Below are 115,343 nucleotides of genomic sequence, written 5' to 3' on the forward strand. Positions count from 1 at the left end.
GCTTGTCGGTTTTGGCGAAGGCATGACGCGCAGGGAGTCTATCTGATGTGCACAAATCCAATGTGGGAGGGGGCTTGCTCCCGATGGCAGGCTGTCAGTCGATGCAGTTGCAACTGACCCACCGCCATCGGGAGCAAGCCCCCTCCCACAGTTGGATCGAGTCAGGCTCAGGCTGTTTCTTTTTGTCGCGCTTGTCGGGTTTGGCGAAGGCATGACGCGCAGGGAGCCTATCTGATGTGCACAAATCCACTGTGGGAGGGGGCTTGCTCCCGATGGCAGGCTGTCAGTCGATGCAGCTGCAACTGACGCACCGCCATCGGGAGCAAGCCCCCTCCCACAGTTGGATCGAGTCAGGCTCAGGCTGTTTCTTTTTGTCGTGCTTGTCGGGTTTGGCGAAGGCATGGCACGCGCAGGGAGTCTATCTGATGTGCACAAATCCAATGTGGGAGGGGGCTTGCTCCCGATGGCAGGCTGTCAGTCGATGCAGCTGCAGCTGACCCACCGCCATCGGGGGCAAGCCCCTCCCACATTGGACCGGGTTCGATCCAGGCTTTTTCTATTTCTTTTTCTTCTTGTCGTGCTTGTCGGACTTCTCGAATGCGTCTTCCAATGCCCGGTTGATCGTGCGCAATACCTTGACCCGCGCCCAGCGCTTGTCGTTGGCTTCCACCAGCGTCCAGGGCGCCACCTCGGTGCTGGTGCGATCAACCATGTCGCCTACCGCCGCACGGTAGTCGTCCCACTTGTCGCGGTTGCGCCAGTCGTCTTCGGTAATCTTGAAGCGCTTGAACGGAATCTCTTCGCGGGCCTTGAAGCGTTCCAATTGAGTCTCCTTGTCGATCGCCAGCCAGAACTTGACCACGATCACACCGGCATCGCGCAGCTGCTCTTCGAAATCATTGATCTCGCCATAGGCGCGCATCCAGTCCGTCGGGGTGCAGAAGCCTTCGATGCGCTCCACCAGCACGCGGCCGTACCAGGAGCGATCGAACACGGTGAACATGCCCCGCGCCGGGATCTTCTGCCAGAACCGCCACAGGTACGGCTGGGCGCGCTCGTCTTCGCTGGGCGCGGCAATCGGCACGATGTGGTACTGGCGCGGGTCCAGCGCGGCCGCGACACGGCGGATCGCTCCGCCCTTGCCGGCCGCGTCGTTGCCTTCAAAGACGGTGACCAGCGCGTGCTTGCGCATGCGTTTGTCGCGCATCAGGCCGGAAAAGCGCGCCTGTTCGGTAATCAGCTGTTCTTCGTAATCGTCCTTGTCCAGCCGCAGGCTCATGTCGAGGCTGTTGAGCAGGCTCATCTGGTCCACCGACGACGGCAGCGGCGCCGGGTTCATGCCACTGGCCTTGACCCTGGCCTGCTTCAACGCGCTCTGCAGGCCTTCGAGCAGGATCTTGCCCACGGTCAGCCCACGGTAATGCGGGTCGACCCCCTCGATCACGTGCCACGGTGCGTAGTCGCGACTGGTGCGGCGCAGAACGCGCTCGCCGAAATGCACGAACTTGTCGTAAGTCTTGGACTGCTGCCAGTCCAGCGGGCTGATGCGCCAGCTGTGCAGCGGGTCATCGGCCAGGGCCTTGAGCCGCGCCTTCATCTGTTTCTTGGACAGGTGGAACCAGAACTTGAAGATCAGCGCGCCTTCATCGCACAGCATCTTTTCCAGGCGCTCGGCACCGGCGATGGCCTGATCGAGCCGCGCATCCTTGATCTGTCCATGCACCCGGCCCTGCAGCATCTGGCTGTACCAGTTGCCGAAGAAAATCCCCATGCGGCCTTTGGCGGGCAACTGCCGCCAGTAGCGCCAGGCCGGCGGGCGCGCCAGTTCTTCGTCGGTCTGCTGGTCGAAAGTGCGCACTTCGATCAGGCGCGGGTCCATCCACTCATTGAGCAGCTTGACGGTTTCGCCCTTGCCCGCGCCTTCGATGCCGTTGATCAGGATGATCACCGGAAAGCGCTTCTGCTGTTGCAGCTCGTACTGCACTTCCAGCAAGGCTTCACGCAGGGCCGGCACTTCGGCGTCATAGGTGTCTTTGTCGATGGCGTGACCGATTTCGGCGGATTCGAACATGGGCAGCTCCGTTTCAAGATGGCTCAAGACTAGCGGATTGGGCAACGACACGCGGGAGGAAATTCAACCGCCGCTTGCCGTGGATCAATTCAAGACCGGTTGATCGGCTAGAATGGCCGCCTTGTCTTTACCTGCCGTTATTCATATGAGCCACCCATGAACCCGATCACCCACGCCCAGGTCGACTGGGACGACCAAGGCCGCCCGCACTCGCGGGTGTTCGATGACGTGTATTTCTCCGACCAGTCGGGCCTGGAAGAAACCCGTTATGTGTTCCTTGAACAGAACCGCTTGCAGGCGCGTTTTGCGGCCTTGCCGGCCGGTGGGCGCCTGGTGATCGGTGAAACCGGATTCGGTACGGGCTTGAATTTCCTGTGTGCCTGGCAGTTATTCGACCAGCAGGCGGTGGCCGGGGCACGCCTGCATTTTGTCAGTGTGGAGAAATACCCGCTCAGCCATACCGACCTGCAACGCGCCCTCGCCCTCTGGCCCGAACTGCAACCTTACGCCGAGCAGTTGCTGGGCCAGTACATCGCCATCCATCAAGGCTTCCAGCGCCTGGTGCTGGACAACGGTCGCGTCACCCTGACCCTGCTGATCGGCGACGCCCTGGAGCAACTGCCGCAACTGGACGCGCAAATAGATGCGTGGTTTCTCGACGGCTTTGCCCCGGCGAAAAACCCTGACATGTGGACCGCCGAGCTATTCGCCGAACTGGCCCGCCTGGCCGCACCGGGTTCGACCATCAGCACCTTCACCAGCACCGGCTGGGTACGCCGGCTGATCAATGCCGCCGGGTTCAAGATGAAACGCACGCCTGGCATTGGCCATAAGTGGGAGATCCTGCGCGGGGAGTTTCTGGGGTGGCCCGAGGACCGTCCGGCGCCCGCCCGCGCCAGGCCCTGGTTTGCACGGCCGGCGCCAGTCACCGGTGACCGCCACGCCATGGTCATCGGCGGTGGCCTGGCCGGTTGCGCCACCGCCGCCAGCCTGGCGGCGCGGGGTTGGCGGGTCAGTCTGCTGGAACGGCATGCCGGCCTGGCTGCAGAGGCTTCCGGCAATCCCCAGGGCGTGCTGTACCTGAAACTGTCAGCGCACGGGACTGCACTGTCCCAACTGATACTCAGCGGCTTCGGGCATACCCGACGCCTGCTTGAACAGTTGCACCGTGGCGTCGACTGGGACGACTGCGGCGTGTTGCAACTGGCGTTCGACGCCAGGGAGGGCGAGCGCCAGGCCCAACTGGCCGCAGCCTTTCCCCCGGAACTGCTGCACCTGGTCGATCGCGATCAGGCCCGGCAATGCGCCGGGATCGACGTGGCCCAGGGCGGTCTGTTTTTCCCCGAAGGCGGCTGGGTGCATCCACCGTCGCTCTGCCAGTGGCAGGCAACGCACCCCTTGATTAACGTGCTCACCCACCGCGAGGTGCTTGAACTCGACCGAGTGGATGATCAGTGGTGCGCGCGCGACGGTGAGCGGGTACTGGCCAGCGCCAGCGTGGTGGTGCTCGCCGGCGCTGCCGAGATCAAGCGGTTCGCACCCAGCGCCGACTTGCCGCTCAAGCGCATACGGGGGCAAATCACCTGCCTGGCGCAGACGCCGGCGAGTCAGGCGCTGGCCACCGTGGTCTGCGCTGAAGGTTATGTCGCACCGGCCCGCCTGGGCGAGCACACCCTGGGTGCCAGTTTTGATTTCAATAACCAGGACCTCGCCCCCACGCGCGCCGAACATGCCGGCAATCTGCAGAGGCTGCGCGAGATTTCCGAGGACCTGCTGCAACGCCTGGACGCCGACACAGTGGCACCGGAACACGTGCAGGGCCGTGCGGCCTTTCGTTGCACCAGCCCCGACTACCTGCCGATCGTTGGCCCGTTGGCCGACCGTGAGGCCTTTGCACAGGTGTACGCCGCACTGGGCAAAGACGCCCGGCAAGTTCCACACACACCCTGCCCGTGGCTGCCGGGCTTGTACATCAACAGCGGCCACGGCTCACGCGGTCTGGTCACCGCGCCACTGTGCGGCGAACTGCTCGCAGCCTGGCTCTGTGACGAACCGCTGCCCTTGCCGAGCGCGGTGGCCGAGGCCTGTCATCCCAATCGATTTGCCCTGCGCGCCCTGGTTCGCGGCAAATCACAGGCCTCCAAAGTGCAGGCCTGATGACCTCATGGCAGTTTGCTTTATAACTTATTGATCTAAAACTCCGCGCATAGCACTGGGTCAGTTTCTGGGTACGCGCCCTTTAAGGCGTATTGAGTATTGACCCTCCCCAACGGAAAAACCGGTAAGGAACTTATGTGTGGATTAGCTGGCGAGTTACGCTTTGATCATCAACCTGCCGACCTGGCAGCCGTGGAACGCATCACGCATCACCTCGCCCCCCGTGGCCCCGACGCCTGGGGCTTTCATGCCCAAGGGCCGATTGCCCTGGGCCATCGCCGCCTGAAAATCATGGACCTGTCGGACGGCTCCGCCCAACCGATGGTCGACGCCCAACTGGGGCTGTCCCTGGCCTTCAATGGCGCAATCTACAATTTCCCGGAACTGCGCCAAGAGCTGGAAGCCCTCGGCTACGCCTTCTATTCCGGCGGTGACACCGAAGTGCTGCTCAAGGGCTATCACGCCTGGGGCGAAGCGCTCCTGCCCAAGCTCAACGGCATGTTCGCGTTCGCCATCTGGGAGCGCGATGCGCAGCGTCTGTTCATCGCCCGTGACCGTCTCGGCGTCAAACCACTGTACCTGTCGCGCACCGGCCAGCGCCTGCGCTTTGCCTCGGCCTTGCCGGCGCTGCTCAAGGGCGGCGATATCAACCCGATCCTCGACCCGGTGGCCCTCAATCACTACCTGAACTTCCATGCCGTGGTGCCTGCACCGCGCACGCTGCTGGCGGGCATTGAAAAACTGCCACCGGCGAGCTGGATGCGCATCGACGCCAGCGGCAAGACTGAACAGCAAACCTGGTGGACCCTGCCCTACGGCCCCCACGAAGATGAAAAACACCTGACCCTGGAAGACTGGACCGATCGCGTACTCGACAGCACCCGCGAAGCCGTCGCGATCCGCCAACGTGCAGCTGTGGATGTCGGCGTGCTGCTCTCCGGTGGCGTCGACTCGAGCATGCTCGTCGGCCTGCTGCGCGAAGTGGGCGTAGAGGATTTGTCGACCTTCTCCATCGGCTTTGAAGATGCCGGCGGCGAGCGCGGCGACGAGTTCCAGTATTCTGACCTGATCGCCAAGCATTACGGTACCCGTCACCATCAGTTGCGCATCGCCGAAAGCGAGATCATCGAGCAACTGCCGGCAGCATTCCGCGCCATGAGCGAGCCGATGGTCAGCCATGACTGCATCGCCTTCTACCTGCTGTCGCGGGAAGTGGCCAAGCATTGCAAGGTGGTGCAGAGCGGCCAGGGCGCCGACGAGCTGTTCGCCGGTTACCACTGGTACCCGCAGGTGGACGGCGCCAGCGATCCGTATGCGGCTTATCGCGACGCGTTTTTCGACCGCAGCTACGACGACTACGCCGCCACCGTCGCGCCGAAATGGCTGACCGCCAACGACGCCGCCGGGGACTTCGTGCGCGAACATTTCGCGATGCCGGGGGCTGATGCCGCCGTCGACAAGGCCCTGCGCCTGGACAGCACCGTGATGCTGGTGGACGACCCGGTCAAACGCGTCGACAACATGACCATGGCCTGGGGTCTGGAAGCACGCACGCCATTCCTCGACTACCGCCTGGTGGAACTGTCGGCCCGCGTGCCGGGCAAGTTCAAGCTGCCCGACGGTGGCAAGCAGGTGCTCAAGGAAGCTGCGCGCCGGGTAATCCCCAGCGAAGTGATCGACCGCAAGAAAGGCTACTTCCCGGTGCCGGGCCTCAAGCACTTGCAAGGCGACACCCTGAACTGGGTGCGCGAGCTGCTGCTGGACCCGAGCCAGGACCGTGGCCTGTTCAACCCCGCCATGCTCGACCGCCTGCTGACGGACCCACAAGGCCAATTGACCCCGTTGCGCGGCTCCAAGCTGTGGCAACTGGCGGCGCTGAACCTGTGGCTCAGCGAACAAGGAATCTGATCAATGAAACCTAACGCCGCGGCGTACAGCCAACGCTTGCTCAAGGGCCAGGCGCCGACCTACGAGCGTCTGCAGGCGCGGCTTGCCGAAGACGGCAGCGCGCAAGGCCCCGAACCGATTGCCGTGCATTGCGGTTGGGGGCGTTTGTTGATCGGGCACACCTTCCCCGACCCCGCCAGCCTTGCCCTGGAACTGCTCAACGAACAGGCCGGCGAGCGCGATATTGCGCTGTATGTGGCCGCGCCCCAGCAGATCCTCGGCATCGATCCACAGCAGTTGTTCCTCGACCCGTCCGACACCCTGCGCCTGTGGTTCAGTGACTACCGTCCCGCTACCCGTGTGTTCCGCGGTTTTCGGATCCGTCGCGTGCAGAGCGAAGCCGACTGGCAGGCGGTGAACCTGCTCTATCAGGGCCGCGGCATGCTGCCTATTGACGCCGAACGCCTGACGCCGCGCCATCAAGGCGGCCCGGTGTACTGGCTGGCGGAAGATGAGGACAGCGGCGCGGTCATCGGCAGCGTCATGGGCCTGAACCATCAGAAAGCGTTCCATGACCCGGAAAACGGTTGCAGCCTGTGGTGCCTGGCGGTAGACCCGCAATGCACACGGCCCGGCGTGGGTGAAGTGCTGGTGCGCCATCTGGTGGAGCACTTCATGAGCCGTGGCTTGAGCTATCTGGACCTGTCGGTGTTGCACGATAACCGCCAGGCCAAGAGCCTCTACGCCAAGCTGGGCTTTCGTGCGCTGACCACGTTCGCCATCAAGCACAAGAACGGCATCAACCAGCCGCTGTTTCTCGGCCCTGGGCCGCAGGCGGGGTTCAATCCTTATGCACGGATCATTGTCGAAGAAGCCCATCGACGCGGCATCGACGTGCAGGTGGATGATGCCGATGCCGGCCTGTTCACCCTCAGCCACGGCGGGCGCCGCGTGCGCTGCCGCGAGTCGCTGAGCGACTTGACCAGCGCCATCAGCATGACCCTGTGCCAGGACAAAAGCCTGACCCACAAGGTGCTCAAGGCCGCCGGTTTGAAGTTGCCGGCGCAGCAACTGGCGGGCAGCGCCGACGACAACCTGGAGTTCCTCGACGAACATCAACGCATCGTGGTCAAGCCGCTCGATGGCGAGCAGGGCCAGGGCGTGGCGGTGGATCTGCAGACTTTCGAGGAGGTGCAGCAAGCCATCGAAGCGGCGCGCCAGTTCGACAGCCGCGTGTTGCTCGAGAGCTTCCACGAGGGTCTGGACCTGCGCATTCTGGTGATTGGCTTCGAAGTGGTCGCCGCGGCGATTCGCCGCCCTGCCGAAGTGATGGGTGACGGTCAGCATTCGATTCGTGCATTGATCGAAGCGCAAAGCCGCCGTCGTCAGGCTGCCACCGATGGCGAAAGCAAGATCCCCCTGGACGCGGAAACCGAGCGCACCCTCAAGGCCGCCGGCTACGACTACGACAGCGTCCTGCCCCGTGGCGAGCAACTGGCCGTGCGCCGCACCGCCAACCTGCACACCGGCGGGTGCCTGGAAGATGTCACGGCCATTTTGCATCCGACCCTGGTGGATGCGGCTGTGCGTGCAGCCCGCGCCCTGGATATCCCCATGGTTGGCCTGGACCTGATGGTCCCTGCCGCCGACCAGCCGGAGTACGTGTTTATCGAAGCCAATGAGCGCGCCGGGCTGGCCAACCATGAACCGCAACCGACCGCTGAGAAGTTTGTGGATTTGTTGTTTCCACACAGTCAGCCGGCCGCTTGAGGAATGTGTTGAATGTGAAACCGCTATCGGGGGCAAGCCCCCCTCCCACATCTGACGGTGTTCACCTATCAAAGGTGGGAGGGGGTTTGCCCCCGATGAGGCCGGTGAAGGCAACGACATTCCCCCTTACCTCATCGAAACCATCGATGCCCTCAACTCATCAGGAGTTTCCATGACCCGAACCATTCCCGAACCCGACCTGGCCTACCTGCAGAAAGTGCTGCTGGAAATGCTCGCCATTCCCAGCCCCACCGGCTTCACCGACACCATCGTGCGCTACGTCGCCGAACGCCTGGAAGAGCTTGGCATCCCGTTTGAAATGACCCGGCGCGGCACGATTCGCGCGACCCTCAAGGGCCAGAAAAACAGCCCTGACCGCGCCGTCTCCGCGCACCTGGACACCATCGGCGCCGCCGTGCGCGCCATCAAGGACAACGGTCGCCTGACCCTGGCGCCGGTCGGCTGCTGGTCAAGCCGCTTTGCCGAAGGCAGCCGCGTCAGCCTGTTCACCGACAACGGCGTGATTCGCGGCAGCGTGCTGCCACTGATGGCCTCCGGGCACGCGTTCAACACCGCCGTGGATGAAATGCCGGTGAGCTGGGACCATGTGGAACTGCGCCTGGACGCCTACTGTGCGACCCGTGCCGATTGCGATTCCCTGGGGATCAGCGTCGGTGACTACGTGGCATTCGACCCACTGCCGGAGTTCACCGAAAGCGGCCACATCAGCGCACGTCACCTGGACGACAAGGCCGGCGTCGCCGCCCTGCTCGCTGCGCTCAAGGCCATCATCGACAGCGGCGAACCGCTGCTCATCGACTGCCACCCGCTGTTCACCATCACCGAGGAAACCGGCAGCGGTGCCGCCGCCGCCCTGCCCTGGGATGTGAGTGAGTTTGTCGGCATCGACATCGCCCCGGTCGCTCCGGGCCAGCATTCCAGCGAGCACGCGGTGAGCGTGGCGATGCAGGATTCCGGCGGGCCGTATGACTATCACCTGTCACGGCATTTGCTGCGCCTGGCGGCCGATAACGACCTGCCGGTGCGGCGCGATCTGTTCCGCTATTACTTCAGCGACGCGCATTCGGCGGTCACCGCCGGGCATGACATTCGCACCGCCCTGCTGGCGTTCGGTTGCGATGCCACCCACGGTTACGAGCGCACTCACATCGACAGCCTGGCGGCGCTGAGTCGGCTGCTCGGCGCGTATATCCTCAGCCCGCCGGTATTCGCCAGCGACGCGCAACCGGCACAAGGCTCCCTGGACCGCTTCAGCCATCAGATCGAACATGAGACGCAGATGGAGAGCGATACCCGGGTGCCGTCGGTGGACAGCCTGGTCGGGAACAAGGCCGACGCCGGCAACAGCTGATACTGGAAACGCCCGACACTGGAAACAAAAGTCCCGGCACAGTAGCATCGCCGGGACTTGACCCCTGAGGCTTATATGCTGATCCCCTACGACGCGCTTGAAGTCGACACCCTGACCCGCCTCATCGAAGACTTCGTCACCCGCGATGGCACCGACAATGGCGACGACACACCGCTGGAAACCCGGGTACTGCGCGTGCGTCAGGCATTGACCAAGGGCCAGGCGCTGATTGTGTTCGACCCGGAAAGCGAGCAATGCCAACTGATGCTCAAGCACGACGTGCCCAAGCACCTGTTTGATTGACGGGGACGCTACGGGTTGGGCACCGGCACCGCGCGAGCGGCCCTGGCCTGGCGTTCGAGGATTTTGCGGTACACCTCGGCGCGATGCACGCTGACGCCTGCCGGCGCTGCGATACCGAACTTCACGTGGTTGGCACTGACTTCAAGAATGTGCAAAGCGATATCATCGCCGATGGAAATGCTTTCGCCTAAAACGCGGCTCAAGACCAGCATGGCGGTTGTCCTTTTTCGAATATCAGGACCCTGACCTTGAGTGTTTGTAGCGCAACCAGCAATGGCTCGCGGCCAAATCAGGCATCACCTACAGGCATAGGTAATTTGCCTGACAGACCGCACCCCTATCAGCCCTTTAAGGCCTGCGCCTTGGCGCGCATCTTGTCCGCCATCAGCGTCATCTCGTCATACAGCAACTGAGGGTTTTTCTGCTTGAGTGTCCACGCCATTCGCCCCTGTTCGTGGGGCAGAATCATGAACTCGCCCTCACTCACGCGCTGATAAATATAGTCGGCGATATCCGTCGCCGAGATCGGCGAACTCTCGAGCAACTTGCCCACCTGCGCCTTCATCGCCGGGGTCGGCCCACGAAATGAATCCAGCAGATTGGTCTGGAAAAACGACGGGCAGACCACATGCACGCCGATTTCCTGCTGTTTGAGTTCTACCAGCAAGCTTTCCGACAGCGCCACCACGCCGGCCTTGGCCACGTTGTAGTTACTCATGGCCGGCCCCTGCATCAGCGCGGCCATCGAGGCGATGTTGATGATGCGGCCCTTGCTCTGTTCCAGCAGCGGCAGGAACGCTTTGCAGCCCTTGACCACACCCATCAGGTTGATTGCGATCTGCCAGTCCCAATCCTCGAGCGACAGCTCGGCAAAGAACCCACCGGACGCCACACCGGCGTTATTGACGATCACATCGATGCCGCCAAGCTTCACTTCGCACGCCTGCGCCAGCGCCGTGAGCTGGCTGTAGTCACGCACATCGCAGCGCTGGATGAAACCGTCGCCACCGGCCTGGCGCACCAACCTCAGGGTTTCCTGCAAGCCGGGCTCGCTGACATCCGACAAGGCCAGCTGCCACCCCTCACGGGCCCAGCGCAGTGCGATTTCACGACCCAGACCGGACCCGGCGCCCGTGATCATCATGCGGTTTTGCATAGGAAGTAGCCTTGTGGTTCACGATGGAAGTGACCGGCAGTGTAGCGAAGGTTCCCGCCTCGCCCATGTACCATCAGAGTGATGAATGCCCCAGGCAAACCGCGGGCCCGGTCGGATACTTGCATATAGCCTAAGTTCAATCTTTTTCAACTAACTTGGCGCATTTGCGCAGGTGTTAAAAGAAATAAGCGAGCGACCGAAATGCTTTAAAAAAATAAGGAATCTTTTATCAGGTGACAGAGTCGGAGTTGATAAGCCGTCCATTATCAGATGGACGAGACTCCCGCTGAATAACCGGTCTTTACAGAAGGCCTATAAGGAATAAAACCATGAGCCTGATTCTGATCATTATCCTGATCCTCCTGTTGGTCGGTGGCCTGCCGGTCTTCCCGCACTCGCGTAACTGGGGTTATGGCCCGTCGGGTATCCTGGGTGTGGTGCTCGTCGTTCTGGTGGTGCTGTTGTTGCTCGGCAAGATATAAGCCCCCTTCCAAGGGTAAAAAAAAAGAGGCCTCAATGAGGCCTCTTTTTTATTGCCGATCCGTTAGTCCGGCTTACCGTCCACGACACCTGCGGTGTTATCCAACAGGCTCTTGGTGGCGGTTTGCAGGAACGACTCGAGTTTCTGCTTGAGTGCCGCTTCGTCCGGCGATTCAGCGATGACCTTGCCGGTCGGGTTGGCGCCCAGTTCGTATTGCCACAACTTCGGTGGCATTTCCTTGGGCAGGACCAGTACGCGGTCAGCCGTCAGCAAGGCGACGGTCTGGTCGCTGCCCGACGGCTTGATCACGCCGAAGCCCTTGTCGCCTTCCGGCAGGTTCAGCAGGTCACGGCCCCAGCACTGGTGCAGCGTGTCACCGCCGAGGCGGCCCATGATGGTCGGCACGATATCGATCTGGGTGCCCACGGTGTGGTCACGCTCACCGAACTTTTCCTGCATGCCCGGTGCGATCATCAGCATCGGCACGTTGAAACGGCCCAGGTCCATTTCGGTGATCTGCTGCTCGTTGCCGAAGCCGTGGTCGCCCACCACCACGAACAGGGTTTCCTTGAAGTACGGCTCCTTGCGGGCCTTCTCGAAGAATTGGCCCAACGCCCAGTCGGAGTAACGCATGGCCGTCAAATGCTCGTTGAGGCTGCCACGGTCGGTGACCTGCTCAACCGGCAATGGCGTCGGCAACGCGTACGGTGTGTGGTTGGACAGGGTCTGCAGCAGTGCGTAGAACGGCTTGCCGCCTTCGCGGGCCTTCAGTTCCTCCAGGCCACGGTTGAACATGTCCTGGTCGGACACGCCCCAGGTCGGGTCGGAAAACACCGGATCGACGAAGTCGTTGCGGCCAATGAAGTTGGTCATGCCCTGGTTGCTGAAGAAGCCCGACTGGTTGTCCCAGGCGAAGTCGCCGTTGTAGACGTACACGTCGTCGAAATCACGCGCACTCAGCAACTGCGGCAGGCCCGACAGCTTGTGGCTGCCTTCGGGGGTCTGCATCAGGTATTCGAACCCCGGCAGGTTGGGGAAACACGCCATGGTGGCGAACATACCCTGGTGGGTGTGGGTGCCGTTGGAGAAGAAGCGATCAAACAGCAGGCCTTCCTTGGACAACTTGTCGAAGTACGGCGTGATATTGCCTGGACGGCCCAGCGCGCCAACCGAGTGGCCGGCGAAGCTCTCCATCAGGATCACGACCACGTTCTTGATCGGCAGGGTCTTCTCGGCCGGCGGCGTGAAATCACGGCGCACGGCAGCGGTGTCGGTATCCACCAGTTTCTCGCTCGGCAGTACCAGCATGTCACGCACGGTCTGGGTGGCCAGCGGTTGTTCCAGGGTCGCTTTCCAGACGTTGTCGCGATGCGCGGAGAAACGCGCCTTGGCCGCGCCGATCAACGACAGCGTCCCGTTAAGGCCCAACTGGTTGGCGAAGTTCGAGTCGGTGGTGTACACGTCACCCCAACGCAACGGCGGGCCCTGGCGCAGGGTGCCACGGATGGCGACCACGGCGACCAGCAGGCACACCACGAATACCGCAATGCGGCTGTACCACGGCGCCACCTGGCGCGTACCGATGCTGCCGCCACTGAACGGGCCGCGCGGGCGCGTTGCGCGGTCGGCGCCCTTGAAGGCCATGCTCAGGATCAGCGTGCCCACGGCCCAGGCCAGCAGGTAGCGCACCACCGGGAAGCCGTACCAGAGCATGCTCACCACGGTTTTCGGGTCTTCCTTCACATACTGGAAGACCAGGCCGTTGAGGCGCTGGTGGAACTCGCGATAGAAGTCCATCTCCATCAGGCCCAGGAACAGCGCGATGCTGGACGCAACGGTCAGCCACAACCGGAAAAACCCGCGAGCCGCCATGGCCCGGACGCTGAACAACGCCAACAGCAGCGGGACCAGCAGGTACATCACCAGGCGGATATCCAGGCGCAGGCCGTTGGCGAACGCTTCCAGGAAGGTGGAGGCCGGTGTGTCGAGGATCATCTCGCGGTTGTAAACCAGCAACGCCAGGCGCAGCAGGGAGAACATCACCATCATGACCAGTGCGCAGAGCAGCGTGTACGCCAGATGGGATTTGACGGTCGGTTGCAGCAGGCGATTTGAAGCTCGCTGCTGATTCAGGGCGTCCGGGTTTGCCATGTCGTTTTAGGACCCATTGGAAGTTGAAGTTGCGAAATAAATGCAGTGGCGTCCGCCCTCGCCCAGGCTGGCCGGGGTGGGTGGTTAACGCGGCGGGGCAAATGGTGCCCGATCAAGGCCGGCAAGGCTATTAATTACTGAACGTGCGAGCTTGCCACCGCTTTAAATGCCCCAGGGATTGGGGCCCTGGCAGAGGCACAAAGCGGGCGAATTGTCTTGGACGGGATGTGAAAATTTCGTGCAGCGAATACTTTCGACACACAAATTCGGCGGCGGTAATCAAAACCAATGTGGGAGGGGGCTTGCCCCCGATTAGCGGTGGGTCAGCACTGTATCCGTTGCTGACCGCGCTCGGGAGCAAGCCCCCTCCCACATTGACAGAGTGCGGCGTTAGATTCGCACGTTACCGCGTGGCCCGGCGATCGCCCAGATGATCAGGCCCAGTACCGGCAGCAGCAGGATCAACAGAATCCACAACACCTTGGCGCCCGTGCTCGCGCCGCTTTTGAAAACGTTGATGATCGCCCAGATATCCAGCGCGAGGATGATCAGGCCAATCAGGCCATTGAAAGTCGAACCCATGGTGTCGCTCCTAAGTGTGGGGGCATGCCCTTGTAGGATAGTCAGCCCTGGCGGGGGTTCCGTATTATTTAAACGTGAACGGCAATCTTCAGGGCTTCCAGCGACGGCTCAGCCTTGATGCCGACCTCGGCGCACAATTCCAGCACCCGCGGCAGGTCGTTGCCGAACACCAGGACGGCCTGGATTTCGTCATCGAGCAGTTGGCTGAAGTTGAGCAGCACGTAGCCACCGTCTTCCGGGCTCAGGGCGCTCATCTGGATCTGGATGCGATTGAGCGCCGTCAGGTCTTCGGTCTTGGCCAATTGCTTGGGCTTGAGGTTGAACGCCACGCCCGGGCCGAACGAGGCAACGATCTGGGCAAACAGATCGGCGTAGGTATCGGCCTGGAACAGCACAGTGTCCGGCAAGCTGCCGACCACCACCCACTCCCCCAGGGGAATCGGAAAGCTGTCGTCGTAGTTGATATCCGGATTGGCCGCCAGAAAAGCCGCAGGATCTGCGTAGGCCTGAGCCGCCTCATCGGCGATACGCGCCACCTCGTCCGCCCCCATGACGCCGCTGCTGATTTTGCTGATGAGTTCGACGAGAACGGTTTTCATGGGCGGGTCCTGTGGGGGGCGGGTTTTCGAGGGCGCGTAGCCTACACCAGTTTTTGCAACAGCGCCCCGGTATCCACGGCCCCCATGGTCTGCGCCGCCGCCAGCGCCGTCGCGCCCTGGGCATCGGTCGCCTTGGGATTGGCACCCTGGCCGAGCAGGTATTCGAGCATTTCGACACGGTTGAACATGGCTGCCATCATCAACGCCGTGCGCCCATCCGAAGACGCCGCCTCAACCGGGGTGCCGCCTTCGATCAGTGCCTTGACCACAGCCAGGTGGCCCTTGAATGCCGCACCGGCAATCGGCAGTTGGTTCTTGTCGTTGGCAATCAGGGGATCGGCCTTGAACTCCAGCAGCACTTTTACCGCCTCGGCATGACCGTGATAGGCGGCGAGCATCAACAGCGTGTCGCCATTGTGGTTACGAAAGTTGGCCGGCAAGCCTTTGGCCAACAGCGCTGCGAGCATGGCGGCGTCGCCTTTGCGGGCGACGTCGAAGACTTGCTCGGCAAATTCGGCGGCTTCGTCTTCGGTCATCTGTTTGGGCTGGGTCGACATGTAAGGCTCCTTCTTCTGATGCTTTATATGGCGCCCAGTGTCGCGATGGAGTTCCCCGCTGTCATGGCTTTTTTGTCGAAAGCGCCCATAGCCAGAATCAATAGTGGCAGTCCGCTCACCGGTATCTCGGACACCGCCAGCAGCCGGAATGGAATTTATCCGGGAATGATGCGGTCTGAATCGTCAGGAAAAGAGGACCTGCGCGTAAGAATTAACCGCCTGGATAACGCAAAATGCAGGATGCACGATGGCCTTTCATGCAAATTGCACGAAAATGAAAATCTGAAGAATTTATAACTCACTGATTTATAAAGACTTTTTATAAGACTCAATACTGGCACAATCGCTGCACCCATCACTCCATGCTTGCCAACTTGAGCCAATGGAGCTGATAGACATGAGCCTGATCCAAGATAAATTCGCTTCGGTATTTTCCAACTACGACGTCACTACCCAACCACGTCCGGACGGCGGCATTCTGTTGACCCTGCGTAACAGCGAAGGCAAACAAGTCAAGCGCTCGATCTCGTATCAGCAGCTGCACACCGCCGACCAACTGACCTGGGTGATCAGCGCCATCCGCCGCGACCTGGCAGAACAGGCCAGTGAGCTGCCGCAAATTTCGATGCTGCAAAGCCAGAACCGCTTTGCTCTGCCGACTTACCATTCGGCATAAGCTGCACCTTTAAAAAAAGGGCCGCGACGCCGTTGAGCGTCGCGGCCCTTTTTTTATGCCGTCAGCACAGCCCCTGACGCGTCGCCTCATTCATCGCCTGCACCCGGTTATTCACGTCGAGCTTGCCGTAGATATTGCGCAGATGGAATTTGACCGTGGCCTCCGAGGTGCAGCGAATCCTGCTCATCTCCCAAATGGTCTTGCCCTCGGAGGCCCATCGCAGAATCTCCAGCTCCGTCCGGGTGAGGGGCTTGCCGAGCAGACTCAAGCGTCTTCTGATGGCCGTCGGCACGATTTCCAACGGGTGAGATATCTCCTCTGGGCGACTCATTGCTCTCTCCTTTTTATATGCCGATGCGCTGCCACCCTTCGGATTCCTCCTATTGACAGGCGCTATGAACATTGAACAAAGCGAGAGTTACACAACCTGAGCAATGAGGGGCCAAGGCTGAGGATAAACAGCCAAGCCCTACGCGTTATGAGGCTTCTTCCCACAGCAAATTCCAACTTGCCCGGGTTGAACATTTAAAAGATTTGTTTTAGTCATCCAACCTCGCAGAGCGCCGGGCGATGTCACTGCCGGTCAACTTCGGCACCGAGCCCTCGACGGTGTTGAACATATGCAGCACGACACCATAAGGATGCTCACCCATGTCGAACCAATGGGGCATGTCGGCGGGCACGATCAGCAGATCGTTCTTCTCACACCGCACGCCGTAGACATACTCGCCAATGCGCATCGAGCACAGCCCCTGGCCGGCGATGAAGAATCGCGCCTGGTCTTCAGCGCAGGTGTGTTCATCCAGGCGCTCGGCCGGCAGCGCTTCTTTGGAGTCAGCACCGTTCACGCGGATCACCTCGGCACGCGCGTAACCAAGCGCGTCAATCTGCGTCTGATACGCCGCAATCAGTTGCGCCTCGTCGGCATCCTTTTCGAGTGTGCCGGGCTGCCAGCGCTCAAAGCGCACGCCGTGTTCGGCCAGGGTCGACTGAATGTCGTCGAAGTGGGTCAGCACCTTGTCAGGGGTGGCCGGTGTAGTGAGGTCATAGACAGCGACATAGCTCATTGCACGGTTCCTTGGTTTGGCTCTTGCAATCGAAAGCCAATGATAACGGCGGCAGCCAGGGCCGCGATGCTCGCAATACTGAACGTCAGCGTGGGCCCCAGCAGGTTCCAGCTGTAACCGGCATAGAGCGCACCCAGCGCACCGCCGGTGCCGGCCAATGCGGCGTAAAGCGCCTGGCCCTGGCCTTGCTGACGATCACCGAAACTGCGCTGCACGAAAGCGATGGCCGCCGCATGGAAACTGCCGAACGTGGCGGCATGCAGCACTTGCGCCAGCAGCAACACCCAGAAAAATTCGGCAAATGCGCCGAGCAGCAGCCAGCGCAGCGCCGCCAGCAGGAAACTGGCCAGCAGCACCCGTCGCACCGAAAAGCGCGCCAGGAGGCGACTCATGGCCAGGAACATCAAGACCTCCGCCACCACCCCGAGGGCCCACAGCAAGCCGATCACGCCACGGCTGTAGCCCAGGTGTTCAAGGTGCAGCGTGAGAAAGGTGTAATACGGGCCATGGCTCATCTGCATCAGCGCCACACAGGCATAGAACGCCAGCACGCCGGGGTTGCGTAACTGCCGCAGAAATCCGTCGCCGGCCAGGCGCTGGCCCTGGCTGGCGGGCTGCGCATTCGGCACCCATAGGCTGGCACCGATGATACCGGCCATGATCACCACGACCACCACCGGGTAGATGTCCACGCTCAGCCAGTCGAACAGGCGGCCCATGATCACGACGGTGAGGATAAAGCCGATGGAGCCCCACAGGCGGATCTGGCTGTAGCGCGATGTCTGTCGTTGCAGATGAGCCAGGGTGATCACTTCGAACTGCGGCAGTACAGCGTGCCAGAAGAACGCATGCAGGGCCATGACCAGGGCCAGCCAGGCGTAGGTCTTGCTGACGAAAATCAACGAGAAACTCAACAGCGTGCACACCGCGCCGAACCGCACGATGGCCAGGCGGCGACCGGTGTAGTCGCCCAGCCAGCCCCACAGGTTGGGCGCCACGCAACGCATCAGCATGGGAATGGCCACCAGCTCGCCGATACGCGCGCTGGAGAAGCCCAGGTGATCGAAGTACAACGCCAGGAACGGTGCCGTTGCCCCGAGCAGGGCGAAGTAGAACAGGTAGAAGCTGGAGAGGCGCCAATAAGGGAGGGCTGTCACTGTCAGCCCGTCACAGCTGGCCCAGCACCGGCGTACTCACCTGCACATCGGCATTTTGTCCACGGTTGCGCAGCAGATGGTCCATCAACACGATAGCCATCATCGCCTCGGCAATCGGTGTGGCGCGGATGCCGACGCACGGATCGTGACGGCCCTTGGTGATCACGTCGACCGGGTTGCCATGTACATCGATCGAGCGGCCCGGCGTGGTGATGCTCGATGTGGCCTTGAGCGCCAGGTGCGCAACAATCGGCTGGCCCGAGGAGATGCCCCCGAGGATGCCACCGGCATTGTTGCTGAGGAACCCCTGCGGGGTCATCTCGTCGCGATGCTCGGTGCCGCGCTGGGCCACACAGGCGAAACCGGCGCCGATTTCCACGCCCTTGACCGCGTTGATGCTCATCAGCGCGTGGGCCAGTTCGGCGTCGAGACGGTCGAAGATCGGCTCGCCCAGGCCCGGCTTCACGCCCTCGGCCACGACGGTGATCTTCGCACCGACCGAATCCTGGTCGCGGCGCAACTGGTCCATGTAGGCTTCCAGTTCCGGCACCTTGTCCGGGTCGGGGCAGAAGAAGGCATTGTCTTCGACGCTGTCCCAGGTTTTGAACGGGATTTCAATCGGGCCGAGCTGGCTCATGTAGCCACGAACGACGATGCCCTGGGTCGCCAGGTATTTTTTGGCAATGGCGCCGGCCGCCACGCGCATCGCGGTTTCACGGGCCGAACTGCGGCCGCCGCCGCGGTAGTCGCGTTCGCCGTATTTGTGATGGTAGGTGTAGTCGGCGTGGGCCGGGCGGAACAGCTCCTTGATCGCCGAGTAGTCCTTGGACTTCTGGTCGGTATTACGGATCAGCAGGCCGATGGCGCAACCGGTGGTGCGGCCTTCGAACACTCCGGAGAGAATCTCGACTTCATCGGGTTCCTGGCGCTGGGTGGTATGACGGCTGGTGCCGGGCTTGCGGCGATCCAGATCACGCTGCAGGTCTTGCACCGCCAGCTCGAGGCCGGGCGGGCAGCCGTCGACAATGGCGACCAACGCCGGGCCATGGCTTTCGCCCGCGGTGGTGACAGTGAACAGCTTGCCGAAGGTGTTGCCGGACATGCGGAGCGCTCCGTGAAATCAGTTGAATCAAGTCAACCGTAATAACTTAAGGCGGCCAGTATACGCAGGCTAACCGACTAGTTCATCCTCGAAACCTTACCGGTAGACGTTGGTCCAACCGGCACCTCTCCAATGATGGCGCGATGATGCTGCGAGTTCTGCTGTTCACCCTCACCTTGTTTACCGCCGCGGTCCAGGCCGCCTCCCCTGTCGTGCTGCAACGGCCCATCAGCCTGGACACCGGCAGCGGCGAGCTGTTTGGCTCGCTGCTGTTGCCGCAGTCCGACCAGCCCGTGCCGGTGGTGCTGATCATCGCCGGTTCAGGCCCCACCGACCGCAACGGCAACAGCGCCGACGGCGCGCGCAACGACAGCCTCAAGCGCCTGGCCTGGGTGCTGGCCCGACACAATATCGCCAGCGTGCGCTATGACAAACGCGGCGTGGCCGCCAGCCTTGCCGCGACCCCGGATGAGCGCAACCTGACCCTCGACGCCTACGTGGCCGACGCCGTGGCCTGGGGCAAGTTGCTCAAGGCCGACAAGCGCATGGGCCCGTTGATTGTGCTGGGCCACAGCGAAGGCGCGCTGGTCGCCGCCCTCGCCTCGCCGCAGTTGAACCCGGCCGGGGTGATTTCGTTGTCCGGCAGCGCCCGCCCGGTCGACCAGGTGATTCGCCAGCAACTGGCCGATCACCTGCCACCGGCCCTGTTGCTGCGCAGCAACGAAATTCTCGACCACCTCAAGGCCGGCCAGGTGGATGACGATGTGCCACCCCCGCTGGAAGGTATTTTCCGACCCAGCGTGCAGCCCTATCTGATCAGCCTGTTCCGCGCCGACCCCTCGGCAGCCTTTGCCCGCTTGAGCATGCCGGCATTGATCATCCAGGGCACCAACGACATACAGGTCGGCGTAGGCGATGCCCGGCAGCTGAAACAAGCCAAGCCCGACGCACAGTTGACCGTGATCGAAGGCATGAACCACGTGATGCGCATCGTGCCCAACAACGTCAAGCAACAACTGGCGTCCTACAACGACCCGAAATTGCCCCTCGCCGCCGAGCTGGGCGAGCGGGCAGTGCGCTTTATCAACGAACTTGCACCCCGTTAAGCGGCAATTGGCCTCCAGTCCTGGGGAAAACGGCCGATAAGCCCAGGGTCGACAGTAAAAAGACTGTCGGCTCGCAGGGCTTGGACAGGATCGCGCCGCATGACAACCACTGAAGCAACACCAGAATCCAACGCCGATATTCCGGCTGAAACCGAGGCCGCCGCCGCAGCAGCGCTGCCATGGGCGGACGTACACGCCGAACATTTCAAGATGCTGCGCCTCGCCCCGTTGGCCATCGACCGTGCGACCGGCGCGCGGCCCTTGCGGTTTGTGCAGTTCGGTTACGCCGAGCGCCATGATTCGCATCACAGTCTGTTGCGCCTGGTGATCCAGTTGCCCGGCCAGCGCGTACGGCGTGAGCAGAACCAGCTGGATATCTGGGTGGATCACGATAAACATCGCGTGCACTTCGGCCCGGGCAACAGCCTGGAAATCGAACCGGCCAACCGCGGTCTCGGCCGCTTCCTGGTGGCCCAGGCCGCCGCATGGGCCAAAAAGAAGTGGTCACACTACCGCGTCGATGGCGTGGACCTGGCCAACAAGGACGCGCTCAACGAAGCCACGCGCCTGCGCCGCGATCACTTCCTGCGCGTCCAGGGTTTTGACGTGGCCTATGCCGACGTGCAACACCTCAAGGGCAACGTACAGCCGGGCAAAGTCAGCGATGTGCTGGACAGCTGGAACACCGAGAAGGTGCAATTCGTGGAAATCCTCGAAGCTGCGCAGATGCTGCAACAGGCCGAGCACAACCTGGCCGAGCAGGAGGTGAAGCTGCGCAAGGAAGAGGAAAAGGTCCTCAAGTTCAAACGCGAGGACAGCGGGCTGCGCTTTACCATCACCTGTCTGGTGGCGTTTACCGTGTTTCAGGCGGGGCTGTTGATCTGGATTGCCACGCACCGGTAACAGACTGGAATGCAATCAAATGTGGGAGGGGGCTTGCCCCCGATAGCGGTGTGTCAGTCAACAATGCATTTACTGACACTGCCTCATCGGGGGCAAGCCCCCTCCCACATTGACCGAGTTAAACGCGCGCGGCAAAGACGGCCTGATGCTGGCGGCACTGCTCAGCAGTGAGCATGAACACCCCATGCCCACCCCGCTGGAAGTCCAGCCAGGCGAAATCCACTTCCGGGTACAGCGCTTCAACATGCACCTGGCTGTTGCCCACTTCGACAATCAGCAAACCCTTCTCGGTCAGGTGGTCCGCCGCTTCAGCCAGCATCCGCCGTACCAGATTCAAGCCGTCGTCACCGCACGCCAGACCCAGTTCCGGTTCGTGCTGGTATTCATCCGGCATATCGGCAAAGTCTTCGGCGTCCACATACGGCGGATTGGACACAATCAGATCGAAGCGCTGAGCCGGCAGCCCGTCAAAGCCGTCGCCCTGCACGGTATAGACGCGCTCATCGACGCCATGGCGCTCAATGTTCTGGTTGGCCACCTCGAGGGCTTCGAAGGACAAGTCGCCCAGCACCACTTCAGCCTCGGGGAATTCGTAGGCACAGGCGATGCCGATGCAACCGGAGCCGGTGCACAAGTCGAGAATGCGCGCCGGCGGCTGGGCCAGCCAGGGTTCGAAGCGGTTTTCAATCAGTTCGCCAATCGGTGAGCGCGGAATCAGCACGCGCTCGTCGACAATAAACGACATGCCGCAGAACCACGCCTCCTTGAGCAAGTAGGCCGTGGGCACGCGCTCATGGATGCGCCGATGCAGCAAACGCTGCACGTGGGAGATTTCCTCTTCTTCCAGATTGCAGTCCAGGTAGCTGTCGGCAATTTCCCACGGCAGATGCAGGGCGCCGAGCACCAGTTGCCGGGCTTCGTCCCAGGCATTGTCGGTGCCGTGGCCAAAAAACAGGTTTTCCCCATGGAAACGGCTGACAGCCCAACGGATATGGTCGCGCAAGGTGCGCAGGCGGGAAGTGATCACGGGGCAGACTCCTGGAAAAAACGACTGGCGATTCTAACAGCGTTCATCTGTACCGACGATGTACGAAACACCTCTGCCGTATGTCGGATTTCATCCAAATCACCCCTAATGACTTAAACAAGCCACCCTCTTGACATGGCTGCACGCCAGCAACGGCGTACCTTACGATGGTAGCGATTCACAGAACCGCTCAGCCAGTGGACAATGTCGCAAAAGCCCCCCTCACAGGAGCCCCAGAATGTCCGTTCCAAAGACGATGTTTCAACTCAGCGGTCGTGGTTACGCAGCTGCCAACCTTGCCCATGCGACCCTCGTGATCATCGACGCCCAGAAGGAATACCTCAGCGGCCCACTCGCCCTCTCGGGCATGGACGCGGCGGTCGGCAACATCAAGCAACTGGTGACCGCTGCGCGCAACGCCGGACGGCCGATTGTGCATGTGCGCCACCTGGGCACCGTCGGCGGCCTGTTCGATCCGCAAGGCGAGCGCGGCGAATTCATCCCCGGCCTCGAGCCTGAAGGCGACGAAACCATTATCGGCAAGCTGCTGCCCAGCGCCTTTCACGGCACCGGCCTGGAAAAACACTTGCAGGACCTGGGTTCGCTGGACCTGATCGTCTGCGGATTCATGAGTCATTCAAGCGTCAGCACCACGGTACGTGCCGCCAAGAACCTCGGCTTTCGCTGCACCCTGGTGGAAGATGCCTGCGCTACACGCGACTTGCCCTACACAGGTGGCGTGCTCAGTGCCGAACATGTGCAGCAAACTGAAATGGCCATCATGGCCGACAACTTTGCGACCCTGGCATTGACCAAAGATCTGATCTGATCGTCTCTCTGATGAGCGGTGTGCCCCTGTTCATTGCCCCGCTCATCCGCAAAGCCTGCTCATTTCGCGCATTTGCCTCGGGCACAGGAACAACCTGTGTATCTTCCGGTCGAAGGGCCGATACCCTGGAGGAAAGGTCGGAATGAAGATATCCGATGGTTTTGATGCTCGTCGCTTGCGCCCCAAGGGCCCGAGCAATTGGCGTCTGCGCCTGGTGGCGGGCATTGCCGCGCTGCTGGCGATCGTAGGTCTGCTGTTGGCTGGCGCTGGTGGCGCCGGTCTGTTTGGGCATTCGCCGGCACTTGGGGAACTGAATGCCAGCCCTGGCGGTTCAGCGATCCTGCTGGGGATCGGCCTGTTGGTGCTGTGGTTGGGTGTATGGCTATGGCGCAGCAGCCGTCGGAGAATGCGCCAGCCGTTGTCGTTGAATATCGCCTCGCACCTGATGAAAAAGCACGACTAATGGCGCTTGGATAGTATTTGCCACGCCGCAGCCGCCGCGATTTAGGTAAACTGCCCGCCCTGCGCGGAGGCTGCCATGCAAGACGACGATTTTTCCCTGTTCAAGAACGAGTTGCGCGGCGTCAAGCCGATCAAGCACGACCGCGCCGACACCGGCAAACCCAAGGCTGATCGGGCGCAAATCGCCAAGCTGCGCCAGGCCGCGACCGTGCGCACCGATGCCACCACCGTGGATGGTTTGTCGGATCAGTTCGTGATCGATGTCGGCCCCGAAGATGAGTTGATGTGGGCCCGCGACGGGGTGCAGGAAAGCCAGATGCGCAAGCTCAAGGCCGGCCAGATCCCGTTCGAGGGCAGCCTCGACCTGCACGGCATGACCGTGGAGAAGGCCCGGGAAACCCTGTGGGCCTTCCTCGCCGAAGCCACCAGGTTCGAAATCCGCTGCGTGCGCGTCACCCACGGCAAGGCCGTGCGGCTGGACGGCAAGCGGCCGATGATCAAGAGCCACGTCAACACCTGGCTGCGCCAGCACACCCAGGTGCTCGGCTTTACCTCCTGCCAGGCCCGCCACGGCGGGGCCGGCGCGGTGTATGTGATGCTCAAGCGCACCATGATGGAGGGGCGCGACGAGTAACAGACAAAAAGCCCAGCACTCTGGCTGGGCTTTCAATCAGAAAATCCGGGCTTTATTCGCCGGCGAACTCTTTAGCCTTCTTCTCTCTTGCCAGTGAAATCACGGCTTTTTGCATCGTGATTGCAGTATTGGCTGCGCTTCGATAGACCGCACGCTTTTCCTCCACCGAACAGCTTCGGAAAAAGTCGGACATGGTTGTAGAAGGGTATTTTTCCAGTGTTTCCGTAATTTCGCCTTTCATGGGGCTACTCCGGCCAACATTTGCTCAAGTTGTTCAGGATGGTAGGGCTGCCTGACCAGTTCGTCAATTTCGTCGGTTGACAGGTCAATACCAACCTCTGCATCGGTCCCGTCAGTATCCTTGAGAATCACATCGACCTGGATGTTCCCCAGAAGCTCGCGCTTCAATTGGCACACCGTCGCCTTGGATGCATAGAACTGGCGAACAAATTCCACGCAAGGGATATTTCTGCCTTCAATGGCCTCCCGTGCAAGCACGAATTCCCATGCCAGTTCCGGCTTTTGATACACATACATGATTTGAACTGACCGGTTTTTCTTGCCGAGCCCACGCTGGATGTTTTTTCGCGCAACGTCGAGATTCGCGAGAGTCCCATCCAGAAGAAATGACTGTCGCTGCTGATAAACGAGGTCGATGGCCCGCTCCACCATGACGGTTACGCCGCGCTGAAACAGGCTCGAATTCGCACCGTTATACTCAGGAAAATAATCCCTGAAGTCGTCAGGGTCGATACGAAGCGTTTTGGCCCCATGCGCCTCCATCAAATTGACAAAGGACTTCGAGACCTCAGTCTTACCGGCGCCAGGAGAACCCGCCATAAAAACCGAGACGGGATATTCTTCACCGGGATAGCGAGTCAAGCAGGCCAAATCCATGGCAATTCGTGTCCGATTCGCCTTGGCGAAGCCAACGGCACGCTCAGCAATACTTCGTTCCCGTGGCGTCATCACATACTCCTCACTGGAGGCCGACTTTAACATCGGCTTCGTCCGGGAATACACCTGTCGCCATACCTACGCTACTATGTGCGCCAATCACCAGCGCACACTGCGATATCGGCGCGGTAACAACGCTTCATATTGGTACAGGCATACACCGTACCGCTCTGAAACCCATACGGAAACAGTCCTGTGACATTGGAACAAAACTACACCGCGATTCTCGGCCAACTCGGCGAGGACGTCTCCCGCGAGGGTCTGCTCGACACGCCAAAGCGTGCCGCCAAGGCAATGCAGTACCTCTGCCGCGGTTATGAACAGACGCTCGAAGAAGTCACCAATGGCGCCTTGTTCAGCTCCGACAACAGCGAAATGGTGCTGGTCAAGGACATCGAGTTGTACTCGCTGTGCGAGCACCACCTGCTGCCGTTTATCGGCAAGGCTCACGTGGCGTACATCCCGAGCGGCAAAGTGCTGGGCCTGTCGAAGGTCGCGCGGATTGTCGACATGTATGCGCGTCGCCTGCAGATCCAGGAAAACCTCAGCCGCCAGATCGCTGATGCGGTGCTGGAAGTGACCGGCGCCCTCGGCGTGGCGGTGGTAATCGAGGCCAAACACATGTGCATGATGATGCGCGGTGTGGAAAAACAGAATTCGTCGATGATCACGTCGGTGATGCTCGGTGAGTTCCGCGACAACGCGGCCACCCGCAGCGAATTTCTCAGCCTGATCAAGTAAGTGGCTGTGTAGGAAAAACCGGCGTTCATCGCCGGTTTTTTTTCGCCCGCAAAATTCAGGTAAGCTGCGACCCCTTCTCCATGGGCAAGAGGCTTTCAGCCATGTTCGTCAAAGCACTTCGAGTCGGCCTCGGCCAGATCATCATCGCCGGCGACTTCCTGACCCGCCCGCGCAAAAAGCAGCGCCCCGCTGAACAACAGGCGCAGGTGAACGCAGCGGCCAAAGACCTGACCTTGTATCAGTTCCATGCCTGCCCGTTCTGTGTGAAGACCCGGCGCACCCTGCATCGCCTGAATGTGCCGGTCGCGCTCAAGGATGCGAAAAACAACGCGCAGGATCGCCAGACCCTGCTGGAGCAAGGCGGCAAGATCAAGGTGCCGTGCCTGCGCATCGAAGAAAACGGCCAGACCACCTGGATGTATGACTCCAAGGTGATCATTGATTACCTGGACAAGCGCTTCGCCGCGATCTGACAGACCCGCGAAGATCCATTGTGGGAGGGGGCTTGCCCCCTCCCACATTCAGTTCGGTGTTGGCAACTCCAGGTCCAGCAACGCCGACCCAAGACATTTGCCATGGGCATCCAGCGCCGTTGAGCGGGTCACGCCGCCGCGCAGGATGCCCGGCAACACAAAATTCAGCGCCTGTACATTGGGCAACTCGTAACGCCGGACCGGCGCAGCGCCTGGTTCCAGCAAATCGGCGAAGAACTCGGTAACACGCGCCACCGTAAGCTGCTGGCACAGCCACGGATAGTCTTCGGCGCGATAGGCAATGATCGAGATGTTCGACGTGTCGCCCTTGTCCCCGGTGCGGGAATGGGCCAGCGTGTGCAGTTTCATCCTTCAATCCTCGGTTTGACGTCGCCTCGGGGCAGCAGCAACGACGCCACCGCCACCACCTGGCGCACGCTCTTGCTCGCTCCACCACCGCCGGCCGGGCCGTTGGTGTAGAGGGTTTCCACTTCATTGCCGACGCGCACGGCGTCGCCGCGATCCGCACAACGAGCAGCGACGCGCAGGCGCACCTCCCAGGGCTCGACAGTGCTGCGCGGACCATGCAATGAGTCCATGCCGATCAACTCGGCGCGCACGTCCTGCATCTTCACGCCGGTCAGGTCCAGACGCTTGAGCACCACCTTCCGCGCCAATTGCGCCCGCGCGACAGCGCCTGGACCGCCGTAGGACATCTGTCCTTCGCCAATCCAGCCATCCAGATAACCGACGCTGACCTTCAGCTGCTCAGGCCGGGCACGACCGTCGGCCCCCTGGGCACGCACCCGGTCAATGCCCTCCTCGACAAAGCCCACCCGTGAAAAATCGGCCGTGACATCCGGGGTCAAATAGGCCGCCGGGTCGTGCACTTCGTAGATCAATTGTTCGCTGCAGGTGGCGCGGCTGACCTGCCCCCCGGAGCCCGCCACTTTGGTAATCAAGGCATTGCCGTCGGCGTCGACCTCGGCCAACGGAAAGCCCAGGCGTGCCAGGTCATCCACGTCCTTGCAGCCTGGGTCGGCGAAATAACCACCGCTGACCTGCCCCGCACACTCGAGCAAATGCCCGACCAGAGTGCCCCGGCCCAGGCGCAGCCAATCATCGGCGGCCCAGCCGAATTCAAACATCTGCGGCGCGAGAAACAGTGACGGGTCGGCCACACGCCCCGTAATCACTACATCGGCGTCAGCGCGCAAGGCCTCAAGGATGCCCTCCACGCCCAGGTAGGCATTCGCCGAAACCAGCCGTTCACCCAGTGCGCCCAGGGTCTGGCCGTTGTCCAGCAACTGCTCGGGCCGCAACGCCTGCAACACGTCGTCGCCCACCACGGCCACCACCTTGAGGTTCACGCCCAACTCATTGGCGATACGCCGCACTTCGGCGGCGGCCGACACCGGGTTGGCCGCGCCCATATTGGTGATCACGCGCAGACGCCGACGACCTGGGTGACGCCCGACAAAGGGCAGCACCCGGTGCATGCGCTCACTCAACAAGGGGTCGTAGCCGCCTGCCGGATCGCTGATACGCGCCTGTTGCGCCAGGGCAATCGTGCGTTCGGCCAGGCATTCGAACACCAGGTAATCCAGGTCGCCCTGTTCGGCCAGTTCCACGGCGGGTTCGATACGGTCACCGGAGTAGCCGGCGCCGGCGCCGATGCGCAAGGTTTTCATCTCAGATAACTCCTCTTAGATAACGCCCAAAAGCAGCGCGGTCAGGGTCATCAGCACCGACGCGGCAAACAGAAAAGGAATGCTGAAGCGCTGGTGATCGGCCAGTTCGATCTTGCACAGGCCCACCAGCAGGAAGGTCGCGGGGGTCAGCGGGCTGACCGGGAAGCCGGTGGTGTGCACGCCCAGCAACGAGGCCTGTGCCACTTGCAGCGGGTCGACGCCCAGCGCCTTGCCGACTTCGGCGATTACCGGCATCACGCCGAAATAGTAGGAATCGGGATCGAACAACATGCTCAATGGCATGGAAATAAAGCCCACCACAGCCGGAATCAGCTTGCCGTGGCCGGCCGGAATCTGCGCCACCGCCACTTCGGCAATCGCCTTGAGCATGCCGGTGCCTTGCATGATCCCGGTAAACACCCCAGCGGCGAGCAGGATACTGGCCATGGTCAGGGCCGTTTTCGCATGGGCGTCGATACGCGCGCGCTGGGCCTCGACATTGGGGTAGTTGATGCACAGCGCGACGACGGTGCCGAGCATGAACATCACCACCGGGTCGACCCAGCCGGCGATCATCACCACCATCACCAGCACGGTGAGCACCAGGTTGACCCAGAACAGCCGTGGACGGCGCAGCTTGATATCGTCGTCACTGAGCACCCGTTGCGGCAACGCGTCCACGCGGGAACCGACGCCCAGGCCCAGGCGTTTTTCTTCCCGATGGCCCAGCCACCAGGCGCAGGCGAACACGAAGATCAGCCCGACAATCTGCACCGGGATCAGTGGCTGGAACAGGTCGGCCACCGGCACATGCAAGGCCGCGGACGAGCGCAGCACCGGCCCGGTCCACGGCAGGAAGTTGACCCCGGCGGCCATCGCACAGACGCAGGCCAGGATGCGCTTGTCGATGCCCAGCCGGGTGTACAACGGCAACATCGCCGGCACCGTTACCAGAAAGGTTACCGCGCCGGAACCGTCCAGGTGCACCAGCAGCGCCAGGGTCGCGGTGCCGACGACAATCCGTGTAGGACGCGTGCCGACCGTGCGCAGGATGCGATCGATGATCGGGTCGAGCATGCCGGCGTCGGTCATGATCCCGAAGAACAGGATCGCAAACACAAACATGCCCACTACCGGGGCGACGTTTTTGATGCCAGTGATGATGAACCCACTGGTTTGCAGGCCGAACCCACCGATCAGCGCGGCGATGATCGGCAAGGCAATCAGGGCCACCAGGGGCGAGAGGCGCTTGCTCATGACGGCGGCAAGCAGGCAGAGGATGGTTATGACACCCAGGGTTGCGAGCATGGGGTACTCCAGAGCGGCCTTGGTGGCCGGTTATTGTTTTCCCTGGAGTATTGGAAGCGGGTCAGTCTTTGTAAATTGGAATATTCGGCATGGTATGTTCGGAAAAACAAAACGAAGCGGCCCTTATGAAAAACAGCATTCAGCATATCCAGGCCTTCCTCGCCGTTGCGCGCACCGGCAGTTTCACCAAGGCCGCCAACGAGCTGCACCTGTCTCCCTCAGCCCTCACCGTGCAAGTCCAGCAGCTGGAAGACTGGCTCGGCGTCGCGCTGCTCGACCGCAGCCCGCGCCATGTGAGCATCACCGCCGCCGGCCAGGCGGCGCGTGGTCCCATGGAAAAATTGCTGCTGGACCTGGACAACATCGTCACCGGCTCGCGCGACCTGGCCGCCCTGCGCCGGGGTGTGGTCACCATCGCCGCCCTGCCCTCGGTGTGCGCCGGCAGCCTGCCGCCGGTGTTGCGCCTGTTTCGCGAGCGCTTCGCCGGGATTGAAGTGCGCCTGCATGACCTCGTGGCCCATCGCATACATGCCCAGGTGCGTTCCGGCGACGTGGATTTCGGCATCGGCGTGCGCGCGCGCCTGAGTCATGGCCTGGACTTCGTGCCGGTGTTGAACGATCGGTTGTGCGCGTTTGTGCCGCTGAACCATGGGCTGACGCGCTATCGATCACTGACCCTGGAGCAACTGGCGGACCAACCGATCATCCTCACCGGACGCGACAGCAGCGTGCGCGAGCAAGTGGACGCGCTGTTTGACCAGACACGGCTCACACTGAACGCGGGCATGGAAGCCAACTATATGTCGACAGTATTGGCATTGGTGCGCCAAGGGTTGGGCATCAGTGTGCTGCCGGAATCGGCGGCGGACAGCCTGGAGGGGTTGAAGCGGATCAACATCGATCATCCCGGCGTGAACCGGGAGATCGGGTTGATCAGTCGCAGTGGGATGGCATTGAGCCCGGCAGCGCAGCGCTGCTTTGACCTGCTGAATAAAAAATTAGCTGACTCACCATTGAGCTAAAGGTCGGAGAGGGCTTGGCGAACACCACCCTCTGTAGGAGCGAGCTTGCTCGCGAAAAACGTCAACGATAACGCGTGCTTCCTGAATGAACGCGGTGCCTGTGAGTTTTTCGCGAGCAAGCTCGCTCCTACATCAGGGCTTGCCCGCGCCTTTTAATTGCATGATCAGTCCAGCATCGGGACATGCCGAGGATGGCTGGCCACCCGCTTCAACCACGCCTGCACCGCCGGATACTGCGCCAGGTCAAACCCGCCTTCATGGGCCACATGGGTATAGGCATACAACGCGATATCGGCAATCGAATAGTGCTCGCCCACCAGATACGGCGTGGCTTGCAGCTGGCGCTCCATCACTCGCAACGCCTTGTAGCCGCCCTTGTGGGTCGTCTTGTATTCCTCAAGACGATCCGGCGGCATGTTCAGGTAGAACTGAATGAACCGCGCCACGGCAATATACGGCTCGTGGCTGTATTGCTCGAAGAACTGCCACTGCAACACTTGTGTGCGCAAACGCGGTTCGCTCGGCAAGAAGTCGCTGCCATCGGCGAGGAAGTTGAGAATCGCGTTGGACTCCCACAGGCAGGTGCCGTCTTCCAGCTCCAGCACCGGGATCTTGCCGTTGGGGTTCTTGGCCAGAAACTCAGGGGTCTGGGTGTCGCCCTTGAGAATATCGATATCGATCCATTGATACGCAATACCCAACAGGTTGAGCATCAATTTGATCTTGTAGCAGTTGCCCGATTTGTAATCGCCATAAACCTTGTACATGGGCTCCCCTTATGCCGCTTGACGCGCCCTGAACGAACGCTTGCGCCCACAAAGTGCGGGTATCGACGGTTTGTTTCAAGACATCGCACAGAATAAATCCGCTCGCCCGCTGTGAAGATGGCCTTTCATCCCTTTCCGCGTCAATAATCGAAAACATTATTTGCTTTATTTGTATACAAAAGCATAATTCGCTTCGTGCGAGTTCCTGACCTATCAGTCAACAAAACCCGCCAGCACCTCAAAGCGCTGTCGCCCACTCATGTGATCGGCGCTGGAAATAACAATAAAACGATTGAGGAGTACTCGCTGTGGATAGCCGCAAAACCGAAGCCCCAACCCTGGATCTCAGCCCGCCGCAGCACGGCTGGCTCGAACGCCTGTTCAAACTGCGCTTGCATGGCACCACAGTGAAGACCGAGCTGATCGCCGGCCTTACCACCTTCATCACCATGGCCTACATCATCTTCGTCAACCCCAACATCATGGCCGATGCGGGCATCGACCACGGTGCGGCGTTCGTCGCCACCTGCATCGCCGCCGCGCTGGGCTGCCTGTTGATGGGCCTGTACGCCAACTGGCCGGTGGGCCTGGCGCCGGGCATGGGCCTGAACGCGTTTTTCACCTACACCGTGGTGGGCACCATGGGCTACAACTGGGAGACCGCCCTCGGCGCGGTATTTATCTCCGGCGTGCTGTTCATGATCCTGACCCTGTCGCGCATCCGCGAATGGCTGCTCAACAGTATTCCCGTGAGCCTGCGCCACGCCATGGGCGCCGGGGTAGGCCTGTTCCTCGGCGTGATTGGTCTGAAAACCGCCGGGATCATCGTCGACAGCCCGGCGACCCTGATCAAGCTTGGCTCCCTGCACGAACCCGCGCCGTTGCTGGCGGCGGTGTGTTTCCTGCTGATCGCCATTCTCAGCTATCACCGCGTGTTCGGCGCGATCCTCATCAGCATCATCGCCGTGACGCTGGCCGGCTGGGGCCTGGGCCTGGTGCAGTACAACGGCATTCTCTCCACCCCACCGAGCCTGGCGCCGACCTGGATGGCGATGGACGTGATGGGTGTGTTCAATGTGAGCATGATCAGCGTGGTATTCGCTTTTCTTTTTGTACACATGTTCGACACGGCGGGTACACTGATGGGCGTTGCGCAACGTGCAGGCCTGGTGAACGCCGACGGCAAGATCGACAACCTGTCCCGCGCGCTGAAGGCCGACAGTGCTTCCAGTGTATTCGGTGCCATGGTCGGCGTGCCGCCAGTGACCAGCTACGTGGAAAGTGCCGCCGGCGTTGCAGCCGGTGGCCGTACCGGGCTGACCGCTGTAACGGTAGGCGTGCTGTTTGTGGCGGCGATGTTCTTCGCGCCGCTGGCCGGCATGATTCCCGCCTACGCCACCGCCGGGGCGTTGATCTACGTGGCAATGTTGATGATGGCGAGCATGGCGCATATCAACTGGGATGAAGCCACCGACAGCATTCCGGCGATCGTCACCGCGATCATGATGCCGCTGACGTTTTCGGTCGCGGACGGTATTGCCCTGGGCTTCATCACCTACGTGGCGCTCAAGGCCGGCACCGGCAAGTACCGCGAGATTTCCGTGAGCCTGTGGGTGCTGTGCGCGATCTTTATTGCCAAGTTTGTGTTTTTGTAAAAGCAGCGGCAAGTTTTCAGCGGCAAGCTGCAAGCTACAAGCTACAAGCTACAAGCTACAAGCTATAACTTGCAGCTTGAAGCTTGAAGCTTGAAGCTTGCGGCTTGCGGCTTGCCACTTGCCGCCGACAACTGGAGCTCACAACATGACGATCGAAACCTGGCTGCTGTTCAGCGGCGCCGCGCTGGTGGTGATCCTGATCCCGGGCCCGCTGTCCCTGCTGATGATCAGCAACAGCCTCAACTACGGCCTGCGCCGCTCGTACCCGGCATTCCTGGGCGGGGTGTTCGCCTCGATCTGCCTGCTGAGCGCTTCGGCCCTGGGCCTGGGCGCACTGCTGCTGGCGTCCGAGCAAGTGTTCAGCGCATTGAAGATCGTAGGTGCGCTGTACCTGTTCTACCTCGCCTGGCAGAGCTGGCAGCAATCGCGCCTGCCGGCCCAGGGTGCACACGTGCCGCAGACGCCTGCCGTGCCGCGCCTTCGCGCCTTGTTTGGGCGTGCCTTTGTACTGGGTGCGAGCAACCCCAAGGACATCCTGTTTTTCGCCGCCTTCCTGCCGCAATTTCTCAGCAGCCAGCAACCGTTCCTGCCGCAATTGCTGACCATGATTGCCACGTGGACGGTGCTCGACCTGCTGTGCAAACTGGCCTATGGCGCGGGCGCCCATGGCGCCGCACGGTATTTGCGCAGCGGTTCGGGACAGAGCTGGTTCAACCGCATCAGCGCCGCGCTGTTCGGCGGTGCCGGGATTGCATCATTGATCAAAGCTCCGCTGGCCTGATGAAGTAGATCGTGGGCGTTTTAACGTTTTGCACGCCCGCGATCAGCTTGACCAACCTCCCCTCGTTCAAGGCCTCGCTGAACTGTCGATAGAGCGCCGGGTACACCCGGCTTTTATTCAGGAACCAGTCATCGGAAAGCAGTCGCCTGGCGCCCACTTTCATCGCCATGCTTTTTCCGTCCAGCCATTTGGGCACGATGTAATAGAGCTTGTTGGAGGCTGGATGTGTCGCTAAAAGATGGGGATAACGAGGCGCATAGACAAGTTTCAAACGTTCTACAACAAACCCTTGTTGCTGCAGTATCCGGGTCACCTCGTCGAGGCTGGCGGTCACCCGTCTGTGGGTTACCTCCTTCTGGCCTTTGGCTTTGACGAACAGGGAACGGTCAAACGTCGACGGCAGGGTGAAATCCATGCGCTCAAAACTGCCAACCTGCCCGTCTACCCCCACATACAGACTGAACTGCATGCGCGGCCGCATAGGCTGCAACATGCTCATCAAGTCATCGGTTCGAGCCATTTGCCCCGGTACTTGGGGCGTCCACTCGTCCAGGGCTGCGCGGATGCTTAACAACCGGGTGCTCGTCAGTGCGGGTTGACCAGGATCAGCCAATTCAACCAGCCTGCGCGCCGCATACCTGGCGCTGGCCGGCGTCAGGTCCGGAAACCGCGCGCTGATCGAGGCAGCCAACGGCCGGTTGAACAGCGACTGCCTGGCGGTCCAGCGCAGGTCCTCGCCATAGGTGAACAGCACGGGTTGCGGCGCGGTAGCGTCCCCAAGCCGCATACTGATGCTGTCAATACTGTCGATCAGCGATCCTGGCGGCTTGAGAAAAACCACGTCGGCATGGACCTGGGACCCACTGGGCAGGATTTCATAATACCGCTCGCCCACCTTGAGGCTCGGCTGGCTGACCTCCTCGATCGTAAACACTTTGCGGTACGGCGCAATTTCCACGGCCTTGCGCGAACCCTGCGGTTGCCCCCAGTCTCGCCAGGCGCTTGTCAGATTATGCGGGCGCCTACCCAATTGCTCCGTCGACGCAACGGGCGGCGGCGCCCAGCTGACCGGAACCTTCGAGGGGGGCAGTGTGTGCTGCCATAATGGCGTGGCTATCGAGCTGGGCCCCGGTTGCGGCTCGGGTGCGTCGGCCCCCAACAGCCACTGGCGCGGCTCCTCGATGTTCAGAATCAGTTCGTTGTCCCCGGGTGTTCGCGTGTTCTTGAAGCGCAGTTGCCGTTCGCCATCGCGCTGATACACGCCATAACGTTCCCCCTCGGCATCGATGACGAATTGTTCGCCGTTTTTAACGCGCGAGCCTCTGCTGACCGGTCCTTTCAATTCAATCGCATCACTGGCCAGCCCCGAGAGTTTGTAGGGTTCCAGGCCCTTGAAGGTCATGGGGGAGGAAGGTGGCCGCAACGACAGCGGGCTATAAATATGCTGGCGTCGATGCAACTGAGTGAGGGCCAATCTAATCGGCCTTACGGTGACCGGCTTCAGCGGTTTAGCGGCGGGGCCGATCTTGAACGGTGCGAATGTCAGGGCCACATCCAGCACAAGCTGATGAATCGCAATCGCCAGGTCAACGCCGTCGCCTGCGCCGTGATAAAGGCGTCGCGCGGCCAACAGGACTTCATGCAGCAGCACGCCTATGGACACGAAGGGGATCATGGACAGCAGCCCCTTGATCGTTCGAGCCTTTTGCTCACCCAGTCGCCAGAGACGATAAACCTCCAGCGAAGCCTGGGAATTGGATTCGGCGCGCCCCTGGCGCTGCACCTTCAGCACCTGGGCATGGGCCAGCGCTGCGAGCATGTCGCGTGCGTCGGTTTCGGTGATACCCAACCATCGCGCAGGCATCACCTCCTGCTGTTCACGGATCTCCAGCTCGATCTCACTGAGTGAGGTGGCCGGAAACACTCGCTTGCTTTTAAACCAGCGATACAGATGCCGGGCAATGAATAACTCCTTGGGCTCGGTAACCCCCAGGACAAACATTCGCAGTTGCTCCAACATACTGCGCCAGAGCGTTGCGGGGGTTGTCACGGGTGTGATTACGCCCGGATAACCGGCGAGCGCTTGCGTCTCCGAGCCGGGGGCAACGTATTTCGCAAGCTCGGCCATGTTTTCCTGCGCCTGCCAATGCTTCATCAGCACCTCACGCAGAGCATCGAGGCTGTCGTGCTCCGAGAGCGCCGGGAAACTCGTTGCAGCGGGCCAGTAAAAAAGACAGCGCTGCACCTGGGGATCCTGGATCACCACCATCCCGGCAATATGACGTGCCCAGGGCACCGTCAACGCCTCGATCCTGAGAAAATACAGGCGCAGTGGTGAGGGTGCGCCCGTCTGTATCGCTGTTGCGCGCTTGAACAGCTGTTGCCCTTGCTCGCTCAGCGTGCGCTGTTGGGCATCGATCAGGTCTATTTTCGTCTGGCGTCGTACCGGCCGGCGCAGCAATTCATGGCGAAGCGGCGCGTGCGTCGCGGCATCCGCGATATCGTCCTCGCCGTAGCAAACGCTGAGGATTTTTTGATCGTACTGACCACCAATATCCAGGCTGGCAATGGTCTTGATCAAATAGTCCACGCCCAAACGCTCCTTCCAGGCCGGGACCAGATACCGCATGCTTTTCAGGCGCCAGGCGGTCCAGGGCGCTTCGGGGTCGAGGTTAGTCAGCGCGAGCTGCAAAAAGCTGTAGGTCGTGCGCTCTTTGCTGACCACGGCTTTGGGCCCCGCCTCACCGGGACGACGCTCCGGATGGCCGACCCATACGCTGCTCACATCATCGGGAATGTCGAACAACGGCTGATCGATATCCAATGCAGGATAGAGCCCATCCAGGGTCAACTGCTGGATCAGCAATGGACGGGCGAATTGCTCCACGCTCCCCAGGGCACCCACCAGCTCGCGCTGCAGGTTCAGCGCACTGCGTTGCTGGCGATTGACCAACCGCGCGTGCCGCCTGCTGCTCGACACCGGCGCCTGGCTGTACCAGGCCGGCATTCTGGTTGCCAGCGCGGCCCCGGCCATGACCATTTGCAGGTTGTTCAGGGCTACCTCCCTGGCATCGTGAGCCGGTATCTGCAGGCTTTGGGCAACCTCGGCCGCCAAGAGCGTCTTTGCCAACGTGGCGTCGCCGACCTCGGTAAACACCCGCTCGCCCGCCACGATTTTCTGGCGTGCGTCAGCGAAGCCCTTGACTTGCTCCCTTAAACCGGCCAACAGCACATCGCCATCGATATCCGCGAAGCACAGGGTGACCGCCTCGCTCGCTGGCAGGTTGCGCACCCACCTGCGCGCAGCATTGCGCTCGGCACGCCCGATGCACAGCCACAGCGGGTTCGGTTCGCGCGCCATGAAACTGGCCTGCAAGCGCTGCGTCAGCACCGCCAGGGATTTGAAGCGTTGCAACCCACCCTCCAGCCCCGGCATGTACAACAACACCGCACGATTGGCATGGCCCGAAGCACCCGCCACCACGCACACGCCCAGCAATCGGAAGGCTGGCTGCGCTCCCCCGCCCAGGGTCACAGACATCACTCTACCCACACCGAGGCCGCGCGCTTGCAACGGTGTCTCGACCACCGCCCTGACCCGCACCAGCCAGTGTTCGTCAATGAACCCAAGCCGGTGCATCAACTGCGCCTCGTGGATCAAGGCCGCACCGCGCGCCGCCAGCAGACGCTCCTGCCGGCTCGGCACGCCGCTGGCAGGGCCCACCCAAAACGACTCGTCATCCAAGCGATGCTCATGGCCATCGAGCAAGCTCGAGCAATGCTGACGTTGCTCCAGCCATTGCTTGTGCAAGGCAGCGACCGCTTTATAGTCCGCTGTTTCCTCGCTCGGCTTATCGTCATCGAGCAAACGTGTCAGTGCCCGTTCATACTGCTGCTGTTTCTGCTCCCGAATCCGCAATGGCAGACTGTGGGACAGGCTGGCAAAGCTGATTTGCAAAGAACGCTCGTGCTGGTCGCGGCTCAGCAATTGCGCCAGCGCCGAGTTCAAACCCGCCGGCATGCTCAACAGCCTGCGCCCCTGTTCCACCTGCAGTAGACGCTCGAGCGGTTGCATGTAGGCGCCCTTGATCGCATCGCCAGGAAACAGATAAGCACTGTTGATATCCAGCAAGGTTGCCATCTCGTTGTCCCACTGCACGTGCAAGAGCGCCCTGGCGCTATGCTCCAGCGCATGGCTTTCGATCAGCGGGCCCAACTGCCCTTGCGCCATGGGCAACGCTGTGGATGCGGTGAAATCGGGTAACTCATGGCGCCTGCGCACTGCCAGCAACGGCCATAATGCATGTGTCTGCGCCGCCACCCGCTCAGGGAAACCGCTCTGCCAGGCCTGGTGCGTTTCGAACTCATGAAACAACGGCTCCAGGCCCGGCAGGAACAGCACCTGTCGGGGGTGATCAGGATCCGCTTCGTAGTACAGATGCAGCGCGCCACAGAAGGGAATGGTGGCGCCCGACTTGCCCGGGCACACCACCTGCGCCACCCGCAGGTCGGCGCGCAGGCCGCCCGCACGCGCGCGGTGCTCGGCGGCAGGCGCCTCGACCATCGTCATGACCATCGCTAATCCATCCTCGGATAACTGGTTGAGGCCATGAGCCAGCAGCGCTTGATCGCCGATCAACCCGTGGTACGACTCACACCAGTACGCCTCGCGCGTCGCCAATCGATCTTCCGCCAGCACTTGCCAGAACGCCGGCGCCGCAGACTCGATGCGTGCCAACAGGTCCACCTTCAGCACCCGACTCAAGGCCGCGTCGGCCAGTTGCCCGGACTGACACGCCTGCTCACTCAGCTTGCCCTCGCGGACACACGCGCGCTCGGCCAGCAAGCGCATTACCGTGTCGGTCAGGCTGCGACGCCAGTGCGTCTCGTCAGGGGTCAAGGGCACATTGAGCAACAAGGAGTCGGGGTCCATCTCAAAGGTGTCGCGCAAGGTCTGGCGGATCAGGCGACTGATACGTGGCGCGCGCACCTGCATTTGTTGCAGCAAATGCGTCTGGTGTGCACACCGTGCATGAGCCAGATAAAGCTCGTTGAGCTGGCGGCTGGATTTGACGCTAGCGTCGAGGTGTTCGAGCAGAAGGGTGCTGTGTGGCTGAGCGTCAGCCGCCACCAAGGGTTCGGATCCCATGTCTACGTCCATTTTTCTGAAAAAAAAAGACTAGGCAGTTGGAGCGAACCGCTGGGGTTACATAGTTGACGGTCGAAAAAAAGCCCGCAGTGTGCGCGGGCGAAACCAACGAAGAGCATTGGGGGGTGAAGCGAGGTGACGGCTCAGCTACCGCGATAAGTGGAGTAGCTGTAAGGCGAAATCAACAGGGGTACATGGTAATGCTCTTGCTCGGCGCTGATGCCGAAGCGTAATACCACCACATCCAGAAACGCCGGTTCGGGCAGCTGCACACCGCGGGCGCGGTAATAATCACCGGCATTGAATTGCAACTGGTAGATACCGCTGCGGTAGTCGTCGCCTTGCAACAGGGGCGCATCGCAGCGGCCGTCGCCGTTGGTCAACGCGGTGGCGACGAGTTCAAGCTGCGCGCCTTCGACGCGGTAAAGCTCGATCTTGATCGCGCTGCCGGGGCAGCCGTGCGCGGCGTCCAAAACGTGTGTGGTCAAACGTCCCATGGCGTCATGCGCCTCCCGAAGTCAGTAGAAAGACAACCCGCACTCTTTCAGGGCAGCGAAAAAGCCGGCGATGGCTGATTAAGACACTTTTCATTGAAATTGTACACAATAAATTCGACGAGATTCTCATCTACTGTAGGAGCGAGCTGGCTCGCGAAAAACTTCAACGATAACGCGGGCTTTCGAGATGAAAATGGCGCCCTCAGGTTTTTCGCGAGCAAGCTCGCTCCTGCAGTGGAGTTTTTCGCCTTTAGCTGACCACTCAGGCAAGTTTCTTGCAAGGACGGACATGGAGACCCGTCAGAAAAAATGCAGAAATGCAGGCTTACAAAGTTTGCGATAAGTTGTATACAATCACTCATCGCTGTGACGCCACCCAGTCTTTCCACTGCCCGGCCGCCACACACATCTGCTACCACGCACAAGAAGGAAGACTGCAGTGAGCGCTGACTACCCACGCGACCTGATCGGTTACGGCAGTAACCCTCCTCACCCCCATTGGCCGGGCAAGGCACGCATCGCGCTGTCGTTCGTACTCAATTACGAAGAAGGCGGCGAGCGCAATATCCTGCACGGCGACAAAGAGTCCGAAGCGTTTCTCTCGGAAATGGTCTCGGCCCAGCCGCTGCAAGGCGCGCGCAACATGAGCATGGAGTCGCTGTACGAATACGGCAGCCGTGCCGGGGTGTGGCGCATCCTCAAGCTGTTCAAGGAATTCGATATTCCGCTGACCATCTTCGCCGTGGCCATGGCCGCCCAGCGCCATCCGGATGTGATCCGCGCCATGGTTGCCGCCGGCCACGAGATCTGCAGCCACGGCTACCGCTGGATCGACTACCAGTACATGGACGAGGCCCAGGAGCGCGAGCACATGCTCGAAGCGATCCGCATCCTCACCGAACTGACCGGCGAGCGCCCGCTGGGCTGGTACACCGGGCGCACCGGCCCCAACACCCGGCGCCTGGTGATGGAGGAAGGCGGCTTCCTGTACGACTGCGACACCTACGACGACGACCTGCCCTACTGGGAACCCAACACCCCCACGGGCAAGCCGCACCTGGTCATCCCTTATACCCTGGACACCAACGATATGCGCTTCACCCAGGTGCAGGGTTTCAACAAGGGCGATGACTTTTTCGAATACCTCAAGGATGCCTTCGACGTGCTGTACGCCGAAGGCGCCGAGGCGCCGAAGATGTTGTCCATCGGCCTGCATTGCCGCCTGATCGGTCGCCCGGCGCGCCTGGCTTCGCTCAAGCGCTTTATCGAGTACGCCAAGAGCCATGAACAGGTGTGGTTCACTCGCCGCGTCGACATCGCCCGTCACTGGCACGAAACCCACCCCTGCACGGGAGCGGCGAAATGACTGCGTTCAACACCGTCAAACCCTCGACCTTGAGCCGCGATGCGTTTGTCGCCGCCTTCGCCGATATCTACGAACACTCGCCATGGGTAGCCGAACAGGCTTACGACCTGGGCCAGGACGCGTCGATCGACCAGATCGAAACCCTGCACCAGCGCATGAGCGATATCCTGTTGAGCGCTGATCACACCCGCCAGTTGGCGCTGATCAACGCTCACCCGGACCTGGCCGGCCGTGCGGCCGTCCAGGGCCAACTGACCCAAGCCAGCACCGATGAACAGGCTGGCGCGGGGATTCACCAATGCACGGCCGAAGAGTTCTCGCGCTTCACCGAGCTGAACGAGGCCTACAAGGCCAAGTTCAAGTTTCCCTTCATCATGGCGGTAAAAGGCAGCAACCGGCACCAGATCCTCGCCGCGTTCGAAACGCGCATTCACAACTCTGCAGACGCTGAGTTCAAGTGCGCACTGGACGAGATCAACAAGATCGCGTTGTTCCGTTTATTGACCCTCTAAACGACCATCCCCAGCCACTCTATCCAAGGCAGACAAGAAGAATGAAAGCGCAACCCGTACCTTTCGAGAAGTTCGTCAACCTCGCCGACGCCCGCCTGGGCACCAAAATCATCTCGGTGACCGATGACTGGTTCGCCGACGCCAACCGCCTGTTCCAGCCGACCCCGGCTGTGTGGAAGGAGGGCGTTTTCGATGACAACGGCAAGTGGATGGACGGCTGGGAGTCGCGCCGCAAGCGCTTCGAAGGCTACGACAGCGCGGTGATCCGCCTGGGCGTGCCGGGTTCGATCAAAGGCGTGGACATCGACACTTCATTCTTCACCGGCAACTATCCGCCGTCGGCTTCCCTGGAAGCCTGCTTCCTGGCCTCGGGCGAGCCTGACGCCAATACCCAGTGGGTGGACGTGCTGTCGGCCGTCGAGCTGCAAGGCAACAGCCATCACTACCACGAGATCAATAACGACCAGGCCTTCAGCCACCTGCGCTTCAACATCTACCCGGATGGCGGCGTGGCGCGTCTGCGTGTGTACGGCGTGCCGTTCCGTGACTGGTCCGCGGTGGGCGACAACGAACAGGTCGACCTGGCCGCCGCGCTCAATGGTGGTCGTGCCCTGGCCTGCTCCGATGAACACTTCGGCCGCATGAGCAACATCCTCAACCCGGGCCGCGGCATCAACATGGGCGACGGCTGGGAAACCGCGCGTCGGCGTACGCCAGGCAATGACTGGGTGATCGTCGCGCTGGGCCATCCGGGCGAGATCGAACAGATCATCGTCGACACCCTGCACTTCAAGGGCAACTACCCGGACACTTGCTCGATCCAGGGCGCTTTCGTCAAAGGCGGCACCGACAGCCAGATCGAGACCCAATCGCTGTTCTGGCGCGAACTGCTGCCGGCGCAGAAGCTGGAAATGCACGCTGAACACACGTTTGCCGAGCAGATCAAGGCGCTGGGGCCGATTACCCATATCCGCCTGAACGTGTTCCCGGATGGCGGTGTGAGCCGCCTGCGAGTATTGGGCAAAGTAGCCAGATAAGCGGTGACCCCATCGCAGGCAAGCCAGCTCCCACACTTGAATGTATTCACACATCAACTGTGGGAGGGGCTTGCCCCCGATAGCAATAAACCCGACAACACAGCATCCGGATAAGAAGACAGCCATGCGCACACTGATGATCGAACCCCTGACCAAAGAAGCCTTCGCCCCCTTCGGAGACGTTATCGAAACCGATGGCAGCGATCACTTCATGATCAACAATGGGTCGACCATGCGCTTTCACAAACTGGCCACGGTCGAAACGGCACAGCCCGAAGACCACGCCATCATCAGCATCTTCCGCGCCGACGCGCAGGACATGCCGCTGACCGTGTGCATGCTGGAACGACACCCGCTGGGCAGCCAGGCCTTCATTCCGCTGCTCGGCAACCCCTTTCTGATCGTGGTCGCGCCCCTTGGCGATGCACCTGTATCAGGCTTGGTCCGGGCCTTCGTCACCAACGGCAGGCAGGGCATCAATTACCATCGCGGCGTCTGGCACCATCCGGTGCTGACGATCGAAAAGCGGGATGACTTCCTGGTGGTTGATCGCAGTGGCACAGGCAATAACTGCGATGAGCATTTTTTCCCAGAGGATGAGCGTTTGATCCTCGCCCCCCACCAATAAGAGAAGGCCGGATCACCCGACAACAAGGGTGACAGGCGAGAGGTAAAGACTGTGGAAGCACATCTGTTGGAATGGCTGAACCTGAGCGTGCGCTGGGTTCACATGATCACTGGCGTCGCCTGGATCGGCGCTTCGTTCTACTTCGTCTGGCTGGAAAACAACCTCAATCGCGTCAACCCCAAAAGCGGCCTGGCCGGCGACTTGTGGGCAATCCACGGTGGCGGTATCTACCACCTGGAAAAGTACAAACTGGCCCCGCCGACCATGCCGGACAACCTGCACTGGTTCAAATGGGAAGCCTATTCCACCTGGATGTCGGGCGTCGCGCTGCTGTGCGTGGTGTTCTACTGGAACCCGACCTTGTACCTGCTGGCCCCCGGCAGCAGCCTCAGCGGCACCGAAGGCGTATTGCTGGGCATCGGCTCACTGTTCGCCGGCTGGTTCATCTATTCCTTTCTCTGCGACTCGGCCCTGGGCAAGCGCCCTGCCCTGCTCGGCCTGATCCTGTTCGTGCTGCTGATCGCGGCGGCCTATGGCTTCAGCAAGGTGTTCAGCGGCCGTGGCGCCTACCTGCATGTGGGTGCGGTGATCGGTACGATCATGGTCGGCAACGTGTTCCGCATCATCATGCCCGCCCAGCGCGCACTGGTGGCGGCCATTGCCGAGAACCGCACGCCCGACCCGGCACTGCCGGCCAAAGGCTTGCTGCGCTCACGGCACAACAACTACTTCACCTTGCCGGTGCTGTTCATCATGATCAGCAACCACTTCCCGAGCACCTACGGCAGCCAGTACAACTGGCTGATCCTGGCCGGGATCGCCGTGGCGGCGGTGTTGGTGCGGCACTACTTCAACACCCGGCATAACAGCCAGAAGTATGCCTGGACCTTGCCGGTGGGCGCGCTGGCGATGATCAGCCTGGCCTATGTGACCGGACCCAAGCCGGCGCCGGAAGTGGCCAAGGCACCTGCGGCGATCGAGTACCAGCCGTTGCCGGAAACCGCCCTGGGCGGTGGCTTGAAACCGGCTGCGCCCGCCGCACCGGCCGCTGAACCGGCACCGGCCCAGGCCGGCACCGACTTCGGCCAGGTGCACCACGTGATCGAACAACGCTGCACGGTGTGCCACTCGGCCAAACCCACCAGCCCGTTGTTCAGCACGGCACCGGCTGGGGTGATGTTCGACACACCGGCACAGATCCAGCAGCAGGCGGCGCGGATTCAAGCGCAGGCCGTGGCCAGCCAGATCATGCCGTTGGGCAACATTACTCAGATGACCCAGCAGGAGCGGGATCTGATCGGCACCTGGATCAATCAAGGAGCCCGCACCAACTGACTGATTCACAGAGATCCAATGTGGGAGGGGGCTTGCCCCGATAGCAGTGTGCCAGGCAGCACACCTGTAACTGATCAACCGCCATCGGGGGCAAGCCCCCTCCCACATTTGGTACTGCAGTGTTTTGAATATTGCGCTCCACACAACACAACAATAAAAAGATCCGAGGTGTTGCATGTCCCAGTTAGAAACGCAGACTCCTGCCGCGCCCGCCATGGTGCAGCTCCCCCTCTTGCAACTGATTCTGGTAGGCCTGCAACACGTCTTGCTGATGTACGGCGGCGCTGTCGCCGTCCCCTTGATCATCGGCCAGGCTGCGGGCCTGAGCCGTGAAGAAATCGCCTTCCTGATCAACGCCGACCTGTTGGTCGCCGGCATCGCCACCGTCGTGCAATCGGTCGGCATCGGCCCGGTGGGTATTCGCATGCCGGTGATGATGGGCGCCAGTTTCGCCGCCGTCGGCAGCATGGTCGCCATGGCCGGCATGCCCGGTATCGGGTTGCAGGGCATCTTCGGCGCGACCATCGCCGCCGGGTTCTTCGGCATGCTCATCGCCCCCTTCATGTCCAAGGTGGTGCGCTTTTTCCCGCCGCTGGTGACCGGTACGGTGATTACCGCCATCGGTTTGTCGCTGTTTCCGGTGGCCGTGAACTGGGCCGGTGGCGGCAGCGCGGCCGCTACGTTCGGCTCGCCGGTGTACCTGGCGGTGGCCGCGCTGGTGCTGGCCACTATCCTGCTGATCAACCGTTTCATGCGCGGCTTCTGGGTGAACATCTCGGTGCTGATCGGCATGGGCCTGGGTTATGCATTGTGCGGCGTTATCGGCATGGTCGACCTCAGCGGCCTAGCCCAGGCGCCGTGGGTGCAGGTGGTGACGCCGCTGCACTTCGGCATGCCCAGGTTCGAGCTGGCGCCCATTTTGTCGATGTGCCTGGTGGTGGTGATCATCTTTGTCGAATCCACCGGCATGTTCCTCGCCCTGGGCAAGATCACCGGCCAGGAGGTCACGCCAAGGATGCTGCGTCGCGGCCTGCTGTGTGATGCCGGCGCGTCATTCTTCGCCGGGTTCTTCAACACCTTCACCCACTCCTCGTTCGCGCAGAATATCGGCCTGGTGCAGATGACCGGCGTGCGCTGCCGCTCGGTGACAATCATGGCCGGAGTGTTTTTGATTGTGCTGAGCCTGTTGCCCAAGGCCGCCTACCTGGTTGCCTCGATTCCGCCGGCGGTACTGGGCGGCGCGGCCATTGCCATGTTCGGCATGGTGGCGGCGACCGGTATCAAGATCCTGCAGGAAGCCGACATCGCCGACCGGCGCAACCAGTTGCTGGTGGCGGTAAGCATCGGCATGGGCCTGATCCCGGTGGTGCGCCCGGAATTCTTCGCGCAATTGCCGGTGTGGATGAGCCCGATCACCCACAGTGGCATCGCCATGGCCACGCTCAGCGCGTTGTCGCTGAATATCCTGTTCAACATTCTCGGCGGTGCCGAGCGCCCTGCCGTTGAGCACGCTCACACCTGACGCATGCCCCATTGTCGCCCTGTGCGCGCTGTAACGGCGCACTTGAGCCCCGACGTGGGAGCCAGTATTCTCCGCGCCCGCTTGAATCGACGGTTTCTTACCGCCTTGGCGCGGCTTTTGCTGTAGCCATAAAGCTGACCAATCAGACGAGTTTTTCAGCAAATCCAAAGGCGCCGCCTCAGAGCGCCACATTAGAAAAAACATAAAACTTTAACTCGGGAGCACCGAATGAAACCTATGTTCAAAGGCCTGATGCTGGCGGGATCCCTGCTGGCCGGTGGTCAAGCCGTGGCCGGTGATGTGTTGCAGTGGCAAAACAACAGCCTGACGTATCTGTGGGGCAAGAGCTTTACCGTCAACCCGCAGATCCAGCAAACCGTCACCTTCGAGCATGCGGACGCGTGGACGTACGGCGACAACTTCTTCTTCCTCGACCGCATCTTCTACAACGGCAAGGAAGACGGCAACGTCGGCCCGAATACCTACTACGGCGAGTTCAGCCCGCGTTTGTCGTTCGGCAAAATCCTCGACAAGGACCTGTCATTCGGCCCGATCAAAGATGTCTTGCTGGCCTTCACTTACGAGTTCGGCGAAGGCGATAACGAGTCGTACCTGCTGGGCCCGGCGTTTGACTTGAATATTCCGGGTTTCGACTACTTCCAGTTGAACTTCTACCAGCGCCAGACCGAGGGCAACCGCCCGGGTGACGGCGTGTGGCAGATCACTCCGGTGTGGTCGTACACCATTCCCGTGGGCAGCTCCGATGTGTTGATCGACGGGTTCATGGACTGGGTGGTGGACAACGACAAGAACGCCCGTGGCACCTATCACGCCAACCTGCACTTCAACCCGCAGGTCAAATACGACCTGGGCAAGGCGCTGCATTGGGGCGACAAACAGCTGTATGTGGGTTTTGAATACGACTATTGGAAGAACAAGTACGGGATCGAGGACTCGGGGGCGTTCAAGACGACCCAGGACACGGCAAGCTTCCTGGTCAAGTACCACTTCTGATCAAGCACCGCAGTTCAAATGTGGGAGGGGGCTTGCCCCCGATGGCGGCGATTCAGTCACAGATACTGTGAATGACACACCGCTATCGGGGGCAAGCCCCCTCCCACATTCAGCTCTGCACATTCAGTTCTGCGTCAGCCCGAGGAATCGGATGATTTCCTCACGCTTGGCCAGTGCATCCTTACGCCCCAATTCGATCAGTTCGCTGCAATACCCCGCCTCGAACAGCAAGTAACTCAACACCCCCGCCCCACTGGTTTTGGTCGCCCCAGGCCCACGCAGGAACACGCGCAACGCCGCCGGCAATTCCTGGCGATGGCGTGCCGCGATTTCGTCGATCGGCTGGCTGGGCGCAATCACCAGCACTTCCACGGCCGCCAGACCGGGCGAGACATCGCTGAATTGATTCAAGCGCTCCAGCAATTCGATATCGCTTTCCAGGCTGTCAATGAACGTGCTGTTGAGCATGTGCCCGCCGATCTGCGCCAGGGTCGGCTCCTGGCCGGTATAGGTGCGCGGCATCGAGGGTTCATTGCCGCGCGGGTTACCGCTGACGCCTACCACCAGCACGCGGCTGGCGCCCAGGTGCAGCGCCGGGCTGATCGGGGCCGACTGACGCACGGCGCCATCACCGAAGTATTCCTGGTCAAGTTTGACCGGGGCGAACAGCAGGGGAATCGCCGAGCTGGCCAGCAAATGTTCCACCGTGAGTTGCGTCGGCACGCCGATGCGCCGATGGCGCAGCCAGGCGTCGATGGTCGCGCCGCTTTGATAGAAGGTCACCGCTTGCCCGGATTCATAGCCGAATGCGGTGACCGCCACGGCGTGCAGATGGTTGCGCCGGATGGCTTCGTCGATGCCCGCCAGATGCAGTTTGTCCTGCAGCAAATCGCGCAGCGGTGCACTGTCGAGCAACGCCACCGGAAACCGCCTGCCCAGGCCCAGCAGGCTATGAAAGAGAAAGCGACTGGCCTGGCGAATCACGCCCGGCCAGTCGCTGCGCAGTACCAGATGGCTGCGAAAAGCCTGCCAGAACGCGGTGAGGCGTTGGACAGCGGCGGTGAAGTCAGTCGCGCCACTGGCCAGGGTGACCGCATTGATCGCCCCGGCCGACGTGCCGACGATCACCGGAAAGGGATTGGGCGCCCCCGGCGGCAGCAACTCGGCAATCGCCGCCAACACCCCTACCTGATACGCCGCACGCGCCCCGCCGCCGGAAAGAATCAAGCCTGTGACCGGTTCAGCTGGGCGCATTGCGTCACTCCATGTGGGAAAGGTATGCCTTACCGACGGCGTTTTTCGTACAGCTTGGGTTCGCCCGGTGGCCGGCTCTTGAAGCGGCGATGGGTCCACAGGTATTGCTCGGGGCAGTCGCGCACCGAGGCTTCGACCCACTGGTTGATGCGCAGGCAATCGATTTCGTCGGTTTCCCCTGGGAAGTCGGTCAACGGCGCATGAATCACCAGACGGTAGCCGCTGCCATCGGCCAGGCGCTCCTGGGTGAACGGCACCACCAAGGCCTTGCCCAGACGCGCAAACTTGCTGGTGGCCGTGACAGTGGCGGCCTGGATGCCGAACAGCGGCACGAAGATACTTTGCTTGGCGCCGTAGTCCTGGTCCGGCGCGTACCAGATCGCACGGCCGGCGCGCAGCAGCTTGAGCATGCCGCGCACATCGTCGCGCTCCACTGCCAGGGAATCGAGGTTGTGGCGCTCGCGACCACGGCGCTGGATAAAGTCGAACAGCGGGTTGCCGTGCTCGCGGTACATGCCATCGATGGTGTGCTTCTGCCCGAGCAGGGCAGCGCCGATTTCAAGCGTGGTGAAATGCAGGGCCATCAGAATCACGCCCTTGCCCTCCAGATGCGCCTGCCTCAGATGCTCCAGACCCTCGACATGGGCCAGGCGTGCCAGACGCGGCTTGGGCCACCACCAGCTCATCGCCATCTCGAAAAAGGCGATACCGGTGGAGGCAAAATTTTCCTTGAGCAGGCGTTTGCGCGCTTGGGCGGACTTTTCCGGAAAGCACAGCTCAAGGTTGCGTGCCGCAATACGGCGACGCTCACCGGCCACGCGGTACATGCCCGCGCCCAGCAGGCGACCAATGGTCAGCAGCACGCGGTACGGCAGTTGGGTGACCAGCCACAACAGGCCCAGCCCCAGCCATAACGGCCAAAAACGCGGGTGAAGAAATACAGCTCGAAAACGCGGGCGATCCATTACAGATTCCGGTAAAGACAAGGGCCGCGCATTCTACAACGGTTCGACTCGGCTTGCGGCGGGTGAGTGTTCTCGTTATAAGTCTCGACACTTTTCGTGACAAGCCGCTTTCGCCGACCATGAGCCAAACCGAACCGCTAGACCAAGATCCCGTGTTCCAGCTGAAAGGCAGCATGCTCGCCATTACCGTGCTGGAACTGGCCCGCAATGACCTCGATGCCCTCGACCGCCAACTGGCCGCCAAGGTCGCCCTGGCGCCGAATTTTTTCAACAATGCCCCGCTGGTGCTGGCCCTGGACAAACTGCCAGCAGGCCAAGGCGCGATCGACCTGCCCGGGCTGATGCGCGTGTGCCGCTCCCACGGCCTGCGTACCCTGGCGATTCGCGCCAGCCGTATCGAAGACATCGCCGCCGCCATCGCCATTGAACTGCCAGTACTGCCGCCGTCCGGTGCACGCGAGCGTCCGCTCGAACCATCGGTCGGTGAAGAGAAGAAAAAACCGGAAAAACCACCTGAACCCTTGATCAGGCCAACAAAGATCATCACCTCGCCCGTACGCGGCGGGCAGCAGATTTACGCCCAGGGCGGCGACCTGGTGGTGGTCTCCTCGGTCAGCCCTGGCGCGGAACTTCTCGCCGATGGCAACATCCATGTATACGGCCCGATGCGCGGCCGTGCCCTGGCCGGCATCAAGGGTGATACCAAGGCGCGTATTTTCTGCCAGCAGTTGACCGCTGAGCTGGTTTCCATCGCGGGTCAGTACAAGGTTTCCGAAGATCTGCGTCGTGATCCGCTGTGGGGCGCTTCGGTACAGGTCAACCTGTCGGGCGATGTGTTGAACATCATCCGTCTTTAACGGATACTGCCGCATTTTCCAAGCATCTCTAGACTCTGATAGCAAAGCGAAACTGGCAATACTTGCGTAGGACTATTTGGAAGTTGGCGTTTCCCCTGGGCAAACCCTGGCTTTTTCCCTACAAAGGCTGTCCGCCTGCAGCGAGTTTCAAGAGATGTTTTTCAGGGACTGAACGTCCTTTTTCCTTAGGGGTGAAACACCTTGGCCAAGATTCTCGTGGTTACATCCGGCAAGGGTGGTGTGGGTAAGACCACCACCAGCGCCGCTATCGGTACCGGCCTCGCTTTGCGCGGCCACAAGACAGTCATCGTCGACTTCGACGTCGGTTTGCGTAACCTCGACCTGATCATGGGCTGCGAACGCCGCGTGGTGTACGACTTCGTCAACGTGGTGAACGGCGAAGCCAACCTGCAGCAGGCCCTGATCAAGGACAAGCGCCTTGAGAACCTGTACGTGCTGGCCGCCAGCCAGACCCGTGACAAAGACGCGCTGACCAAGGAAGGCGTAGGCAAAGTCCTCGCCGAGCTGAAAGAAACCTTCGAATACGTGGTGTGCGATTCCCCCGCCGGTATCGAAACCGGCGCTCACCTGGCGATGTACTTCGCCGATGAAGCCATCGTGGTGACCAACCCGGAAGTGTCCTCGGTACGTGACTCCGACCGCATGCTCGGCCTCCTGGCCAGCAAGTCCAAGCGCGCCGAAGAAGGCCAGGACCCGATCAAGGAACACCTGCTGCTGACCCGCTACAACCCTGAGCGTGTCAGCAATGGCGAAATGCTCGGCGTTGAAGACGTCAAGGACATCCTCGCCGTGACCCTGCTGGGTGTGATCCCGGAATCCCAGGCCGTCCTGAAGGCTTCCAACCAGGGCGTGCCAGTGATTCTCGACGACCAGAGCGACGCCGGCCAGGCGTACAGCGATGCCGTTGATCGTTTGCTGGGCAAGACCGTGGAACACCGCTTCCTCGATGTGAAGAAGAAGGGATTCTTCGAGCGTATCTTTGGAGGCAACTAAACAATGAAATTTCTCGACTTCTTTCGCGCCAACAAAAAACCCAGTACCGCATCGGTCGCGAAAGAGCGTCTACAGATCATCGTGGCGCACGAACGCGGCCAACGCAGTACCCCGGACTACCTGCCAGCCTTGCAGAAGGAACTGGTCGAGGTGATCCGCAAGTACGTCAATATCGGTAACGATGACGTGCATGTCGCCCTGGAAAATGACGGCAGCTGCTCGATTCTGGAACTCAATATCACCCTGCCTGATCGTTGATCGAACAGGCGGCCGCCACGGCGGCTCGGTCACCTTGATCCCTTGCCGGGAACCGGGTGGGCGAGCCGCCGTTGGCGTTTGTTACGAGGCTGTTTAATGCCGCTGTCCAACATCCATATCCTGCATCAGGACGACGCTGTCCTGGTGGTGAACAAGCCGACCCTGCTGCTCTCGGTGCCGGGCCGCGCCGACGACAACAAGGACTGCCTGATCACCCGCCTGCAGGAAAACGGCTACCCCGAAGCCCGCATCGTCCATCGGCTCGACTGGGAAACGTCCGGCATTATCCTGCTGGCCCGGGACGCGAATAGCCACCGCGAACTGTCCCGCCAGTTTCACGACCGCGAAACAGAAAAGGCCTACACCGCCTTGGCGTGGGGCCAGCCGGAACTGGACAGCGGCAGCATCGACTTGCCCTTGCGCTATGACCCACCGACCAAGCCGCGCCATGTGGTGGATCACGAATTCGGCAAACATGCGCTGACCTTCTGGAAAGTGCTGGAGCGTTGTGGCGACTGGTGCCGCGTCGAACTGACGCCGATCACCGGGCGCTCGCACCAGTTGCGCGTGCACATGCTGTCCATCGGGCATCCGTTGCTCGGTGATGGCCTGTATGCCCACGAACAGGCCCTGGCTGCCTGGCCGCGCCTGTGTCTGCACGCGAGCATGCTCGGCTTCACTCATCCGCAAAGCGGCGAACGCCTGCGCTTCGAGTGCCCAGCACCCTTTTAAGTTGTGAATGCAGTCAAATGTGGGAGGGGGCTTGCCCCCGATAGCAGTGGGTCAGTCACCAGATGCAGTGACTGGCACTCCGCCATCGGGGCAAGCCCCCTCCCACATTTTGTTCTGTGTCAGTTCTCGACACCGAGTCAAATCAATACGGTAAACTCCGCGCATTGCTGTCTGGAGCTATTTATGCGCGAAGCGTTGAATCAAGGCCTGATCGACTTCCTCAAGGCCTCCCCTACTCCTTTTCATGCCACAGCCGCCCTCGCCCAGCGCCTGGAAGCGGCCGGTTACCAGCGTCTCGACGAGCGCGACACCTGGACCACCGAGGCCAACGGTCGCTATTACGTGACCCGTAACGACTCCTCGATCATCGCCTTCAAACTGGGCCGCCACTCGCCGCTGCAAGACGGTATTCGCATGGTCGGCGCCCACACCGACAGCCCATGCCTGCGGGTCAAGCCGCAGCCCGAGCTGCAGCGCCAGGGTTTCTGGCAGTTGGGCGTGGAAGTCTATGGCGGCGCCTTGCTGGCCCCGTGGTTCGACCGCGACCTGTCCCTGGCCGGCCGTGTGACGTTCCGGCGCGATGGCAAGGTCGAAAGCCAACTGATCGACTTCAAGCTGCCGATCGCGATCATTCCCAACCTGGCCATTCACCTGAACCGTGAGGCCAACCAGGGGTGGGCGATCAATGCACAGACCGAACTGCCGCCGATCCTCGCGCAATTTGCCGGTGACGAGCGCGTGGACTTTCGTGCCGTGCTTACCGAGCAACTGGCGCGCGAGCATGGGCTCAATGCCGACGTGGTGCTCGACTACGAGCTGAGCTTCTACGACACCCAAAGCGCAGCCGTGATTGGCCTGAACGGCGACTTCATCGCCGGCGCACGCCTGGACAACCTGCTGTCGTGCTATGCCGGGCTGCAGGCGCTGCTCACCAGCGACACCGAAGAAACCTGCGTGCTGGTGTGCAACGATCACGAAGAAGTCGGCTCCTGCTCGGCGTGCGGCGCCGATGGCCCGATGCTGGAACAGACCCTGCGCCGCCTGCTGCCGGAAGGTGAGGAATTCGTACGCACCATTCAGAAATCCCTGTTGGTGTCTGCCGACAACGCCCACGGCGTGCACCCGAACTACGCCGAGAAACACGACGCCAACCACGGCCCCAAGCTCAACGCCGGCCCGGTGATCAAGGTCAACAGCAACCAGCGCTACGCCACCAACAGCGAAACCGCCGGGTTCTTCCGCCACCTGTGCATGGCCCAGGAAGTACCGGTGCAGAGCTTTGTAGTGCGCAGCGATATGGGCTGCGGCTCGACGATAGGCCCCATCACCGCCAGCCACCTGGGCGTACGTACGGTGGACATCGGCCTGCCGACGTTTGCCATGCACTCCATTCGGGAGCTGTGCGGCAGTCATGACCTGGCGCATCTGGTGAAGGTATTGGGTGCGTTTTATGCCAGTCGCGACCTGCCCTGATCTGCCAGGCTAACTCGGTCAAATGTGGGAGGGGGCTTGCCCCCGATGCGGTGGATCAGTCAATAGATGTACTGACTGACACACTGCTATCGGGGGCAAGCCCCCTCCCACATTAGGTTTGGCGTACACCTGATCTGCGTCACCGACACTTTTAATAATCCGACCTAGACTTGTCAGAACTTCCACTCCGACAAGGCCGTCGCCTGATGATCTCCATGTCCTCTTTCCACGCCATGCTTATCCCCATCCTGATCGGCATGATCATGCTCGCCGCCGGCTTCAACTTTCGTGACAACCCCCTTGGCGTGTTCGGCATGTGGATCGGTATGCTGCTGATTCTCGGCACCGTGGTGTACAAGATCCTCGCCAAATTGGCGCAATGACACTCGCATCTGGCATAGCGGCCTCGTACACTCGGTCAATTCATCGCTTTCAAGGTTGACCGCCTCGTGCTTTCCCGTCTGTTTGCCCTGCCCCGCTACCTGCTGATCACCCTGCTCATGCTCCTGCCGCTGACGTCCGCCCAGGCTGTCGGCTTGCCCGGGATGCTGGGCGGCTCCAACAAGGCCCAACCCCAGGCCGAGGTGCCCCTGGGGCAGTCGCTGGACGAGGTGATCAAGACCCTGGAGAACGACCAGCAGCGCACCCAACTGCTGAGCGACTTGAAAAAGCTGCGCGCCGCCACGCAAAAAGCCCAACCGGCGGCCGAACTCGGTGTGCTCGGACTGATTGGCAGCACGTTGTCGGGCTTTGAACAGCAGTTCTCCGGCGCCGACAGCCCGCTGGGCCGCTGGGCCAATGAAGTCGACCTGGCCAGGGATGAACTCGGCGCGCTGATGCTGCCCGCCAACGAATGGTTGCCGATCATCTTTGGTTTTGCGGTGATCCTGGCGGTGTGGAGCCTGCTGGCTGCCGCGCTGATCTGGCTCAGCCACCGCGTGCGCGAGCGCTTCGGCCTGCCCGAGGAACTGCCGCAACACCCGCGCACCTGGGACATGCTGCGCTTTGCCCTGCGCAAGTTGGGCCCGTGGCTCATCGCCTTGGTGATCACGGTCTACCTGAGCTACGCCCTGCCTTCGTCCCTGGGCAAGTCCCTGGCGATGGTGCTGGCTTACGCGCTGGTGGTCGGCACCTGTTTCTCGGCGATCTGCGTGATTGCCTTCTCCGTGCTCGACGGCCCGCACCGCCACCGCGCCCTGTATATCCTGCGCCACCAGGCCTTCCGCCCGCTGTGGTGGATCGGCAGTTTTGCCGCCTTTGGCGAAGCCTTGAGCGACCCGCGGCTGGTCGCGGCGCTCGGCCAGCACCTGGCCCACACCGCCGCGACCGTCGCCAATGTCATGGCCGCGCTGTCCACCGGCGTCTTCATCCTGCGGTTTCGCCGGCCGATTGCGCACCTGATCCGCAACCAGCCGCTGTCGCGCCGTTTGACGCGTCGCGCCCTCACCGACACCCTCTCGATCATCGGCACCTTCTGGTACTTGCCGGCGTTGTTGCTGGTGGGCATTTCGCTGTTCGCTACCTTCCTCTCCGCCGGCGACAGCAGCACCGCCCTGCGCCAGTCGCTGCTGTGCACGGTGCTGCTGGTGTTGTGCATGGTGATCAACGGGCTGGTGCGACGCCACGCCCTCAGACCGCAACGCGGACACAAGCGCCATGCGCTGTACTCCGACCGCCTGAAAAACTTCGTTTACACCCTGGTGCATCTAGTGGTGTGGCTGGTGTTTATCGAGTTGGGGCTGCGGGTCTGGGGCCTGTCGATGATTCGCTTTACCGAAGGCGATGGCCATGAAGTCAGCGTCAAGCTGTTCGGCCTGGGCGGGACCCTGCTGTTCGCCTGGCTGATCTGGATCCTCAGCGACACCGCGATTCACCATGCCCTGACCCGCTCACGCAAAGGCCTGGCCAATGCGCGGGCGCAGACCATGATGCCGCTGATCCGCAACGTGCTGTTCGTGACCATCTTTATCATTGCCGCCATCGTCGCCCTGGCGAACATGGGCATGAACGTCACACCGCTGCTGGCCGGTGCGGGTGTCATCGGTATCGCCATCGGTTTTGGTGCGCAGTCACTGGTGGCGGACTTGATCACGGGCCTGTTCATCATTATCGAAGACTCCCTGGCCATCGATGACTACGTGGACGTCGGCGGCCACTTGGGCACTGTCGAAGGCCTGACCATTCGTACCGTGCGCCTGCGCGATATCGACGGCATCGTGCACACCATTCCGTTCAGCGAAATCAAGAGCATCAAGAACTATTCCCGCGAGTTCGGCTACGCGATATTCCGCGTGGCGATCCCCTACAACATGGAGATCGACGACGCGATCAAGCTGATGCGCGATGTCGGCCAGGCCATGCGTAATGACCCGCTGCAACGCCGCAATATCTGGTCGCCGCTGGAGATCCAGGGTGTGGAGAGTTTTGAATCAGGCAGCGCCATCCTGCGCGCGCGGTTCAAGACTGCGCCGATCAAGCAATGGGAAGTGTCGCGGGCGTTCAACCTGTCGCTCAAGCGGCACCTGGATGAAGCCGGGCTTGACCTGGCGACACCGCGCTTGAGCGTGCAGGTGGTGACGGGGGGACAGGAGAAAGAAAGGCCTGAAGTCAACGCGAATTAATTGTGGGAGGGGGCTTGCCCCCTCCCACATTCTGATCGGCGGTGTTCAGGCGAGTGCAGCGCCATCCATCTTTTGACGCAAGCTCAGCGGACGCATATCCGTCCAGTTCTCTTCGATATAGGCCAGGCACTCTTTCTTCATGCCGCTCTTGCCCACGGTGCGCCAGCCCTCAGGCACGGCCTTGTAGTCGGGCCAGATCGAATATTGCTCTTCGTGGTTGACCACTACCTGAAACAGGATGTCGTCGCGGTCAAATACTGAGGTCATTGCTGTTCTCCGTCGCTCAAAGGCCGGCCGCGCACCATGCGCAGCACTGATATCTGTAGAAACGTATCAAGGGCCAGGAAAATTAGACGCTGGCGACCGCTGCCGCCAGGGCGCGCCCGAAGATCTCGGCGACGCGGTCGATCTCGGCGGCGGTGATCACCAGCGGCGGCAGGAAGCGCACCACACTGCCATGCCGCCCACCCAGCTCGAGGATCAGGCCGCGCTTGAGGCACTCACGTTGCAGCACAGGCGCGAGCTGGCGATGCACCGGCGGATGGCCCTGGATGTCGCGTGGGCCATTGGGGTCCACCAGTTCCACGCCGAGCATCAGCCCACGTCCGCGAATATCCCCCAGGTGCGCAAAGTCGCGCTGCAGGATATGCAGATGTTCGCCCAGGCGCTCGCCCATCGCCGCCGCGTGCGCGGCCACGTCGTGCTCCTTGAGGTAGCGCATCACCGCGGAACCGGCCGCCATCGCCATCTGGTTGCCACGGAAGGTCCCGGCATGCGCACCCGGCAGCCAAGTGTCGAGCCAGTCGCGGTACACCACCACCGCCAGCGGCAAGCTGCCACCAATGGCTTTGGACATCACCACCACGTCCGGGATGATCCCCGCGTGCTCGAAGGCAAACATTTTGCCGGTGCGGCCAAAGCCACTCTGGATCTCATCGACAATCAGCGCTACCCCTGCCTGTTCGGTAATGCGCCGCAAGCCGCGCAGCCAGTCGAGATCCGCCGGCACCACACCGCCCTCGCCCTGCACCACTTCGACAATCACCGCCGCTGGCGGCAACACGCCGGCTTCGGGATCGTTGAGCAGGTTTTCCAGATAATGCAGGTTGACCCGCACCCCCTCCGCGCCTCCCAGACCGAACGGGCAGCGGTAGTCGTAAGGGTATGGCAGAAATTGCACACCATTGGCGAGCAACGCACCCAGGGGTTTCTTCGGCCCGAGGCTGCCCATCAGGCTCAACGCGCCCTGGCTCATGCCGTGATACCCCCCCTGGAACGACAACACCGTACTGCGCCCGGTGGCGGTGCGTACCAGCTTCAAGGCCGCTTCCACCGCATCGGTGCCGGTGGGGCCGCAGAACTGGATCTTCGCTTCCCGCGCCAGCTCCGGCGGTAACAAGCCGAACAGGTCCTGCACGAACTGATCCTTGACTGGCGTGGTCAGGTCCAGGGTGTGCAACGGCAACTCGTCGCTCAATACCTGTTGAATCGCCTGGATCACCACCGGGTGGTTATGTCCAAGGGCCAACGTGCCGGCGCCGGCCAGGCAATCAATGAAACTGCGGCCCTCCACGTCTTCCACGTAGATACCCTTGGCACGCTTGAGCGCCAGAGGGATGCGCCGCGGGTAGCTGCGGGCGTTGGATTCCTGCTGGCGCTGACGGGCCAGCAGCGGGGTTTCGTCGAACTGATAGAGCGTCTCGCTGGCGTGCACAGGCGCGGCTTCAATGGGGCTGGTAGCGACTGACATCTCTCGATCCCTCAATACACGGGTGATGGTGGTCATCCGTGGGGGTGGAAATGCGCACGGACTTCATGTTCTGAAGACGCATCAGCGAGAAGAGGATTTAGGGGTCGGGGGTGGCTAACTGATGAATGAAGATCCAAATGTGGGAGGGGGCAAGCCCCCTCCCACAGTTAAATTGCGCTCGGCTTCAGAGTCCCCGGTACTTTTCATTCAGCGCATACAGGATCGCGCAGGTCTCGGCATCCAGAAACCCGGCATACTCGCGCGCCCGAAAGTGCATCTGAAACGCCCGGGTGCGCTGTTCAAAGGCCTGGCGATTCCAGGCCGGTTTGTAGCCATAGCGCTGAAACGCCCGCTCGACTTCCACTTCCGGCGGCAAGCCCATGCAAAACCGGCGTTGGTACATCGCCCGAGCGGTTTCGTCAAACCAGGCCCCTATTCCGGCCTCATGCAGGCAGCGCCAGGGCAGACGAGGGCCCGGGTCGCTCTTGCGCCAGTACGCCACATCCGAATGCCCGAGAATATCGACCGGGCCGATGTGCGGGTAACGCTCGAGAATGTCGCGCACCAACGCAATCAACACCCGCACCTGTTCCTCGCGATACGCGGGAAAAGTGAACACGCCTTTGTCGTCACGGGCCAGGTTGACGATTTCGATGCCGATCGCGCGGCTGTTGAGGTTATCCCGCCCGTCCCAATAGCTCGCCCCGGCATGCCAGGCACGCTTGTCCTCGCCCACCAGGCGAAACACGCGCAGTTCGTCATAGCCGGCAGCGCGATAGGCGGGTTCATCGGGATCGGGCAGCAGGTAGTGAGCGCTGACCCCATTCTGCGTCAGGGTGCGCAAGGACGATTTAAAGGGTGCCGCGGTGTAATGCAGGATCACCTGCCCCACGGGCTCGCCACTACGTTCGTTGAAATCCTTGGCAGGGAAACTGGTATCGATGACCAACATAAGATCCGTCCTTTTCAATACGGGCCGAATCATTCGGCCCGTTCAAGCACAAAAAAATTACCGCCATCCTGACGACTTGCAGGTCAGGCGGGCGGTAATTATTTGGCACTTGCACAAAAGCGATCAGCGTCGCAACGGCATGCCCAGGTCAACGCGCAGGCCATCGGCCTGGCTGTCGAATGTCAGCGAGCACGAGCAGCGCTGCACGATCGCCTGAACGATCGCCAGGCCCAGGCCACAGCCGTCGCTGCTGCCATTGCGCCAGAAGCGCTGGGTCAGGTATTGCAGGTCATCGCTGGAAATCTGCGTGCCATGGTCGCGCACGCGGAACACCACCTTGTCAGCGCTGGAGGACACTTTCAATTGCACCCGGGTATCGGCCGGGGTGTGGCGCAAGGCGTTGTCCAGCAGGTTGCGCAGGGCTGCCACGGCCAACCCCACGGGCATATCCACCGGAGTGTCGGCGAGGCTGTCCGCCAGGATCAGGTCGATGCGCGAATTGTCCCCGGCGTGGGCATCCTGGATCGCCAGGCGTGCGACTTCCTCGGCGCTGGACTGCAACCCATCGTCAAACGACAGGCTGCCCTCCACCCGTGCCAGCAGCAACAGTTGCTCCAGGGTGCGGTGCAGCCGGTCGGCGCCTTCCTCGGCATGAGCCAGGGACTGGTCACGCGCCGCGCCCTCGGTCATGCGCGCCACCTGCAGGTGCGTCTTGATCGCCGTCAATGGGCTGCGCAGCTCATGGGCGGCGTCACCGGTGAGGCGGCGCTCGCGCTCGATGGTCTTGGCGATGCGTTGCAACAGCTGGTTCTGGGTGTCGAGCAATGGCTTGAGTTCGCTGGGCAGCGGATGGATCTGCAACGGTTCAAGGGAGTCGGCGCTGCGGCGCATCAAGGCGTCGCGCATGCGATTGAGCGGCACCAGACTCTGGCCGATGCCCAGCCACAGCAGGCACAGGCACCCCAGCAAGGCCACGCCGACCGGCACCGAGGCCGCCAGCAGGATCGACAGGTTCAGCGCCTCACGCTCTACCTGACGGTCGGCGGTGGTGATCAGCAGGTCGCCACGGGACAGGGTGAAACTGCGCCAGCCCACGCCGTCGATCACCTGATCGCGAAAACCGCTCTTGCGCGACTCCAACCCTTCATCCGGCGTGGTATGGCTGCGCGCCAGGATTTCGCCGTGCAGGGAACTGACCTGGCAAGCCATGCCCCCCGGTACGTTGAGTTGTTCGGCGCGCAAATGCGTGCCGACGCCGACGCTGGCCAGGCCCGGCATCTGTTCGGTCAGCCCGGCCACCATGCGCGCCGAGGCGACCAGCCGCTGGTCGAGGGAAAACATCATCTGGTTGCGCAGATCGTTGAGCATCCAGGCCGCCGCCAGGGCCCAGATCACTACAAAAGCGGCGCCGAGCTTGAACGTCAGGCGCAGGCGCAGGCTCTTCACGAAGCATCCTCTCCCGCATCGGCCGGGCCCAGGCGATAGCCGAGGCCGCGTACGGTCTCGACGATGCCGTTGCCCAATTTGCGCCGCAGGTGGTGGATGTGCACGTTCAGCGCGTTGCTTTCCAGTTCATCGTTGAACCCGTAGACGCTGTCCTTGAGCTGCTCACTGGACAACACGCGCCCCTTGTTGTGCAGCAAGGCCTGCAACAGTGCTTGTTCACGGCGCGACAGGTCCACCGGCTGGCCACCCAGGAAGGTCTCGCGGCTGCTGGGGTCGTACGCCAGGCGGCCATGTTCGATCAGGTTGACACTGCGCCCCGCCACGCGGCGCAGCAGGGTTTGCAGGCGGGCGGCAAGTTCGCGCAGGTCGAAGGGCTTGAGCAGGTAGTCATCGGCCCCCGCCTGCAGGCCGTCGACGCGGTTGGTCACCGAGTCACGCGCGGTGAGGATCAACACCGGGATTTCCAGGCCCTGGCTGCGCTGTTGCTGCAGCAGTTTCAGGCCATCTTCGTCGGGCAGGCCGAGGTCGAGCACCATGATGTCGAAGGTCGCCGCCCTGAGCATCGCCCTGGCTGCCGCAACCGTGCCCACACGTTCGACCGTGAAGCCCTGCGCGGTGAGGCCGGCCACAATGCCGCTGGCGATCAGTTCGTCGTCTTCACAGACCAGTACGTGCATGCTGAACCCTTCATGAAAGATGCGGGCGATTAGAAAACGCACGGATTAAGCGCGCATTATGCCGCTAACTTCGCAACACCCGATAACTCCTACACTTTAGAATAGCGCCCGGTTAATCATCGGTTAATCAACGCCACACATTGTGTGCCTCACTTGCATCGAATTAAGGCTGGACCATGCGGTATCTATTTACTTTTCTGCTGGTGTTGCTGGCGGGGTTCGCCCAGGCCGCGCCGGGCAACCCATTCGAGACCAAACCCGATTTCCTGCCGGTGGGAAAGGCCTTCACCTTTACCTCCGAACGCCTTGAAAGTGGCGAGACCCAGCTGTATTGGCAGATTGCCGACGGTTATTACCTGTACCAGCAGCGCATGAAATTCGACGGCCTGGCCGAAAAGCCCGCGCTGCCCCAGGGTGAAGCCCATAGCGATGAGTTCTTCGGCGAACAGCAGGTGTATCGCCAGGGCCTGGAAGTGAAGCTCCCGGCCGGTACCAGCGGCCAGGTCAAGCTGGGCTGGCAGGGCTGTGCCGATGCCGGCCTGTGTTATCCGCCGCAATCGATCACCGTGGACCTGGGCGGCAACCCGGCGGTCGCCGCCACCACACAAGCCCAGGACCAAAGCCTGGCCAGTGGCCTGCAACAGCGCAGCCTGGGCTGGAGCCTGCTGATCTTTTTCGGCCTGGGCCTGTTGCTGGCGTTTGCCCCGTGTTCGTTGCCGATGCTGCCGATTCTCGCCGGGCTGGTGGTGGGCAGCGGCGCCAGCCCGCGTCGCGGCTTTGCCCTGGCCAGCAGCTACGTGGTGTGCATGGCGCTGGTGTATGCCGCGCTGGGCGTGATGGCCGCATTGCTCGGCGGCAATCTTGCCGCACTGCTGCAAACCCCGTGGATCCTCGGCAGTTTCGCCGCGTTGTTCGTGATCCTCGCCCTGCCGATGTTCGGCTTCTTTGAACTGCAACTGCCTGCGTTTCTGCGCGACCGCCTCGACACGGTCAGCCGCCGGCAGAGCGGTGGCAGCCTGGTCGGTGCCGGCATTCTCGGCGCATTGTCCGGCCTGCTGGTGGGCCCGTGCATGACCGCGCCCCTGGCCGGCGCCCTGCTGTATATCGCCCAGAGCGGCAATGCGCTGCACGGCGGGCTGATCCTGTTCGCCATGGGCATCGGCATCGGTATCCCGTTGTTGCTGCTGGTCACCGTGGGCAACCGCTTCCTGCCCAAGCCGGGCACCTGGATGAACGTGCTCAAGGGCATTTTCGGCTTCCTGTTCCTCGGCACCGCCGTACTGATGCTTCGCCCGGTGGTCGGCGAAAGCCTGTGGATCGGCCTGTGGGGCGCACTGGCGCTGGTCATGGCCTATTGCGGTTGGACGCTGGCGCGTGAATACGGCCTGGCCGCCAAGGTGTTCGGCGCGGGCTCCCTGGTGCTGGGCCTGTGGGGCGCTGTACTGGTGGTGGGCGCGGCGGGTGGCAGCGATGAGCTGTGGCAACCGCTGAAGGTCTACAGCGGCGCGCGGGTGGCTGCCACAGCCAGCGCCCACGATGCGTTCACGACCATCAACAATCCTGCCGCCCTGCAAAGCCAGCTCGACAGCGCCAAGGCCGAGGGCCAATGGGTGCTGGTGGATTACTACGCCGATTGGTGTGTGTCGTGCAAGATCATGGAAAAACAGGTGTTCGGCAAGCCAGAGGTGATGGCCGCCCTGAAGGATGTACGCCTGCTGCGCCTGGACGTCACCGCCGACAATGCCGCCAGCCGTGAACTGCTCGGCCGCTACAAAGTGCCGGGGCCCCCGAGTTTCGTGTGGATCGGCCCGGACGGTGAAGAACGCCGAGCCCAACGCATCACCGGCGAAGTGGATGCCGCCGCCTTCCTGCAACGCTGGACGCAAACCCGAGACGCGCGCTGATGCTGACCCTCACCATCGGCACCTTCGCCATCGCCCTGAATCACATTCTGCTGATCTGCGCGCTGATTCTCGCCACCCTGGTGGGCTGGCGCGTGGCCAAGCGTGGCGGGGAAAACCCCGAATCGGTGTTGTTCAGCCTGTTCCTGCTGGGCATGCTGGCCGCCCGTGTCAGCTTTGTGCTGATGTACTGGAGTGATTATCGCAACGACTGGCTGCAGATGGTCGATCTGCGCGACGGCGGGTTCCTCGCCTGGCCCGGCGTGATCGCGCTGGTGCTCGGTGCGCTGGCCTACGGCTGGCGACGCCCGGCCCTGCGCAGGCCACTGAGTGCGGGGGTGATCAGCGGCCTGGTGTTCTGGGGCATGACCAGCCTGTCCCTGAACCTTTACGACAAGGGCTCACAACTGCCGGATATCACCCTGCGCGATGCCAACGGCAATGTGGTGCAATTGGCCGACTACAAAGGCGGCCCGCTGGTAATCAACCTCTGGGCTACCTGGTGCCCACCGTGCCGCCGGGAAATGCCGGTGCTGGAACGCGCGCAACACCAGCGCCCGGATATCACCTTCCTGTTCGTCAACCAGGCCGAGAGCATGCAAAGCGTCAGCACGTACCTGGCCACCCAGGGCCTGAACCTCGACAACGTGCTGTTCGACGCCAGCGGCCGGCTCGGCCAGGCCGTCGGCTCCATGGCGTTGCCTACTACGTTGTTCTACACGGCCGACGGACGCCTGATCAACAGCCACCTGGGCGAGCTGTCCCAAGCCAGCCTGGCCCGTGCTATGGAACCCTTCGACACCGCCCCACAAAGGAAACCCACATGCCTCGCCTCCGCCACCTGCTGACCCTGCTGCCACTGACACTTGCCGCCACCCTGGTGCAGGCCGGAGACTGGCCGGCCCCGATCAAGCAAATCGAAGCCAAGGGCGCCAAAATCCTCGGTACATTCGACGCCCCCAGCGGCCTCACCGGCTACGCCGCGCAGTACCAGAACCGCGGCATGGCGCTGTACCTGACCGCCGACGGCAAGAACGTGATCGCCGGCAACCTGTACGATGCCCAAGGCAACGACCTGAGCAGCGCTCCCCTGGAAAAACTGGTGTACGCACCGATGTCCAAGGAAGTCTGGGCCAAGATGGAAAACAGCAGCTGGATCCAGGACGGCGACAAGAATGCGCCACGCATCGTCTACCTGTTCAGCGATCCCAACTGCCCCTATTGCAACATGTTCTGGGAACAGGCCCGGCCGTGGGTGAAGGCCGGCAAGGTGCAGTTGCGCCATATCATGGTGGGGATTATCCGCGAAGACAGCCCAGGCAAATCCGCCGCACTGTTGGCCGCCAAAGACCCGCAAAAAGCCCTGGAAGAACATGAAGCGGCTGGTAAGGGCAGCACGTTGCAGGCACTGGCGAAGATCCCGGCGGCTATCGAAGCCAAGCTTGATGGGAATATGAAATTGATGGAAGAACTGGAGTTGTCGGCCACGCCGGCGATTTTCTATCTGGATGACAAGGGCGCGTTGCAGCAACAGCAGGGGGCGCCGTCGCCGGATAAGTTGGTGAAGATTTTGGGACCGAAGTAACCAAGACACTCTACAAACAGCGGCCTTCCACGTGGAACGCACAACGCCACCAACAAAACGGCCTCCCTAAGGGAGGCCGTGATCCAGCTACCGCTCAAGCCTAGTCAAGTTCTCTGACTGTCAGCAATGTCACATCGAAGTCATTGCCCGGGCCGATGCCCATCTGAAGATTATCGACGCTCAACCGGTTGATGCCTGAAACCGCCGTAAACTGTTTTACAATTTTCGTCCAGGTAGCGGGCGGCAGCAATTCAGCCGAGGCTTGTCCATTGGCCACAATCACCATGCGGGGTTTGTTGCCGCCAGTGCTGTTTTCTCGCACATACGCACTGAACTCGTAGACACGCCCCGCGTCAAGCTCAGTAAAATCTTTGTACAACTTCACACGCTGCGTCGTCGGATCGCTTGTGTCGGTATAACCCCAGTCGAACAGGTAATGGCCATTCGGGTTCCCGGGTACCGAGCCCGGTTTGAGTATCAGGTCCCTGGGGTCTGCGGCGCCTGCGCCTTTCGTCCAGCCATTCCAGCCCTTATCGTCAGGGTCGAAGTCAGTGAGGTCATAAAATGCCTTGCGGAATTTAAGGTGCAGCTTGGGGAACTCGATCGCATTACTGACTTGGCCACCGATATCCGGCGTCACGTTGAACGTAATCAACAGATCGGTCTTGTCACGCAGCTTCTCCAGGTCCGAACGTTTGAGCAGCTTATTCAACCCGGCGGTCACTTCACCCTCGGTGACTCGACCGGCAGTCCCCACCGGAAAGGTCAAAGGCGCACCATCAGCGTCGGCGGTGCCTTCGCCCCACGCCCACACATTTTGCCCAGCCAGGATAAACCACCAGGGTTCCAACGTACCGTCGGCATCGCCGTTAAACGTGCGCAAATCCAGAATACCGTTCTGGGTGGCAGGAGGCGTAGCCTGTTTCACCACCGGCGTCGGCAGACGCACCGGCACGCTGATATGCAGGTTCAAATCGTCCGAGGTCTGCTGTTTACAGTCGCTGGTCACGGTGAAGTTGATCTTCACCGTTGTGCCGATGCTTTCGATCACGGCCTCTCTTGGGACAGAAAAAATCACAGGGCCGGTTGTACTACCCGGTTGCGACTCCAGCAGCCAGCAACTGCCGTCCGGCCGATACCAATTGGCTTGAATGCTGTGGTTGGGATGGTTGCCGACGTAATTCACTTCCACATGCACGCCGTTACGCCCATTCCACACGGTCAACTCGCTGCCCACCGCTTCGGTGACGGTCGGCGGTTTCAACACCAGATTTTCCTGGCTGATCGCAAATACCTGCATCGGGAATTCGATGGCGGTTTCCCGATTGCACTTGCCATCAAAGCTCGCGGCAAAATGCAGCTCAAAGCCCGTGCAATCGGCAAGCTCCTTCAATCTGTCCCGCGGGATAGACTCGTCAACACCCTTGGCCAGCCACTCTGGAGTAAGGGGCTTACCAGGCACTATGTCGAACCGGTAGTCGCTACCATCTTCACGTGTTCCACTCAACCACATCCAGCAACATTCGCCCTCTTCTGCATAATCCCAAACGGGTACCACCGCCGTGGCATCACCACTGAAGGTGTTGAGATCAACGATGCCCACTGTTGCCTCTTCGATACACGGCAAGGTCAGTTGCGGAGCAAGCACTTGCACCGTGCGATCGGGGGAGCTCTGCGGTTGATAATGGTTGAACTGAACGCTGTAGTTCAACACCATCTTCTTGTTGAACAGTGCTGCAATGATGTGCGGAGCAACATCGAATGACAGCTTGATCTGCCCCTCGCTCACGTCTTTGCAGCCGAGGGCTACCGGCCCAAAATCAGGGCCCGATGCATAGGCACAGACATGGTCATTTTCGAACATGCCTGCGTAGCTGACGATTGCATGCCCGCCGTTGACCGTGTTGACAGGGTTGAGCTGCCACTGACCGGGCGGCAATTCCACGGATTCGCGCAAATGCGGCGGGTTCAGATCCTGCGCAGGGTCGACCTGCAGCAATGAAGTGGTGCGCAGGTGGAAATCCTCGGCGTTCACAGGCAGCGGATTCTCCAGAATCGGATCGCCTGGCTCAGGGTATACCGGTTCGGTCGTGTCCCAAATCACGCCCAGGTGAGCGGTGATCGCCGAGTAATCGTCCAGCCTGGACAGCCAGCCTCGCGAAAGCTTGAAGCGGAAAACATGCTCTGGACGAGCTTCGTGCTCCTGCACCACATGATTCTTGGCCACCCAGGTGAAGCGATAGGGCGCGACGTGCTGGTTACCCGCAACAACCACAAACAGACGCTGCCCGGGTTGAATCATCGGCCAGGCGTTGATCGCGACAATTTCATCACCCGAGAACTCTTGCATGCGCAGGTACCAGGTATTCCACTCCTCCTTGGCATGCGTGAACACCGGCCTTGAAACGAAGAGGTCCTCCTCCCTGATCTGTTGGATTTCCAACTCCAGCGTCAAGGATTCCAGGGCCCGCCCTCCTGCATTGGCCGTGTACTTGATCAATACCGTGTGCCCGATGCAGTAGCTGATCCACTGTGGCGGAATGCCGACGACATTGACGCCATTTTCGACAGATACCGGTTCGAAGCTCGGCTCGTCCTGCCCCTTGACCGCCATGTAGAACATGACATCAGTGGCGTTCGCCGGCAGCGTCAGCGTGGCCGTCGTGCCATCACGGGCGTCAATGGGATACAGCACGCTGTTGTTCGCAGCGTGCTCGATAATCGCATAGGGCAGTTCCGTTTCAACGGCTGGCAGCGAATTTGCTGCCTGAATGGAACCGGTTTTTCCAGCAGGTGTTTTGCTCGCCACAATAAGACTCCTGTCCAGCGTTAGATCACCGTCGGGCCCGACCCGATGGGCCGGAAACTGCGGTTATCTAACACGTGGAACAGGAACACTGCCTACTGTCAGAATTAACAGTTGCGCCGGAAAATCCCGACACTTCAGACCAGCGGCCGTCTCACAACCCCTCCAACTGCGCCATCAAATCACTCAACCGATCCACCTTCTCGGCACTGATCTCGCTCCCCGCCAACCCTTCGATGTACTCGGCCAGTTCCGCCACCGTGCTGCACTCGAACATCGCCCTTAACGGCACATCGCGCTGCAAGGTTTTCTGCACCCGCGAAGCGATCTGTGTCGCCAGCAACGAATGCCCGCCCAGTTCAAAGAAGTTGTCCTGCACCCCTACCCGTTCGACCTTGAGCACTTCGGCCCAGATCGCGGCCAGGGTGGTTTCCAGTTCGTTGCGCGGCGCCAGGTAGTCCTGGTTGTGCAGCTGGCCGATTTCCAGGGCCGGCAGGGCCTGGCGGTCGAGTTTGCCGTTGGCGTTGAGCGGCAGGCGCTCCAGCCACAGCCAGTGCAGCGGCACCATGTATTCCGGCAGTTCGGCACGCAGGCGTTGTTTGATGCGGTCCAGGCGTTCGCTTGGGCTGAGGGTTTCATCAACCGGCACCAGGTAGCCCACCAGGTGCTTACCGTTGACGCCCTCCTGGACACCGACCGCCGCATCGCGCACCTCGGGTTGTTCGTGCAGGCGCGCTTCGATTTCGCCCAGTTCGATGCGGTAGCCGCGAATTTTCACCTGGTGGTCAACCCGCCCGACATATTCCAACACGCCATCACTGCGCCGCCGCGCCAGATCGCCCGTGCGGTACAAGCGCTCACCCGGTGCGCCGAACGGGTTCGGCACAAACACCGGTGCGGTGCGCAGCGGGTCGCTGACGTAACCCCGACCGACGCCGATGCCGGCTACGCACAGTTCACCGACGGCCCCTTGGGGCACCAACTCCAGCGCGCCGTCCAGCAGGTACAGACGGTTGTTGTCGGTGGGCGTGCCAATCGGCAGATAGGTGCCACGGGTCGAAGCCAGGTCAACGCGGTAGAACGCCACATCGTCCGAGCACTCCGCCGGGCCGTAGGCGTTGACCAAGCCGATCTGCGGGTAGCGCAGCAGCCACTGGTGCGCCAGTTCCGGCGGCATCGCTTCACCCGTCGGCAGCATCCAGCGCAGGCCGTCGAGGCGGATGTGGTCCTGGGCGAGCATGCCCTGGATCAGCGACGGCACACTCTCCAGCACAGTGATGCCTTGTGTTTGAACGTGCTCCAACAACCCCTGCGGATCATGGGCAAGGGCGTTCGGCACAATATCCACCCGTGCGCCAAACAGCGGCGCAGCAAGGAACTGCCACACGGAAATATCGAAGCTTTGTGAGGCGGTCTGCGCGATCACATCGGCGTCGCTCAGTTGCAGGTACGGCACTTTGCTCAACTGGTTGTTGAGCATGCCGCGCTGTTCGACCACCACGCCCTTGGGCAGGCCGGTGGAACCGGAGGTATAGATCACGTAGGCGAGGTTGTCCGGGGCGCTGTAGACGCCCGGGTTCTCGCCACGGGCGGGGATTTCCTCCCACACCAGCAACTGGCAGTCGACGCCGTCGAGCAGTGCGATGGCCTGTTCCCGGCACGCTTCGGTGCACACCAGCAAGGGCGTGCGGCTCAGCTCGATGATGCGGCTCAGGCGCGGACCGGGCAGGCCGGGGTCCAGCGGCAGGTAACCGGCACCGGCCTTGAAGCTGCCGATGATCATGCCGAGCAGCGCAAGGTCACGCTCGGCCAGCAGCGCCACCGGTTGGTCCGGGCCGACACCGGCGGCAATCAGCGCATGCCCCAGGCCGTTACTGCGTCGGTTCAACGCCTCATAGCTCCATTGCCGGTCAAGGCAACTGGCGGCGATACGCTGCGGATGCCGCGCCACCTGTTCCTCGAACAACTCGACATAGCTGCGCGCCAGCGGGTAGTCGTGTTCGCTCTGGTTGCAGCCGTCCACCAGGAACGCGCGCTCCTGCTCGCCGATCAGCGGCAGGTCGGCCATGTCGCCATGGAAGCCCTGCACCAGCGCCAGCAACAGGCGCTTGAACTCGGCGAGCATGCCTTGCACGGTGGTTTCATCGAAGTAGCGCTGGTCGTAGGACAGGTGCAAGCCCAGGTCATCGCCCGGGTAGCACACGGCGGTCAGCGGGAAGTTGGTGTGGGTACGCCCGGAATCGGAGGTGGCATTCAGGCTTTGCGCATGGCTGAGCACCGAGGTTTCCACCGGGGCGTTTTCGAACACGAACAGGCTGTCGAACAGCGGCTGGCCCTTGGGCAGTTCGCTGTGTTCCTGGATAGTCACCAGCGGCAGGTATTCGTACTCGCGCAGTTGCATATTGCTGTCGAGCAAACCGCTCAACCACTGGCGCACGCTGCAAGGCTGGCCGTCCTCGGGCAGCTTCACCCGCAGCGCGATGCTGTTGATAAACAGGCCCACGGTGCGTTGCATCTCGGGCATGTCCACCGGACGCCCGGCCACGGTGACGCCGAACAGTACGTCGCGATCACCGCTCAAGCGCCGCAGCACCAGCGCCCAGGCCGCCTGGGCGAAGGTGTTGACGGTGAGCTGATGAGCCTGGGCCAGCTCGCGCAATTGCGCGCCGTCACGGGCATCCAGCCGGGTGTAGCAGTCGCCCACCACCATACCGCCGCTGTGGCCGGCATGTTCGCGCAGGAACGGTCGGTCGCTGGGGATCGGTGTGGTGCGCTCGAAACCTTGCAGGTTGCGCTGCCACCACTGGCGCGCTTCGTCCAGGTCCTGGCGTTGCAGCCAGGCGATGTAGTCGCGGTAGCGCGGCGGCGTGGCCAGTTGCGCCTCGCGCCCTTCGCCCAGCGCCTGGTAGAGCTCGAAGAAGTCATTCATCAACAGCGAACGGCACCAGGCATCGATAAGGATGTGGTGGTTGCTCATCATGAACCAGTAGCTCGCCTCGCCCACGCGGATCAGGCGCAGGTGGAACGGCGCCTGGTTGAGCAGATCGAAACCGGCCTCGCGCTCGGCCTTGAGCAACGCTTGCAGGCGCGGCTCGTGCTCGCTCTCGGGGTCGGCGCTCCAGTCCAGGTAGTCAATCGGCGTGCTGCCGGGTTTGTGGATCACTTGCAGCATGTCTTCGCCCACGTTCCAGCAGAACGAGGCACGCAAGGCTTCGTGGCGGGCGATCACCGCCTGCCAGGCCTGGGCGAAACGCTCGGGATCGAGGGCGCTGTCGATGCGGTAGCGGTCCTGCATGTAATACAGACCGGTGCCCGGTTCCAGCAGGGTGTGCAGCAGCAGGCCCTCTTGCATCGGGGTCAGCGGGTAGACATCTTCGATGGCGCCGGCCGCTACCGGCAAGCTGTCCAGTTGCGCCTGGGTCAACCGTGCCAGCGGGAAGTCGGACGGCGTGAGGCCACCGGCATCGTCCTTGAGGCAATGGGCGATCAGGCCCTGCAGCTCGGCCAGATACGCCTCGGCCAATTTGCCAATGGTCTGCTGATCGTAGCGCTCGCGGCTGAAGGTCCAGCGCAGCACCAGTTCACCGCCGTACACCTGGCCGTCGACACTCAGCGCGTTGGGCAGCGGTGCATCGGGGTCGTGTGCAAGGCCGGCGGATTCCTCCAGCGGATGGAACAGCGCGTCGGCGCCGAAGCTCTGGTCGAACTGGCCGAGGTAGTTGAAGGTAATGTCGGCGCTCGGCAGCGCAGCCAGGCTGCGTTGGCACAGCTCGTCCGCCAGGTAGCGCAACACGCCGTAGCCCAAGCCTTTGTGCGGCACGCCGCGCAATTGCTCCTTGATCGCCTTGATCGAATCGCCCAACTCCGCCTGCGGGGTCAGGCGCAACGGATAAGCGCTGGTGAACCAGCCGACGCTGCGGGTCAGGTCGATATCATCGAACAGGCTTTCGCGGCCGTGGCCTTCCAGTTGAATCAACGCCGCGTCGTGACCGCTCCAGCGGCACAGCACGCGAGCCAGGGCGGTCAGCAGCAGGTCGTTGACCTGGGTGCGGTAGGCGCTCGGCGCTTGTTGCAGCAACTGCCGGGTGCGCTCGACATCCAGGCGCACGCTGACGGTCTCGGCGTCACGCTGGCGCAGTGCGCCGTGTCGGCGATCCACTGGCAACGCCAGCGCCGGGCCAGCCAGTTGCGCTTGCCACAGGCCCAGCTCTTCACGCAGAGACTCGCTATGGGCATAGGCCTGCAAACGCGCCGCCCAATCGCGCAACGCGCTGGTCTTGGCCGGCAGACTGACGGACTGGCCTTCGCTCAGTTGGCGATAAACCGTGTGCAGGTCTTCGAGCAATACGCGCCAGGACACGCCGTCCACCACCAAGTGATGGATGGCGATCAGCAGGCGCTGCTGGCCTTGGGGGCCGTCCACCAGCAAGGCGCGCAACAGCGGGCCGTGTGCCAGGTCGAGGCTGCGTTGGGTGTCGGTGAACAGCGCCGTGCAGTGGTCCATGTCGCGCACCTGCGCCTGCATCAATACGCCGCCTTGGGGCACGGCCAGGTGTTCGGCGTGCCACTGGGCATCGCGCTGGTTGAAGCTCAGGCGCAGCGCGTCGTGATGCTCCAGCACTGCCAGCAAGGCCTGCTCCAGGCGATGCGGGTCGAGCAGTTGCAGCGGCTTGAGCACCAGGGCCTGGTTCCAGTGCTGACGCATCGGAATGTCGGTGTCGAAGAACCAATGCTGGATCGGCGTGAGGCCCGAGCGGCCGGTGAGCGTTCCTTGCTCGGCGCTGACTTGCTCGATGCCGGCCTGATCGGTGTAAGTGGCGACAGCGGCCAGGCTTTGCACGGTCTGGTGCTGGAACAGGTCACGCGGGCTGAAATGAATGCCCGCCTGCCGCGCACGGCTGACCACCTGGATCGACAGGATCGAATCGCCGCCCAGTTCGAAGAAGTTATCGTCCAGGCCGACTTGCTGCAGGTTCAACACCGCGCACCAGATGGCCGCCAGGCTATGCTCCAGGGCGTTGCGTGGCGCCACGTACTGTTGGCGATTCGCTTGCGGATCGGGCTGCGGCAAGGCGCGCCGGTCGAGCTTGCCGTTGGCGGTCAGCGGCATGCTGTCGAGCACCATCACGTGGGCGGGCACCATATAGTCCGGCAAGTGCGCCTTGAGATGGGCCTTCACCGCATCACGCAAGGCGCCGTGCTCGGCGTCGCTGACCAGGTACGCCACCAGCTGTTTGCCGCTCGGCGAATCCAGCGCCAGCACCACCGCTTCACGCACGGCCGGATGCTCCAGCAGGCGCGTTTCGATCTCGCCCAATTCGATGCGGAAACCACGAATCTTCACCTGATGGTCGATACGCCCCAGGTACTCCACCTGCCCATCGGCACCTTGACGTACCAGGTCACCGGTGCGGTACAAGCGGCCGCCACGGGGGGTGAACGGGTCGGCGACAAAGCGCTCCGCCGTCATGCCCGGGCGCTGGTGATAGCCCTGAGCCAGGCCCGCGCCGCCGATGTACAACTCGCCGCTCGCGCCCTGCGGCACCAGGGCCAGGTCGGCGTCGAGAATATACGCCACGCGCGCGCCGACGATGCTGCCGATCGGCACGCTGGCGGCGCCCTCCTCCAGGTGCTCCGGCGCCAGGCTGGCCAGCGGCATCACCACGGTTTCGGTCGGACCATAGGCGTTGAAAAACACCTCAGGCTGGAACGCCGCGCGAATACGCTGCAGGTGTTCACCGGTCAGTGCTTCACCGCCGGTGATGCACATGCGCACCGGCAAGGTCTGCTGTTGCGTGGCCAGCCACTGTGCCAACTGGCTGCCGTAGCTGGGCGTGAACCCGAGAATATTCACGCGATGGCTGCGGATCAGCGCGCAGATTTCTTCGGCGTCCCATTGGCCCTGGGCGCGCACTACCACGTGGGCACCGCTGAGCAACGGCACCAGCAGGCGCTCGGTGGCGGCATCGAAGTTGATCGAATAAAAGTGCAGTTCGCAGTCGTCTGGGCGCATGCCGAAACGCTCGATCACGGCCTGGCAATGCATGGCGATTTCACCCTGGGACACCACCACGCCTTTAGGCTGGCCGGTGGAACCGGAGGTGTAGATCAGGTACGCCTGGTGCTGCGCCAGGTTGATAAAAGGCAGCTCATCGGCCGGATAGTTTTTCAGCAACGGTGAGTCATCTTCCAGGCACCAGCACGCCAGCGTTGGCGGCAGCTCGCCAAGGGCCTGGAACATCGCCGCGTCGCTGAGCAGCAGGCCGATGCCGCTGTCTTCGATCATGTAATGCAGGCGGTCCAGCGGGTATTCCGGGTCCAGCGGCACGTAGGCGCCGCCGGCCTTGAGGATCGCCAGCAGGCCGATGACCATTTCCAGCGAGCGCGGCAGCGCCAGGCCGACGCGCACCTGCGGGCCGACGCCGCGCTCGCGCAGCATCCAGGCCAGGCGATTGGCGCGGGCCTCGAGTTCGGCGTAAGTGAGGGTCACACCGGCAAAGGTCAGCGCCGGCGCATCGGCACGCTTGCGCGCCTGCTGGCTGAACAGCGGGTGAATGCACTGGTCCAGACGATGCTCTGCGGCTTCAACCCCGAGGCTGTCCTGCAGGGCGCGCTGCTCGGCGGCGCTGAGCAACGGCAGTTCGCTGAGGCGTTGGTGCGGATTGTCGATCAGCGCTTCCAAGAGGTTGCGCCAATGCGCGGCCATGCGTGCGATGCGCGGCTCGTCGAACAGATCGGTGCTGTAGGTCAGGCAGCAGCCCAGGCGATGGTCGAGGTCGGTGACTTCCAGGTTGAGGTCGAACTTGGTGGCGCGGGCATCGTTGGCCAGGTACTCGACAGTCATGCCGGCCAGTTGGCGGCTCTGCTGGAACTCCCAGCGCTGCACGTTGCACATCACCTGGAACAGCGGGTTGTACGCCGCGCTGCGCGGTGGTTGCAGCGCCTCCACCAGATGGTCGAACGGCAGGTCCTGATGGGACTGGCCTTCGATCACGGTGTGACGCACCTGCTCGAACAACTGCGCGACACTCATCTGCCCATTGAGCTGGCAACGCAATACCTGGGTGTTGAGGAACGCACCGATCAGCCCTTCGCTTTCCGGGCGGATACGGTTGGCCACCGGCGCACCGATGCGCAGGTCGGTCTGGCCGCTGTAGCGGTAGAGCAACACGGCCAGGGTGGCAGTCATGGTCATGAACAGGGTCAGGCCCTGTTCGGCGTTGAAGGCGCGTACGCGGGCGGCCAGCTCATCGTTCAGGTCAAAGCGGTACAGCTCGCCGCGGTGGCTTTGCACCGCTGGGCGCGGACGGTCGCCAGGCAGTTCCAGCAACGGATGTTCGCTGCCCAGTTGCGCGGTCCAGTAATCCAGCTGGCGCTGACGCTCGCCCGATTCCAGCCATTGGCGTTGCCACACGCTGTAGTCCAGGTACTGCACCGGCAGCGGCGCCAGCGGTGAGTCGCGCTCATCGATAAAGGCTTCGTACAGCGCACTGAGTTCACGGGCAAAGATGTCCATGGCCCAGCCTTCGGTGACGATATGGTGCAGGGTCAGCACCAGGTAATGCTCCTGCTCACCGGCCTTGACCAGGCAAGCGCGCAGCAACGGCCCGCGTTCCAGGTTGAACGGGGTGTGCGCTTCCTGATCGGCCAGGTGCTGCAGACGCTGCTGGCGCTCGGTGTCATCGAGTGCCGAGAAGTCCTGCCAGTCCATGCGCAGGTTGGTCTGTGGCCAGACGTGTTGACAGGCCACGCCATCGACGCTCGGAAAGGTGGTGCGCAGGGTCTCGTGACGCATGATCAGGGCCTGCAAGGCTGCCTCGAAACGCCCCACATCCAGCACCCCGCGCAAGCGCGCCATGCCCCCGACGTTGTAGGCCGGGCTGTCGGGTTCCATTTGCCAGAGGAACCACATGCGTTGCTGAGAGTAGGACAGCGGTACGGGCACGCTGCGGTCAACCTTGGCGATTGCCGTCTGTTGGTTACGCTGGCCCGACGCCTGGATCAGGCCCACTTGCGCGGCGAAATCGCCCAGCTCGCTGGCGTCGAACAAGGTGCGCAACGGCAGCTCGACGTCGCAGGCCTGGCGGGTGCGGGAGATGATTTGCGTGGCCAGCAACGAGTGGCCGCCCAGGGCGAAAAAGTCGTCGCGCAGGCCGATACGTGGCAGGCCGAGCACTTCGCGCCAGATCGCTGCAATCTGCTGCTGCAACGGCGTCTGGGGTTCGACATGTTCGCGGGCTTGCCACACCGGTTGCGGCAATGCGCGGCGGTCGAGCTTGCCGCTTGGGCTCAAGGGCATGGCGTCCAGGTACATCAGGTGGGCGGGCACCATGTACTCGGGCAACTGGGCGGCCAGTGCGGTTTTTACCGCCTGTGCATCCAGTTCGACGGGGCCGCTGTAGTAACCGATCAACTGCTCGTCACGCACCAGCACCACGGCCTGGGCGATGCCCTCCACCGCCAGCATGCGCGCTTCGATTTCCTGCGGTTCCACGCGCAGGCCGCGCAGCTTGACCTGCTGATCGAGGCGCCCCAGGTATTCAAGCACCCCCTCAAGGCTCCAGCGCGCACGGTCGCCGGTGCGATACAGGCGCGCGCCGGCCTCGCCCAGCGGGTCGGCGACAAAGCGCTCGGCGGTGAGCCCGGCCCGGCCGAGGTAACCGCGCGCCAGGCCAAGGCCGCCGATGCACAATTCACCCGGTACACCGGCCGGCAGCGGGTTGAGGTGCTCGTCCAGCACCCGGCAGATCACATTGCCCAGTGGCCGGCCAATCGGCGAGCGCTCACCATCTTCAACAGCGCAATGCCAATGGGTGACGTTGATCGCGGTCTCGGTCGGGCCATAACGGTTGTGCAATTGCACCGCCGGCAGTCGTGCCAATACGCGGTCGCGCAGCTCGGCGGGCAAGGCTTCGCCGCCGGAGAACAGGCGGCGCAGGCTGGTGCATTCGGCCACCAACGGTTCGTCGATAAACAACCGCAGCAGCGGCGGCACGAAGTGCAGCGTGGTCACGCCATGTTCCTGCACCAGCTGCGCAATGCGATGAGGGTCACGGTGCTCGCCGGGGCCTGCCAGTACCAGACGGCAACCGGTGATCAGCGGCCAGAAACACTCCCACACCGACACGTCGAAACTGATCGGCGCCTTTTGCATCAGCACGTCGCTGGCGTCCAACCGGTAGGTGGCCTGCATCCACTGCAAGCGCTCGGCCAGCGCCGCGTGGGTATTGCCCACGCCCTTGGGCTGGCCGGTGGAGCCGGAGGTGTAGATCACATAGGCGAGGTTGTCGCCGTGCAGGTGCAGGCCCGGCGGCTGGCTCGGCCAGCTGTCCAGGTGCAAACTGTCCATGGCAATCACGCACACGCCTGCGGGCGTGGGCAGCTGTTCCAGCAGCGCGGTCTGGGTCAACAGCAGGTGCACACCGCTGTCCTCGAGCATGAAGGCCAGGCGCTCGGCGGGATAATCCGGGTCCAGCGGCACATAGGCGCCACCGGCCTTGATGATCGCCAGCAGACCGATCAGCAACTGCGGCGAACGCTCGGCGGCGATGGCCACGCACACGTCCGGCCCCACACCTTTGTCGCGCAGGTAATGCGCCAGGCGGTTGGCCTGGGTGTGCAACTGGGCGAAGCTCAGGCTGGCGCCCTGCCAGACCAGCGCAGGGGTGTCCGAGGTGTGCAGGTTGAGCAGCTCGGGCAGCCATTGCCGGGCCGGTGCACACGGCGCCTGGCTCCACGCGTGTTGCTCGTCCTCTGCGCTCAGTTTCAGCTCGCCTACGGCGTGCTGCGGTTGCGCGCAGACCGCTTGCAGCAGGTGGATGTAATGCTCGGCCAGGCGCTGGACGGTGGTGCTGTCGAACAGTTCATCGGCGTAGTCGAACGACAGGCTCAAGCGCCCATGGCGATCCTCTTCACTGTGCAGCTGCAAGTCGAACTTGGCTTCGCGGCTGTGCCACGGCAATTCATCGGCGAGCAGGCCCGGCAGGCGGCGCAAGGCACCCAGGTCACGTTGCTGGTGGTTGAACATCACCTGGAACAGGCCTTGTTCACGTGCCTGGGGGAAGGCCTCCAACAGTTGCTCGAACGGCAGGTCCTGATGGGCCTGGGCGTCCAGTGCAGCCTGGCGTGTCGCGGCCAACAGTTGGTTGAACGGCAGGCGTGCGTCGAGCTCGGCACGCAGCACCAGGGTGTTGATGAAGAAACCGACCAGGCCTTGGGTTTCCTGGCGCGGGCGATTGGCATTGGGCACGCCGATGCGGATATCGCGCTGGCCGCTGTAGCGATACAACAGGGTCTGGAACGCGGCCAGCAGCAGCATGAACGGGGTGGATTCATGGGCGCGCGCGGTCTGGCCAATCGCGTCACTGAGGGGCGTGCCCAGGCGTACGGTATGCCGCGCGGCACTGTTGCGCACCTGCGCCGAGCGTGGGTGGTCGGTGGCCAGGTCGAGCGGCGGATGCTCGTCCCCCAGCGTCGCCTTCCAGTACGCCAACTGCCGTTGGCCTTCGCCGGCGGCCAGCCATTGGCGCTGCCAACTGGCGTAGTCGGCGTATTGCAGGGTCAATGGCGGCAACTCAAGGGGCTGGCCCTGGACGGCAGCGGCGTACAGCCGTGAGAACTCGTCAATCAGGACATTCAGCGACCAGCCATCGGCGATGATGTGGTGCAACGTCACCAGCAGTTGGTGGTCTTCATCGTCCAGGCGCACCAGGGTGACCCACAGCAGCGGGCCGTTCTCCAGGTCGAACCGGGTACGCGCTTGATCTTCGCGGATCTGCTGCGCACGCGCTTCGCGCTCGGTATGGGGCAAGTCGCTGAGGTCGATGACGTGCAACGCGAAATCGGTCGCGGCCTCGACACGCTGGAAGCCCTGACCATCGCGCTCGTAAAAGCGTGTGCGCAGGGCTTCGTGGCGCTGGATCAGGTGCTGGAAACTTGCGCGCACGGCGTCTTCGTCCAACTCGCCGCGCAGGCGCAGGGCGCCGGGGATGGTGTAGGCGCTGCTGTGGGGGTCCAGTTGCCAGGTGATCCACAGGCGGTTCTGGGCCAGGGATTGCGGCAGGTCGTCCTGGCGCGACAGAGGGGCAATCGCGCCCTGGGCAACGCCGCCGTCCTGTTGCAGGCGCGCGACGCTGGCGGCGAAGCCTTGCAGGGTAGGCGCTTCAAACAGCAGGCGCAGGTTCAGCTCCAGGCCCAGGGTTTCGCGCAGGCGCGCGACCACTTGGGTCGCGCTGATGGAGTTGCCGCCGAGCAGGAAAAAGTGATCATCAGCGGCGACCGTGTCCACCTGCAGTTGCTCGCACCAGATCGCGGCGATCTGGTTTTGCAGAACCGATTCCAGCGCTGCTTCACTGGCCTGCGCTTGCACGTCGGGGAACTGCGCATAGCGGTCGAGGCTGCCCTCGGCATGGCGCAGCGCACACGCCGCCCGTTGCACTTTGCCGCTGGAGGTTTTCGGCAACGCGCCCGGATTGAGCAGCACCACCACGCACGGCGCCTCCTGGTATGCCTCGGCCACTGCCTGGCGAATCGCCTTGATCAGCGCTTCGGGCGGCAGGATTTTCTGCACGCTGCGGCTGATTTCCGCAGCAATGCCAATGCCTTCCACGCCGTGGTCATTCACCGCAAAGGCGGCCACCCGGCCCTTGCGCACCACCTCCACCTCACGCTCGATGGTTTGTTCGATGTCCTGCGGGTACAGGTTGTGTCCGCGCACGATCAACAGGTCTTTCAAGCGCCCGGTGATGTACACCTCACCGTCACGGATAAACCCCAAATCGCCGGTGCGCAGCCAGGTCCGGCCGGCGTGCTGGACGAAGGTCCTGGCGCTGGCTTCGGGGTTGCGCCAGTAACCGTGGGCAATGCTCGGGCCGCTGGCCCAGAGTTCGCCCACGCAATTGTCGGCCAACGCGCTGAGCGTGTGGGGATCGGCAATCAGCACGGCGTGGTCCGGCTGATGGGTGCCGCAACTCATGACCGCACTGCCCTGCCCCGGCTCGGCGCGGTTGGCGGCCAGCGCTTGCGCATCCAGGTGCAGCGCCGGGATGCCGTGGCCACGGCGACCACCGGCAACAAACAAGGTCGCTTCGGCCAGGCCATAGGAGGCGAAGAAATTATTCGAAGTAAAGCCACACGTGGCGAACTTTTCGGCGAACCGTTCCAGGGTATCCAGGCGGATCGGCTCGGAGCCCGAATAGGCCACACGCCAGGTGCTCAGGTCCAGGCGTTCCAGGGCAGACTCGCTGACCCGTTCGCTGCACAGGCGGTAGGCGAAGTCCGGGCCACCGCTGATGGTGCCGCCGTATTCGCTGATCGCTTCGAGCCAGCGCAACGGCCGCGCCAGGAAGTAGGCCGGCGACATCAGCACGCACGGCACGCCGCTGAAAATCGGTTGCAGCAGGCCGCCGATCAGGCCCATGTCGTGGTACAGCGGCAGCCAGCTGACGATCACATCGTGCGGGTTGAGGTCGATACCGAAACCCCGGCGGATCAGCACTTCATTGGCCACCAGGTTGCCGTGGCTGACTTGCACGCCCTTGGGCAACGCGGTGGAGCCGGAGGTGTATTGCAGGAAGGCGATGTCGTCGGGCTGCAACTCGGGGGCGACCCAACGGTCGGCAAGCTGTGGGTCGAGGGTGTCCACGCTCAACAGCGGGGGTGCGTTTTCGATCTGCGCCAGGCCATCGGCGAGGCTGGCGATGGTCAGCAGCAGGCGCGGCTCGGCATCGCTGATGATCGACAGCAAGCGCTCCTGGTGATGCCGCTTGCTCGATTCCGGCGGGTAAGCCGGCACCGCGATCACCCCGGCGTACAGGCAACCGAAGAACGCCGCGACATAGTCCGGGCCGCTGGGAAACAACAGCACCGCGCGCTCGCCCAACGCGATACCGGCTTGCAAGGCGGCGGCGATGGTGCGCGCGCGTTGGTCCAGGTCACGGTAGCTGAGCACCACGCTGTGCTCGGCGGACTCGGCCAAAAAGCGCAGGGCTATCCGGTCCGGCGTCTGCGCGGCACGGCGTTGGAGGGACTGGACCAGAGTGCGGGGAAGTTCGAAGGCGTCCATCATGGGGTTCCTGCCTGAAATCGGCTTGCGGGAAATTCGGGAAGTCGGTGAGGTTCAGCCGGCGACGCGTTGCCGCGCCGCGCCACTGCGCCAACGGGCCAGGTGGGCCTCGGCATAGCGCCGCATACAGCGCAGCACGATGCTTTCGTGCTGCACGAGAAAGAAGTGATGCCCATCGAACATGTCGAGGGAAAAGCCGCTGGCGGCCTCGAGCTGCCAGTCGAGCAATTGGTCGGCGCGTACGCTGTCCTGCTTGCCGCCAAAGACATGGATCGGCACACCCAGCGGCTCGCGTTCGCCATAAGTAAAGCTGCCGCACAGCAGGAAATCGGCGCGCAGGATCGGCAGCATCAACTGCATCAATTCGGGATTGGCCAAGACGGCGTCGCAGGTGCCCTGCAGCTCGCGCAAGCGGGCGATCAGTTGGGCGTCGGTTTTTTCGATGGCGTATTCGCTGACATCGCGCCGCGCCGGGCCGGCGGTGCCGGAGACGAACAACGCCAGTGGCGCCGCCACGTTGCGCGCGTTCAGTGCATGCGCCAGCTCGAACGCCAGCAGGCCGCCGAGGCTGTGGCCGAACAACGCATAAGGGCCGTTCAGGTCGCGGCTGATTTCAATCGCGAGTTGGGCAGCCAGGGCCTTGATATCGCGCTGCAGCGGTTCACCCATGCGCATGCCCCGCCCCGGCAGTTCCAGCGGGCAGACCTGCAACCAGTCCGGCAACACGCGGCGCCAACGTGCGTAGACCGAGGCGCTGGCGCCTGAATGGGGCAGGCAGAACAGACGCAGCGGCGTTGGCGTACTCATCACCCGAGGACTCCAAGCTGAAACACGCTGTGTGCACGATAAAAACCCATTTCGCCCTCCTGCGGGTGCTGATCCCTGGCCGTTTGCTAACGGACCTGTCACCCAGAAGAACGGACGGCCCCGGCAAATAATTAGTCGCCGCAGCCAAGCGAGACGCGGTTCACACCTTACCCAAAGGCATAAGATTAGTTCGCCTTCTCATTTGACAATCATTATCATTCAGCATAATTTGTTGCCCGATGTGTAGGAGGCCTCAGCAAGGAAGCCCTCCCCCAACCTCTTTGCAACAAGGTGATTTCCATGACGGAACAAGTATCCACAGGCAGGTGCGACTCACCACTTCTCCAGGCATTCGTCGACAATCGACTGATCCTGGTGAAGATCGCGGCGCGTATTACCGGCTGTCGTTCCCGTGCCGAGGATGTGGTGCAGGACGCCTACTTTCGGCTGCAATCGGCACCGACCATCACCTCCTCGTTCAAGGCTCAACTGAGTTATCTGTTCCAGATCGTGCGCAACCTGGCGATCGATCACTACCGCAAGCAGGCCCTGGAACTCAAATACTCCGGGACCGAAGAGGAAGGCTTGAATGTGGTTATCCACGGCGCTTCACCGGAAACCTCCCACATCAATTTCAACACCCTGGAAAACATCGCCGACGCCCTGACCGAGCTACCGCAGCGCACCCGCTACGCCTTCGAGATGTACCGCCTGCACGGCGTGCCGCAGAAAGACATCGCCAAGGAACTCGGGGTCTCGCCAACACTGGTGAACTTCATGATTCGCGATGCGTTGGTGCACTGCCGCAAAGTGTCGGGCAGCCACAGCGATACGTTTGCGCGGCGGATTTAAAATAGCGCAGGTCTCATGTGGGTTATGTGTTTGCAGGTCAAGGATCAGCAGCGCCGCGCGTTGATGGTGCGCGGAACCGACGCCCCTCTCGTTACATGCCAGGTCCAGATAGCAGTAGTGCAGCATCGCCGCCAACCGCGCATCGAAGCGCCGAAGCACTTCGTCTGTTGGCGCAGTGCTGGTCGGGTGTTCAAGGCGTGGTCAGGTCGCGCTCAGGCTTTGGCGTCTGGATTGCAGATGGACTGGCAGAGTATTCGCTAAACCGCAATTAGGAAGTTACTGTCTCGTAAAGGCGAACCTTCCGACATTAATCGCCGATAAGAAATCTTTACTCTCCGGGCTTTCGTGCCCAGGAGTAGAAGGAATGACTTCCAGCGTTTTGTTCGACCACCGTCGCCACACGCTCACCGTTAGCAACGTTGACGCAGCGCTCGACGTCCTGACCTTCAAAGGCACAGAAGGCCTCAGTCAGCTGTTCAATTATGTTGTGGAATTCAACGCCGCCGACGGCGACCTCCCTGCTGAAAAAATGCTGGGCCAAAACGCCAGTTTCAGCTTGCATGCCGCGCCGCAAAAGTTGCCTTTCCTGGGGCTTCCCGTACCTGCGGTAAAACCACTGCGCACCCTGCACGGTGTGCTCACCGGTTTTAAACGGTTGTCCGGCTCCGTTGATCAAGCCCGCTACGAAATCACCCTGGAGCCGCACTTGGCTCTACTCGGCCGAGGCAAGCAATTTCGCATCTACCAGCACCAGTCGGTGCCGGAAATCGTCGAACGCATTTTGCGTAGTCACCACGGCTTCGAGGGCCAGGACTTTCTGTTCGACTTGAAGCGCGACTACCCCAGACGCGAGCAAGTCATGCAATACGGCGAAAGCGACCTGGCGTTTATCACCCGGCTGCTGGCCGACGTCGGTATCTGGTATCGCTTCACCAGTGACGAGCGCCTGAGTATAGATGTGGTCGAGTTTTGCGACGATCAACGCCTGTACCAATTCGACGTCGAGTTGCCTTTTCGACCGCAATCCGGGTTGAGCAGCAGCACGCAGGACGGCGTGTGGCAATTGCAATCCCAGCACCAGGTAGTCGAGCAGCAGGTCCATATCCGCGCCTACCACCACCGCGACGCCAGTGCTCACCTGGAGGGGGAGATTGATCAAACCCGAGGCGCAACGACGACCTACGGCGAGGCCTACCTCTACGCCGAGCCCTACCGCGTACTGGGCGACGCCCTGGCCCGGGACGAAGACCTGCAAAGTGAAAGTGGCTACTTCTACGCCCGCTTGCGCCACGAGCGTTACCTCAACGGCCAGACCCAGCTCAGCGGCATCAGCAGCAGCGCCACACTGTCTCCTGGGCAGGTACTCAAAATCTCCGGCGGCGCCCCACAGGCTTTCGCTGCGGGTGCGGTCATTACCCAACTGACCAGCCACGCCGCCCGCGACCGAAGTTTCGAAGTGACCTTTGAAGCCATTCCCTATTCGCAAACCGTGTGCTTTCGCCCAGCGCTGCAAAACAAACCGCAAATCGCCGGTACCGTGCCAGCCCGCCTCACCAGCCCGCAGGCGCATGACCCCTACGGTCACATCGACCTCGAAGGGCGCTACAAGGTCAATTTCCTGTTCGACCGCGACACCTGGAAACCCGGCGAAGAAAGCGTGTGGCTACGACTGGCCCGCCCCTACGCCGGGGACACACACGGCCTGCACCTGCCGCTGATTCCCGGCACCGAAGTGGCCATCGCCTTCGAACAGGGCGACCCCGACCGGCCCTACATCGCCCATGCGCTGCACGACAGTCACCGCGTGGACCACGTGACGTTACGCAACTACAAACGCAACGTGCTGCGTACTCCAGCCAATAACAAAATGCGCATGGATGACACGCGGGGGCAGGAGCACGTCAAGCTCAGCACCGAGCACAGCGGTAAGAGCCAGTTGAATCTGGGGCATATCGTCGATAGCCAGCGCCAGGCGCGAGGCCAGGGTGCGGAGTTGCGCACCGATGGGCATGCTGCCATCCGCGCGGGCAGCGGCGTCTTCATCACTGCTGACGTGCAGCCCAACGCTCAGGGGCAGATGCTTGAAATGGCTGCCGCTCTGGGCCGGTTACAGCGGGCCGGTGATCAGTTGCAAGGGTTGTCGGCTGATGCCCAGGCCGCCAACGCAGACCCAGCGGATGTGCAAGCGCAACTGAAAATGATGCGAGACCAGCTCGATCAACTCAAAGCCTCGGTCATCGTGCTCAGCGCTCCCCAAGGCGTTGCTGTAACCAGCGGCCAGCACCTGCAATTGGCCGCTCAAAATAACCTGATGATCAACGCCGGGGCCGAGGCGGATATCAGTGTGGTCAAGCGCCTGTTCATCGGCGTGGGGCAAGGCGTCAACCTGTTTGTACGCAAGTTGGGCATCAAGCTGATCGCCAATCAGGGCCCGGTAGTCATCCAGGCACAGAACGACACACTGCAACTGATGGCGCGCCATGGCCTGGAGATCACCAGCACCGAAGACGAAATACGCATCGTCGCGAAGAAGAAAATCACTCTGAATGCCGGTGGCAGCTACATCACCCTCGATCAGAACTGCATCGAGTCTGGAACCCAGGGGGACTACAACGTCAAGTCAGCGCACTTCGAATTCAGCGGCCCAGCGAGCCTCACAGCCTCGCATCCCGAGTATCCACAAAGCCTGTCCAAACAGAGGTTGCAGTTCAGCGTGCCGCAAGCCCCCAACGCATCCAATCAAGGCTGGGCAGGCATGCCCTATACGCTCTACGCCGACGGTGCAGTGCTCAAGAGAGGCGTATTGGACGAGACCGGGCAAGTGTCAATCGACCACGAGGTGGTGACTCAGCAGTACCGATTGGAATTGGCCAACGGCGTGAGCTACCAGATACCGGTGCCCAGCGATTATCGCAATGCCGAGCAAGCACACCTGGCCAATAGCGGCATGCACAACCACCGCTCACAAGCCGACACCGAGGTGAGCCAGCCCACATCCCACACGGATCACCGGGCTCTTTACGCCGCCGTGATGAGCCCAATCAGTGAGCAGGAAGGGAAAACCTCATGACTGAACCCGACATCGTTACTCCCGTCGCCTTGCAACACACCCATCAGGTGACCTGCACTTCGCCCTGGTACGTGCAGAACACCGAATACCCTCCCGCGATGGCCACCTATCAACCGCTGATCAACGGTGAAGAAGCCTTCAAGGCCGTGCACTTGGCTATCGCGAAAGCCACTAAAACCATCGATATCATCTGTTGGGGCTTCCAGCCGTCGATGTACTTTATTCGTGACGGCAAGAGCCCGAGCATTGGTGAACTGCTCATGGCCAAAGCCCGGGAAGGGGTCGAGGTCCGGGTGCTGGGTTGGGAAGCGCCGTTTAATAGCGCCGGGGTTGGGGGCGAAGCCAACCTGCCTGGCAAAGGCCCGTATCGCATCGAGAATCGGGCGTTACAACCCTCCACCGATGACCAATACGCCAAGGATCGACAGTGGTTTTCCCGATGTGCGTTCGCCGATCACCTGGCGCCTGCGATGCGAGCGGCGCGCAACATACCGGTGTTCGTCGGTCGCGGTTTCAGCGTGTATGAACGGGCTGAAATTGCCTATCAGGTCAAATACAAAAGCCTCGACCCGCAGCTCAGCCACAGTACATTAGGTGCGTTGGCCATCGCCGCAACCCACCATCAGAAGACAGTCCTGGTCGACTATGAACAGACGGACAGCGCCGTCGGCTTTGTCATGGGCCACAACATGCTTGACGAGTACTGGGACACTGACGCCCATACGGCGCTGAACCGTTGCGAGGGTAACAAACCAGCCCCCAATGGTGGTCCCCGTGGCGATACCCCACGTCAGGATATTTCGAGTCAAGTCAGCGGGCCGATTCTGGAACACCTGCACCATAACTTCGCCACCGCGTGGCGAAAGGAAACCGGTGAGGATCTGCTCGCATCGCGCAACGCAATGACGGTGGGCCCCCAACTGCAATGCACGCCCGGCGTTACCCGCCAATTGGCGCAAATCCTGCGCACGCAGCCACAACACGCCAAGTACGATATCGAGCAGGTCTACCTGAAGGCGGTCAACAACGCGACCCAATTTATCTATATCGAGAACCAGTACTTTCGCTGGCCACCGTTGGCCGAGGCCATCAAAAAAGCCGCCGCCGACCAGACCCGCGCAGGTCGCGATCCGGGCTTACATGGCAACTTGCACCTGTTTGTGATCACCAATGCCAGCCCAGATGGCGTAGGCCCAGGTTCCTTGAACACCCAGCGCATGCTCGAAAGCCTGGGGCGCGGCGATACCATTCCTGAAATCACCAAGTTGCAGCGCATTCAACAGGCTAAAGCCCAAGCAGACGCGCAGGCGCCGACCTTGGCAGAACTCCTCGAACAAAGGGCCTTGATTACATTGACCCTCCTGACCGACGCACTGGGGGGCGACGAGATGAGCGATAAAGCCCGGGAAGCCCAACAGGATGCCGCCAGACACAATCGTTATCGGCAGGCCGTGCTCAACGACCAGATCAAGGCGATCGAGACAAGCACGCTAGCCCCTGAGCCGCGCCCGGGGCTGAAAATTCACGTGTGCTCGCTGGTCGCACCTGATTCGCCTGCGGGGAAGCCGTGGATGCCGGTGTACGTCCATTCCAAGTTGATGATCGTCAACGACGTGTTCACCACCCACGGCTCGGCCAACATCAACACCCGCAGCATGCAGGTGGATAGCGAGCTGAATATTGCGCATGAGTGGATGAGTGTGACCCAGGCGTTGCGGCGGCGATTGTGGAATCTGCATACGGATAGGAAGGGCGCGCAGGATGATCCTGAGGAGGCGTTCGATGCTTGGCAGCAGATCATCAATAGCAACAAAGATAGCCAATCGCAAAAGTTGACGCCCGACGCACCGCTCGTCGAGTTTTATTACGGCGAAAAGACCGTGAAGGACCTCGACTGATGCGTCGATTCCTATTGCTGATAAGTCTGCTGCTGGCCGCCTGCGATAACGGCAGCGCCCCTACTCACCCGACTCAGGACACCTCCTTGAACCCGCTGACCGAGATCAAAGCCAAGCTGGCCTTCACCTGCGTACACGAGCAGATCCCTGCGCCGTCCGCCGAGACCGATGAGCTGTTCCAGTACGCCCGTTGGTTGCAGAAGAACAACCTGCTCAAGCAGGACAAAGGCGTCGACGCCGAGATAGAACGGCTGTACCGGATTGCGGCCGAAAATGGCCACTTCAAGGCCAATATCAACCTGCAGAACGGCACCCTGCGCGGCCACTTCACGCTCCGTGGTGAGGATCACCTGCGCCTGAGCCAGCAACTGATCGACGCAAACGTGGCGACGGGGTACTACTTTATCGGCCTCTTCCTGAAGAGCGGTTCGGCGGGGTTGAAGCAGGATACGGCCATGTCGTTACGTTACTTTCGTAAGGCGGCTGATCAGGGCAGCGCCCTAGCTCAGTACGAGGTGGGGGACATACTGGCGCCGATTGACATTGCGCCGGACGTTGCTCGGCAGATGCGCCGCTGTGCGGCTGAGCAGGGACATGGTAAGGCTGCTCGGGCACTTGGGGTCGATCTATCGACAGATGGCCATTATCAAGAAGCACTTGAGGCATTCCAATTGGGAGTGGAGGCAGGTGATGACAGCTCTGCTGGCTGGTTGGAAGAAGGTTTCCGTGGCCCTCCTGTCACCGATGAACTGTACTACCTCGCCCAACAGGAAGACCTTGAACGCGCTGAGCGCTATAAAACAATCTGGCGTGTGCTTGCGAGATACTCCTACGCCGACCCCAAAGTCCCCGAAATCAACGAAATCCTCCCCTTGCCCCCGGCCAAGCTCCCCGCCTGGGACGGCAAGCTCCAATGGCTGGAAGCACGCCTGGCCAATGTCCCGCCACCAAATCCCAGCGAAGCGCTGATCCAGCAGTTGGCCAACGCCAAGCGCCTTGAGCCAGCGAGCGGCCGAGCCACACCCGACTCCCCGGCATTCATCAAGGCCAGCTACCCCGCGCCGACCTGCTCCAGCGGCCAGGCCTGTCCGCAGACAGGCTACTGGCAGGCAGCCCGCCTGAGTCGCGATCCATACTCGAGGTTTAACGAGGGTGTCATCCGCCGTTTTGAGAAGAACGACATCATGCCCACCCTGCGTGTCCAGAATCGTAAACCTCGCTTTTTGCTCCCCGACATAATCACGATCAATGAGGAAGGCATCGAATGGCAGCTGTTGGGATAGGGCATGAAAGGCATCATTCGCATTGGAGCCAAAACGAGCGCAGGCCGCGTCGAGGTTTACGGCGAAAAGACGTTGAAGGACCTCGAGCGATGCGACGATTTCTACTGCTGACAAGCCTGCTGCTGGCCGCCTGCGATAACCGCAGCGCCCCCACTCACCCGCCCCAGAACACTTCCTTGAACCCGCTGACCGAGATCAAAGCCAAGCTGGCCTTTACCTGTGTTCATGAGCAGATCCCCGCGCCGCCCGCCGAGGCCGATGAGCTGTTCCAGTACGCCCGTTGGTTGCAGAAGAACAACCTGCTCAAGCAGGACAAAAGCGTCGACGCCGAGATCGAGCGTCTGTACCGGATTGCGGCCGAAAATGGCCACTTCAAGGCCAATATCAACCTGCAAAACGGCACCCTGCGCGGCCACTTCACGCTCCGTGGTGAGGATCACCTGCGCCTGAGCCAGCAACTGATCGACGCAAAGGTGGCGACGGGGTACTACTTTATCGGCATCTTCCTGAAGAGCGGTTCGGCGGGGTTGAAGCAGGATACGGCCATGTCGTTACGTTACTTTCGTAAGGCGGCTGATCAGGGCAGTGCTCAAGCACAGTACGATGTGGGGGACATCCTGGCGCCAATCGACATTGCACCGGGCGTTGCCCGGCAGATGCGCCGCTGTGCGGCCGAGCAGGGACATGGTAAGGCTGCTCGGGCACTTGGGGTCGATCTATCGACAGATGGCCATTATCAAGAAGCACTTGAGGCATTCCAATTGGGAGTGGAGGCAGGTGATGACAGCTCTGCTGGCTGGTTGGAAGAAGGTTTCCGTGGCCCTCCTGTCACCGATGAACTGTACTACCTCGCCCAACAGGAAGACCTTGAACGCGCTGAGCGCTATAAAACAATCTGGCGTGTGCTTGCGAGATACTCCTACGCCGACCCCAAAGTCCCCGAAATCAACGAAATCCTCCCCTTGCCCCCGGCCAAGCTCCCCGCCTGGGACGGTAAGCTGCAATGGCTGGAAGCCCGCCTGGCCAATGTCCCGCCACCAAAGCCCAGCGAAGCGCTGATCCAGCATTGAGGCATTCCAACTGGAAGTGGCTGCGGGAGATGAAACCTCTGCCGGTCAGTTAAGCGTACACCGCCGTCTGTAGGAGCGAGCTTGCTCGCGAAAAACGTCAACGATAACGCGTGCTTCCTGAACGAACGCGGCGCCTGTGAGTTTTTCGCGAGCAAGCTCGCTCCTACAAAAGCCTTGGCTGACTGGCATTAGGGCTTGCCCGCGAAGACGTCGTCCCAGCAAACATTGATGTTGGTTGACCCACCGCCATCGGGGGCAAGCCCCCTCCCACATTTGGATCGGGGCCGTCACAAGATACCGGTCGGCTCCAAGGCCGCCATCGGGGAGCAAGCCCCCTCCCACACTTGATCGGCGGCGCGCTCAGGGCAGCGGCGTTATATCAATCCGATACGGCGCGAAAATCCTGAGCATCTGACCGTTATCACGCAAGCGCTTGAGCAGCTCGGCAAATACCGGCCCGCTGATCGGTGCCTTGGGCCGCAGCAGCGCGTAATGGTGATAGACCTGATCAATGCGCTCCGACACCAGGAACTTGTCCGCCAGGTCAGCGTTACGCACCATGAAATCACTCAGGTACGAACGGGTGACCAAGGCAATATCGGCACGTCCCCGGGCGACCATCAGCAAGTTGCTGTCATGGGAATACGTCAAGGTGGCGTTGAAGTGCTCGGCCAGGTACTTGGGGTCGGGGTTGAAGTGCGCGAAGGCGTAGTGGTAACCGCTGAACACCGCCAGGCGCTTGCCGGCCAGGTCGGTGAAAAAACGCTGGTCGCGACCGGGCTCACGCACGGCGACGAAGATTTCAGCGTCTTCCAGCCCCATATCGACGCTGGTATGCGCAACGTTCGTCCAACCCCAGGAGGGGTTTTCAAAGATCGCCATGTCGACCCGGCCTTGCTCGAAATCGCGAAAACGCCTGGGGATCGAGGTGGGCACCAGCACGAACTGGTAGTCGCTTTGCACGGCGTTCAACGCTTCGACCAATTGCGGCAGCAACCCGGTATCGGCGCCTTGCTCAGGGCGTACGGTATACGGCGGAAAATGCGCCGCGCCGACCCTCACCAACTGCGCGGCGCCGGCTTGCGTCCACCCTGCGGTACCCAGCGCCCATAATGTAAGTCCTGCAGCCAGCCGCCATGGCGAAAACATCTAGGCACACACCGTTGAATTCTATGATGGCGATAAGCTAGGCGTTTTTCCCGGGAGAGACAACGGTTGCCGGTAAATTGATAGCTTGCGCCTCAATCCGCCTTGAGCACCATCAGCAGGGCTTCTTCGGCCAGTTCTTCGAGTGTCAGGCTGCCCTGTGTACGGAACCAGGTGGTGGTCCAGGACAACGCACCGGTCAGGAAACGCCGGGTGATAAACACGTCGCCCCTGATATAACCGGCAGCCTTGGCTTCGCCCAGTACCTGCAACCAGATGTCCTCGTACACATCGCGCAAGGCCAGTACCTGGGCCTGACCTTCGGCAGACAACGAACGCCATTCGTACACCAGCACCGCCATCGCCTCACCGCTGCCGCCCATGATCGACTGCAATTCGCAGCGGATCAGCGCCCGCACGCGCTCGCGCACCGTGCCCGCCTGCTCCAGCGCTGCGCGCATCATCGCGGTGTTGTAGAGAATGGTTTCTTCCATCACCGCGCGCAGGATCTCGTCCTTGCTCTTGAAGTGATGAAAGATGCTGCCCGACTGGATACCCACCGCGCCGGCCAGGTCGCGCACGGTGGTGCGCTCAAAGCCCTTGTTGCGAAACAGGTGAGCCGCGGTTTGCAGCAACTTGCCCCGGGCACTCTCGGGGTCGGTCAATTGGCCACCGTCGACCATGGTGCGCATCACCCGCAGGGCTTGGTGGTCATCCATGCTGCTTTCCCTTATGTCTACTATCGTCTTGGCGGGCAATTTAGGCCGTGGCCGGCACCCAAGCAAGCGCTTGGGTAAAACTTGTGTGCAGGGTTTGCAAACCAAGCGCTTGCTTGGTAGCCTCGCAACCAGCCATTCGAGGAAGGATTTCTCATGAGCAAGACGGTTCGTATCGGCTGCGCCAGCGCCTTCTGGGGCGACACCTGCACCGCCGCCGCCCAACTGGTGCACGGCGGCGCATTGGATTACCTGGTGTTCGACTACCTGGCGGAAGTGACCCTGTCGATCCTCGCCGGCGCCCGCCTGAAAGACCCCAAGGCCGGCTACGCCACGGACTTTGTCGAGGTGCTCACGCCGTTGCTGGCCGATATCCAGCGCCAGGGTATCCGTGTGATCAGCAATGCCGGCGGCATCAACCCCCAGGCCTGCGCGGCGGCTCTGCAAGCGGCCTGCGATAACGCCCAGGTGCCCCTGAAGATCGCGGTCCTGCTCGGCGATGACCTGCACGCGCAGCTCAAACACCTGCCCGAGGTCACCGACATGTTCACCGGCGCCCCGCTGCCTGCGGCGTGCGTGTCCGCCAATGCCTACCTCGGCGCGCCGGGCATCAGCACGGCGCTTGAGCTCGGCGCCGATATTGTCATCACTGGCCGCGTGGTCGACAGCGCAGTGGTCAGCGCGGCGCTGGTGCATGAGTTCGGCTGGTCGTGGCACGACTATGACCACCTCGCCCAAGCCGCCCTGGCCGGGCATATCATCGAATGCGGCGCGCAGTGCACCGGCGGCAATTTCACCGATTGGCGCGATGTGCCGGACTATGAGCACATCGGCTTCCCCATCGTCGAAGTCAGCGCCGACGGTCAGTTCACGGTGAACAAGGTCGAGGGCAGCGGCGGGCTGATCAGCGAACTCAGTGTGGCCGAACAACTGCTGTATGAGATCGGTGACCCGCGCGCCTACCGCCTGCCTGATGTGATCTGCGATTTCAGCCAGGTCAAGGTGCAGCAACAAGGCAAACAGTGCGTGCGCGTGCACGGCGCCAGGGGCGTGCCGCCGACCGATCAATACAAGGTCAGCGCCACTTACCTCGACGGTTTCCGCTGCACCGCCAGTTGCCTGCTGGCCGGCATCGATGCGGTGGCCAAGGCCGACCGGGTCAGCCAGGCCATCATCAACAAGACCTCGGAACTGTTCAGCCAACGCGGCTGGGCGCCCTACACCGAGGTGAATATCGAACTGCTCGGCAGCGAAGCCACTTATGGTGGCCGCGCCCAGCGCCAGGATTGTCGGGAGGTGGTGATCAAATGGGCGGTGCGCCACCCGAGCAGGCAGGCGCTGACCCTGTTCGCCCGCGAAATCGCCCAGGCTGCCACCGGCATGGCGCCGGGGTTGGCCGGGATCGTCGGCGGCAGGCCCACGGTGTATCCACTGATCCGGTTGTTTTCGTTTCTGATCGACAAGCCCAAGTGCGCCGTGACCCTCGACTACCAAGGCCGGCGCCACGCCGTGCAGTTGCCCGCCGCACGCCCGCCGCTCACCCCTGCCGCGCCCATCGAGCCGCCCAAACCCCAGGGCCGCGCCGACGCCAGCGTACCCTTGGTGAAACTCGCGGTGGCGCGCTCCGGCGACAAGGGCAATCACAGCAATATCGGCGTGATTGCCCGCGATCCCGAGTACCTGCCGTGGATCGCCGAAGTGCTCACGCCTGAAGTGATTGTCGATTGGATGAGCCATGTGCTCGACCCGGTGTATGGCCGCGTCGAACGTTGGTATTTGCCCGGCACCCACAGCCTGAACTTCGTGCTGGAAAACGCCCTCGGCGGCGGCGGCATTGCCAGCCTGCGCATCGACCCCCAGGGCAAGGCGTTTGCCCAGCAACTGCTGGAAATCCCCATCGCCGTGCCGCAACACATCGCAGATTCCCTCACTTAAAGGACCGTCGCCGTGGCCTTCGACTCGATCTTCAAAGCCGACCTGTTCCAGGGGCAAAGCGTGATTGTTACCGGTGGCGGCAGCGGGATTGGCCGCTGCACCGCCCATGAGCTGGCAGCGCTGGGGGCGCGCGTCATCCTGGTGGGGCGCAAGCCGGACAAACTGCACACGGTGGCGACGGAAATCGCCGAAGACGGTGGCGTCGCCCACTGGCATGCCTGTGACGTTCGCGATGAAGACGCCGTGAAGCGGCTGGTCGCGCAGATCATCGACGACCACGGCCCGATCCACGGCCTGGTGAATAACGCCGGCGGCCAGTACCCCTCGCCACTGGCCTCGATCAATCAAAAAGGCTTTGAAACCGTGCTGCGCACCAACCTGGTCGGCGGTTTCCTGATGGCGCGGGAAGTGTTCAACCAGTCCATGAGCAGCCACGGCGGCGCCATCGTCAACATGCTCGCCGACATGTGGGGCGGCATGCCCGGCATGGGCCACTCGGGCGCGGCGCGTTCGGGGATGGACAACTTCACCAAGACCGCAGCGTTTGAATGGGGTTATGCCGGGGTGCGCGTCAACGCGGTAGCGCCCGGCTGGATCGCCTCCAGCGGCATGGACACCTACGACGGCGCGTTCAAGGCCGTGATCCCCACCCTGCGCGAGCACGTGCCGCTCAAGCGGATCGGCACCGAGTCGGAAGTCAGTGCGGCCATCGTGTTTCTGCTGAGCCCCGCCGCCGCCTTTATCAGCGGCAGCACGCTGCGCATCGACGGCGCCGCCAGCCTGGGCAGCCGTGCCTGGCCGCTGCACAAGGCGCAGGCGCCAAGCGAAGGCTTCAATGGTTTCCACCGCGCCTATCTGCCCGATGTGCTCAAGGCGGAGCACTAGCGCATGCCGGTCATCGAGAGTCTGATAGACGCCCACAGCCCGCAGTTCGCGCAAAACCGCGAAGCCATGCTGCACAGCCTCCAGCACGTGCGCCAACTGGAACACGACCTGCTCCTCAAGGCCGCGCAGGCCCGCCCCAGGTTCGACAAACGTGGCCAGTTGCTGCCGCGCGAACGCCTTGATCTGCTGCTCGACCCCGGCGCACCGTTCCTGGAACTGGCCAGCCTGGCCGGCTATAAACTCCATGACGACAAGGACGGCAGCGCCGCCGGTGGCGGGTTGATCGCCGGCATCGGTTACGTCAGCGGCGTGCGCATGCTGGTGGTGGCCAACAACAGCGCGATCAAGGGCGGGACCATTTCCCCCACCGGCCTGAAAAAATCCCTGCGCCTGCAACAGATCGCCATGGACAACAAACTGCCGGTGGTGACCCTCGCCGAAAGCGGCGGCGCCAACCTCAATTACGCCGCCGAGATTTTCGTCGAAGGCGCGCGCAGCTTTGCCAACCAGGCGCGCATGTCAGCCATGGGCTTGCCGCAGATCACCGTGGTGCACGGCTCGGCCACCGCCGGCGGTGCGTATCAGCCGGGGCTGTCGGATTACGTGGTGGTGGTGCGCGGCAAGGCCAAGCTGTTCCTCGCTGGGCCGCCGCTGCTCAAGGCGGCGACTGGCGAAGTGGCCACCGATGAAGAACTGGGCGGCGCCCAGATGCACGCGCAAGTCGCCGGCACCGCCGAATACCTGGCGCAAGATGACGCCGATGGCGTGCGTATCGTGCGCGAGATCGTCAGCCTGCTGCCCTGGAATGACCGGCTGCCGCCGACGCCCCAGCGGGTCTACAGCGAGCCGCTGTATCGCGCTGAAGAGCTGTTGGGGCTGATCCCGGATGATCCGAAAAAGCCCTACGACGTGCGCGACATTCTTGCGCGCCTGGCCGACGCCTCGCGCTTTCTTGAATTCAAGGGCGAGTTCGATGCGCACACCGTCTGCGGCCACCTGCATATCCATGGCCATGCCGTCGGCGTGATCGGCAATAACGGCCCGATCACGCCCAAAGGCGCGAGCAAGGCCGCGCAGTTTATCCAGCTGTGCGACCAGAGCCGCACGCCGCTGCTGTTCCTGCACAACACCACCGGTTTCATGGTCGGCACCGAGTCCGAGCAGCAAGGCGTGATCAAGCACGGCGCGAAGATGATCCAGGCGGTGGCCAATGCCCGCGTGCCCAAGCTCACGATTGTGGTCGGCGGCTCCTATGGTGCCGGGAACTACGCGATGTGCGGCCGTGGCCTGGACCCGCGTTTCATCTTCGCCTGGCCCAACAGCCGCACGGCGGTGATGGGCGGCGCGCAGGCGGGCAAGGTGCTGCGCATCATCACCGAGGCCCGGCAGTTGAAAGACGGCCTGGTGCCCGATCCCAAGGCGCTGGACCTGCTTGAGCAGGTCACCGCGCAGAAACTCGACAGCCAGTCCACCGCACTATATGGCAGCGCCAATCTGTGGGATGACGGGCTGATCGACCCGCGGGAGACCCGCACGCTCCTGGGTTTGCTGCTGGATATTTGCCATGAGGCTGAAATACGCCAGTTGCAGCCAAACAGCTTTGGCGTGGCGCGCTTCTAATCAGGAGAACAATAAAAATGATCTTCACCCAGGAACACCAGGAATTGCGCCGCACCGTCCACGCCTTCGTCGACCGCGAAATCAACCCGTTCGTGGACGCCTGGGAAAAAGCCGGGCGCTTCCCCATCCACGACATCTTCCGCAAGGCCGGCGACCTCGGCCTGCTGGGCATTTCCAAACCGCAGCAGTTCGGCGGCATGGGCCTGGACTACAGCTACTCGATTGTCGCCGCCGAAGCGTTCGGCAGCATCCGCTGCGGCGGCATCCCCATGTCCATCGGCGTACAGACCGATATGTGCACCCCGGCCCTCGCCCGCTTCGGCTCGGACGAGCTACGCGACGAATTCCTGCGCCCGGCCATCAGCGGCGAGCAGGTCGGTTGCATCGGCGTGTCGGAAACCGGCGCCGGTTCCGACGTGGCCGGGCTCAAGACCCATGCACGCAAGGACGGCGCCGACTACGTGATCAACGGCAGCAAAATGTGGATCACCAACTCGCCCAGTGCCGACTTTATCTGCCTGCTGGCCAACACTTGCGACGACAAACCGCACGTCAACAAGTCGCTGATCATGGTGCCCATGAACACCCCTGGCATCAGCGTCAGCCCGCCCCTGGAAAAGCTCGGCATGCACAGCTCCGAGACCGCCCAGGTGTTCTTTGACGACGTGCGCGTGCCGCAGCGCAACCGCATCGGCCAGGAAGGCGCGGGCTTCATGATGCAGATGCTGCAGTTCCAGGAAGAACGCCTGTTCGGCGCGGCCAATATGCTCAAAGGCCTGGAGTACTGCATCGACAGCACCATCGACTACTGCAGGGAACGCCACACCTTTGGCAAGGCCCTGATCGATAACCAGGTGATCCACTTTCGCCTGGCTGAACTGGCGACCGAAATCGAATGCCTGCGCGCGCTGGTCTACCAGGCCACCGAGCAGTACATCAACGGCCAGGACGTGACGCGCCTGGCCTCCATGGCCAAGCTCAAGGCCGGCCGCCTGGGCCGCGAGGTCAGCGACAGCTGCCTGCAATATTGGGGCGGTATGGGCTTCATGTGGGACAACCCGGTGGCCCGCGCTTATCGCGACGTGCGCCTGGTGTCGATCGGCGGCGGTGCCGATGAAATCATGCTGGGCATCCTCTGCAAACTGATGGGCACCCTGCCCGGGAAAAAGTCATGAATACCCTGTTGCTGGAACCCCATAACGGTGTGCTGCACATCACGCTCAACCGCCCTGAATGTCGCAATGCGATGAGCCTGGAGATGGTCAATGAGCTGCGCCAGGCCATGGCCCGATTGGGCAGCGAGATACGCGTCGTGGTGTTCAGCGGTGCGGGCGGGCACTTTTGCGCGGGGGCCGACGTAAAGGACCTGGCAAGCGCGGGCGATCAGTTGCAGGCGTTGAACCGGGCGTTCGGCACCTTGCTGCAGGAAGTCGAGGCGTTGCCGCAGGTGGTGGTTGCAGTACTGCAAGGCGCGGTGCTGGGCGGTGGATTTGGCTTGGCGTGTGTCAGCGATATTGCGCTGGCCGACGCTAAGGCACAGTTCGGCTTGCCTGAGACCCGCCTGGGCTTGCTGCCGGCGCAGATTGCGCCGTTTGTGGTCAAGCGCATCGGTTTGACCCAGGCCCGGCGCCTGGCGCTGACGGCGGCGCGGTTTGATGGGGTTGAAGCGGGACGGTTGGGGGTGGTGCATTTTGTCGAGCACGATGCGCAGGCGCTGGCCGAGCGCCTGGATGACGTGTTGGGGCAAGTGCTGCAGTGCGCGCCGGGGGCGAATGGACGGACAAAAGCCTTGTTGCTGGCGAGCGTGGATGAACCGCTTGAGGCCGTGCTGGACCGTGGCGCGCACTGGTTTGCCGAGGCGCTGATGAGCGAGGAAGGGATTGAGGGGACGCAGGCGTTTGTGCACAAGCGTAAGCCTCGGTGGTGCAAATGACGTCATCGGGGCAAGCCCCCTCCCACAGGGGAATGCATTCCAATGTGGGAGGGAGCTTGCCCCCGATGAGGCCGGACCAGACACCCATCAGCAAGGGATAAACCAATGCCCGCCTTCACAAAAATCCTGATCGCCAACCGCGGCGAAATCGCCTGCCGCATCCAACGCACCGCCCAGGCATTGGGCTACCGCACCGTCGCCGTGTACAGCGACGCCGACACCCACGCCCTGCACGTGCGCATGGCCGACGAGGCCGTGAACATCGGCCCCGCCCCCGTACAACAGTCCTACCTGAACATAGCCGCCCTCCTCGACGCCGCCCAACGCACCGGCGCCGACGCCATCCACCCCGGCTACGGTTTCCTCTCGGAAAATTCCGAGTTCGCCAGGGCCTGCCTGAACGCCGGGATCACCTTCATCGGCCCCAGCCCCGACGCCATCGAACTGATGGGCAGCAAGCGCCTGTCCAAACTCGCCATGCTCCAGGCCGGCGTTCCCTGCATCGCCGGTTACCAGGGCAGCGCCCAGGACGACGCGACCCTGCACACCGAAGCCAACCGCATCGGCTACCCCCTGATGATCAAGGCCAGCGCCGGTGGCGGCGGGCGTGGCATGCGCCTGGTGCAGCACTCGGACCACGTGCTGGAGCAACTGCGCACGGCGCGCTCCGAAGCGCTGAACGCCTTCGGCAGCGACGAACTGATCCTCGAACAGGCGCTGATCGATCCACGCCACGTTGAAATCCAACTGTTCGGCGACAGCCACGGCCACCTGATTTATCTGGGCGAACGCGATTGCTCCCTCCAGCGGCGCCATCAAAAAGTCATCGAAGAAGCGCCCTGCCCGGTCATGACCCCGGCACTGCGCCAGGCCATGGGCGACGCCGCACTCAAGGCGGGCCGCGCGGTGAACTACGTCGGCGCCGGTACGGTGGAATTCCTGCTCGACGGCAACGGCCGGTTTTACTTCCTGGAAATGAACACCCGCCTGCAAGTCGAGCACCCGGTCACCGAGCTGATCACGGGGCTTGACCTGGTCGACTGGCAGCTGCAAATCGCCGCCGGCCAGCCCCTGCCGCTGACACAGGCTGAGGTGACGCTCAGCGGTCACGCCATGGAAGTGCGCCTGTACGCCGAAGACCCGACCCAGGGCTTCCTGCCCCAAACCGGTGACCTGATGCGCTGGGAACCTGCCCCAGGCGTGCGCATAGACCATGGATTGAGCGAAGGCGAAACCATCGGCCCGTTCTACGACCCGATGCTGGGCAAGATCATCGCGCACGGCGCAAGCCGCGAAGAGGCGCGGCGCAAATTGCTGCGGGCGGTGGAAGATACAGTGTTACTCGGCGTCACCACCAATCAGCGACTGTTGGCTGATGTGCTCAAGCATCCGAGTTTCATCGCGGGCGCTTTCAGCACCGCATTTATCCCGGAACATTTCGGCGACATACCGCCGTGGGTGCCGTCAAAGGAACAGCTCACCCTGGCCGCCACGCTGTTTTACCGACACAGCGCCGACCAGCATCGCCAGGGCGTGGCAGGCTGGCGCAACAGCGCACATGTCCCGTGCACCTATGACCTTGAGGTCAATGGCCAAATCCACAAGGTGCGCGCAGAGGCACTGCCACTCAGCATCGACGGCCGCTGGGCCATCCTGGTGCTCGATGGCATCCGCCGGCGTATCGCCTACTGCCTTGACGATACCCAACTGTGGTTACCCGGCATGAAAGTGACGAACCGCACCCACGAGGTCGCCAACCGCCAGGTCGATGCCGGCAGCGGCACGGTCAAGGCGCCGATGGATGGCGCTGTCGTCGACATACAGGTCAGCGTCGGCGACATCGTCACCAAAGGCCAGCTCTTGCTGGTGCTCGAAGCGATGAAAATGGAACACCCGCTGAAGGCCGGCATCGACGGCGTTGTCAAGGGCGTGCAGGTGGTGACCGGCGATCAAGTGCGCAATCGTCAGGTTCTGCTGGAGATTGAATAAGCCCCTGGGCGGAACTACATGGCCCGGCTACGCTCTATCCCCATCAGGACAGGAACAGTACGGGAACCTGCGCATGCCTCATTGGCTGATTATTGACCTTGAAGCCACAACGGATGACGGCGGCTGGCCCGTGACGGAGATGGAAGTCATCGAAATCGGCGCGAGCCTGGTCAACCGCCAGGGCCGCGAGCTGGATCACTTCCAGCGCTTCGTGCGACCGCTGCGGCGGCCACTGCTGACGCCCTTTTGCCGCCAATTGACCCATATTACCCAGGCCAACATCGACGCGGCAGCGCCCATCACCGAAGTGTGGCCGCTGTTCGAACGCTGGCTGGGCCAGCATCAGCCGCGTCTGGAAGGCTGGGCCAGCTGGGGCGATTACGATCGCGTGCAGCTTGAACTGGAATGGCAACGCCATGGCCTGGCCAGTGCGCTCGGCCAGACGCCCCATGTCAACCTCAAGCAGCGTTTCGCCAAGGCCCGGCGCCTGGACAAGCCCCTGGGGCTCAATGGCGCGCTGCAATTGGCGGGGATGCAGTTCGCTGGCCAACAGCATCGGGCCCTGGAAGATGCACGCAACACGGCACGCCTGCTGCCGTTGATTTTGCCGGTCTAGGCAGCCCTGAAACGCTTGGGCATACTGATCAACCTTTTTGCCTGATGCTGCCCACCTGCAGGAGCGAGCTTGCTCGCGAAGATCGCCAGCGATAACGTAGCGCATCTGGTTCAACGGGGTGCTCTCAGGTTATTCGCGAGCAAGCTCGCTCCTACAGCGGTTGGCGTAATCTCTGACCCTTTTTCCGAGGATTCACCCATGTTCAAAGTCAACGAATACTTCGACGGCACCGTCAAGTCGATCGCTTTCGGCACCGAGGAAGGTCCGGCCACCATCGGCGTCATGGCCCCGGGTGAGTACGAATTCGGCACCGCCCAGCGTGAAATCATGCACGTGGTTTCCGGCGCCCTGATCGTCAAACTGCCTGATGCCGAGTGGGAAACCTTCGCTGCCGGCAGCCAGTTCAACGTGCCGGCCAACAGCAAATTCCAGTTGAAGGTCGCCGTAGACACCGCATACCTGTGCGAATACCGCGGCTGAATGCCAACCGGTGCAAAAAAATGCCCGTCTCCTGCGAGACGGGCATTTTTCATTCCAGTACCGTCACCGGCATACCGACTTCCAGCTGCCCAACCCCATCGTTGACCAGATTCTGGCCGAACATCGCGCCCTGCTCGGTGCTGCGATAGGCCTGAAGGGTCGCGAACGGCTCGCGGTCCGGGCTGCGCTCGCCGGTCTGCGGGTCGATGGTGGTGAGGATGCAACGTGAGCAGGGCTTGACCACGCGAAACTCCACAGCGCCGATGCGCAAACGTTTCCAACCGTCCTCGGCGAAAGCCTCGGCGCCTTCAATGACCAGGTTGGGGCGAAAGCGCAGCATGTCCATCGGCCGGCCGATGTGGGTGCACACATTGTCCAGCGAAGCCTGGCCGATCAGCAGCAAGGGGTAACCGTCGGCAAAGCCCACCTGATCGCTATCCTCGCCGAAACCATGCTGGGTGAACCGAGCGCGATCCATGGGCATATGCACCAGGCGCGTCGGTTTACCGATGAAGGCGCTGACCCAGGCCGCCGCTGCATCGCCTGCGTCCGGTACGCGCAGGGTGTCATGCCAGATGGTCACACCGCGTAACACATCGGCGCCGGGCAGTGCCACGTCCAACGTCCCATACCCCGGCGAACTGAGGGTCAGGCCGCCCGCCGTGTTCCACAGGGCAGTCAACTGACTCATCGCTGCCACGGCGCGTTGCGTGAGGAATCGCCCGCTGGCTTCGTCCACCAGCATCCAGCGTCGATCCCCTTCCAGCCCGAGCTTGTCCAGGCCAATCTGCTGCAGGGCCTCGGCCTTGCCGGACTTCAAGGGGTAACGGTACAACGCGCTGAGACGGAGCATGAGCCTGCTTTCCTGGGGAACAAAGTGTCACACCCTAAAGTCAGGCGGGCACTTCGTCCAGCATCAGTCGTTCACGCACCACATCGACCAGCTTGTCGGGCTGGAATTTGGAGAGGAAATTGTCGCAGCCGACCTTCTTCACCATTGACTCGTTGAAGCTGCCCGACAGCGAGGTGTGCAGCACCACGTAAAGGCCACGCAGGCGCGGGTCGTTGCGGATTTCGGTGGTGAGGCGGTAGCCATCCATCTCAGGCATTTCGGCGTCGGTGAAGATCATCAGCAGCTTGTCGGTCATCACCTGGCCGCTGTCCGCCCAGGCCTTGAGCATGTTCAGCGCCTTGAGGCCATCGCTGGCGATGTGCATCTTCACGCCCAACTGGCCGAGGGTGTCACGCAATTGCGAGAGCGCCACGTTGGAGTCGTCCACCAGCAGCACTTCGCGGCCACGGGCGCGCTCCAGCACCGGGTCTTCGAGTTTTTCCCGGGAGACCTTGGCGTTGTAGGGCACGATTTCAGCGAGGACTTTTTCCACATCGATGATTTCCACCAGCTGGTCATCGACCTTGCTGATGGCGGTGAGGTAATGCTGGCGCCCGGCGCTGGCCGGCGGCGGCAGGATGGCTTCCCAGTTCATGTTGACGATGCGGTCGACGCCCCCTACCAGGAACGCCTGCACCGAGCGGTTGTACTCGGTGACGATGATGGTGCTGTTGGGCCCGGGTACCAGCGGGCGCATGCCGATGGCCTGGGACAGGTCGATCACCGGCAGGGTCTGGCCGCGCAGGTTGACCACCCCACACACGAAGGGGTGACGCTGGGGCATCAGGGTCAGCTTGGGCAGTTGCAGGACTTCCTGCACCTTGAACACGTTGATCGCGAACAGCTGCCGCCCGAACAGGCGGAACATGAGAATTTCCAGGCGATTCTCACCCACCAATTGCGTGCGTTGATCTACCGTGTCGAGAATGCCGGCCATTAAGAGCTCCTGGTGTGCAGGTGGGTTTCGCGCTGAGAGAATGCAGTTGTGAGAGTGCGCAGTTCATATACGCAAGTTATCGGCGCCAAACGCCAGACCTTGACCCCGGTAAAATGCCACGTAAATGCATTGATGTCACACTGACATCATGCTTTACTGCACCTACCCCTCCTGGGCAGTGTTGCGCTGTTGCGCGACACTCGAATCGACATGCGGTTCCACTGCATAGGGGATTCCCCTATACGCAATCAGGCCCGACCTGATATTCGCGATATCTAATAGCCATTAATGTGACGCCATTCTCATTGCATGAATGGAGTCAGGCTTTTGTTTGCCACCCCAAGCCCTAGGCCCGCCGGCCGCCCAGGCACTCACGTATCGGCAACTGAAGTCGTGTCATCCCGCTCAGCTGGGGTTACGCACGACTTTCGTGGACATTTCAATAAACGTCCTACGCAAATATCGGAAGCTGCCTACAAGCCTCAATCCTATTTCAGCGCTAGCTTTAAGCCATTCACCCGGTGCGATATCTCATCACCCGAGCTTGAGTTGCGGAGACATGCACGATGAATAGCGCGAACGCACAGCGAACGGCACTTCCCGAGTTTCTGCTGGAGGCCGAAAAGCTGCTGGCCAAGTCCCAAGAGTGCCTGACCCATCTACATTTGATCCGCGATGACAACGACGCCATCGACGGCATGAAAACCAGCCTGGCCAAACTGGCTGAAAAGGCCGACAGCCTGTCGTTGCAAGCAATCAGCGATTTCTCACGGCGCCTTCAAGCGCTCATTGCCAACGCCCGGAACCCCATGCAACTGCATGACCAGGCATTGGATGCGTTGCATGACTGCCTGACGCTGCTGGCCTGGCAACTGGAGCTGATCGACACGCGCACCGGTGAGCTGCCCCTGGACGAGAGTGAGCAGACAGCGTTGATCGCGACAGTGACCTTGCAGATTCCGCAAAAGGATTTCAATCAAGAGCCGCAGCAACCATTGCATCGGGGGGCTTGAGCCTTATACCTGTCGTATTCAATAATCGACATATCCAAAAACGACCGATAATGGCGAAGCACGAGTAAATATCCATTCGCCATCAACGCAATAACTATACAAACCAACTTTAATAATACAACTTTACTTTTCAACTCTGGGATTCCCCCCCAGAGTATTTGCGCGGGCCATAAACCAATCAGGCGACCAACGGTAACAGGGGTGGTACTATGCCCCGCTCGAAGTGACTCAACTTCATCATGTTTAAACACGATCCGGCAGCGTATTCCAAACAGAGCCCGGCCAACCGGTCTCCCCGCAGCGAACCCTCAGTGGCTTCATCCGTTATGTACGCCAATCTCAAGCCACTTTTCTCAAGGTCTGTGTCGCGCAGCACTGCACGCCGCATCATCCTCGCTCTGTGCCTGTGTTCGTTGTCTGCCAGCGCCTGGGCGTACGTACACGCGTCACCTTTGTCGCTATTGATCCTGCTGCTCAACCTGGCCACGCTGGCGGTGGTGGGCCTGCACCAATGGCGTTCGCGCAAATCCATCAAGTTCCATCCCCAGGAATTGGCCGATCGCCTGCTGCAGGTGCAGGAAAACGAACGGCATCGCCTCAGCCGCGAGCTGCACGACGACATCGGCCAACTGCTGACCGCCGCCAAGCTGCAAAGCGAATGGCTGCAGCGTCGCCTGCCGCCAGAGCTGCAGGATCAATGCACGGCGCTGTGCAATACCCTCAACGAAACCCTGGCCAAGGTGCGCGACGTGTCCGCCATCCTCAAGCCGCGCCAGCTGGCCAGTCTGGGCCTGGAAGCGAGCTTGCGCGCGCACCTGCTCAAGACCCTGGAAAAAACCGAGGTGTGCTGGAGCCTGGAATGCCGGCAACACCTGGCCGGAATCCCTGAAGAAATGGCCGTGGCGGCTTTTCGTATCACCCAGGAAGCGGTGACCAACATGCTCCGTCACGCCCAGGCGCACAACCTGCTGGTGCGCCTGCAACGCCTGCCCGAAGGCCTGTCGCTGATGATCTGCGATGACGGCCTGGGCTTTTCGCCGGCCACCGACCCAGGCCTCGAAGGCCAGCGCGGCATGGCCGGCATGTACGAGCGGATGGACCACCTGGGAGGCACCTTGTGCGTCAGCAGCCGGCCAGGCAAAGGGACGCGGATCGACGCATTGTTCCCCTGGGCGCCTCGCGACCTCGACCGGGCCAGCGCGCCTGAGGTTGCGCGGTGACTTGCAACCTGCTCCTGGTGGACGACCACGCGCTGATTCGCGCCGGCGTTCGTGCGTTGATCCTGGATATTCCCGGCTACAACGTGATCGGCGAAGCCAGCGATGGTGCGCAATTGCTCGAGCAGTTCCGCGCCCTGCAGCCGGACATTGTGCTGCTGGACCTGTCGATGAAGCACACCGGCGGCCTTGATGCCCTGCAGCAACTCAAGGGGGCCTACCCCAAGAGCAAGGTGCTGATCCTGTCGATGCACACCGAGCCCGACTTGATCATGCGCGCACTGGAGTCGGGCGCTCACGGTTACCTGCTCAAAGACATGACAGGCAACGAGTTGGAACACGCCCTGCGGGCGTTGCGCAACAACGAACGCTACCTGAGCCCGGCCATCGCCCACACGGTGATCAACCAGGCGCTGATCCGCAGCCAGGGCCCGGCTTCGCCCGTCCCCCACAGCCACAACCTGACAACGCGACAGCTGGAAATCCTGCGCTTGATCGTGCGCGGCAAGTCCACCCGGGAAATCGCCCACGGCCTGGGTTTAAGCATCAAGACCGTGGAAGCGCATCGCTCGCAGATCATGAAGCGTCTGCAGATTTTCGACGTGGCGGGCCTGGTGTTATTCGCGGTGCGCGAGCAGATCATCAGCCTGGACGACTAGGGGCGAACCCAGCGGCAGGTGCACCCGCAGGGCCTTGGGCAAGGCCTCGAAATGCAGATCGTCGCCTTCCAGCGGCTCACCATCGAGGTTGATGTACAAGCCTTGCGCGCCCTTGATATTGACCCACGGCAGGCGGGCGCGCACGAACATGGTGTCCAGGCCCCAGCCGTTGCTCATCAATTCGCGCAAGGTCCCCACCACTTCCTGGGGCGCCGGCAGGATGCTGACGTCAAGCAACCCGTCATCGGCCAGCGCCCCCGGGCACAGCACATGCCCGCCGCCGGCCTGGCGGCCATTGCCGATGCCCAGCGCGAGCAACTCGCCTTTCCAATGGAAATCGGGGCCTTCCAGTTCACCGTAGGCGGCCTTCAATTCGCTGAAGCGCGACAACCCGGTGAACAGGTAAGCAGCACCGCCGAGGACTTTCTTCAGGTCTTCGGAGGTGTTGGCGGTAACCTGGCTGCCGAAACCGCCGGTGGCCATGTTCAGGAAGATCTGCCCGCCGACCTGGCCGAGGTCGATTGCCCTTGGCTCGACATCCAGCAACGCCAGGGCGCCGGCCGGCTCCAGCGGCACACCGGCAGCCTTGGCGAAGTCGTTGGCGGTGCCCAGGGGCATCAACACCAGGCTGGCGTCGGTGCTCGCTTGCGCCATGGCTTCAGCCACATCGCGCAAGGTGCCGTCGCCACCGCCGGCGATGATATGGGTATACCCACTCTCCAGCGCCTCGTTGACCAGGCGCTGGGCATCGCCGCCCTCCCACGTCACCCGCACCGCCAGTTCCCAGCCCAGCTCCCGCCGTCTCTGCACCGCGCTGCGCACGTCCTCGTTGAGGGCTTGTTTGCCGTGGAGGATCAACAGGGCTTTGGGGGTGGTCATTTGGGGGTATCTCCTGAGTCAAAGTGCTTGCAGGATGTTGACCCTTGGGGAAGTGGAAAAGTCTGTGACGGGAGAAAATTGACTGATGTACGCAGATCACCCTGTGGGAAGGGGCTTGCCCCCGATAAGGGAGCAACAGTGAATACATCGATAACTGACCCACCGCTATCGGGGGCAAGCCCCCTCCCACACTGGACCGAAAGCAACCGTCAGATCGTCGGCGACTGCCAGTTCAAGCCCCCACAATTGAACCGAGCAGTGCTCAGTTCTTGTGCAACTTGCTCATCAACTGCGCTTCGGCCTGGGTCAGGCCGCAGGACTGGGTCAATTCATCCACCGTCGCGCCCATGCCCACCAGCTTGGCCGCCTGGGCGAACGACAGGTTCGAAGGATCGCGCTGTTCCAACTGCACCAACTTATCCGGCAACGGCCCGAGAATCGCGCGCAGTTCATGCACCTCGTCGCCTACCCGCACCGCAGTCTGCTGGAAATGATCGACGCGTTTGACCAGCTCCAGAATGCGCCGGTCACGCACCACATCACGCTCGGCCTGTTGCAGGGCCAACTCGCGTTGCTGGCGCATGTAGCGCAGCAGGAATGTCAAGGTCCCGGCCCACAACAGGGCCAGGACAATCACCGCCGCTTCAAGGAACAATCAGATACTCTCCAGTTCCGACCATTCTTCTTCGCTCATCATTTTGTCCAGCTCAACCAGAATCAACAGCTCGTTGTTCTTGTTGCACACGCCCTGGATAAACTTGGCGGATTCTTCGTTGCCCACGTTCGGCGCGGTTTCCACTTCCGACTGACGCAGGTAGACCACTTCGGCGACGCTGTCGACCATGATCCCGACCACTTGCTTGTCGGCTTCGATGATGACGATGCGCGTGTTGTCGTTGACATCGGTCGGCGCCAGGCCGAAGCGCTGGCGGGTATCAATCACCGTCACCACGTTGCCGCGCAGGTTGATGATGCCCAGCACGTAGCTCGGTGCACCCGGTACCGGGGCGATCTCGGTGTAGCGCAGCACTTCCTGCACGCGCATCACGTTAATGCCGTAGGACTCGTTGTCCAGTTTGAAGGTCACCCATTGCAGGATCGGATCATCCAAACCTTGTGCGGACGCTGACTTGTTCATCTTTCTGACCCCTCAAATGCCGCTATCGACGGCGTGTGTGCTAATGGGCCGCGCAACCGCACGACCTTCTATTGTCCAATCAACTGCGTTTGTTCTGCGCCATCGTCTTGACCGCGCCACTGGCGATCAACTCGGCCAGTTCGGCGACGTCGAGCAATGCGCACATGTGTTCAATCACGGTGCCCGCCAACCACGGCCGTTGGCCACGGTGGCTGCGCCATTTGATTTCGTTCGGGTCCAGGCGCAAAGAGCGGCTGACTTGATGCACCGCCAGCCCCCACTCGTAACCCTGCACGGAGATCACGTACTGCAGGCCCTGTTGAAAGTCGTCACGGTAGCGGTCGGGCATCACCCAGCGCGCCGTGTCCAGCACCTTGAGATTGCCGGCCTGGCTGGGCAGGATGCCGAGAAACCACTCCGGCTGCCCGAACAGTGGCGTCAGTTCCTGGCCTTCCAGGGAATAGATCGAGCCCAGGCACACCAGCGGTACCGCCAGGGTCAGCCCGGCCACATCGAACAACAGGCATTCGAACGGCTCGGCGGCCCAGGACGGGCGACCATCACCAGTCACCGGTGGCGGCGTGATGCTCGGCGGCAGGTGCACTTGCACGATCGGCTCGACCACCACCGGCGCCACCCCTTCAGGTGTGGTCGGCAGCACCACGGGCACCGCCTCGATCAGGGCGTCGCGGGCCTGCTCCTCGAGCACCGCCAACTGGAACTCATCCAGCGCAGCTTCAGGCTCGACGACCGGCTCCGGCTCCGGCATCAGGAGCGGTTCCGGCAGTTCTTCGGCAGTCGCGTCCTGCAGCAAGGCATCCAGGTAGGATTCCAGTGCCAGTTGCGGGCGGGTCTTGAATTGAACGGGACGGTTCATCACGCCACCTGCGCCACAAGCTGCTGGGACAGCAGGTGCTTGAGCAACGCCCTGTAAGCCAGTACGCCACGGCTCTTGCCGTCGAACTGTGACGGCGTAAGCCCCGCGCGGCTGGCGTCGCGCAGGCGCGTGTCCACCGGGATGTAGCCATTCCAGATGCTGTCCGGGTAGCCATCGCGCAGCACACGCAGGGTGCCGAGGGACGCCTGGGTACGCCGGTCGAACAAGGTCGGCACGATGCTGAACGGCAGCGCCTGTTTGCGCGAACGGTTGATCATCGCCAGAGTGCTGACCATGCGCTCCAGGCCTTTGACGGCCAGGTGCTCGGTCTGCACCGGGATCACCAACTGCTGGCTGGCCGCCAAGGCATTGACCATCAGCACGCCGAGCAACGGCGGGCTGTCGATGATCGCATAATCGAAGTCCTGCCACAGTTGCGCCAGGGTCTTGGCGATCACCAGGCCCAGGCCGCTCTGGCCCGGCGACTGGCGCTCGAGGGTGGCCAGGGCGGTGCTGGACGGCAACAGCGAAATACTGTCATCGCTGGTGGGCAGCAGCAGTTGCCCGGGCAGGTCGCTCGGCACGCTGCCCTTGTGCAGGAACAGGTCGTAGCAACTGTTTTCCAGCGCATCCGGGTCGTAGCCGAAATAACTGGTCATGGAGCCGTGGGGGTCGAGGTCGACCACGACCACACGCTTGCCCGCCTCGGCCAGCAAGCCGGCTAAAGCGATGGAAGTGGTGGTCTTGCCGACTCCACCCTTTTGATTGGCAACTGCCCAGACTCTCATTCGGTTGATTCCTCCCGGCGGGCACAGGCGCGACCGAGACATTGCATGGGTTATTGAGCCGGTGACGGAGAATTGACGGAGCTTGTCCGCACCGGCGGCTTTGCAGGGGCCGGTGCAGTTTGTGTGCCAGCACGCCTCAATGCCGCATCCGGTGTTGCATTCGCCGTGCCGGTGCCGGTCAGGCTGCGGCGTACATCCAGGTTACGTGACACCACCAGCACCACGCGCCGGTTGCGCCCGCGGCCTTCGGCCGTGGCGTTATTGGCCACCGGCTGGAATTCACCGTAGCCCACCGACGCCAGGCGCTGGGGGTTGACCCCCTGCATCGCGAGCATGCGCACGATGCTTGCCGCGCGCGCCGAGGACAGTTCCCAGTTGGTCGGGTACTGCGCGGTGCTGATCGGCACATTGTCGGTAAAGCCTTCGACGTGGATCGGGTTTTCAAACGGCCTGAGGATCGCCGCCACCTTGTCGATGATGGTGAAGGCCTGGTCGCTTGGCAGCGCATCGGCACTGGCGAACAACAGGCTGGAATTGAGCTCGATCTCCACCCACAGCTCATTGCCGCGCACGGTCATCTGGTTGGACTTGATCAGGTCACCGAACGCGGCGCTGATATCGTCGGCGATGCTTTTGAGCGGGTCGCTGGTGCCGCCGATGCCGGCGGCAGTCTCATCGCTGTCGTTGACCAGTGGCTTGGCCGGGGTCACCATCCTGGGCCGCTCTTCGCCAATGGGAATCGGCTTGAGCGCGCGCTCGGAATCGTTGAACACCCCGACCAGTGCCTGGGAAATGATCTTGTACTTGCCTTCGTTGATCGACGAGATCGAGTACATCACCACGAAAAACGCAAACAGCAAGGTGATGAAGTCCGCGTAGGACACCAGCCAGCGTTCATGGTTGACGTGTTCTTCAGGCTCGCGACGGCGACGGCTCACAGGCACTCCCCTCCACAAACCGACGCAACTGTAGGAGCGAGCGTGCTCGCGAGACACGCAAGGACAACGCGCTCATCCAGGATGCACGCGCTATCGTTGACGATTTTCGCGAGCAAGCTCGCTCCTACAGGGTTCATGCCCATCAATCCGTGAAGCCCTGGAGCTTCAGTTCGATGGAGCGCGGGTTTTCGCCCTCGGCAATCGACAGGATGCCTTCGAGCAGCATTTCGCGGTAGCGGGACTGGCGCATGGCAATCGACTTGAGCTTGCTCGCCACCGGCAGCAGCACCAGGTTGGCGCTCGCCACGCCATAGATGGTGGCGACAAACGCCACGGCAATGCCGCTGCCCAGTTGCGAAGGGTCGGCCAGGTTGCCCATCACGTGGATCAGGCCCATCACTGCGCCGATGATACCGATGGTCGGCGCGTAGCCGCCCATGCTTTCAAACACTTTGGCCGCATTGATGTCACGGCTTTCCTGGGTGTAGAAATCCACCTCGAGGATGCTGCGGATCGCTTCCGGCTCGGCGCCGTCCACCAGCAGTTGCAAGCCCTTGCGGGCGTAGCTGTCGGGCTCGGCATCGGCCACGCCTTCCAGGCCCAGCAAGCCTTCCTTGCGGGCGGTGAGGCTCCAGTTGACCACGCGGTCAATGCCGCCCGGCATGTCGACCCGTGGCGGGAAAATAATCCAGACCAGAATCTGCATGGCACGCTTGAACGAGTTCAGCGGCGACTGCAGCAACGCCGCGCCCACGGTGCCGCCGATCACGATCAGCGCCGCCGGGCCGTTGGCCAGGGCGCCGAGGTGGCCGCCTTCCAGGTAGTTGCCGCCGATGATCGCGACAAACGCCAGGGTGATGCCGATCAGGCTCAAGACATCCATCAGAGGCAGGCCTCCACCAGATGCTTGCCGATGTCGTCCAGGCTGTAGACCGCGTCAGCCAGGTCGGCCTTGACGATGGCCATGGGCATGCCATAGATCACACAGCTGGCTTCGTCCTGGGCCCAGATGGCGCTGCCGCCCTGCTTGAGCAGGCGCGCGCCTTCACGGCCGTCGGCGCCCATGCCGGTGAGCACCACCGCCAGAACTTTGTCGCCATAGGACTTGGCCGCCGAACCGAAGGTAATGTCCACGCACGGCTTGTAGTTCAGGCGCTCGTCGCCTGGCAGGATCTTGATCGCACCACGGCCGTCCACCATCATCTGCTTGCCACCCGGGGCCAGCAGCGCCAGGCCAGGGCGCAGGATGTCGCCGTCCTCGGCTTCCTTGACGCTGATGCGGCACAGCTTGTCCAGACGCTCGGCGAAGGCCTTGGTGAAGGCGGCGGGCATATGTTGCACCAGCACGATCGGCGCCGGGAAGTTGGCCGGCAGTTGGGTCAATACACGCTGCAAGGCGACCGGCCCGCCGGTGGACGTACCGATGGCGACCAGCTTGTAGGCCTTGCGCTTGGGCGCGGGCGAATGGGTGCTCGATGCGGCGGCACGACTGGGGGCTGCCGGCGCGGGACGCGCTGCCGGTGCCGGCGCGGCGCGGCTGAACGACGACGCTGGCGCCGCTGCAGGTGCGGGTGCAGGCGTCGGCGCAGAGGCAGGGGCAGGTGCGCTGAACAGGCTGCGGCGGTTACTGCGCGAAATGCTGTGCACTTTCTCGCACAGCATCTGCTTGACCTTCTCGGGGTTGCGCGAGATGTCTTCGAAATTCTTCGGCAGGAAGTCCACCGCGCCGGCATCCAGCGCATCCAGGGTCACCCGGGCGCCTTCGTGGGTCAGCGAGGAGAACATCAACACCGGTGTCGGGCAACGTTGCATGATATGACGCACGGCCGTGATGCCATCCATCATCGGCATTTCGTAGTCCATGGTGATCACGTCCGGCTTCAACGCAATGGCTTGATCGATCGCCTCTTTGCCGTTGGTGGCCGTGCCGACTACCTGGATCGTTGGATCGGCGGAAAGAATCTCCGAGACGCGGCGGCGGAAGAAACCCGAATCGTCCACCACCAGGACCTTGACTGCCATAAACACTCCGTTAGACGGGGCGGGCACTCGCGCCCTGCCCCGCCAGAATCAAATACGCCGTGCGGCGTAACGCTTGAGCATGCTCGGAACATCGAGAATCAGCGCGATGCGACCGTCACCGGTGATGGTGGCACCCGACATGCCCGGGGTGCCCTGCAGCATCTTGCCCAAAGGCTTGATCACCACTTCTTCCTGGCCCACCAGTTGATCGACCACAAAGCCGATACGCTGGGTGCCCACCGAGAGAATCACCACATGGCCCTCGCGCTGCTCTTCATGCTTGGCCGAGGCCACCAGCCAGCGTTTGAGGTAGAACAGCGGCAAGGCCTTGTCGCGCACGATCACCACTTCCTGGCCGTCCACCACGTTGGTGCGCGACAGGTCGAGGTGGAAGATCTCGTTGACGTTGACCAGCGGGAAGGCGAACGCCTGGTTGCCCAGCATCACCATCAGGGTCGGCATGATCGCCAGGGTCAACGGCACCTTGATGACGATCTTGGAGCCCTGGCCCTTGGTCGAGTAGATATTGATCGAGCCGTTGAGCTGGCTGATCTTGGTCTTCACCACGTCCATGCCGACGCCACGGCCGGACACGTCGGAAATCTCGGTCTTGGTCGAGAAACCCGGCGCGAAGATCAGGTTGTAGCACTCGGTGTCGGTCAGGCGGTCGGCGGCGTCCTTGTCCATCACGCCGCGCTTGACCGCGATATTGCGCAAGATGGCCGGGTCCATGCCTTTGCCGTCATCGGTAATCGACAGCAGGATGTGGTCGCCCTCCTGCTCCGCCGCCAGGATCACCTTGCCGTTGCGTGACTTGCCCGAGGCTTCGCGTTCTTCCGGGGTTTCCACGCCGTGGTCGACGGCGTTGCGCACCAAGTGGACCAGCGGGTCGGCCAGGGCCTCGACGAGGTTTTTGTCGAGGTCGGTTTCTTCACCCACCAGTTCCAGGTTGATTTCTTTCTTGAGCTGGCGCGCCAGATCGCGAACCAGCCGCGGGAAGCGCCCGAAGACTTTCTTGATCGGCTGCATCCGCGTTTTCATCACCGCGGTCTGCAGATCGGCGGTGACCACGTCGAGGTTCGACACGGCCTTCTGCATGGCTTCGTCGCCACTGTTCAGACCCAGGCGCACCAGGCGGTTACGCACCAGTACCAGTTCGCCGACCATGTTCATGATGTCGTCCAGGCGCGCGGTGTCTACGCGTACGGTGGTTTCGGCTTCACTGGCAGGTTTGTCCGCGACCGGCGCCGGGGCAGCACGCGCCGGGGCTGGCGCCGCAGCCGCTGCAGGCGCGGGCTTGGCAGCCGGCGCTGCGGCCTTGGCGGCAACCGGTGCGGGCGTAGCGACAGCTGCGGCGGCGGGAGCGGCGGCGGCCGGGGCCACTTCGGTGAATTTGCCCTTGCCGTGCAACTCGTCGAGTAACGCTTCGAATTCGTGGTCGGAGATCAGCCCGTCGCCGGCCGGTTCAGCCTTGGCGGCTGGGGTGGCTGGGGCGGCGGCGGTGGCCGCGACTTGCGGCAAGGCTTCGGCGACAAACGTGCCTTTGCCATGCAGTTGGTCGAGCAGTGCCTCGAACTCGTCGTCGGTAATATCGGTGCTGGCATTGGCTGCCGGCGCTGCCGGCGTAGCGGGCGCGGCATCCGACGGAGCCGGGGCCACGGCGTCGGCTGCGAACTGGCCTTTGCCATGCAACTGGTCGAGCAGGGATTCGAATTCGGCGTCGGTAATGTCTTCGCTGGTCGGCGTGGCGACCGGCGCAGCCGCAACCGGCGCTTCAGCTTGAGCCTTGACCGCATTGAGCGAGTCGAGCAGTTGCTCGAACTCGCTGTCGGTCACGTCCGGCTCGGCTTGCGCCACCGGTTCAGGCTCGGCTTGCACCGCAGGCGCTTCGGCAGCCGGTTCGGCCAGGCGCGCCAGGGCGGCCAGCAGTTCCGGGGTGGCGGCAGTGATCGGCGCACGTTCGCGCACTTCGCTGAACATGCCGTTGACCGCATCCAGTGCTTCGAGAATCACGTCCATCAATTCCGAGTCAACCTGACGCTCACCCTTGCGCAGGATGTCGAACACGTTCTCGGCGATGTGACAGCACTCCACCAGCTCATGGAGCTGGAGGAAGCCGGCGCCCCCTTTTACAGTGTGAAAACCGCGAAAAATTGCATTGAGCAGGTTCGCATCATCCGGGCGGCTTTCCAGCTCGACCAGTTGTTCGGACAGTTGCTCTAAAATTTCGCCGGCCTCTACAAGGAAATCCTGAAGGATTTCTTCATCGGCGCCGAAGCTCATGTGGGTGCTCCTTAGAAGCCTAAACTGGACAGCAAATCGTCTACGTCATCTTGACCGGATACGACGTCTTCACGTTTATCGGCATGAATCTGCGGACCTTCACCCTTGGCGAGATGTTTTTGTGGATCTTTTTCCGAGAGGATCGCTTCACGGTCATGTTCGATGCCGGCAAAACGGTCGACCTGGCCGGCCATGAGCACCAGTTTGAGCAGGTTGCTTTCCACTTCGGTGACCAGTTGGGTCACCCGCTTGATCACCTGGCCTGTGAGGTCCTGGTAATCCTGGGCCAGCAGAATATCGTTGAGGTTGCTGGCCACCGTGCGATTTTCCTGTTCGCTGCGCGACAGAAAACCGTCAACCCGACGCGCCAGCTCACGGAACTCTTCAGCCCCTACTTCGCGGCGCATGAAACGGCCCCAGTCCACGCTCAGGGCGTGGGCTTCGCTGGCCATGCCGTTGACCAGGGGCGTGGCGTTTTCCACCAGGTCCATGGTGCGGTTGGCCGCCGCCTCGGTCAGCCTGACCACATAGGACAGGCGTTCAGTGGCATCGGTGATCTGCGAAATCTCTTCGGCCTGGGGCATGCGCGGGTCAATCTGGAAATTGACGATCGCACTGTGCAGCTCGCGTGTGAGCTTGCCCACTTCCTGGTACAGGCCGCGGTCACGGGTCTGGTTAAGCTCATGGATCAACTGCACCGCGTCGGCGAACTGGCCTTTTTCCAGGCTGTCGACCAACTGGTGAGCATGCTTTTTCAGGGTCGACTCAAAGTCGCCCTGTGACGTTTCTTTATGCTCCATAGCTCCCCCGCGATGGCATTAGCCGTGGATGCGTTCGAAGATTTTTTCGATCTTCTCTTTCAAGGCCAATGCTGTGAATGGCTTGACCACGTAACCGTTGACCCCGGCTTGGGCGGCTTCGATGATCTGTTCACGCTTGGCTTCGGCGGTCACCATCAACACCGGCAGGCTGCGCAGTTTTTCATCGGCGCGCACATGGCGCAGCAAATCGATACCGGTCATGCCCGGCATGTTCCAGTCGGTTACCAGAAAGTCGATGCTGCCGCTGTTGAGGATCGGAATCGCCGTAATGCCGTCATCCGCCTCGACCGTGTTAGTGAACCCAAGGTCACGCAACAGGTTTTTTATGATCCGCCGCATCGTTGAGAAGTCATCAACGATGAGGATTTTCATGTTCTTGTCCAATTCGACCTCCAAGCAGTCTTAAACGCGCCCAGCACCTGGACGCGCCACTTCAATCAACAGGCGTTACACAAAAAGGACTGCCCAGGGCACCACGGAGCGAACCCGCGAAGGCCGAAGCCTTCGCGGTAGCATCTGCAGTGTCCCCACACTGCCTGTCAGCGCGCGCGCCACTCTCCCAACCGCCCCCGCAAGCGGGCCGCGCACTGGCTATGCAACTGGCTGACACGCGATTCGCTGACCCCCAGGACCTCACCGATTTCCTTGAGGTTCAGCTCTTCGTCGTAGTACAGCGCCAGCACCAGGCGCTCACGCTCCGGCAAATTGGCAATGGCGTCCG

95 protein-coding genes and 2 pseudogenes (1 of these 97 running past the window's edge) are annotated in these 115,343 nt (G+C 62.0%); 51 read left to right on the top strand and 46 right to left on the bottom strand.

Going from position 1 to position 115,343, the window contains the following annotated elements; genetic code table 11:
* Positions 1–556: 556 nt before the first annotated feature.
* Entirely contained in the window at positions 557–2,071 is a 1,515-nt protein-coding gene (gene pap / locus PspCFBP13528_RS11885) for a polyphosphate:AMP phosphotransferase (RefSeq protein WP_065950231.1), read from the bottom strand.
* A gap of 156 nt (positions 2,072–2,227) precedes the next feature.
* Between pap and mnmC the strand changes: the two genes are divergently transcribed.
* From mnmC to PspCFBP13528_RS11910, 5 genes are all read left to right on the top strand, one after another.
* The gene (gene mnmC, locus PspCFBP13528_RS11890) at positions 2,228–4,228 is read left to right on the top strand and encodes a bifunctional tRNA (5-methylaminomethyl-2-thiouridine)(34)-methyltransferase MnmD/FAD-dependent 5-carboxymethylaminomethyl-2-thiouridine(34) oxidoreductase MnmC (RefSeq protein ID WP_137200285.1); all 2,001 of its coding nucleotides are present in this window, start codon (positions 2,228–2,230) and stop codon (positions 4,226–4,228) included.
* A 135-nt stretch (positions 4,229–4,363) separates the two neighbouring features.
* Complete coding sequence (locus PspCFBP13528_RS11895) at positions 4,364–6,136, top strand: N-acetylglutaminylglutamine amidotransferase (RefSeq protein WP_137200286.1); 1,773 nt, start codon at positions 4,364–4,366, stop codon at positions 6,134–6,136.
* 3 nt (positions 6,137–6,139) lie between these two features.
* Positions 6,140–7,885 (top strand): N-acetylglutaminylglutamine synthetase, encoded by a 1,746-nt coding sequence (ngg, locus tag PspCFBP13528_RS11900; RefSeq protein ID WP_065950233.1) that lies wholly within the window; start codon positions 6,140–6,142, stop codon positions 7,883–7,885.
* Between the two features lie 172 nt (positions 7,886–8,057).
* Positions 8,058–9,257: an osmoprotectant NAGGN system M42 family peptidase gene (locus PspCFBP13528_RS11905; protein WP_065950234.1), complete on the top strand. Its 1,200-nt coding sequence runs from the start codon at positions 8,058–8,060 to the stop codon at positions 9,255–9,257.
* Between the two features lie 75 nt (positions 9,258–9,332).
* Complete coding sequence (locus PspCFBP13528_RS11910; protein ID WP_003192759.1) at positions 9,333–9,560, top strand: YheU family protein; 228 nt, start codon at positions 9,333–9,335, stop codon at positions 9,558–9,560.
* Positions 9,561–9,568: 8 nt separating this feature from the next.
* On the opposite strand, the gene csrA is transcribed toward PspCFBP13528_RS11910, so the two are convergent.
* Both csrA and PspCFBP13528_RS11920 read right to left on the bottom strand, forming a co-directional pair.
* Positions 9,569–9,772 (bottom strand): carbon storage regulator CsrA, encoded by a 204-nt coding sequence (gene csrA / locus PspCFBP13528_RS11915; protein WP_065950236.1) that lies wholly within the window; start codon positions 9,770–9,772, stop codon positions 9,569–9,571.
* Between the two features lie 128 nt (positions 9,773–9,900).
* Entirely contained in the window at positions 9,901–10,716 is an 816-nt protein-coding gene (locus PspCFBP13528_RS11920; RefSeq protein WP_101218581.1) for an SDR family oxidoreductase, read from the bottom strand.
* 329 nt (positions 10,717–11,045) lie between these two features.
* On the opposite strand from PspCFBP13528_RS11920, the gene PspCFBP13528_RS11925 reads away from it, so the two are divergent.
* Positions 11,046–11,198: a DUF3309 family protein gene (locus PspCFBP13528_RS11925; RefSeq protein ID WP_137200287.1), complete on the top strand. Its 153-nt coding sequence runs from the start codon at positions 11,046–11,048 to the stop codon at positions 11,196–11,198.
* Between the two features lie 62 nt (positions 11,199–11,260).
* Here the strand turns inward: PspCFBP13528_RS11925 and PspCFBP13528_RS11930 are convergent, their stop codons facing one another.
* The 4 genes from PspCFBP13528_RS11930 to PspCFBP13528_RS11945 form a co-directional block, all read right to left on the bottom strand.
* Complete coding sequence (locus tag PspCFBP13528_RS11930) at positions 11,261–13,348, bottom strand: LTA synthase family protein (RefSeq protein ID WP_065950238.1); 2,088 nt, start codon at positions 13,346–13,348, stop codon at positions 11,261–11,263.
* A 390-nt stretch (positions 13,349–13,738) separates the two neighbouring features.
* A complete protein-coding gene (locus PspCFBP13528_RS11935; RefSeq protein WP_003172956.1) occupies positions 13,739–13,930 on the bottom strand; it encodes a PLDc N-terminal domain-containing protein in 192 nt (63 codons plus the stop codon).
* A gap of 68 nt (positions 13,931–13,998) precedes the next feature.
* Positions 13,999–14,529 (bottom strand): hypothetical protein, encoded by a 531-nt coding sequence (locus PspCFBP13528_RS11940; protein WP_137200288.1) that lies wholly within the window; start codon positions 14,527–14,529, stop codon positions 13,999–14,001.
* Positions 14,530–14,570: 41 nt separating this feature from the next.
* Positions 14,571–15,086, bottom strand: a complete 516-nt coding sequence (locus PspCFBP13528_RS11945; RefSeq protein WP_065950240.1) for an ankyrin repeat domain-containing protein — start codon at positions 15,084–15,086, stop codon at positions 14,571–14,573.
* Positions 15,087–15,483: 397 nt separating this feature from the next.
* Between PspCFBP13528_RS11945 and PspCFBP13528_RS11950 the strand changes: the two genes are divergently transcribed.
* Entirely contained in the window at positions 15,484–15,762 is a 279-nt protein-coding gene (locus PspCFBP13528_RS11950) for a DUF3509 domain-containing protein (protein ID WP_003172952.1), read from the top strand.
* 61 nt (positions 15,763–15,823) lie between these two features.
* Here the strand turns inward: PspCFBP13528_RS11950 and PspCFBP13528_RS11955 are convergent, their stop codons facing one another.
* From PspCFBP13528_RS11955 to aroC, 4 genes are all read right to left on the bottom strand, one after another.
* Positions 15,824–16,093, bottom strand: coding sequence for a helix-turn-helix transcriptional regulator (locus PspCFBP13528_RS11955; RefSeq protein WP_065950241.1), 270 nt, complete (start codon positions 16,091–16,093; stop codon positions 15,824–15,826).
* Positions 16,094–16,301: 208 nt separating this feature from the next.
* Complete coding sequence (locus PspCFBP13528_RS11960; RefSeq protein ID WP_137200289.1) at positions 16,302–16,829, bottom strand: acireductone dioxygenase; 528 nt, start codon at positions 16,827–16,829, stop codon at positions 16,302–16,304.
* A complete protein-coding gene (locus PspCFBP13528_RS11965; RefSeq protein ID WP_065950243.1) occupies positions 16,826–17,986 on the bottom strand; it encodes an MFS transporter in 1,161 nt (386 codons plus the stop codon). The genes PspCFBP13528_RS11960 and PspCFBP13528_RS11965 overlap by 4 nt, the downstream gene beginning before the upstream one ends.
* 10 nt (positions 17,987–17,996) lie before the next feature.
* The gene (aroC, locus tag PspCFBP13528_RS11970; protein ID WP_101218577.1) at positions 17,997–19,088 is read right to left on the bottom strand and encodes a chorismate synthase; all 1,092 of its coding nucleotides are present in this window, start codon (positions 19,086–19,088) and stop codon (positions 17,997–17,999) included.
* A gap of 143 nt (positions 19,089–19,231) precedes the next feature.
* On the opposite strand from aroC, the gene PspCFBP13528_RS11975 reads away from it, so the two are divergent.
* Together PspCFBP13528_RS11975 and PspCFBP13528_RS11980 are read left to right on the top strand one after the other, a co-directional pair.
* The gene (locus PspCFBP13528_RS11975; protein WP_137200290.1) at positions 19,232–20,194 is read left to right on the top strand and encodes an alpha/beta fold hydrolase; all 963 of its coding nucleotides are present in this window, start codon (positions 19,232–19,234) and stop codon (positions 20,192–20,194) included.
* 99 nt (positions 20,195–20,293) lie between these two features.
* A complete protein-coding gene (locus tag PspCFBP13528_RS11980; RefSeq protein WP_065950246.1) occupies positions 20,294–21,097 on the top strand; it encodes a hypothetical protein in 804 nt (267 codons plus the stop codon).
* Between the two features lie 118 nt (positions 21,098–21,215).
* Here the strand turns inward: PspCFBP13528_RS11980 and prmB are convergent, their stop codons facing one another.
* Positions 21,216–22,124 carry a 50S ribosomal protein L3 N(5)-glutamine methyltransferase gene (gene prmB, locus PspCFBP13528_RS11985; RefSeq protein ID WP_101218575.1) on the bottom strand — a complete coding sequence of 303 codons (909 nt, stop codon included), beginning with the start codon at positions 22,122–22,124 and terminating at the stop codon, positions 21,216–21,218.
* A 238-nt stretch (positions 22,125–22,362) separates the two neighbouring features.
* Between prmB and PspCFBP13528_RS11990 the strand changes: the two genes are divergently transcribed.
* From PspCFBP13528_RS11990 to PspCFBP13528_RS12000, 3 genes are all read left to right on the top strand, one after another.
* Entirely contained in the window at positions 22,363–22,953 is a 591-nt protein-coding gene (locus PspCFBP13528_RS11990; protein ID WP_065950248.1) for a cysteine hydrolase family protein, read from the top strand.
* 142 nt (positions 22,954–23,095) lie between these two features.
* Complete coding sequence (locus PspCFBP13528_RS11995; RefSeq protein ID WP_137200291.1) at positions 23,096–23,416, top strand: hypothetical protein; 321 nt, start codon at positions 23,096–23,098, stop codon at positions 23,414–23,416.
* Between the two features lie 75 nt (positions 23,417–23,491).
* Entirely contained in the window at positions 23,492–24,049 is a 558-nt protein-coding gene (locus PspCFBP13528_RS12000; protein WP_065950250.1) for a Smr/MutS family protein, read from the top strand.
* Positions 24,050–24,101: 52 nt separating this feature from the next.
* Here PspCFBP13528_RS12000 and PspCFBP13528_RS12005 read toward each other — a convergent pair whose 3' ends face one another.
* Complete coding sequence (locus PspCFBP13528_RS12005) at positions 24,102–24,290, bottom strand: hypothetical protein (protein WP_065950251.1); 189 nt, start codon at positions 24,288–24,290, stop codon at positions 24,102–24,104.
* Positions 24,287–25,018: a zeta toxin family protein gene (locus PspCFBP13528_RS12010; RefSeq protein WP_137200292.1), complete on the bottom strand. Its 732-nt coding sequence runs from the start codon at positions 25,016–25,018 to the stop codon at positions 24,287–24,289. The genes PspCFBP13528_RS12005 and PspCFBP13528_RS12010 overlap by 4 nt, the downstream gene beginning before the upstream one ends.
* A 183-nt stretch (positions 25,019–25,201) precedes the next feature.
* Between PspCFBP13528_RS12010 and folE the strand changes: the two genes are divergently transcribed.
* Both folE and PspCFBP13528_RS12020 read left to right on the top strand, forming a co-directional pair.
* Complete coding sequence (gene folE / locus PspCFBP13528_RS12015) at positions 25,202–25,747, top strand: GTP cyclohydrolase I FolE (protein WP_057721411.1); 546 nt, start codon at positions 25,202–25,204, stop codon at positions 25,745–25,747.
* Positions 25,748–25,848: 101 nt separating this feature from the next.
* The gene (locus tag PspCFBP13528_RS12020; protein ID WP_065950252.1) at positions 25,849–26,220 is read left to right on the top strand and encodes a glutathione S-transferase N-terminal domain-containing protein; all 372 of its coding nucleotides are present in this window, start codon (positions 25,849–25,851) and stop codon (positions 26,218–26,220) included.
* Between the two features lie 48 nt (positions 26,221–26,268).
* On the opposite strand, the gene PspCFBP13528_RS12025 is transcribed toward PspCFBP13528_RS12020, so the two are convergent.
* From PspCFBP13528_RS12025 to PspCFBP13528_RS12035, 3 genes are read right to left on the bottom strand one after another with little or no spacing between them, the layout of a single operon-like run.
* Complete coding sequence (locus PspCFBP13528_RS12025; protein WP_137200293.1) at positions 26,269–26,589, bottom strand: hypothetical protein; 321 nt, start codon at positions 26,587–26,589, stop codon at positions 26,269–26,271.
* A complete protein-coding gene (locus PspCFBP13528_RS12030; RefSeq protein WP_137200294.1) occupies positions 26,586–27,911 on the bottom strand; it encodes an acyclic terpene utilization AtuA family protein in 1,326 nt (441 codons plus the stop codon). The genes PspCFBP13528_RS12025 and PspCFBP13528_RS12030 overlap by 4 nt, the downstream gene beginning before the upstream one ends.
* Before the next feature lie 15 nt (positions 27,912–27,926).
* Positions 27,927–29,219, bottom strand: coding sequence for a citrate:proton symporter (locus PspCFBP13528_RS12035; RefSeq protein ID WP_137200295.1), 1,293 nt, complete (start codon positions 29,217–29,219; stop codon positions 27,927–27,929).
* Positions 29,220–29,344: 125 nt separating this feature from the next.
* Here PspCFBP13528_RS12035 and PspCFBP13528_RS12040 point away from each other — a divergent pair, with 125 nt between their 5' ends.
* Positions 29,345–30,241, top strand: coding sequence for a LysR family transcriptional regulator (locus tag PspCFBP13528_RS12040; RefSeq protein WP_065950283.1), 897 nt, complete (start codon positions 29,345–29,347; stop codon positions 30,239–30,241).
* 164 nt (positions 30,242–30,405) lie between these two features.
* Here PspCFBP13528_RS12040 and PspCFBP13528_RS12045 read toward each other — a convergent pair whose 3' ends face one another.
* Positions 30,406–31,008: a glutathione S-transferase family protein gene (locus tag PspCFBP13528_RS12045; RefSeq protein WP_065950256.1), complete on the bottom strand. Its 603-nt coding sequence runs from the start codon at positions 31,006–31,008 to the stop codon at positions 30,406–30,408.
* 308 nt (positions 31,009–31,316) lie between these two features.
* Here PspCFBP13528_RS12045 and PspCFBP13528_RS12050 point away from each other — a divergent pair, with 308 nt between their 5' ends.
* Both PspCFBP13528_RS12050 and PspCFBP13528_RS12055 read left to right on the top strand, forming a co-directional pair.
* The gene (locus PspCFBP13528_RS12050; RefSeq protein WP_065950257.1) at positions 31,317–32,663 is read left to right on the top strand and encodes an NCS2 family permease; all 1,347 of its coding nucleotides are present in this window, start codon (positions 31,317–31,319) and stop codon (positions 32,661–32,663) included.
* 145 nt (positions 32,664–32,808) lie between these two features.
* Positions 32,809–33,444 carry a LysE family translocator gene (locus tag PspCFBP13528_RS12055; protein WP_137200296.1) on the top strand — a complete coding sequence of 212 codons (636 nt, stop codon included), beginning with the start codon at positions 32,809–32,811 and terminating at the stop codon, positions 33,442–33,444.
* Here the strand turns inward: PspCFBP13528_RS12055 and PspCFBP13528_RS12060 are convergent.
* Together PspCFBP13528_RS12060 and uraH are read right to left on the bottom strand one after the other, a co-directional pair.
* Entirely contained in the window at positions 33,425–38,593 is a 5,169-nt protein-coding gene (locus PspCFBP13528_RS12060; RefSeq protein WP_241669084.1) for a DUF6543 domain-containing protein, read from the bottom strand. The two genes, PspCFBP13528_RS12055 and PspCFBP13528_RS12060, sit on opposite strands and share 20 nt — an antisense overlap.
* A 143-nt stretch (positions 38,594–38,736) precedes the next feature.
* Positions 38,737–39,090: a hydroxyisourate hydrolase gene (uraH, locus tag PspCFBP13528_RS12065; RefSeq protein WP_137200297.1), complete on the bottom strand. Its 354-nt coding sequence runs from the start codon at positions 39,088–39,090 to the stop codon at positions 38,737–38,739.
* Between the two features lie 439 nt (positions 39,091–39,529).
* Here uraH and puuE point away from each other — a divergent pair, with 439 nt between their 5' ends.
* The 7 genes from puuE (at position 39,530) to PspCFBP13528_RS12105 (ending at position 46,504) form a co-directional block, all read left to right on the top strand.
* On the top strand, positions 39,530–40,456 hold the full coding sequence (gene puuE / locus PspCFBP13528_RS12075) for an allantoinase PuuE (protein ID WP_065950260.1): 927 nt from the start codon (positions 39,530–39,532) through the stop codon (positions 40,454–40,456).
* Positions 40,453–40,968, top strand: a complete 516-nt coding sequence (gene uraD / locus PspCFBP13528_RS12080; protein ID WP_065950261.1) for a 2-oxo-4-hydroxy-4-carboxy-5-ureidoimidazoline decarboxylase — start codon at positions 40,453–40,455, stop codon at positions 40,966–40,968. Before puuE ends, uraD begins: the two co-directional genes overlap by 4 nt.
* A gap of 41 nt (positions 40,969–41,009) precedes the next feature.
* On the top strand, positions 41,010–42,005 hold the full coding sequence (gene alc / locus PspCFBP13528_RS12085) for an allantoicase (RefSeq protein WP_065950262.1): 996 nt from the start codon (positions 41,010–41,012) through the stop codon (positions 42,003–42,005).
* A 124-nt stretch (positions 42,006–42,129) separates the two neighbouring features.
* Positions 42,130–42,633, top strand: a complete 504-nt coding sequence (locus tag PspCFBP13528_RS12090; RefSeq protein ID WP_137200298.1) for an ureidoglycolate lyase — start codon at positions 42,130–42,132, stop codon at positions 42,631–42,633.
* A gap of 51 nt (positions 42,634–42,684) precedes the next feature.
* Positions 42,685–43,968, top strand: coding sequence for a urate hydroxylase PuuD (locus tag PspCFBP13528_RS12095; protein ID WP_137200299.1), 1,284 nt, complete (start codon positions 42,685–42,687; stop codon positions 43,966–43,968).
* 175 nt (positions 43,969–44,143) lie between these two features.
* On the top strand, positions 44,144–45,490 hold the full coding sequence (locus tag PspCFBP13528_RS12100) for a nucleobase:cation symporter-2 family protein (RefSeq protein WP_137200300.1): 1,347 nt from the start codon (positions 44,144–44,146) through the stop codon (positions 45,488–45,490).
* Positions 45,491–45,718: 228 nt separating this feature from the next.
* Positions 45,719–46,504 (top strand): outer membrane protein OmpK, encoded by a 786-nt coding sequence (locus PspCFBP13528_RS12105; protein ID WP_065950265.1) that lies wholly within the window; start codon positions 45,719–45,721, stop codon positions 46,502–46,504.
* A 123-nt stretch (positions 46,505–46,627) separates the two neighbouring features.
* Here the strand turns inward: PspCFBP13528_RS12105 and PspCFBP13528_RS12110 are convergent, their stop codons facing one another.
* A complete protein-coding gene (locus PspCFBP13528_RS12110) occupies positions 46,628–47,758 on the bottom strand; it encodes a patatin-like phospholipase family protein (protein WP_137200301.1) in 1,131 nt (376 codons plus the stop codon).
* A gap of 29 nt (positions 47,759–47,787) precedes the next feature.
* Positions 47,788–48,723 (bottom strand): lipid A biosynthesis lauroyl acyltransferase, encoded by a 936-nt coding sequence (locus tag PspCFBP13528_RS12115; RefSeq protein ID WP_065950267.1) that lies wholly within the window; start codon positions 48,721–48,723, stop codon positions 47,788–47,790.
* Positions 48,724–48,842: 119 nt separating this feature from the next.
* Here PspCFBP13528_RS12115 and minC point away from each other — a divergent pair, with 119 nt between their 5' ends.
* From minC to PspCFBP13528_RS12145, 7 genes are all read left to right on the top strand, one after another.
* Complete coding sequence (gene minC / locus PspCFBP13528_RS12120) at positions 48,843–49,580, top strand: septum site-determining protein MinC (RefSeq protein ID WP_101218555.1); 738 nt, start codon at positions 48,843–48,845, stop codon at positions 49,578–49,580.
* 201 nt (positions 49,581–49,781) lie between these two features.
* The gene (gene minD / locus PspCFBP13528_RS12125; RefSeq protein ID WP_065887939.1) at positions 49,782–50,594 is read left to right on the top strand and encodes a septum site-determining protein MinD; all 813 of its coding nucleotides are present in this window, start codon (positions 49,782–49,784) and stop codon (positions 50,592–50,594) included.
* A gap of 3 nt (positions 50,595–50,597) precedes the next feature.
* Positions 50,598–50,852: a cell division topological specificity factor MinE gene (gene minE / locus PspCFBP13528_RS12130; RefSeq protein WP_003175252.1), complete on the top strand. Its 255-nt coding sequence runs from the start codon at positions 50,598–50,600 to the stop codon at positions 50,850–50,852.
* A gap of 96 nt (positions 50,853–50,948) precedes the next feature.
* Positions 50,949–51,584: an RluA family pseudouridine synthase gene (locus PspCFBP13528_RS12135; RefSeq protein WP_137200302.1), complete on the top strand. Its 636-nt coding sequence runs from the start codon at positions 50,949–50,951 to the stop codon at positions 51,582–51,584.
* 183 nt (positions 51,585–51,767) lie between these two features.
* A complete protein-coding gene (locus tag PspCFBP13528_RS12140) occupies positions 51,768–53,057 on the top strand; it encodes a M18 family aminopeptidase (protein WP_065887937.1) in 1,290 nt (429 codons plus the stop codon).
* Positions 53,058–53,272: 215 nt separating this feature from the next.
* A complete protein-coding gene (locus PspCFBP13528_RS27560; RefSeq protein WP_162515424.1) occupies positions 53,273–53,440 on the top strand; it encodes a hypothetical protein in 168 nt (55 codons plus the stop codon).
* Positions 53,441–53,506: 66 nt separating this feature from the next.
* Positions 53,507–55,678 (top strand): mechanosensitive ion channel domain-containing protein, encoded by a 2,172-nt coding sequence (locus PspCFBP13528_RS12145; RefSeq protein ID WP_137200303.1) that lies wholly within the window; start codon positions 53,507–53,509, stop codon positions 55,676–55,678.
* A 45-nt stretch (positions 55,679–55,723) separates the two neighbouring features.
* Here PspCFBP13528_RS12145 and PspCFBP13528_RS12150 read toward each other — a convergent pair whose 3' ends face one another.
* The 5 genes from PspCFBP13528_RS12150 to PspCFBP13528_RS12170 form a co-directional block, all read right to left on the bottom strand.
* Positions 55,724–55,945 (bottom strand): MbtH family protein, encoded by a 222-nt coding sequence (locus tag PspCFBP13528_RS12150; RefSeq protein WP_057721389.1) that lies wholly within the window; start codon positions 55,943–55,945, stop codon positions 55,724–55,726.
* 82 nt (positions 55,946–56,027) lie between these two features.
* Entirely contained in the window at positions 56,028–57,428 is a 1,401-nt protein-coding gene (locus PspCFBP13528_RS12155; RefSeq protein ID WP_101218551.1) for an aspartate aminotransferase family protein, read from the bottom strand.
* A 184-nt stretch (positions 57,429–57,612) separates the two neighbouring features.
* Complete coding sequence (locus PspCFBP13528_RS12160) at positions 57,613–58,380, bottom strand: N-acetylmuramoyl-L-alanine amidase (protein ID WP_065950272.1); 768 nt, start codon at positions 58,378–58,380, stop codon at positions 57,613–57,615.
* A 123-nt stretch (positions 58,381–58,503) separates the two neighbouring features.
* On the bottom strand, positions 58,504–59,826 hold the full coding sequence (locus PspCFBP13528_RS12165) for an ATP-binding protein (protein ID WP_065950273.1): 1,323 nt from the start codon (positions 59,824–59,826) through the stop codon (positions 58,504–58,506).
* Entirely contained in the window at positions 59,823–60,503 is a 681-nt protein-coding gene (locus tag PspCFBP13528_RS12170) for a response regulator (protein WP_065950274.1), read from the bottom strand. The genes PspCFBP13528_RS12165 and PspCFBP13528_RS12170 overlap by 4 nt, the downstream gene beginning before the upstream one ends.
* 176 nt (positions 60,504–60,679) lie before the next feature.
* On the opposite strand from PspCFBP13528_RS12170, the gene dsbD reads away from it, so the two are divergent.
* From dsbD to dsbG, 3 genes are read left to right on the top strand one after another with little or no spacing between them, the layout of a single operon-like run.
* Positions 60,680–62,407 (top strand): protein-disulfide reductase DsbD, encoded by a 1,728-nt coding sequence (dsbD, locus tag PspCFBP13528_RS12175; RefSeq protein ID WP_137200304.1) that lies wholly within the window; start codon positions 60,680–60,682, stop codon positions 62,405–62,407.
* Positions 62,407–63,252: a TlpA disulfide reductase family protein gene (locus tag PspCFBP13528_RS12180; protein WP_065950276.1), complete on the top strand. Its 846-nt coding sequence runs from the start codon at positions 62,407–62,409 to the stop codon at positions 63,250–63,252. The genes dsbD and PspCFBP13528_RS12180 overlap by 1 nt, the downstream gene beginning before the upstream one ends.
* Complete coding sequence (dsbG, locus tag PspCFBP13528_RS12185) at positions 63,228–63,989, top strand: thiol:disulfide interchange protein DsbG (RefSeq protein WP_137200305.1); 762 nt, start codon at positions 63,228–63,230, stop codon at positions 63,987–63,989. Before PspCFBP13528_RS12180 ends, dsbG begins: the two co-directional genes overlap by 25 nt.
* Positions 63,990–64,089: 100 nt before the next feature.
* On the opposite strand, the gene PspCFBP13528_RS12190 is transcribed toward dsbG, so the two are convergent.
* The 3 genes from PspCFBP13528_RS12190 to PspCFBP13528_RS12200 all read right to left on the bottom strand — a co-directional run bounded on the left by PspCFBP13528_RS12190 (position 64,090) and on the right by PspCFBP13528_RS12200 (position 80,665).
* Positions 64,090–66,798 carry a hypothetical protein gene (locus PspCFBP13528_RS12190; protein ID WP_137200306.1) on the bottom strand — a complete coding sequence of 903 codons (2,709 nt, stop codon included), beginning with the start codon at positions 66,796–66,798 and terminating at the stop codon, positions 64,090–64,092.
* A gap of 151 nt (positions 66,799–66,949) precedes the next feature.
* The gene (locus tag PspCFBP13528_RS12195) at positions 66,950–79,861 is read right to left on the bottom strand and encodes a non-ribosomal peptide synthetase (RefSeq protein ID WP_137200307.1); all 12,912 of its coding nucleotides are present in this window, start codon (positions 79,859–79,861) and stop codon (positions 66,950–66,952) included.
* Between the two features lie 51 nt (positions 79,862–79,912).
* Entirely contained in the window at positions 79,913–80,665 is a 753-nt protein-coding gene (locus PspCFBP13528_RS12200; RefSeq protein WP_065951086.1) for an alpha/beta fold hydrolase, read from the bottom strand.
* Positions 80,666–80,965: 300 nt separating this feature from the next.
* Here PspCFBP13528_RS12200 and PspCFBP13528_RS12205 point away from each other — a divergent pair, with 300 nt between their 5' ends.
* From PspCFBP13528_RS12205 to PspCFBP13528_RS12225, 5 genes and pseudogenes are all read left to right on the top strand, one after another.
* A complete protein-coding gene (locus PspCFBP13528_RS12205; protein WP_065951085.1) occupies positions 80,966–81,517 on the top strand; it encodes an RNA polymerase factor sigma-70 in 552 nt (183 codons plus the stop codon).
* 364 nt (positions 81,518–81,881) lie between these two features.
* Positions 81,882–84,587 (top strand): type VI secretion system tip protein VgrG, encoded by a 2,706-nt coding sequence (gene vgrG, locus PspCFBP13528_RS12210; protein WP_137200308.1) that lies wholly within the window; start codon positions 81,882–81,884, stop codon positions 84,585–84,587.
* Positions 84,584–86,485: a phospholipase gene (locus tag PspCFBP13528_RS12215; RefSeq protein ID WP_137200309.1), complete on the top strand. Its 1,902-nt coding sequence runs from the start codon at positions 84,584–84,586 to the stop codon at positions 86,483–86,485. Before vgrG ends, PspCFBP13528_RS12215 begins: the two co-directional genes overlap by 4 nt.
* The gene (locus PspCFBP13528_RS12220; RefSeq protein ID WP_137200310.1) at positions 86,485–87,768 is read left to right on the top strand and encodes a DUF6396 domain-containing protein; all 1,284 of its coding nucleotides are present in this window, start codon (positions 86,485–86,487) and stop codon (positions 87,766–87,768) included. Before PspCFBP13528_RS12215 ends, PspCFBP13528_RS12220 begins: the two co-directional genes overlap by 1 nt.
* Before the next feature lie 89 nt (positions 87,769–87,857).
* Positions 87,858–88,829, top strand: a pseudogene (locus PspCFBP13528_RS12225) (DUF6396 domain-containing protein); the annotation flags it as partial.
* Positions 88,830–89,198: 369 nt separating this feature from the next.
* On the opposite strand, the gene PspCFBP13528_RS12235 reads toward PspCFBP13528_RS12225, so the two are convergent.
* Both PspCFBP13528_RS12235 and PspCFBP13528_RS12240 read right to left on the bottom strand, forming a co-directional pair.
* Positions 89,199–89,987, bottom strand: coding sequence for a transporter substrate-binding domain-containing protein (locus PspCFBP13528_RS12235; RefSeq protein ID WP_065949904.1), 789 nt, complete (start codon positions 89,985–89,987; stop codon positions 89,199–89,201).
* Between the two features lie 92 nt (positions 89,988–90,079).
* On the bottom strand, positions 90,080–90,703 hold the full coding sequence (locus PspCFBP13528_RS12240; protein ID WP_137200311.1) for a TetR/AcrR family transcriptional regulator: 624 nt from the start codon (positions 90,701–90,703) through the stop codon (positions 90,080–90,082).
* 153 nt (positions 90,704–90,856) lie between these two features.
* Between PspCFBP13528_RS12240 and PspCFBP13528_RS12245 the strand changes: the two genes are divergently transcribed.
* From PspCFBP13528_RS12245 to PspCFBP13528_RS12280, 9 genes and pseudogenes are all read left to right on the top strand, one after another.
* A complete protein-coding gene (locus tag PspCFBP13528_RS12245) occupies positions 90,857–92,635 on the top strand; it encodes an acyclic terpene utilization AtuA family protein (RefSeq protein ID WP_137200312.1) in 1,779 nt (592 codons plus the stop codon).
* 12 nt (positions 92,636–92,647) lie between these two features.
* A complete protein-coding gene (locus PspCFBP13528_RS12250; RefSeq protein ID WP_137200313.1) occupies positions 92,648–93,520 on the top strand; it encodes an SDR family oxidoreductase in 873 nt (290 codons plus the stop codon).
* Positions 93,521–93,523: 3 nt separating this feature from the next.
* Positions 93,524–95,140: an acyl-CoA carboxylase subunit beta gene (locus PspCFBP13528_RS12255; protein ID WP_137200314.1), complete on the top strand. Its 1,617-nt coding sequence runs from the start codon at positions 93,524–93,526 to the stop codon at positions 95,138–95,140.
* A gap of 17 nt (positions 95,141–95,157) precedes the next feature.
* The gene (atuD, locus tag PspCFBP13528_RS12260) at positions 95,158–96,315 is read left to right on the top strand and encodes a citronellyl-CoA dehydrogenase (RefSeq protein WP_101218522.1); all 1,158 of its coding nucleotides are present in this window, start codon (positions 95,158–95,160) and stop codon (positions 96,313–96,315) included.
* Positions 96,312–97,073: an enoyl-CoA hydratase-related protein gene (locus PspCFBP13528_RS12265; protein WP_065949898.1), complete on the top strand. Its 762-nt coding sequence runs from the start codon at positions 96,312–96,314 to the stop codon at positions 97,071–97,073. Before atuD ends, PspCFBP13528_RS12265 begins: the two co-directional genes overlap by 4 nt.
* Before the next feature lie 105 nt (positions 97,074–97,178).
* The gene (locus tag PspCFBP13528_RS12270; protein ID WP_137200315.1) at positions 97,179–99,062 is read left to right on the top strand and encodes an acetyl/propionyl/methylcrotonyl-CoA carboxylase subunit alpha; all 1,884 of its coding nucleotides are present in this window, start codon (positions 97,179–97,181) and stop codon (positions 99,060–99,062) included.
* A 73-nt stretch (positions 99,063–99,135) separates the two neighbouring features.
* Entirely contained in the window at positions 99,136–99,678 is a 543-nt protein-coding gene (locus tag PspCFBP13528_RS12275) for an exonuclease domain-containing protein (RefSeq protein ID WP_065949896.1), read from the top strand.
* 69 nt (positions 99,679–99,747) lie between these two features.
* Positions 99,748–99,834 (top strand): annotated as a pseudogene (locus PspCFBP13528_RS27825) (outer membrane lipoprotein carrier protein LolA); the annotation flags it as partial.
* Between the two features lie 42 nt (positions 99,835–99,876).
* Positions 99,877–100,158, top strand: coding sequence for a pyrimidine/purine nucleoside phosphorylase (locus PspCFBP13528_RS12280; RefSeq protein WP_065949895.1), 282 nt, complete (start codon positions 99,877–99,879; stop codon positions 100,156–100,158).
* A 49-nt stretch (positions 100,159–100,207) separates the two neighbouring features.
* On the opposite strand, the gene PspCFBP13528_RS12285 is transcribed toward PspCFBP13528_RS12280, so the two are convergent.
* Positions 100,208–101,011, bottom strand: a complete 804-nt coding sequence (locus PspCFBP13528_RS12285; protein ID WP_137200316.1) for an MOSC domain-containing protein — start codon at positions 101,009–101,011, stop codon at positions 100,208–100,210.
* 40 nt (positions 101,012–101,051) lie between these two features.
* Positions 101,052–101,987, bottom strand: a complete 936-nt coding sequence (locus tag PspCFBP13528_RS12290; protein ID WP_065888359.1) for a chemotaxis protein CheV — start codon at positions 101,985–101,987, stop codon at positions 101,052–101,054.
* A gap of 566 nt (positions 101,988–102,553) precedes the next feature.
* Between PspCFBP13528_RS12290 and PspCFBP13528_RS12295 the strand changes: the two genes are divergently transcribed.
* From PspCFBP13528_RS12295 to PspCFBP13528_RS12305, 3 genes are all read left to right on the top strand, one after another.
* Positions 102,554–103,000 carry a hypothetical protein gene (locus PspCFBP13528_RS12295; protein ID WP_137200317.1) on the top strand — a complete coding sequence of 149 codons (447 nt, stop codon included), beginning with the start codon at positions 102,554–102,556 and terminating at the stop codon, positions 102,998–103,000.
* A gap of 326 nt (positions 103,001–103,326) precedes the next feature.
* The gene (locus PspCFBP13528_RS12300) at positions 103,327–104,220 is read left to right on the top strand and encodes a sensor histidine kinase (protein ID WP_137200402.1); all 894 of its coding nucleotides are present in this window, start codon (positions 103,327–103,329) and stop codon (positions 104,218–104,220) included.
* Positions 104,217–104,876, top strand: coding sequence for a response regulator transcription factor (locus PspCFBP13528_RS12305; protein ID WP_065949891.1), 660 nt, complete (start codon positions 104,217–104,219; stop codon positions 104,874–104,876). Before PspCFBP13528_RS12300 ends, PspCFBP13528_RS12305 begins: the two co-directional genes overlap by 4 nt.
* Here PspCFBP13528_RS12305 and yegS read toward each other — a convergent pair.
* From yegS to fliA, 12 genes are all read right to left on the bottom strand, one after another.
* Positions 104,835–105,755, bottom strand: coding sequence for a lipid kinase YegS (gene yegS, locus PspCFBP13528_RS12310; RefSeq protein ID WP_065949890.1), 921 nt, complete (start codon positions 105,753–105,755; stop codon positions 104,835–104,837). The two genes, PspCFBP13528_RS12305 and yegS, sit on opposite strands and share 42 nt — an antisense overlap.
* A gap of 262 nt (positions 105,756–106,017) precedes the next feature.
* Positions 106,018–106,410 carry a DUF2802 domain-containing protein gene (locus PspCFBP13528_RS12315; protein WP_065949889.1) on the bottom strand — a complete coding sequence of 131 codons (393 nt, stop codon included), beginning with the start codon at positions 106,408–106,410 and terminating at the stop codon, positions 106,018–106,020.
* Entirely contained in the window at positions 106,411–106,893 is a 483-nt protein-coding gene (locus PspCFBP13528_RS12320) for a chemotaxis protein CheW (protein ID WP_057721368.1), read from the bottom strand.
* Positions 106,894–106,972: 79 nt separating this feature from the next.
* Positions 106,973–107,770: a CheW domain-containing protein gene (locus PspCFBP13528_RS12325; RefSeq protein ID WP_101218516.1), complete on the bottom strand. Its 798-nt coding sequence runs from the start codon at positions 107,768–107,770 to the stop codon at positions 106,973–106,975.
* Entirely contained in the window at positions 107,770–108,558 is a 789-nt protein-coding gene (locus PspCFBP13528_RS12330) for a ParA family protein (protein WP_137200318.1), read from the bottom strand. The genes PspCFBP13528_RS12325 and PspCFBP13528_RS12330 overlap by 1 nt, the downstream gene beginning before the upstream one ends.
* 50 nt (positions 108,559–108,608) lie before the next feature.
* On the bottom strand, positions 108,609–109,496 hold the full coding sequence (gene motD, locus PspCFBP13528_RS12335; RefSeq protein ID WP_137200319.1) for a flagellar motor protein MotD: 888 nt from the start codon (positions 109,494–109,496) through the stop codon (positions 108,609–108,611).
* A 142-nt stretch (positions 109,497–109,638) separates the two neighbouring features.
* Complete coding sequence (locus tag PspCFBP13528_RS12345; RefSeq protein ID WP_065949886.1) at positions 109,639–110,379, bottom strand: flagellar motor protein; 741 nt, start codon at positions 110,377–110,379, stop codon at positions 109,639–109,641.
* Complete coding sequence (locus PspCFBP13528_RS12350; protein ID WP_101218512.1) at positions 110,379–111,518, bottom strand: chemotaxis response regulator protein-glutamate methylesterase; 1,140 nt, start codon at positions 111,516–111,518, stop codon at positions 110,379–110,381. Before PspCFBP13528_RS12350 ends, PspCFBP13528_RS12345 begins: the two co-directional genes overlap by 1 nt.
* A gap of 48 nt (positions 111,519–111,566) precedes the next feature.
* On the bottom strand, positions 111,567–113,801 hold the full coding sequence (locus PspCFBP13528_RS12355; protein ID WP_137200321.1) for a chemotaxis protein CheA: 2,235 nt from the start codon (positions 113,799–113,801) through the stop codon (positions 111,567–111,569).
* A gap of 11 nt (positions 113,802–113,812) precedes the next feature.
* Entirely contained in the window at positions 113,813–114,601 is a 789-nt protein-coding gene (locus PspCFBP13528_RS12360) for a protein phosphatase CheZ (protein ID WP_065949663.1), read from the bottom strand.
* 18 nt (positions 114,602–114,619) lie between these two features.
* Positions 114,620–114,994, bottom strand: coding sequence for a chemotaxis response regulator CheY (locus PspCFBP13528_RS12365; RefSeq protein ID WP_015885173.1), 375 nt, complete (start codon positions 114,992–114,994; stop codon positions 114,620–114,622).
* A gap of 167 nt (positions 114,995–115,161) precedes the next feature.
* Positions 115,162–115,343 carry the 3' portion of an RNA polymerase sigma factor FliA gene (fliA, locus tag PspCFBP13528_RS12370; protein ID WP_065884564.1) on the bottom strand. Its footprint extends 559 nt past the window's final position, so only the last 182 of its 741 coding nucleotides appear in the window; the start codon falls outside the window, past its right edge; it ends in the stop codon at positions 115,162–115,164.

Source organism: Pseudomonas sp. CFBP13528 (assembly GCF_005233615.1).
In the GTDB taxonomy this organism is placed as follows: Bacteria; Pseudomonadota; Gammaproteobacteria; order Pseudomonadales; family Pseudomonadaceae; genus Aquipseudomonas; species Aquipseudomonas fluorescens_AM.

Coding starts and splice junctions, on each gene's coding strand:
- PspCFBP13528_RS11945 (WP_065950240.1), bottom strand. CDS start 15,086: ATGTCGACCCAGCCCAAACAGATGACCGAAGACGAAGCCGCCGAATTT.
- ngg (WP_065950233.1), top strand. CDS start 6,140: ATGAAACCTAACGCCGCGGCGTACAGCCAACGCTTGCTCAAGGGCCAG.
- PspCFBP13528_RS12000 (WP_065950250.1), top strand. CDS start 23,492: ATGCAAGACGACGATTTTTCCCTGTTCAAGAACGAGTTGCGCGGCGTC.
- PspCFBP13528_RS12150 (WP_057721389.1), bottom strand. CDS start 55,945: ATGACCTCAGTATTTGACCGCGACGACATCCTGTTTCAGGTAGTGGTC.
- aroC (WP_101218577.1), bottom strand. CDS start 19,088: ATGTCCGGCAACACCTTCGGCAAGCTGTTCACTGTCACCACCGCGGGC.
- PspCFBP13528_RS12285 (WP_137200316.1), bottom strand. CDS start 101,011: ATGCTCCGTCTCAGCGCGTTGTACCGTTACCCCTTGAAGTCCGGCAAG.
- PspCFBP13528_RS12135 (WP_137200302.1), top strand. CDS start 50,949: ATGCCGCTGTCCAACATCCATATCCTGCATCAGGACGACGCTGTCCTG.
- PspCFBP13528_RS11950 (WP_003172952.1), top strand. CDS start 15,484: ATGAGCCTGATCCAAGATAAATTCGCTTCGGTATTTTCCAACTACGAC.
- dsbD (WP_137200304.1), top strand. CDS start 60,680: ATGCGGTATCTATTTACTTTTCTGCTGGTGTTGCTGGCGGGGTTCGCC.
- PspCFBP13528_RS12005 (WP_065950251.1), bottom strand. CDS start 24,290: ATGAAAGGCGAAATTACGGAAACACTGGAAAAATACCCTTCTACAACC.
- PspCFBP13528_RS12290 (WP_065888359.1), bottom strand. CDS start 101,987: ATGGCCGGCATTCTCGACACGGTAGATCAACGCACGCAATTGGTGGGT.
- PspCFBP13528_RS11960 (WP_137200289.1), bottom strand. CDS start 16,829: ATGAGCTATGTCGCTGTCTATGACCTCACTACACCGGCCACCCCTGAC.
- PspCFBP13528_RS12280 (WP_065949895.1), top strand. CDS start 99,877: ATGTTCAAAGTCAACGAATACTTCGACGGCACCGTCAAGTCGATCGCT.
- PspCFBP13528_RS12245 (WP_137200312.1), top strand. CDS start 90,857: ATGAGCAAGACGGTTCGTATCGGCTGCGCCAGCGCCTTCTGGGGCGAC.
- PspCFBP13528_RS12255 (WP_137200314.1), top strand. CDS start 93,524: ATGCCGGTCATCGAGAGTCTGATAGACGCCCACAGCCCGCAGTTCGCG.
- mnmC (WP_137200285.1), top strand. CDS start 2,228: ATGAACCCGATCACCCACGCCCAGGTCGACTGGGACGACCAAGGCCGC.
- PspCFBP13528_RS11980 (WP_065950246.1), top strand. CDS start 20,294: ATGACAACCACTGAAGCAACACCAGAATCCAACGCCGATATTCCGGCT.
- PspCFBP13528_RS12330 (WP_137200318.1), bottom strand. CDS start 108,558: ATGAGAGTCTGGGCAGTTGCCAATCAAAAGGGTGGAGTCGGCAAGACC.
- PspCFBP13528_RS11995 (WP_137200291.1), top strand. CDS start 23,096: ATGAAGATATCCGATGGTTTTGATGCTCGTCGCTTGCGCCCCAAGGGC.
- PspCFBP13528_RS11975 (WP_137200290.1), top strand. CDS start 19,232: ATGATGCTGCGAGTTCTGCTGTTCACCCTCACCTTGTTTACCGCCGCG.
- PspCFBP13528_RS12155 (WP_101218551.1), bottom strand. CDS start 57,428: ATGTCAGTCGCTACCAGCCCCATTGAAGCCGCGCCTGTGCACGCCAGC.
- PspCFBP13528_RS27560 (WP_162515424.1), top strand. CDS start 53,273: ATGTCCTCTTTCCACGCCATGCTTATCCCCATCCTGATCGGCATGATC.
- PspCFBP13528_RS12265 (WP_065949898.1), top strand. CDS start 96,312: ATGAATACCCTGTTGCTGGAACCCCATAACGGTGTGCTGCACATCACG.
- PspCFBP13528_RS12140 (WP_065887937.1), top strand. CDS start 51,768: ATGCGCGAAGCGTTGAATCAAGGCCTGATCGACTTCCTCAAGGCCTCC.
- PspCFBP13528_RS12025 (WP_137200293.1), bottom strand. CDS start 26,589: ATGAAACTGCACACGCTGGCCCATTCCCGCACCGGGGACAAGGGCGAC.
- PspCFBP13528_RS12215 (WP_137200309.1), top strand. CDS start 84,584: ATGACTGAACCCGACATCGTTACTCCCGTCGCCTTGCAACACACCCAT.
- PspCFBP13528_RS12345 (WP_065949886.1), bottom strand. CDS start 110,379: ATGGATGTCTTGAGCCTGATCGGCATCACCCTGGCGTTTGTCGCGATC.
- uraD (WP_065950261.1), top strand. CDS start 40,453: ATGACTGCGTTCAACACCGTCAAACCCTCGACCTTGAGCCGCGATGCG.
- PspCFBP13528_RS11940 (WP_137200288.1), bottom strand. CDS start 14,529: ATGAAAACCGTTCTCGTCGAACTCATCAGCAAAATCAGCAGCGGCGTC.
- alc (WP_065950262.1), top strand. CDS start 41,010: ATGAAAGCGCAACCCGTACCTTTCGAGAAGTTCGTCAACCTCGCCGAC.
- PspCFBP13528_RS12325 (WP_101218516.1), bottom strand. CDS start 107,770: ATGAACCGTCCCGTTCAATTCAAGACCCGCCCGCAACTGGCACTGGAA.
- PspCFBP13528_RS12270 (WP_137200315.1), top strand. CDS start 97,179: ATGCCCGCCTTCACAAAAATCCTGATCGCCAACCGCGGCGAAATCGCC.
- minC (WP_101218555.1), top strand. CDS start 48,843: ATGAGCCAAACCGAACCGCTAGACCAAGATCCCGTGTTCCAGCTGAAA.
- PspCFBP13528_RS12300 (WP_137200402.1), top strand. CDS start 103,327: ATGTACGCCAATCTCAAGCCACTTTTCTCAAGGTCTGTGTCGCGCAGC.
- PspCFBP13528_RS11930 (WP_065950238.1), bottom strand. CDS start 13,348: ATGGCAAACCCGGACGCCCTGAATCAGCAGCGAGCTTCAAATCGCCTG.
- PspCFBP13528_RS12235 (WP_065949904.1), bottom strand. CDS start 89,987: ATGTTTTCGCCATGGCGGCTGGCTGCAGGACTTACATTATGGGCGCTG.
- PspCFBP13528_RS12105 (WP_065950265.1), top strand. CDS start 45,719: ATGAAACCTATGTTCAAAGGCCTGATGCTGGCGGGATCCCTGCTGGCC.
- PspCFBP13528_RS12240 (WP_137200311.1), bottom strand. CDS start 90,703: ATGGATGACCACCAAGCCCTGCGGGTGATGCGCACCATGGTCGACGGT.
- PspCFBP13528_RS12275 (WP_065949896.1), top strand. CDS start 99,136: ATGCCTCATTGGCTGATTATTGACCTTGAAGCCACAACGGATGACGGC.
- PspCFBP13528_RS11910 (WP_003192759.1), top strand. CDS start 9,333: ATGCTGATCCCCTACGACGCGCTTGAAGTCGACACCCTGACCCGCCTC.
- PspCFBP13528_RS12205 (WP_065951085.1), top strand. CDS start 80,966: ATGACGGAACAAGTATCCACAGGCAGGTGCGACTCACCACTTCTCCAG.
- dsbG (WP_137200305.1), top strand. CDS start 63,228: ATGCCTCGCCTCCGCCACCTGCTGACCCTGCTGCCACTGACACTTGCC.
- vgrG (WP_137200308.1), top strand. CDS start 81,882: ATGACTTCCAGCGTTTTGTTCGACCACCGTCGCCACACGCTCACCGTT.
- PspCFBP13528_RS12195 (WP_137200307.1), bottom strand. CDS start 79,861: ATGATGGACGCCTTCGAACTTCCCCGCACTCTGGTCCAGTCCCTCCAA.
- PspCFBP13528_RS12170 (WP_065950274.1), bottom strand. CDS start 60,503: ATGCACGTACTGGTCTGTGAAGACGACGAACTGATCGCCAGCGGCATT.
- PspCFBP13528_RS12200 (WP_065951086.1), bottom strand. CDS start 80,665: ATGAGTACGCCAACGCCGCTGCGTCTGTTCTGCCTGCCCCATTCAGGC.
- PspCFBP13528_RS11935 (WP_003172956.1), bottom strand. CDS start 13,930: ATGGGTTCGACTTTCAATGGCCTGATTGGCCTGATCATCCTCGCGCTG.
- PspCFBP13528_RS12110 (WP_137200301.1), bottom strand. CDS start 47,758: ATGCGCCCAGCTGAACCGGTCACAGGCTTGATTCTTTCCGGCGGCGGG.
- PspCFBP13528_RS12035 (WP_137200295.1), bottom strand. CDS start 29,219: ATGCTCGCAACCCTGGGTGTCATAACCATCCTCTGCCTGCTTGCCGCC.
- PspCFBP13528_RS12020 (WP_065950252.1), top strand. CDS start 25,849: ATGTTCGTCAAAGCACTTCGAGTCGGCCTCGGCCAGATCATCATCGCC.
- atuD (WP_101218522.1), top strand. CDS start 95,158: ATGATCTTCACCCAGGAACACCAGGAATTGCGCCGCACCGTCCACGCC.
- PspCFBP13528_RS11905 (WP_065950234.1), top strand. CDS start 8,058: ATGACCCGAACCATTCCCGAACCCGACCTGGCCTACCTGCAGAAAGTG.
- PspCFBP13528_RS12180 (WP_065950276.1), top strand. CDS start 62,407: ATGCTGACCCTCACCATCGGCACCTTCGCCATCGCCCTGAATCACATT.
- PspCFBP13528_RS12320 (WP_057721368.1), bottom strand. CDS start 106,893: ATGAACAAGTCAGCGTCCGCACAAGGTTTGGATGATCCGATCCTGCAA.
- PspCFBP13528_RS12355 (WP_137200321.1), bottom strand. CDS start 113,801: ATGAGCTTCGGCGCCGATGAAGAAATCCTTCAGGATTTCCTTGTAGAG.
- PspCFBP13528_RS12060 (WP_241669084.1), bottom strand. CDS start 38,593: ATGGGATCCGAACCCTTGGTGGCGGCTGACGCTCAGCCACACAGCACC.
- PspCFBP13528_RS12090 (WP_137200298.1), top strand. CDS start 42,130: ATGCGCACACTGATGATCGAACCCCTGACCAAAGAAGCCTTCGCCCCC.
- yegS (WP_065949890.1), bottom strand. CDS start 105,755: ATGACCACCCCCAAAGCCCTGTTGATCCTCCACGGCAAACAAGCCCTC.
- PspCFBP13528_RS12115 (WP_065950267.1), bottom strand. CDS start 48,723: ATGGATCGCCCGCGTTTTCGAGCTGTATTTCTTCACCCGCGTTTTTGG.
- PspCFBP13528_RS12295 (WP_137200317.1), top strand. CDS start 102,554: ATGAATAGCGCGAACGCACAGCGAACGGCACTTCCCGAGTTTCTGCTG.
- PspCFBP13528_RS12350 (WP_101218512.1), bottom strand. CDS start 111,518: ATGGCAGTCAAGGTCCTGGTGGTGGACGATTCGGGTTTCTTCCGCCGC.
- PspCFBP13528_RS12030 (WP_137200294.1), bottom strand. CDS start 27,911: ATGAAAACCTTGCGCATCGGCGCCGGCGCCGGCTACTCCGGTGACCGT.
- PspCFBP13528_RS11925 (WP_137200287.1), top strand. CDS start 11,046: ATGAGCCTGATTCTGATCATTATCCTGATCCTCCTGTTGGTCGGTGGC.
- PspCFBP13528_RS12010 (WP_137200292.1), bottom strand. CDS start 25,018: ATGACGCCACGGGAACGAAGTATTGCTGAGCGTGCCGTTGGCTTCGCC.
- PspCFBP13528_RS12045 (WP_065950256.1), bottom strand. CDS start 31,008: ATGTACAAGGTTTATGGCGATTACAAATCGGGCAACTGCTACAAGATC.
- PspCFBP13528_RS11955 (WP_065950241.1), bottom strand. CDS start 16,093: ATGAGTCGCCCAGAGGAGATATCTCACCCGTTGGAAATCGTGCCGACG.
- PspCFBP13528_RS11990 (WP_065950248.1), top strand. CDS start 22,363: ATGTCCGTTCCAAAGACGATGTTTCAACTCAGCGGTCGTGGTTACGCA.
- PspCFBP13528_RS12100 (WP_137200300.1), top strand. CDS start 44,144: ATGTCCCAGTTAGAAACGCAGACTCCTGCCGCGCCCGCCATGGTGCAG.
- PspCFBP13528_RS11920 (WP_101218581.1), bottom strand. CDS start 10,716: ATGCAAAACCGCATGATGATCACGGGCGCCGGGTCCGGTCTGGGTCGT.
- uraH (WP_137200297.1), bottom strand. CDS start 39,090: ATGGGACGTTTGACCACACACGTTTTGGACGCCGCGCACGGCTGCCCC.
- PspCFBP13528_RS12220 (WP_137200310.1), top strand. CDS start 86,485: ATGCGTCGATTCCTATTGCTGATAAGTCTGCTGCTGGCCGCCTGCGAT.
- PspCFBP13528_RS12360 (WP_065949663.1), bottom strand. CDS start 114,601: ATGGAGCATAAAGAAACGTCACAGGGCGACTTTGAGTCGACCCTGAAA.
- PspCFBP13528_RS11895 (WP_137200286.1), top strand. CDS start 4,364: ATGTGTGGATTAGCTGGCGAGTTACGCTTTGATCATCAACCTGCCGAC.
- csrA (WP_065950236.1), bottom strand. CDS start 9,772: ATGCTGGTCTTGAGCCGCGTTTTAGGCGAAAGCATTTCCATCGGCGAT.
- PspCFBP13528_RS12365 (WP_015885173.1), bottom strand. CDS start 114,994: ATGAAAATCCTCATCGTTGATGACTTCTCAACGATGCGGCGGATCATA.
- PspCFBP13528_RS12160 (WP_065950272.1), bottom strand. CDS start 58,380: ATGTTGGTCATCGATACCAGTTTCCCTGCCAAGGATTTCAACGAACGT.
- minE (WP_003175252.1), top strand. CDS start 50,598: ATGAAATTTCTCGACTTCTTTCGCGCCAACAAAAAACCCAGTACCGCA.
- PspCFBP13528_RS12055 (WP_137200296.1), top strand. CDS start 32,809: ATGACGATCGAAACCTGGCTGCTGTTCAGCGGCGCCGCGCTGGTGGTG.
- PspCFBP13528_RS12040 (WP_065950283.1), top strand. CDS start 29,345: ATGAAAAACAGCATTCAGCATATCCAGGCCTTCCTCGCCGTTGCGCGC.
- pap (WP_065950231.1), bottom strand. CDS start 2,071: ATGTTCGAATCCGCCGAAATCGGTCACGCCATCGACAAAGACACCTAT.